Origin of the sequence: Martelella mediterranea DSM 17316, from assembly GCF_002043005.1 — a bacterium.
GTDB classification, from domain to species: Bacteria; Pseudomonadota; Alphaproteobacteria; order Rhizobiales; family Rhizobiaceae; genus Martelella; species Martelella mediterranea.
Map to the genome: position 1 here is coordinate 3,168,638 of NZ_CP020330.1, position 115,343 is coordinate 3,283,980.

Sequence of the window (115,343 nt, forward strand, 5' to 3'; positions counted from 1 at the left end):
CAGCGCTCCACCGCCTGGGCGGACGTGGCGCGGCGTATCGCCCACGAGATCAAGAACCCGCTGACCCCAATCCAGCTTTCGGCGGAACGGATCAAGCGCCGCTTCGGCCGCAAGATCGAGGACGAGGAAGACCGCAAGGTCTTCGATCAATGTACTGATACAATCGTCCGGCAGGTCGGCGATATCGGCCGGATGGTGGACGAGTTCTCCTCCTTTGCCCGCATGCCGAAGCCTTCCAAGACCCGGGGCGATCTGCGCACGATCCTTTCCGACGCGATTTTTCTGCTGGAGATGGGGCGCACCGACGTCACCTTCATGCGCGATTTTGGCGATGAGCCGCTGACGGGGCTGTTTGACGATCGCATGCTTGGCCAGGCCTTCGGAAACCTGATCAAGAACGCCGTCGAAGCCATTGAAGCCGTTCCGACAAATGAGTTCGACGGCGAGCGCAAGATACTGGTTCGGGCCGCGCATGACGAAACCCGTGATCGCTACGTCATCGACTTCATCGACAACGGCAAGGGATTGCCGCTCGAAAATCGCCACATGATCCTTGAGCCATACATAACCATGCGCGAAAAGGGCACGGGGCTTGGTCTCGCGATCGTCCGCAAGATCATCGAGGAGCATGGCGGCAAACTCGAACTGCATGATGCGCCCCACGATTTCGCCGGCGGGCGAGGGGCGATGATCCGCGTTGAACTGCCGCATATCCACGACGGCGAGCGCCAGGAAACGGACAGGGAGAAACAAGATGGCCTCTGATATTCTTGTCGTCGACGACGAAGCCGATATCCGCGATATCGTCTCGGGCATCCTGTCCGACGAGGGACACGAAACCAGGGTTGCCCATGACAGCGATAGCGCGCTGGCGGCGATTGCCGACCGGGTTCCGCGCCTGATCTTCCTCGATATCTGGATGCAGGGGAGCCGGCTCGACGGGTTGGCGCTGCTGGAGGAAATCAAGTCGCGCTACGCCGATCTGCCGGTGGTCATGATCTCCGGTCACGGCAATATCGAGACGGCGGTCTCCTCCATCAAGCGCGGCGCTTTCGATTTCATCGAAAAGCCATTCAAGGCCGACCGGCTGGTGCTGATCGCCGAACGCGCGCTGGAGAATTCGCGGCTGAAGAACGAGGTGCAGGAACTCAAGCGCAAGAGCGGCGACCCGGAAGAGCTCGTTGGTTCCTCGCTGCTGGTGTCACAGCTGCGCCAGATGGTGGACAAGGTTGGGCCCACCAACTCCCGCGTGATGATCTTCGGCCCCTCCGGCTCCGGCAAGGAGGTGGTGGCGCGGCTGATGCACAAGAAGAGCCTACGCGCCGAGGGGCCGTTCGTGGCGCTGAACGCCGCGGCGATCACGCCTGAAAACATGGAGACCGAGCTTTTCGGCGTCGAAGCCGGCGGCGGACGGACGCGCAAGACCGGCGCGCTGGAGCGCGCCCATCGCGGCACGCTCTATCTGGACGAGATCGGCGAGATGCCGCTGGAAACCCAGAAAAAGATCCTGCGCGTGCTGGTCGATCAACAGTTCGAGCGGGTCGGCGGCAGCCGGCGGGTGTCGGTCGATGTCCGTATCCTGTCCTCGACCGCGCTCGACCTTCAGGCGCGGATCGACGAGGGTCAGTTCCGGCAGGACCTGTTTCACAGGCTGGCGGTGGTGCCGGTGCGTATTCCCTCGCTCTCCGAACGGCGCGAGGATATTCCCTTCCTTGTCGATTTCGTCATGCGTCAGCTTTGCGAACAGGCCGGCATCCGCCAGCGCTCGATCGGCGATGATGCGATGGCGATCCTGCAGGCCCATGACTGGCCCGGCAATATCAGGCAGTTGCGCAACAATCTGGAGCGGCTGCTGATCCTGTCGCGCGAGGAGGACGCGTCCGCGCCGATCTCCGCCGACCTGCTGCCGGCCGACCTTTCCGACGTGTTGCCGCAGATCCAGACTTCAGGCGATGCGCATATCATGACGCTGCCGCTGAGAGAGGCGCGCGAGCGCTTTGAACGCGACTATCTGATGGCGCAGATCAACCGGTTCGGCGGGAACATTTCGCGCACCGCCGAATTTGTCGGGATGGAGCGATCCGCGCTGCACCGCAAGCTTAAGTCGCTTGGCATTTAGGCCAAAACCGGGCAGATTGCGGCCAACTGAACTTACCAAACCCCAGAGGGGTTCTTATGAAAATCATCATCTGCGGCGCTGGTCAGGTCGGTTTCGGCATCGCCGAACGGCTTTCCCAGGAATATAACGACGTCTCCGTTATCGACACGTCCGCGTCGCTCATCACTGCCATCACCGAGCTTCTGGACGTGCGCGGCTATGTCGGCCACGGCGCCCATCCCGACATGCTGGCCAAGGCCGGCGCCGATCAGGCGGACATGATCATCGCCGTGACGCTGCATGACGAGATCAACATGGTCGCCTGCCAGGTGGCGCATTCGCTGTTCAACGTGCCGACCAAGATTGCCCGCATCCGTTCGCAAAGCTATCTGCATTCGCATTATTCGGACCTGTTCTCGCGCGATCACATGCCGATCGATGTCACGATTTCGCCGGAAGTCGAAGTCGGCAAGATGGTGCTCAGGCGCATCTCCTTCCCCGGCGCGACCGATATCGTGCGCTTCGCCGACGAGAAGATCGCGATGCTCGCGGTTGAGTGCAACGACGACTGCCCGGTCCTGAACACGCCGCTCGTCCAGCTCAGCCAGTTGTTTCCGGACCTGAACGCGACCGTGACCGGGATCTATCGCCATGAAGAGGTGATCATTCCGCATTCGACCGACCAGATTCTCGCCGGCGACCTTGTCTATGTGGTTTGCGAGCACGAGCATATCCGGCGCACGCTGGCGCTGTTCGGTCATGAGGAGCAGGAGGCGCGGCGGATCGTGATCGCCGGCGGCGGCAATATCGGCTTCTTCGTCGCCAAGTCGATCGAGGACCTGCAGCCCAAGACCCGCATCAAGATGATCGAGCAGGACCGTGACAAGGCGGTGGCGGTGTCGGACGCGCTGCACCACGGCATCGTCATCCATGGCTCGGCGCTCGACCAGAACATCATGGTGCAGGCCGATGTGCCCGACGCCCATCTGATGGTCGCGCTGACCAATAACGACCAGACCAATATCCTGGCCTCGGTGATCGCCAAGCAGCTCGGCTGCAAGTCCAATCTGGCGCTCCTGAACAACCCGTCGTTCCACGATGTCACCAAATCGCTCGGTATCGATGCCTATATCAATCCGCGCGCGGTCACGATCTCGCGGGTGCTTCAGCATGTGCGCAAGGGGCGCATCCGCTCGGTCTACGCGGTGCAGAAGGGTGCTGCGGAGGTGATCGAGGCGGAGGCGCTCGCGACATCGCCGCTGGTCGGCACGCCGTTCCGCGACCTCGACCTGCCCGACGGCATCCGCATCGGCGCGATCTACCGGGGTGAGGAGGTCATCCGGCCGCATGGCGATCTCAAGATCAAGGCGCATGACCGGGTGATCCTGTTTGCCGCCGCTTCTGCGGTGCGGCACGTCGAGCAGCTTTTCCGGGTTTCGATCCAGTATTTTTGAGCGGGACGGCCCGCTCTCAAGGCCCCGGAAAAAGCGGTCTCGCCGGCTCATGTTTTTCGCCGTTGCGGAAGCGCCGGTGATTTGCTACCAAAAGTTCATGATCTGTTGCCTGGACGTTTCGATGGCAACGAAGAGGTGGAACCGGCTCCGGCCGGCAAGAGAAAGAAAGTAGCGGCGCAATGGCGGAACGTTCTCAGAATTTGCAGGATCTTTTTCTCAACACGGTTCGCAAACAGAAAATTTCCCTGACGATCTTCCTGATCAACGGGGTCAAGCTGACGGGCGTGGTTACGTCGTTCGACAATTTCTGTGTCCTGCTGCGTCGTGACGGTCATTCCCAGCTTGTCTACAAGCACGCCATTTCGACGATCATGCCCGGCCAGCCGGTGCAGATGTTCGAAGGCGATGACAACGCTTCCTGATAGGTGAGCTTCCATTTCCGATAATACCCAATTTCCCGAGAGCGAATACGAGAACAGGGATTCCTCCCGCGTTCTCGTAATCGTGCCGGTTATCAAGCAGTCGCGGGCCGAAGCCGAACGCACCGCGCTTTCCGCGCGCGCGCCCGAAAGCCGTCTGCAGGAGGCCGAGGGCCTTGCCCGCGCGATCGGGCTCGAGGTCGCGGCCTCGGAGATCGTGACGATCAACGATCCGCGACCGGCGACCCTGCTAGGAACCGGCAAAATCGAAGAGCTTGACGCCGTTCTGGACGAGAACAATATCGGCCTCGTGGTTGTGGATCATCCGCTGTCGCCGGTTCAGCAGCGCAATCTCGAAAAGGCCTGGGTTGCCAAGGTGATCGACCGGACCGGCCTGATTCTCGAAATCTTCGGCGAGCGCGCCTCCACTAAGGAGGGCCGGCTGCAGGTCGAACTCGCGCATCTCAATTACCAGCGCGGCCGTCTTGTCAGAAGCTGGACCCACCTTGAGCGCCAGCGCGGCGGTGGCGGCTTCATGGGCGGTCCCGGCGAAACCCAGATCGAGGCGGACCGCCGGATGCTGCGCGAGCGCATTACCAAGCTCGAACGCGAACTGGAACAGGTGGTCCGCACCCGAAAGCTTCACCGCTCCAAGCGCAAGAAGGTGCCGCATCCGATCGTGGCGCTGGTGGGCTACACCAATGCCGGCAAGTCGACCCTGTTCAACCGGATCACCGGGGCAGGGGTGCTGGCCGAGGACATGCTGTTTGCAACCCTCGACCCGACTCTGCGCCGGATGAAGCTCCCGCATGGCCGCACGGTGATCCTCTCCGACACAGTCGGTTTCATCTCGGACCTGCCGACTCATCTGGTCGCCGCCTTCCGCGCGACGCTGGAGGAGGTGCTGGAGGCGGATCTGATCCTTCATGTCCGCGACATGGCCGACCCTGCCCGCGATGCGCAATCGGCCGATGTGCTGCGCATCCTGGGCGAACTCGGCATTGACGAGGCCGAGCAGAATGCCCGCATTCTGGAGGTCTGGAACAAGGTGGATCTTTTGGGCCCGGAAGAGCATGACGCCATGATGGCGCGGGCGTCCTCCACCGAGAACGTCATGGCCGTCTCCGCCATTTCCGGCGAGGGCGTCGACGCGCTTGTCGACCGCATCGCCGACCGGCTTGCCGGCGTCCTGACGGAAACGACCATCACGCTTTCGCCCGATCAATTGCACCTGCTGCCTTGGCTTTACGAGCACGCTCTTGTCGACGAACGCCGCGATCTCGAGGATGGCTCCGTCAGCCTCGACCTGCGGCTCGCCGGCGGCGAGGCCCAGCGGCTGGAGAGCATGCTGGCGGAGTGATTCCGGGACGGATCAGGCGTTCGCGCCGGAACGGGCTGCGAAGACCTCCTTTGCCGCGAACAGGCCGTTGAGCGCGGCGGGAAAGCCGGCATAGACCGACATCTGCATGATGGTTTCGACGATTTCCTCCTGGCTCACCCCGACATTGAGGCCTGCTTCGATGTGAACCTTGAGCTGAGGGACTGCGTTTCCGAGCGCGGTGAGGGCGGCGACCGTGGCAATCTCGCGTTCGCGCAAGCCGAGCCCGGGGCGGGCATAGATATCGCCGAAGGGGAATTCAAAGACATAACGGGCGAAATCGGGGGCGATATCATCGAGCGCGTCGATGACATTCTGTCCCGCCTGCCCGTCGATGGCCGCCAGCATGCGCTTGCCGCGGTCCAGGCGGGTTTCGCCGATTGTCTGGTTCTGTTCATTCATCACGTCATCAATCCTTGTTGCGATCATTTCCGGCATAGCCGGCGATTTTGTCGTCGAGGACATCAAGACAGGACTGGAGTTCGAGAACGTGCTCGCGCACCGCATCACGATGCTGTTCGAGCAGGCACTGACGCTGCTTTTCCGTAGCCGGACCCTGCCGTCTGAGTTCGGCATAGCGCAACATTTGCCGGATCGGCATGCCGGTGGTCTTCAAGCGGCCGAGAAATTCGATCCAGACCAGCGCCGATGCGTCGTAGTCGCGATGGCCTGAGCGATCGCGGTCGGCATCGGGCAAAAGGCCGATCTTCTCGTAATAGCGGAGGGTATGCGCCGTCAGGCCGGAGCGCTTTGCGAGTTCACCAATCTTCATCGAAGTCCTGCTTTCGTCACGACGCTGGCAAAGCTACGGCTTCGAGCGCGCTCTAAGTCAACGGTCAAAAGACGAGGACGACGAAAAAAGTTCCGGCTATTCGGAAAGCTGCCGCTCGATCGCCTTGGCATCCTGCCAGAGCGCTTCCATGCGTTCCAGCGTAGCGGCGTCGAGCGTTTCGCCCGACGCATTGAGCGATTCCTCGATATGGTTGAAGCGGCGGCGGAATTTGGTGTTGGTGCCGCGCAGCGCCTGTTCGGGATCGGTCTTCGTGTGGCGGGCGAGGTTGACGGCGGCGAAGATCAGGTCGCCGAGTTCGTCCGAGATTCGCGATTTGTCGCCGGCCTGAAACGCTTCGCGCAACTCGCCGATCTCCTCCTCGAACTTGGCGAGGATCGGTTCCGGCTCGGACCAGTCGAAGCCCACGCGGGCGGCATGCTCCTGAAGCTTCAGCGCCTCCGTCAGCGCCGGGAAGGAACGCTGGACGCCACCGAGATGGCCGGCCTTGAAATCCTCGGTAATCCCGCTTTTCACCCGCCGTTCGGCGCGCTCGGCCTTTTCCTTCCGCTTGATCTCGTCCCACTGGATCTTGACCGCTTCCGGCGTATCCGCCGCGTTGACGGCGAAGACATGCGGGTGGCGGCGTATCATCTTGGCGGTGATCGCGTGGACGACATCGCCGAAGGAAAACAGCCCCTTTTCCTCCGCCATGCGGGCGTGAAACACGACCTGCAGCAACAGATCGCCGAGTTCGTCGCAGAGATCATCGAAATCCTTGCGCTCGATCGCGTCGGCCACCTCATAGGCTTCCTCGATCGTGTAAGGCTTGATGCTGTCGAAATCCTGTTTCAGGTCCCACGGGCACCCGGTTTCGGGCGTGCGAAGGGCGGCCATGATGTCCAGAAGACGCGTGATGTCGCGGGAGGCTTCCACGGTTTGAGACTCCGTCTTGCTTTCGGGGCGGGCGTTAGCCGAGCGGTATTTTGGTCTCGCCCTTGTGGGCCTGATAGGTGTCGGAGGCAAGGGCGTAGGTTTTGCGAATACCGTCAATCCGATCTATGAAGCCGGTGCGCGCTGGTTCCGGGCATGCCTCCGCCATGTCGATGATCGAGCGCGCGGTGAAGAAGGCGTTCTTGCGGCGGTAGCCGCCCGGCTCCAGGCCGTAAAGCTCCTTCATGATCTTCAGATCGTGGGGAATGGCGAAGCTGTCGCGCGAATCCTCATGGCTGAAGAAATAGAAGTAATTGTCGAATCCGGCCCAGGTGATCGCCGACATGCACATGGTGCAGGGTTCATGGGTCGAGAGGAAGAGCAGATCACGCGTGGCTGGCGGGTCGGGCAGTTCGTAGAACTGTTTCAGCGTATGGACCTCGCCGTGCCAGAGCGGATTGCTGGTCTCGTCATTGGTGCCGGCGATCACCAGGGAGAGATCGTCCTTGCGCAGGATGGCCGCGCCGAAAACCTTGTTGCCGCCGCTGACGCCCTTGAGCGTCTTGGGCAGGATATCGTCTTCGATCACGGCGAGAAGGCGGTCGGTGAGGGTCTTGTCGTCCACGTCGATTCCCCGTTCAGAAGGTTGCACAGCCTGACTTAAAGGAACATTGGCGGGCGAGCGCAAGCCTCGGCCTGGCCCTGCAGGTAAATTTGCCCTGCATTGCGCGGAATTGAGGAATGAAATGTTCCATCCCGCGCGCCCGCGCATTTTCGTTTCTTCAAACATTGCCGCCGCAGAGCGATTGTTGTGCCAATCTTGAGAAGGACTGTGCGCAATGGGCACGAAAGACGATTTGTTGACGACTTTCCCGGCGTTTTTCCGGGTCGATGGCCGCAAGGTCGCGATTTTCGGCGGCGGCGACGAGGCTTTCGCCAAGGCCCGGCTGATGGCAAAGACCTCCGCCGTGATTGCAGCTTATGCCGAGAACGCCGAGGACGACTACCGCGCGTTTCTCGCCGAGCAGGGCTACCAGTTGGTGGAGGACGCTTTCTCGCCCGCGCAATTCGAAGGCGCGGTGTTGGTGTTCGCCGCGACCGGAATCAGCGATCAGGACCACCTGATCGCCGAGGCGGCCCGTGCGGCCTCCATCCCTGTCAACGCCGTGGACCAGAAGGACGATTGCGACTTCTATACGCCCGCTCTGGTCACGCGTCCTCCGATCGCCGTCGCCATCGGAACCGAGGGGGCCGGTCCGGTGCTGGCGCAGATGATCCGGGCGCAGATCGACACCATGCTGCCGCGCTCGCTCGGGCCGCTGGCGCAGCTCGCCAACCGCCTGCGCGACAAGGTTGACGCCAATATTCCGCGGGGTGCGCCGCGCCGCGCCTTCTGGTCGCGCTTCTTCAACGGTTCGGTTGCGAATGCCATCGAAAAGGGAAGGGCGCTTGAGGCCGAGTGTCTTGCCGACGAGATCATTGCGGACGGAGCCAGGGTTTCCGGCCATGTGGCGCTTGTCGGCGCGGGACCGGGCGCCGAGGACCTGCTGACGATCCGCGCCCACCGGCTGATGATGGAAGCCGACGTGATTGCCTATGATGCGCTGGTGCCCCAGACTGTCGTCGATATGGGCCGGCGCGATGCGGAGCGTATCGCCGTCGGCAAGCGCAAGAACTGCCATTCGAAGTCTCAGAATGAAATCAATGATCTGCTTGTCGATCTTGCGAAAGAAGGCAAGCGCGTCGTGCGGCTGAAATCCGGCGATCCACTGATCTTCGGCCGCGCCGGTGAGGAAATGGCGGCTCTGCGCGCGGCGGGAGTATCCTACGAGGTCGTGCCCGGCATCACGTCCGCCACGGCGGCGGCCGCCGATTTCGAGCTGCCGCTGACGCTGCGCGGGGTCGCCTCGACCCTGGTTTTTACGACCGGCCACGACCTCAATGGTGACACCCTGCCGGACTGGGCCGCGCTTGCGGTCCGGGGCGCCACCATTGCCGTCTATATGGGCCGTTCCGTCGCCGCCAGGCTCGGCGCCCGGCTTCAGGAGGCGGGCGTGCCCGCCGATACCACGATCGCGGTGATCGAGAACGCCAGCCGGAACAACCAGCGCCTGTTCCATGGCGTGTTGTCCGAAATGGCGCTGCTGGAAGCGCGCGACGACCTCGCCGGCCCGGTGATGGTGATCATCGGCGACGCGGTCGCCGGCGCCAATCTGAAGCATTCGAGCGCGCTTTCGCAGGATAACAAGGTCGCCCAGACGAAATTCAAGGGAGTTGCCCATGTCCGCTAAGGTTCTGACCGCAAATCGCCTGACCGATGGCCTTGCCGTCTGGCTCGATGCCAATGGCCGCTGGTGCGAGGATCTGCAGGCAGCGCTCGTCGCCCGCCACGACGCGGCGATCGAAAGCCTCGATGAGATCGGCAAGCGTGATTTCTCAGCCAACAAGGTGGTCGATCTTGCCGTCATCGATGTCGAGGAGCGTCCCGACGGCCGCATCTGGCCGCTCAGGCTGCGCGAGCGCATTCGCGCCGAGGGCCCGACCATTCCTTACGCGGCCGGCTATGCCGCCGCCAAACCAGAACGCGTGGAGGCGTAAGACCTCATGTATCGTTACGATGAATTCGACAAGGATTTCGTCGCCCAGCGGGTGGACCAGTTCGCAGACCAGGTCGAGCGCCGCCTTTCCGGCGAAATCACCGAGGATCAGTTCAAGCCGCTGCGGCTGATGAACGGCGTTTACCTGCAGCTTCACGCCTATATGCTGCGCATCGCCGTGCCCTATGGCACGATGAATGCCCGGCAGATGCGCATGCTCGCCCATGTCGCGCGCACCTATGACCGCGGCTATGGCCACTTCACCACGCGCCAGAACATCCAGTTCAACTGGCCGAAGCTTTCCGATATTCCGGCGATCCTGCGCGATCTCGCAAGCGTTGAAATGCATGCGATCCAGACCTCGGGAAACTGCATCCGCAATGTGACGGCAGACCATTTCTCGGGCGCCGCCGCCGACGAGGTCGCCGATCCGCGCCCCTATGCGGAAATCCTGCGGCAGTGGTCGTCGCTGCATCCGGAATTCTCGTTCCTGCCGCGCAAGTTCAAGATCGCGGTGACCGGCGCCGAACGCGACCGCGCCGCGATCCAGGTCCATGACATCGGCCTGCATCTGAAGCGGAACGAGGCCGGCGAGCTCGGCTTTGCCGTCTATGTCGGCGGCGGGCAGGGGCGTACACCGATGATCGCCAAGAAGGTTCGCGACTTTCTTCCGGAAGCCGATCTCCTGGCCTATGCGACGGCGATCCTGCGCGTCTACAACCTCAACGGCCGCCGCGACAACAAGTACAAGGCGCGCATCAAGATCCTCGTCCACGAGACCGGGCTTGAGGAGCTGAAGGCTCAGATCGAGCAGGAATTCGAGGCGCTGAAGGACGGCGAGCTGACATTGCCGGCCGGCGACGTCGAAGCGATCCGCGCCTACTTCGCGCTGCCCGAATTGCCGGAACGCGAGCGCGACCGTTTCGACACCGCCAATGCCGGCTATATCAACTGGCTGACCCGCAACACCGTCGCCCACAAGCGCGACGACTATGCGATGGTGACGATCTCGCTGAAGCCGATCGGCGGCATCCCCGGAGACGCGACCGACGCGCAGATGGACGCGGTCGCCGATATCGCCGAGCGCTACGGCTTCGATGAAATCCGCGTCAGCCACGAGCAGAACCTGGTGCTGCCGCATGTCGCCCGCGCCGATCTGCCGGCGGTCTATCGTGCGCTGGAGGAGGCAGGGCTTGCCACCGGCAATGCCGGGCTGATCACCGATATCATCGCCTGTCCGGGACTCGATTATTGCGCGCTCGCCAATGCGCGGTCGATCCCGCTGGCGCAGGAGCTTTCCACCCGTTTCGGCAATGCCGAGCGTCAGGCCGAAATCGGCGATCTGAAGATCAAGATTTCCGGCTGCATCAACGCCTGCGGCCACCACCATGTGGGCCATATCGGCCTTCTTGGCGTGGAGAAGAAGGGCGCGGAACTCTACCAGATCACCCTTGGCGGATCGGCGGACGAGAACACCTCGATCGGCGAGATCATCGGTCGCGGCTTCGAGCCGTCGAAGGTGACCGATGCGGTGGAGACGATCGTCGATACCTATCTTTCGCTTCGGACCGACAAGGCCGAGACCTTCATCGAGGCCTATCGCAGGCTGGGCGCGCAGCCCTTCAAGGATGCGCTCTATCCCGAAAAAGCCAAGGCCGCCTGAGGAGACCGCACATGACTGCAATCTGGAAAGAAGGCGGCTTTGTCGAAAACGACCCATGGGTGGTGGAGACGGAAGAGCGCAAGGCGGGCGAGGGGGAGCGGGTGCTCATCCCCTACGCCGATATCATCGAGCATGGCGTCGAAGGCAACGAGCCTGTTGGCGTCGTGCTCGGCCCGTTCGATGACCCGACGCGGCTTGCGCCCTATCTCGACCGGATCACGCTGGTGGCGCTCACCTTCCCGGCCTTCAGCGACGGAAGGGCATTTTCGCAGGCGACACTGCTGCGCGAGCGGCTTGGCTATACCGGCGAGCTGCGCGCCGTCGGCGACGTGCTGATCGATCCGCTGGTGCATATGCTGCGCTGCGGCTTCGACAGCTTCGCCGTGACCAACGAGACTGCGATCCGCAGGCTCGGGGAAGGGCGGTTGCCGGCGGTGACGCGCTACTACCAGCCCGCCGCAAAACCCGCCGCCGCGGTGCCCGGTTACAGCTGGCGGCGCCAGGCGGGCGCGTGAAAGCCAAGAATTTCCGGCTGACTTTGCAATTGTCGGCCAGCGGTAGTATTTGAGCGCTGGAGGATATGACCCGCAAGCGGATCGAAGGCGCCGACGAGACAGAATGACAGGACCAGACATGAACGTGCAGACCAAAACCGACGATCTTGCGACTGCGTTGCCCGCCGGGGTTTATGGCGAGACCGTGTTGAGCGTTGAGCATTATACCGACCATCTGTTCCGCTTCACCATGACGCGGCCGGCCGGCTTCCGTTTCCGCTCGGGCGAATTCGCCATGATCGGACTGATGGTCGATGGCAAGCCGATCTACCGCGCCTATTCGATCGCAAGCCCGGCCTGGGCCGATACGCTGGAATTCTTCTCGATCAAGGTTCCGGGCGGCCCGCTGACCCAGCACCTGCAGAAAATCCAGCCCGGCGACACGGTTCTGATGCGCAAGAAGCCGACCGGCACGCTGGTGCTTGATGCGCTGACGCCGGCCAAACGGCTTTATATGTTTTCGACCGGAACCGGGATTGCTCCGTTCGCAAGCCTGATCCGCGAGCCGGAAACGTTTGAAAAGTTCGATGAGGTGATCCTGACCCACACCTGCCGCGAGGTGGCCGAGCTGAAATACGGCTTCGACCTGGTGAACGAGATCGAGAACGATGAGCTGCTGAGCGAAGTCGTCGGCGACAAACTGCGCCACTACGCCACCGCCACCCGCGAGGACTTCGTGCGCACCGGCCGTATCACCGATCTCATCGCCAGTGGCAAGCTGTTCGAGGACCTCGGCGTTCCCGCGCTGAACCCGGAAACGGACCGCGCGATGATCTGCGGCTCGACCGAGATGCTGAAGGACACCAAGGCCCTGCTGGAAGCCGCCGGCCTGACCGAAGGCGCCAACAACAAACCCTCGCAGTTCGTGATCGAACGGGCTTTTGTGGGGTAGGGCCGGCGCGACGTATCCCTCAGTTTGAAACCCGCCAATATTTCATAGCTGTCGAGTTTTCTTGAGGCGTCGCAGCCATCAATCTCTCCCCTTGAGGGAGAGATGCCCCGACAGGGGCAGAGAGGGGTGAACCCTTTCCGAGAGCACGGCGTTTGCGGCTTTTAGGGCTTGCGCCCTTTACCCCTCTCTGTCGCTTTCGCGACATCTCCCCCTCAAGGGGGGAGATTTGGGCTGAGAGGCCTCGGTTCACTCACTCGAACCGCAGCGCATCGATCGGGCTCAGCCGCGCCGCACGCCGGGCCGGGAAATAGCCGAAGATCAGGCCGATCAGGGCCGAGAAGCCGAAGGCGCCGGCGATCATCCATGGGTCGATGACGAAGGGCAGGGACAGATACTGCACGGCGGCATAGGCAAGGCCGAGGCCGATGACGATGCCGGCCACCCCGCCCGATATCGACAGCACCAGCGCCTCGACGATGAATTGCAGCAGAACCTGCCGCTCCAGTGCGCCGACCGTAAGCCGCAGGCCGATCTCGCGGGTGCGCTCGGTGACCGACACCAGCATGATATTCATGATGCCGATGCCGCCGACAAGCAGGCTGACGCCGGCGATCGCAGCCAGCATGCCTGTCAGGTGGCTTTTCGTACCGGAAACGGCGTTGGTGATCTCGGTCATGTCGTTGACCTCGAAGTCGTCCGGCCGGCCCGGCAGGATATTGCGGCGTTCGCGCAGCAGGTCGCCGACCTCGGCCTTCAGATCCTGCGTGGAAACGCCGTCTTTCGCGGCGAGCACGATGCTTTCGATATAGCTGTCGCCTCCGAGGCGGCGCTGGAAGGTGGCGATTGGCATCAGCACGATATCGTCCTGATCGCGGCCCATGCCGGCCTCGCCCTTGGCCCCGAGCGTGCCGATAACGGCGCAGGAAATATTGCCGACGCGGACATTGCGGCCAACCGGATCGTCATCTGCAAACAGCGTCTGCTTCACCGTCGCGCCGAGAATGCAGGCAGTATCGCCGGCCGCGACCTCGGCGCCGGCGAAATCGCTGCCGCTTTCAATGGTCCAGTCCTGGGCGTCGAGAAACGCATCGCTGGTGCCGATCACCACGGTCTTGCGGTTGTTGCCGCCAGCGACAACGGTCGCATCGGCGATGTTCTGGGGCGCGACGGCGCGCAGGTCCGGTATCTGGTTGCGGAGCGCCGCGATATCGCGCTCGGTGAACCCCTTGGCGGCTTCGGAGGCCGCACCCGGCGCGCGCTGGCCGGGCCGCACGAACAGGACATCCGTGCCAAGCCTTGCGATTTCGGTGCGCACCTGTTCCGCCGTGCCGTTCGCAACCGTCACCATGAGAATCACCGCCGAAACGCCGATGATGACGCCGAGCACGGTGAGGAACGAGCGCAGCAGGTTGCGCCTGACGGCCCGCAGCGCGAGTTTCAGCATTTCAAGAAACATGGTCGTCCTCCCGCCTTTCGCCGCGGCCCGGCCGATAGCTGCCATCGACCCTGCCATCGAGGAAATGCATGCGCCGGCTGGCATAGCGCGCCACATTTTCATCATGGGTGACCATCACCACGGTGATGCCGATATCGACATTGAGGCTGGTGACCAGTTCCATGATCTCGTTGCTAGATTTGGTATCGAGATTGCCCGTGGGCTCGTCGGCGAGCAGAACGGCGGGTTCGGTAATCAGCGCGCGGGCAATCGCCACGCGCTGCTGCTGGCCGCCGGAAAGCTCCATGGTGCGCTGGTGCAGCCGATCGCCGAGGCCCACCTGATCAAGCGCGTTTTCAGCCCGCTCGCGGCGCTCGGTGCGGCTGATGCCGCGATAAAGCAGCGGCAGCTCGACATTCTCGATCGCCGAGGAGCGCGGCAGCAGATTGTAGCGCTGGAACACGAAGGCCAGCAGATGGCGGCGCAGCAGGGTCAGCTTGGGACCGGGCAGTTCGGTCGTGTCGACGCCCTGGAAGAAGAACTGGCCGCTGGTCGGCCGGTCGAGCCAGCCGAGAATGTTCATCGCCGTTGACTTGCCGGAGCCTGACGGCCCCATAATCGAGAGGAACTCGCCGGCCTCAATCGAGAAATCAACGCCGTTCAGGGCCGCGATTTCCGCTTCGCCGGAGCCGTAGATCCGCGAGACCTTGCGAAATTCGATAAGGGGAGGAGCCGCGTTCATATCATCGAACCTCCCGGCCGTTGCCCGTGACCACCATGTCGCCAACGCGCAGATCGCCGTTCACGACGGCGGTATAGCGGCCATCGCTGGCGCCGACCGTGATCGGAACCGGCAGCGGTTCACCGTTTCGAAGCAGCCAGGCGGTGCGCTCGTCGCCCGAAGAGGTCGGCGCATCGACGCCGGCCGGCACGAAGCGCAGTGCCGCGGTCGGCACCAGGATCACGTCCTCGGATTCGCTGACCAGAATATCGGCCGTCGCTGTCATGCCCTGGCGCAGCAGGCGCTCGGAATTGTCGACCAGAAGCACCGCCTTGTAGGTCACGACATCGCTGTTGAGCTCCGAGGCATAGCGGATCGAGGCGATCTCGGCCGGGAAACGCTTGTCGGGAAAGGCCTCCACGGTGAAGCTTGCCTTCTGACCGGGCTCGACCTTGCCGACATCGGCCTCGTCGATATCGACGCGCAGCTCCATCTGGCCGAGATCGCCGGCGATGACGAAGAGAGTAGGGGCCTCCAGCGAGGTCGTGAAGGTCTGGCCGACATCGACATTGCGGTAAAGCACGACGCCGTCGATCGGCGAACGGATCGTCGCCTTGCTGAGCCGCAGTTCCGCCAGCGCCAGCTCGGCTTTGGCGACATCGAGTCGCGCCTCCGCGCTCTGCTGGTCGGCGACGGCCGCCGCATAGGCAAATTGCGCGTCCTCGAAATCCTGGCGCGGCGCGACATTGCGCTTTGCCAGGGTTTCGGCGCGATCCATGGTCGCCTTGGCGGATTCGACGTCGGAGACGCTCGACGCGACATCAGCGCCGGCGGCGGCGAGCTTGGCCTTGGCGCTCAATATGTCGGCCGTCAGTTCGTCGGTCTCGAGTTCGAGCAGCACGTCGCCGGCCTTGACCTCGCTGTTGAAATCCACAAGCACATCCTTCACCGTACCGGAAAGCTCGCTCGAAATCTCGACGCGGTTGATCGGCTCGATCGCGCCGGTGGCGCGCACGGTGATGTTCATCGGTCCGCGGATCACCTCGGCGGTTTTGTAGCCGGGCCGGGCCGCGACCAGTTGCAGGTCGCCGCTCTGGTAGAAGCGGTAGCCGCCATAGCCCGCGGCAATGAGGACGATGACGAGCGCCAGCCAGCCCCAGGGGAAGCGCCGGCGCGGCTTGTTCTCGCCGAGAATCGCCATGATATCGGGAACGGGAGGCCGCGCATGGCCTTCCTGTTCATCGCGCCTTCCGTGCGAGGACATCGGGAATTCTCCTGTCTGTACGCCTTACGATTTGCCGGCGACTATGGCGAGGAACCGGCGGCCATGCAAGCATTGCCGCGGATTAAACCGGGCGCTACATCATTGCCGCACACATCTTTGCGCGGAACCCGAAAACATGCGTATCGCGCGAGCGTGTTGCCGGTGTTGGCGTCCGGCGAATCATGCTAGTTTCACGCGAAAATCAGACGGATTTGGGAGATTCCTGGTGAAACCTCGTCACATCGCAGCCGGCATCGTTTCGGCGTTTCTTTTCGGCGCAGCCGCAAGCCCGGCAATTTCGGCCTTGCCGGAGGGCGCAAGCTCGCTCAACGAAACCTATCAGGACTGGCGCGTCACCTGCATTTCCAACGAAGGCGTCGACCGCTGCGCGATGATCCATAATCAGGTGGCAAAGGATAGCGGCCAGCGGGTGATGACGGTCGAGCTGTCGGTGACGCCGGACGACAAAATCCAGGGCGTGGTAATCATGCCGTTCGGCCTGGCGCTGGCCCAGGGCGTGACGCTGACGATCGATGATGCGACCGAAGGAAAGACATTCGGCTTTTCGACATGTCTTCCGCAGGGCTGCCTCGTGCCCGTCGAATTCGATGCGGCAATGGCCGAGCGGATGAAGAATGGCGGCTCGCTGAATATCATCGCTCAGCCGATCGACGGGAGCGAAAAGCTCAGCATCGGCGCTTCGCTGAAAGGTTTCACGGCGGCGCACAAGCGGCTGATGGAACTGCGTTAAACGCAATTCGTCAGCGAGAAAATATCAGCACCGGCGACAATGGAGTTTTGTTGCCGGCGATATCAGAAAGTTCCATAATCCACATTATGTGATCTTTGTTATAGTGACCCCGCCGGGCACTGTTCCCTGCGGAACACATAGAAACAATCTGCGAAACTGTCTGCGTATCTCTCATGCATAGTCTGGAATCTCTCGGGACGCGTATCGTCGTCCTCGGCCCCTCCAATGCGGGTAAGTCGACCCTGGCCGTCGCTTTGTCCAGAAAGCTGGATATCGAGGCGATCCACCTGGATCAGTTCCAGCACCTACCCAACACCGACTGGAAACCGCGCCCCGAGGCCGAGTTCGCGAGACTGCACGATGACGCCATCATGGGCGAGCACTGGGTCATGGACGGCAATTACAGCCGGTTGATGCCGCAGCGCCTTGCGCGCGCGACCGGCGCGATCCTCATTACATCCAGCCGCTGGCGCCGGCTGGCGCGCTATATCAGGCGAACCACGGTCAATCGCGCCGCACGCGCCGGCCATCTGGAAGGCGCGCAGGACAGCATCAAATGGGATATGATCGACTGGATCCTGTTCAAGACCCAAAACAGCGCGACCAAATACGCCGAGGCCTTACGCCGCTCCGGTTTGCCGACAGTCGAATGCCACAGTGAAAAGGCGCTTGACGAGCTTTACCGGCGCTGGGAGTTGCCGCCGGTCAGATAGCGGCGACATCGCCCCTCGCCCAGCCTTCCTGGGTTTCCGCGACGAAATCGTCGTAGCGTCCCTCTGCAATGGCCTTGCGAATGCCCTGCATGAGCTGCTGGTAATAATGCAGATTGTTCCAGGTCAGCAACATGCCGCCAAGCGACTCGTTGGAGCGCACCAGATGGTGCAGATAGGCGCGTGAGTAGTCGCGGGTCGCGGGGCAATCGCTTTCCTCGTCCAGCGGGCGCAGGTCCTCTGCGTGGCGGGCGTTGCGCAGGTTGACCTTGCCGCGCCTTGTGAAGGCGAGACCGTGGCGCCCTGCCCTTGTCGGCATCACGCAGTCGAACATGTCGATGCCGCGCGCCACCGATTTCAGGATATCGTCCGGGGTGCCGACGCCCATCAGATAGCGCGGCTTTTCCGCCGGCAGTTCCGGCAGCGTCGTCTCCAGCATCGCCAGCATGACGTCCTGCGGCTCGCCGACGGCGAGCCCGCCGACGGCATAGCCCTTGAGATCGAGATCGGCGAGGCCGCGCGCGGAGCGGATGCGCAGGTCGGGAATGTCGCCGCCCTGGACGATGCCGAACATCGCCTTGCCGGGCTGGTCACCAAAGGCTTCCCGGCAGCGCTCGGCCCAGGCAAGCGACATCTCTGTGGATTTTTCGATTTCGGCACGTTCGGCGGGAAGCCGGACGCATTCGTCGAGCTGCATCTGGATGTCGGAGCCCAGCAGTCCCTGGATCTCGATCGAACGTTCCGGGCTCATATGGTGGACACTACCGTCGATATGGGACTTGAAGGTCACGCCGTTGTTCTCGTCGATTTCACGCAGTGCTGCCAGCGACATCACCTGAAACCCGCCGGAATCCGTCAGGATCGGATGCGGCCAGCGGATCAGCGAATGCAGACCGCCCAGCCTTGCCACGCGCTCCGCGCCCGGGCGCAGCATCAGATGATAGGTGTTGCCGAGGATGATATCGGCGCCGAGATCGCGCACCTGGTCGAGATACATCGCCTTGACCGTGCCGGCGGTTCCAACCGGCATGAAGGCCGGCGTGCGGATTTCGCCGCGCGGCATGGTGATCGCGCCAAGCCGGGCATTGCCGTCGGTGGCCTTCAGGGTGAACCGGAAGTCTTCGCTCATCTGTCTTTCCTGAACAGCAGGCTGGAATCGCCGTAGGAATAAAATCTGTAGCCGGTTTCGATCGCATGGGCATAGGCCGCGCGCATGGTCTCAAGGCCGGAAAAGGCCGAGACCAGCATGAACAGCGTCGATTTCGGCAAGTGGAAATTGGTCATCAGTATATCGACGGCCCGGAAATGATAGCCGGGCGTGATGAAGATGCCGGTCTCGCCCTCCCACGGCGCGATCCGGCCATCCTCGGTGGCGGCACTCTCCAGCAACCGCAGCGAGGTGGTGCCGACGGAGACGATCCGCCCGCCCCGAGCCTTGACCGCGTTCAGCGCCGCGGCCGTTTCGGCCGAAACGATGCCGCGCTCGAAATGCATCACATGGTCGTCGGTGTCATCGGCCTTGACCGGCAGGAAGGTGCCGGCGCCGACGTGGAGCGTGACGAAATGGCGTTCGATGCCGGCCTGTTCCAGCGCCTGCATCAGGCGCGGCGTGAAGTGCAGGCCGGCCGTGGGCGCGGCAACCGCGCCGTTTTCACGGGCGTAGATGGTCTGGTAATCGTCGCGATCCTTGCCGTCCTCGGCGCGCTTGGAGGCGATATAGGGAGGCAGCGGCACGTGCCCGACGCGCATCATCGCCTCATCAAGCACGCCGCCGTGGGCGTCGAATGTCAGCACCACCTCGCCGCCGTCCCGCTTTTCGTCGACCGTCGCGACAAGCGTCGTCGCGCCATCGGCGGAAACGAAACGCAGCACATCGCCAAGCTTGATGCGCTTGCCCGGCCGGGCAAAGGCATGCCAGAGATTGTCAGCCTTCCTGAGGTGCAACGTCGCCGACACCGGCACCTCCTCGCCGCCCTCGCGCAGCCGAACGCCCTCAAGTTGCGCCGGGATTACCTTTGTGTCGTTGAACACCAGCGCATCGCCCGGCCGCAGGAAGGTCGGGAGTTCGGAGACGACATGATCGCCTAGCCCCTCGCCCGGCCGCACCACCAGCAGACGCGCGCTGTCGCGCGGGCTCGCGGGCCGCAAGGCGATATTCTCGTCCGGCAGGTCGAAATCGAAGAGGTCTACGCGCATTGTATCAGGACATTTCTCAAATTCGAAAACCCGCCGGCCTTGGCCGGACGGGTCTGTTGGTTGCGCTCTGTGCCCAATAATCCCCCCTTGAGGGCAGGGCTATCGCATATGGTCTCCCCGCACAGCCCCCTAATCTTCTCGCCCCGGAGGGGAGAGATGTCGCGACAGCGACAGTGAGGGGGGAGCCTATCACCGCGAGCGCTCTCACGATCTGAAGCACCGCACCACCCTCACTGCCCCTTTCGGGGCATCTCTCCCGCCAGCGGGAGAGAGTATTGGGAGCAAGCTGCTACGCCATATGTGATGGCCCTGCCCCTCAAGGGGGGAGATTGATAAGAGAGCGTCGCCCTCTTCCCGCATCAAACGTCCGCTGCAACTTTCATCGAGATGATGTGGTCGGGATTGCGGACCGGCTCGCCCTTTTCGAACTTGTCGACGGCGTCCATGCCTTCGATCACCTGGCCCCAGACCGAATACTGCTTGTCGAGCCACGGGGCGTCGGTGAAGCAGATGAAGAACTGCGAGTTGGCAGAGTTCGGGTTCTGCGAACGCGCCATCGAGCAGGTGCCGCGCACATGCCGGGTGGCGGAGAATTCGGCCGGAAGGTCGGGCTTCTTCGATGCGCCCGTGCCTGCGCGGCCCGGGTTGAACTTGTCCGAGGTCTTGTTGCCGTGCTCGACATCGCCGCCCTGGGCCATGAAATCGGCGATCACGCGATGAAAGACGACGCCGTCATAGGCGCCCTCGCGCACCAGTTCGCGGATGCGGTCGACATGTTTGGGGGCGACGTTCGGAAACGCCTCGATCACCACCTTGCCCTTGGTCGTTTCCATGATGAAGGTGTTTTCCGGGTCCTTGATTTCGGCCATCATTTTCTCCTGTGGCGGTTTGCCCGCCCTGCCGGTCCGGCAAGGCGGGTTCAAAACTTACTGTCCGACGGTGACATCCAGGATCCGGTCCGGATCGCTGACCTTGCCGTTCTGGGCCTGATCGCCCTTCTTGATCTTGTCGACATTGTCCATGCCGTCGACCACTTCACCGATCACGGTGTACTGGCCGTTCAGGAACGGGCCATCCTCGAGCATGACGAAGAACTGCGAATTGGCCGAGTTCGGATCCTGGGCGCGGGCCATGCCGACAACGCCGCGCTTGAACGGCACGTCGGAAAACTCGGCCGGCAGGTCCGGCATGTCGGAGCCGCCCATGCCGGCGCGGTTCAGGTCGTAGCCATCCTCCGTATCGCCGAACTGGACGTCGCCGGTCTGGGCCATGAAGCCGTCGATCACGCGGTGGAACACCACGTTGTCATAGGCGCCGCTTTCGGCAAGCTCCTTGACGCGCGCCGCATTCTGCGGCGCGAGATCTTCGAAAAGCTCGATGGTGAACGGGCCTTCGGTGGTGTTGAAGGTCAGCGTGTCGGCAGCCATGGCCGTACCCGCGAATGTCGAAATCAGCGTTGCCGCTGCCAGTCCCGCAATCATCTTGCGCATGTCGTTCTCCTTGAAAAAGGTTTCCTCACCGGGCTAACGCGCGTGTTTTGCTCTCAATGCCGCCGCCACGTAATCCGGCACGAAGCGCGCCACATCGCCGCCCATGGCCGCGACCTGACGCACCAATGTGGCCGATATCGGACGCGACGCCGGTTTTGCCGGCAGAAAAACGGTCTGGATCTCCGGGGCCATCTCGCCGTTCATGCCGGCCATCTGCATCTCGTAGTCGAAATCCGTGCCATCGCGCAGCCCGCGGATGATCAGGCTGGCGCCGGCCTCGCGCGCGGCATCGACGGCAAGACCGCTGAAAGCGATCACCTCGACATCCCCTGCCCGCTCCGGCAGGTTTTCAGCTACGCCGCGCCTCAGAAAGTCGGCCCGCTCCTCAAAGGTGAACAAAGGCGTCTTGCCGGCGTTCACGCCGATGCCGATGACGAGCTTTTCCGCGACGTTCAGCGCCTGCAGCACCACGTCGAGATGCCCGTTGGTCATCGGGTCGAACGAACCTGTGTAAAATGCCTTCGCCATGTGCTTCGTTGCGTCCTCGGCCCCGTTTCCGGTCACGGCCTTTTGTCACGGAAAGTGCCGGGCTGCAAGCCGGTTCAGGCTGCAAACGGATCGGTCAAACGAAGAAGCCGGGCGCAGGGCCCGGCTCCAGTCTTCATTCCCGTTGTTCGCCGATCAGGTCTCGTCGGTTCCCTCGTCAGGGATGCCCGTCGCCTCGGCCGCGCCTTCGCTGCCGGCCTCGACACCGGCTTCAACAGCGTCCTCGATCGCCTCATCGTCGTCAGGCTCGCTGATGACCTCGACCGAGACCACCTTTTCCTCGGCGCCGGTCTTGAACACCGTGACGCCCTTGGCGGTGCGGCTGGCGATGCGGATGTCGTAGACCGGCACCCGGATCAACTGCCCGGCATTGGTGACCAGCATGATCTGGTCGCCGTCGAGAACCGGGAAGGCCGCGATCAACCGGCCGATCTCGTCCGTCTTGGAGGTGTCTGTGGCGCGGATGCCCTTGCCGCCGCGTCCGGAGATGCGGAAGTCATAGGAGGACGAACGCTTGCCGAAGCCCTTTTCCGTGACCGTCAGGATGAACTGCTCACGGAACTTCAGTTCCTCATAGCGATCATCCCTCAGTTCGCCCTCTTCCGCCACTTCCTCGCCGACAAGCGCTATATCCTCGCCCTCCCCGGTTTCGGTGCGGCGCTCGAGCGCTGCCCGCTTCAGATAGGCGGCGCGTTCCCACGGCTCGGCGTCGACATGGCTGACGATGGTCATCGAAATCACCTCGTCGCCCTCGGCAAGGCCGATGCCGCGCACGCCGATCGAGTTGCGGCCGGCGAAGACGCGAATGGCGGGAACGGGGAAGCGGATCGCCTGGCCCATCGCCGTCGTCAGCAGCACGTCGTCATCCGGCGTACAGGTCCAGACCGACAGGATGCGATCGTTCTCGTCGTCGAGCTTCATCGCGATCTTGCCGTTGCGGTTCACCTGCACGAAATCAGACAGCTTGTTGCGGCGCACGGTTCCGCGCGTGGTGGCGAACATCACGTCGAGCTCGGACCAGCTTTCCTCATCCTCCGGCAGCGCCAGGATGGAGGTGATCGCCTCGCCCTGCTGCAGCGGCAGCATGTTGATCAGCGCCTTGCCGCGCGATTGCGGTGTGCCGATCGGCAGACGCCAGACCTTCTCCTTGTAGACGATGCCGCGCGAGGAGAAGAACAGCACCGGCGTGTGGGTGTTGGCCACGAACAGCCGGGTGACGAAATCCTCGTCGCGGATCGACATGCCGGAGCGGCCCTTGCCGCCGCGACGCTGGGCGCGGTAGGTGGTCAGCGGCACGCGCTTGATATAGCCGTTGCGCGACACGGTCACGACCATGTCCTCGCGCGCGATCAGATCCTCGTCGTCCATATCCGGACCGCCTTCGAGGATTTCGGAGCGGCGGGGCGTGCCGAACTCGTCGCGAACCGCGATCAGCTCTTCCTTGATGATCTCCTGGATCTTCTGCCGCGATGACAGGATTTCGAGGTAGGACTTTATCTCGTCGCCGATCTTGTTCAGTTCGTCGCCGATTTCATCGCGGCCGAGCGCGGTCAGGCGCGAGAGGCGCAGTTCGAGAATGGCGCGGGCCTGTTCCTCGGACAACTGGTAGGTGCCATCCTCGGAAATCTTGTGGCGCGGATCATCGATCAGGCGGATCAGCGCCTCGACATCCCGGGCCGGCCAGTGCCGTTCCATCAACTGTTCACGCGCCGTCTGCGGATCGGGCGCACGGCGGATCAGATTGATGATCTCGTCGATATTGGCAACAGCGATGGCAAGGCCAACCAGCACATGGGCGCGATCGCGCGCCTTCCTGAGCAGATATTTGGTGCGCCGGCTGACCACGCTTTCGCGGAAGGAGACGAAGGCGCGCAGAATATCGAGCAGGGTGAGCTGTTCCGGCTTGCCGCCGTTCAGCGCCACCATGTTGCAGCCGAAGGACGTCTGCAGCGGCGTATAGCGATAAAGCTGGTTGAGGATGACCTCGGCATTGGCGTCGCGCTTCAGTTCGACGACGACGCGATAGCCTTCGCGGTCGCTCTCGTCGCGCAGATCGGAAATGCCCTCGATGCGCTTGTCGCGCACCAGTTCGGCCATCTTCTCGATCATCGTCGCCTTGTTCACCTGATAGGGAATTTCGGTGATGATGATCTGCTCGCGATCGCCGCGCATCGGCTCGATCGTGGCCCTTCCGCGCATGATCACCGAGCCGCGGCCGGTCTCATAGGCGGACTTGATGCCGGCGCGGCCGAGAATCTGCGCGCCGGTCGGGAAATCGGGACCCGGGATGATCTGCATCAGTTCCGGCAGCTCGATCGCGGGATTTTCCATCACCGCGATGCAGCCGTCGATCACCTCGCCCAGATTGTGGGTCGGGATGTTGGTGGCCATGCCGACGGCGATGCCGCCCGCGCCATTGACGAGAAGGTTCGGAAACTTGGCCGGCAGCACCACCGGCTCCGACAGCGTGCCGTCATAGTTCTCGCGGAAATCGACGGTGTCCTTGTCGAGATCGTCGAGCAGCGTATGCGCGACCTTTTGCAGGCGGCATTCGGTGTAGCGCTCGGCCGCGGGCGGGTCGCCGTCAACGGAGCCGAAATTGCCCTGCCCGTCGATCAGCGGCAGGCGCAGCGACCAGTGCTGTGCCATACGCGCCAGCGCGTCATAGATAGCGGCATTGCCATGAGGGTGATATTTACCCATGACATCGCCGGTGACGCGGGCGCATTTGACGTATTTCTTATTCCAGTCCACGCCCATTTCGGACATGCCGTAGAGGATACGGCGGTGCACCGGCTTCAGGCCGTCACGAACATCCGGCAGCGCGCGGCTGACGATCACGCTCATCGCGTAATCGAGGTAGGAACGCTGCATTTCCTCCATGATGGAGATGGGCTCGATGCCCGGCGGAAGACCTCCGCCCGAAGGTGTCGTTTGATCAGTCAATGTGAATCACGATCTCAAGCTAGAATCATCTGGTTTTTTATAGCCGAATCCGATGGCTGACGCCAATTTCTCAAGCCTCCTGACAGTGGACAGAGGCCGAATTACGCGATTTTATTCGTGTCAGGTGGTGATCCTGTGGCAAGCTCACAAGAGCGCTGCGAATGCCACTTCCGGTTTAACGCGGCGCCATGCTCTCTGGAAACGCAAAAACGGCTGGGGAACGGGCGATGAATGAACTGGCGACGCTGATAAACGGCTTCACCACCTTGATGGTGACCATGGACCCGCCCGGCATGGTGCCGATCTTCCTGGCGCTGACCGTGGGCATGACCCAGGCGCAGCGCCGCAAGGTGGCGATCCGGGGCAGCCTGATTTCGTTCTTTCTGCTCCTGGCCTTTGCGCTGCTGGGCGATGACATCCTCAACGCGCTCGGCATTTCCATGAGCGCGTTCCGTATCGCCGGGGGCATTCTTCTGTTCTGGATCGGCGTGGAAATGATCTTCGAAAAACGCGTCGAAAGAAAGGAGAGGACCACCGAAACCGCCATCACGAAGGATGGCATGGCCAATCTCGCCGCCTTCCCGCTGGCCATGCCGCTGATCGCAGGCCCCGGCGCGATCTCCGCGACCATCCTGCTCGGCTCCAAGATGGAAACGGTGCTGGACAAGCTGGCGCTCGTTCTGGTGATCTTCGTCGCCTCGCTGGTCGTGCTTTTGGCAATGCTCGCCGCCGGCCTGATCGACCGGCTTCTCGGCGAAACCGGTCGTAACATTCTCACCCGCATTCTCGGCATGATGCTGACGGCGCTGGCCGTGCAGTTCGTGATCGACGGGGTGACCACGGTGATGCATATCCCCACGGGCACGGCAGGCGCCTGAATTATCCGGCGCGTTTGCCCTCAAAAAGGTCCGATGCGGTTGGGATCAGAACGGAATGTCGTCGTCGAGATCCTGCGAGAAACCGCCGCCGCTGCTGCGGCCACCGCCACCACCACCGGAAGACGGCTGCGAGCCGTAATCGTCATAGCCACCGCCGCCCTGGCCTCCGCCGAAGTTGCCGCCTTGGCCACCGCCCCCGCCGCCTTCACCGCGGCCGTCCAGCATGGTCAGCGTGGCGTTGAAGCCCTGCAGCACGACCTCGGTCGAAAACCGCTCTTGGCCGCCCTGGTCGGTCCATTTGCGGGTCTGAAGCTGGCCTTCGATATAGACCTTGGAGCCTTTGCGCAGATATTGTTCCGCGACCTTGCACAGCCCCTCGCTGAAGATCACCACCCGGTGCCATTCCGTGCGCTCCTTGCGCTCGCCGGAATTGCGGTCGCGCCAGCTTTCCGACGTGGCCACCCGCAGATTGGCGATCGGCCGGCCATCCTGTGTGCGCCGAATTTCCGGGTCCGCTCCGAGATTGCCGACGAGGATGACCTTGTTTACACTACCTGCCATGACTACCACCTGTATAACCGCGTTGCGGCGCTTTAGAGAATTTTCGGCAGCATAGACGATCTCTCCGAAAGCGATCAACCGATACGGGACAATCCACAATTAAAAATGTTCTTTATTTGTTCTATCGCTCTGCTATGATCGAGTCAAGCGATTCAACCGGGGACATTCAAACCGTCTGTTTTGCTGCACCTCGACAGAGCCGCAGCGTGAACTACATAGGAAGCAAATTCCCTTCTCGAGAAGCCTGATCCCATGAGCGAACTGAAGAATATCTCCATCCGCGGCGCGCGCCAGCATAACCTGAAAGGCGTTGACGTGGATCTGCCGCGCAACAGCCTGATCGTGATGACCGGGCTTTCGGGCTCCGGCAAATCCTCGCTGGCGTTCGACACGATCTACGCGGAGGGGCAGCGGCGCTATGTCGAAAGCCTCTCGGCCTATGCGCGCCAGTTTCTGGAGATGATGGAAAAGCCGGATGTCGACCGGATCGAGGGCCTGTCGCCGGCGATCTCGATCGAGCAGAAGACCACGTCGAAGAACCCGCGCTCCACCGTCGGCACGGTGACCGAGATCTACGACTATATGCGCCTTCTTTTCGCGCGCACCGGCGTCCCCTATTCGCCGGCGACGGGCCTTCCGATCGAAAGCCAGACCGTGACCCAGATGGTCGACCGCATTCTGGCGCTGCCGGAACGCACAAGGCTTTATATCCTCGCGCCGCTGGTGACCGGCCGCAAGGGCGAGTTTCGCAAGGAACTGGCGGAACTGATGAAGAAGGGCTTTCAGCGCGTCAAGATCGACGGTGAATTCTACGAGATCGCCGAAGCGCCAAAGCTCGACAAGAAATACAAGCATGATATCGACGTGGTGGTCGACCGCGTTGCGGTGCGCGACGATCTGGCGACCCGGCTGGCCGACAGTCTGGAGACCTGCCTCGAAATCGCGGACGGGCTGGCGGTCGCCGAATTCGCCGACAAGCCGCTGCCGGAAAACGAGACGGCGGCCGGCGGCGCCAAGAACAAATCTCTCAACGAAACCCATGAACGCGTTGTTTTTTCGGAAAAATTCGCGTGTCCTGTTTCAGGATTCACGATTCCGGAAATCGAGCCGCGGCTGTTCTCCTTCAACAATCCCGTCGGCGCCTGCCCGACCTGCGACGGGCTCGGATTCCAGCAGAAGATCGATGAAGGGCTGGTCGTTCCGGACCGGGCGAAAAAATTGTCAGAAGGCGCGATCGCGCCCTGGGCGAAATCCTCGTCGCCTTACTACAAGCAGACGCTGGAGGCGCTTGGCCGGCATTTCGGCTTCAAGATGACGGATCGCTGGGACAAGCTGCCGGAACAGGCCACCAACGCTATCCTCAACGGGACCGATGACAAGATCGAGTTCCAGTATGCCGACGGCGCGCGCAGCTACAAGACCACCAAGAGCTTCGAGGGCATCATTCCCAATCTCGAGCGGCGCTGGAAGGAGACGGATTCCGCCTGGGCGCGCGAGGAGATGGAGCGCTACATGTCGGCGGCCCCCTGCCCGGCCTGCAACGGCTACCGGCTGAAGCCGGAGGCGCTCGCCGTCAAGATCGACGGCCGCCATATCGGCGAGGTCAGCCAGCTTTCGATCCGCGCGGCGCGCGACTGGTTCGAGGACCTGCCGAAGCACTTCTCGCAGAAGCAGAACGATATCGCGGTGCGCATCCTCAAGGAAATCAACGAGCGGCTGCGGTTCCTGAACGATGTCGGGCTGGAATATCTCACGCTGTCGCGTAATTCCGGCTCGCTTTCCGGCGGCGAGAGCCAGCGCATCCGGCTTGCCTCGCAGATCGGCTCGGGGCTGACCGGCGTGCTCTACGTGCTCGACGAGCCCTCGATCGGCCTGCATCAGCGCGACAACACGCGGCTGCTCGATACGCTGAAACATCTGCGCGATATCGGCAACACGGTCATCGTCGTCGAACATGACGAGGACGCGATCCTGACCGCCGATTACGTGCTGGATATCGGCCCCGCGGCCGGCATTCACGGCGGCGAGGTGGTGGCCGAGGGCACGCCTCAGGCGATCATGGCCAACCCTAAATCGCTGACCGGCCAGTATCTGAGCGGGGCCAGGGCAGTCGCCGTGCCCGCCGAACGCCGGCAACCGAAAAAGGGCAAGGCGCTCAAGGTCGTCGGCGCGCGCGGCAACAATCTCAAGGATATCACCGCCTCGATCCCGCTCGGCCTGTTCACCGCCGTCACCGGCGTTTCCGGCGGCGGCAAATCCACTTTCCTGATCGAGACGCTTTACAAGGCGGCCGCGCGGCGGATCATGGGCGCGCGCGAAAACCCGGCCCCGCACGACCGCATCGAGGGGCTGGAATTCGTCGACAAGGTCATCGATATCGACCAGTCGCCGATCGGGCGCACGCCGCGCTCCAACCCGGCCACCTATATCGGCGCCTTCACGCCGATCCGCGAATGGTTCGCCGGCCTGCCGGAGGCCAAGGCGCGCGGCTATCAGCCGGGGCGGTTCTCGTTCAACGTCAAGGGCGGGCGCTGCGAGGCCTGCCAGGGCGACGGGCTGATCAAGATCGAGATGCACTTCCTGCCGGATGTCTACGTCACCTGCGACGTCTGCCACGGCCAGCGCTACAATCGCGAGACGCGGGAGGTCCGCTTCAAGGGCAAGTCGATCGCCGACATTCTGGAACTGACAGTGGAGGAAGGCGTCGAATTCTTCTCCGCCGTGCCCTCGGTGCGCGACAAGCTGCAGACGCTTCAAGACGTCGGCCTCGGTTATATCAAGGTCGGTCAGCAGGCCAATACGCTGTCTGGCGGCGAGGCGCAGCGCGTTAAGCTCGCCAAGGAGCTGTCGCGCCGCTCCACCGGCAAGACGCTCTACATCCTCGACGAGCCGACCACCGGGCTTCATTTCCACGACGTCGCGAAACTTCTGGAAGTGCTGCACCAGCTTGTCGAACAGGGCAATTCGGTGGTGGTGATCGAGCACAATCTCGAGGTCATCAAGACCGCCGACTGGGTGATCGATATCGGACCCGAGGGCGGCGATGGCGGCGGCCGGATCGTCGCGACCGGCACGCCGGAAGACATCGTGAAGGAAAAGGCGTCCTACACCGGTCAGTATCTTCAGGAGCTTCTGGAGCGGAGGCCGCCGAAGAAGACGGAAGCGGCGGAATAGGAGACGGGATATGACGGCAGGCGCAATTCGCATCGGGATCGGCGGCTGGACTTTCGATCCGTGGAACGAGTCGTTTTATCCGGAGAAATTGCCGAAGACGCGCCAGCTTGAATATGCCGGCGAGAAGCTGAAGGTGATCGAGGTCAACGGTACCTATTACTCCTCGCAGAAGCCCGCGACCTTCGCCAAATGGGCGGCGAGCGTGCCGGACGGCTTTATCTTTTCGCTGAAGGCCAGCCGCTTCTGCACCAACCGCAAGAAGCTCGCCGAGGCCGAGGGCTCGATCGACAAATTTCTCGGCCAGGGCGTCACCGAGCTTGGCGACAGGCTGGGGCCGATCCTGTGGCAGTTCATGCCAACCAAGAAGTTCGAGGCGGAGGATTTCGAGGATTTCCTGAAGCTTCTGCCGCAAGAACGCGACGGCCTTGCCCTCAAACATGCGCTCGAAGTCCGCCACCCTTCTTTCCTTGACCCGGAATTCGTGGCGCTTGCCCGCAAATATGGCGCGACGATAGTCTGCGCCGATCATCCCGAATACCCGATGATCGCCGACGTCACCGGCGATTTTGTCTATGCACGGCTGCAAAAGGGCGAGGATGGCAACCCCCATTGCTATCCCGACAAGGCGCTGAAGGAATGGGCTGACAAGCTGAAGCTCTGGTCAAGGGGCGGCGCGCCCGACGATCTGCCGCTTCTTGCCGGCGATGCGCCGGAGGCAAAGCCGCGCGAGGTCTATGCGTTCTTCATCACCGGCGGCAAGGTCCGCGCCCCGGCGGGGGCGCAGAAGCTGCAAGGCCTGGTCGACAAATTGGATCTGCGTAGGGACCGGACTCTGTCGGTGGCAATGCGACTCAGCGTCCGTTATCGATAATCTCGTGGATTGAAGGCAGGTGGGTCGGCAGGTCCTCGGCCGTCAGCCCCGCCCCTGCCCGGTTCCCGGCCTCGCCGTGAAGCCAGGCTCCGGCGGCGGCGGCTTCGAATGCCGGTACGCCCTGGGCCAGCAACCCGCCGATCGTGCCGGAAAGCACATCGCCGGACCCGGCGGTAGCGAGCCATGGCGGGGCATTGGCGTTGATCGCGATCCTGCCGTCCGGCGACGCGATCACGGTATCGGCGCCCTTGTAGAGCACCACCGCATGGGCGCGCCGGGCCGCCCGCAATGCCTTTTCGGGCTTGCCGAGGTCGCTATCCTCGGCGAGATCGGGGAAGAGCCGCGCGAATTCGCCGGCATGCGGGGTCATGACGCAGGTTTCAGGGGCCGCTTCCAGCCGGTCGAACAACGCCTCAGGCTGCTCCGCGAAGGCGGTCAGTCCGTCGGCGTCGAGCACCAGCGGGCGTCCGATCAGCGTTTCGGCAAAGTCCCGCGTTTCGGCGCTTATCCCGAAACCGGGGCCGAGGACGAAGGCCGACAACCGCTTGTCGGCGATCCAGTCTCTGAGCGCGGAAACATCCTCGATGCGTTTCAGCATGATCGCCGTCAGATGCGCGGCATTGACGAGGATTGCCTGCGGCGCTGCCGCGATCGTGACCAGCCCGGCGCCCGCCTTCAAACCCGCCATTGCGGCAAGCCGTGCGGCGCCCGTGGCCGAGGCGCCGCCGGAAAACACGCCGAGATGGCCGCGGCTGAACTTGTGTGAGTCGGCGCCAGCGCGCGGCAGGCTGTCGGCCCACAGCGCCGGGGTATTGAGATGGTGGTCGCCTGCCGCCTCCGCCAGAATGCGGCGCGGAATGCCGATGTCGAACATCTCCAGCCGGCCGCAATGCGCGCGGCCCGGCAGCAGGTAATGGCCGGGCTTGGCGGCCATGAAGGTCACGGTATGCGAGGCCGTGAAGGCCGCGCCAAGCACCTGGCCGGTCAGGCCGCTGACCCCGGACGGCAGGTCGACGGCGATCACCGGCAGACCCTCCGCCCGCGCGATCACGGCGGCAATCTCGTCGGAAAGCGGCCGGGCAAGGCCTGCGCCGAAAAGCGCATCGATGATGACATCGCCCTGCTCCGGCCGAAAGCCATCCAGCCCCGCGCTGTCCATGCCGCAATCCTGCCGCGCCCGAAGGGCGTCGCCGGAGAGCCTGGCAGGATCGCCAAGGTGAAACAGCGCCACCTTCATTCCGGTTTCGGCAAACGCGCGGGCCGCGACATAGCCATCGCCGCCATTGTTGCCGGGTCCGCACAGCACGACGGCGCGCTGCGCCGCCGGATAACACCGCAGCAGGCAGGCCGCGACCGCCCGGCCCGCGCTTACCATCAGCGCGTAGCTGTCTATACCGCTCTCAGCGGCCAGCGCGTCGGCGCGCCCCATTTCCTCAGGTGTCATCAGCAAGGCCGGCACTCCTTCATCGCGGGTGAATAGAGCGGAAAATCGGGTGATGATGCAAGAGGCGACTTTCTTCTGGCTAGTTGGTAATCAATTGCCTATTAATTAAACACAGGTTGCTGCTCAAAATTCATGCGTCCTCGTCGTCAGCGCCCCTGAAATGCCGCGCTATTGACCTGAAGGCGCCTTTTGGCGAACCTGATTTCGGTGCCACATGCGGAATGCTGCGGCAATCGCGAGGCCGCAATTTCATTTCGGTGGATTTGCACGAAGAACAATCGAACTTGGCATGCAATGTGCATTAGAAGTTCCGAGCGGGCTGACGCCTGCTTCAACGGGAGAAGCGGAGAGCAATTTTCTCATGAAAAAGATCGAAGCGATCATCAAGCCTTTCAAGCTCGACGAAGTGAAGGAAGCCCTTCAGGACGTCGGCCTGCAGGGCATCACTGTCACGGAAGCCAAAGGCTTCGGGCGCCAGAAGGGTCATACGGAGCTTTACCGGGGCGCTGAATATGTCGTCGACTTTCTTCCCAAGGTCAAAGTCGAGGTCGTTCTGGCAGACGAAAACGTGGACGCGGTCATCGAAGCCATCCGCAACGCCGCTCAAACCGGGCGTATCGGCGACGGCAAGATCTTCGTTTCCAATGTCGAGGGCGTCGTGCGCATCCGCACCGGCGAAACCGGCGTTGACGCCATCTGATCCATCCCTCCTCTTTTGACAAAGATGGGGCATCCCTATCGTCATCTTCTTATGCAAGGAAAACGTTAAATGACGACAGCTTCTGAAATTATGAAACAAATCAAAGACAACGACGTCAAGTTCGTGGATCTGCGCTTTACCGACCCCAAGGGCAAGCTGCAGCACGTGACGATGGACGTCTCGGCTGTCGATGAAGATTTGTTCGCCGACGGCATCATGTTCGACGGTTCGTCGATCGCCGGCTGGAAGGCCATCAACGAGTCCGACATGGTGCTGATGCCCGACACGGCCACCGCCCATATGGACCCCTTCTTCGCCCAGTCGACCCTCGTCGTGTTCTGCGACATTCTGGAGCCGCTGACGGGTGAAGCCTATAACCGCGACCCGCGCACCACGGCCAAGAAGGCGGAAGCCTATCTTAAGTCGACTGGTATCGGCGACACCACCTATTTCGGTCCCGAGCCGGAATTCTTCGTGTTCGACGACGTGCGCTTCAACGCCGAGCCCTACAACACCGGTTTCCAGCTCGACAGCACCGAACTGCCGTCGAACGCCTTCACCGAATATGAAACCGGCAACATGGCCCACCGTCCGCGCACCAAGGGCGGCTATTTCCCGGTTCCGCCGGTCGACAGCATTCAGGACATGCGTTCGGAAATGCTCACGGTTCTCGCTGAAATGGGTATCGTCGTCGAAAAGCACCACCATGAAGTGGCCTCCGCCCAGCACGAGCTCTGCATGGTGTTCGACACGCTGACCCGCATGGCCGACAAGACCCAGATCTACAAGTACGGCGTCCATCAGGTTGCCCATGCCTATGGCAAGACGGCAACCTTCATGCCGAAGCCGGTCTTCGGCGACAACGGCTCGGGCATGCACGTGCACCAGTCGATCTGGAAGGACGGCAAGCCGACGTTTGCCGGCGACGGCTATGCCGGCCTGTCGGAAACCTGCCTCTATTACATCGGCGGCATCATCAAGCATGCGAAGGCCGTCAACGCCTTCACCAACCCGCTGACCAACTCCTACAAGCGTCTGGTGCCCGGCTACGAAGCCCCGGTTCTGCTCGCCTATTCGGCCCGCAACCGTTCGGCCTCCTGCCGTATTCCGTTCGGCTCCTCGCCGAAGGCCAAGCGCGTTGAGGTCCGCTTCCCCGATCCGGGCGCGAACCCCTACCTCGCCTTCGCCGCGCTGATGATGGCCGGCCTCGACGGCATCAAGAACAAGATCCATCCCGGCGATGCCATGGACAAGGACCTGTACGACCTGCCGGCCGAAGAGCTGAAGGAAATCCCGACCGTCTGCGGCTCGCTGCGCGAAGCGCTGGAAAGCCTCGACAAGGATCGCGAATTCCTGACCGCCGGCGGCGTTTTCGACGACGATCAGATCGATTCCTATATCGCCCTGAAGATGGAAGAGGTCATGCGTTTCGAAATGACCCCGCATCCGGTCGAATTCGACATGTACTACTCGGTCTGATTTCAGACGGATTTGACAATGAGCCGGCTGCCTTCGGGCGGCCGGTTTTTTTGTGCCTGCGGCGCAGCGCGGGCGCACCCCTTGCACCTTGCAAAGCGCATTTCCATATAGAATACGAAAGGAAATGCTCATGAAAATACGCGAAGCGAAATACAATATCGGCGATATCGTCCGCCATAGCGCGCTTCCCTTTCGGGGCGTGATATTCGATGTCGACGCGGAGTTCTCCCGCTCCGAAGAATGGTACAATTCCATTCCGCCGGAAATCCGTCCCAGCAAGGATCAGCCGTTCTACCATCTCGTGGCCGAGAACGACGAGAAGGGCTATGTGGCCTATGTCTCCGAAGCCAATCTTGAGCTGGATATGAGCGGCGAGCCGTTGCGCAACCCGCAGGTCGGGGAAATATTCATGGTAACCGACAGCGGCCATCTGGCGCCGCGCTTTGCCAGCACGCATTGAGCGGACGCAAACAGCAAAAAGGCCCAGCTGAGATTTTCAGCCGGGCCTTTTTGTTTGGGGAAGACAGGATATCAGTTGCCAGTGGTGGCGTTCTGCTGGGCTTCCTCGATCTTCTTGCGGCGGTCGACGGCCATTTTCTTGATCGACTCGTCCAGATTGCGCTGGCTTTCAACCAGGTCGGGCTGGCTGATCGGGTCGCCGTCAAAGGCGGCGGTGAAGCCGGAAAGCGTCAGGTCGACCGGGTTCGGCTGCTGGCGCATGTTGACCGAGGTGAAGGTCACCTTGCCGCCGCGCTTCATGGCGGCAACCAGCGTGTCGTTGAGCGGCGCCTGGGCAATGCACTGCTCATTGGTGCAGATGGCATAGTCAAGCTTCTGCGGCGCGGATGTATCGATCTGCATCTGCACGCCGGCCGGGATCAGCCGGAAGGTCGGCACGGTTACCTGGATCATGGACTGGCCATTTCCGCCCTGCGGCTGGATCAGGCCGACGGCGGTCAGCACCTGACCGTTTTCGGCGCGGGCATAGTTCTGCACGATGCAGACGCCGCCATTGCCGTTGTCGTTGCAGGTCTTGAACCAGCCCTGCGTGGGAGCCGCGCCAGCCTGGGGCTGGGGCTGCTGTTGTTCCTGAGCCGAAGCGCCGGCGGCCGAAAGGCCCGCAATCGTGAAGGCGCAAACCGCGACACGCTTGATAATACTGGCGCGTGAAAGCATCAAAATCTCTCCTGGTTCATCTGCGTAAGGTCCGGGGACCCTGCATCGCTATTGTTACCGAAATGCGGCAAAGCGTCCCTGTTTCGGGCCTCAACCGCCAGTGTTTCCTCTGATATCGCCACATTGGACGCCAATCTACCCCCTCGGCACCCAAAATTTGCGCGCTGGCGCGATTTCATGGTCGGTTTCGGGGCTATTTCAGCTTTGTCAGCGGCCATGATACCATTCTCCGACGAATGACACGACAGGGCGAATCGATGCGCTTTCTTGCTACTCTCCTCCTCTCCGCGGCTCTTTCTGGCGCGGCCGCAGCCGAACCCGTTCACGGCATCGCCATGCATGGCGAACCCGCCCTGCCCGCGGATTATCTGCATTTCAGCTACGTTAATCCCGATGTCAAGAAGGGCGGCGCGATCACCTATGGCGTGGTCGGATCGTTCGATGCGCTGAACCCCTTCGTGCTGAAGGGCATGCGTTCCTCCGCCCGGGGGCTTTGGGACGAGGTGCTGGGTAATCTGGTGATCGAGCCGCTGATGCAGCGCTCGCGCGACGAGCCGTTCACGCTTTACGGCCTGCTCGCCGAAAGCGCGGAGTGGGACGACGACCGCAGCTATGTCCAGTTCAACATGAACCCGGATGCGAAGTGGTCGGACGGCGAACCGGTGACCGCCGATGATGTGATCTTCACCTTCAACCTTTTGAAGGACAAGGGCCGCCCGCCCTATAACCGCCGTCTCAATCTGGTCGACAAGATGGAAAAGGTCGGCGACAACAGCGTGAAATTCACCTTCAACGCCGATGCCAACCGCGAAACGCCGCTGATCTTCGCGCTGATGCCGGTTCTGCCGCAGCATGCGATCGATCCTGAAACCTTCGACACCGACACAATGACGACGCCGGTCGGCTCCGGCCCCTACGCCATTACCAAGGTGGAGCCCGGCCAACGGATCGTCTACGAGCGCCGCGACGATTACTGGGGCAAGGACACGCCTTCGATGGTGGGCTTTGCCAATTACGACACTGTCACGATCGACTACTATCTCCAGGATTCGACCCTGTTCGAGGCCTTCAAGAAGGGCGCGGTCGATGTCTATCTCGATGACGACCCCAGCCATTGGGCCCGCGCCTATGATTTTCCGGCCGCCAGTGAGGGCAAGGTGGTGAAGGATGAGTTCCACCCCAAGACGCCGACCGGCATGCAGGGCTTCGTGTTCAACACCCGCCGGCCAAAATTCGAGGATGCCCGGGTCCGCAAGGCGCTGTCCGACGTGTTCGATTTCGAATGGGTCAACAAGACGCTGTTCAACAATGCCTATCAGCGCACGCAGAGCTACTGGCAGAACTCCGCGCTCGGCGCCTATGGCAATCCGGCAAGCGAAGCCGAACGCGAACTGCTCGGCGACGCGATCGACGTGATCGATCCGGCGATACTTGCCGGCGACTACGCCATGCCGGTGACCGACGGGTCCGGGGCCGACCGCAAGGTGCTGGCGGCCGCCGTCAAGCTGCTTGGCGAGGCCGGTTACAGGATCGCGAACGGCAAGATGACCGGAACGGACGGCAAGCCGCTCGCCTTCGAGATCATGACCACCAATGAGGGCCAGGAGAAGCTGGCGCTTGCCTACCAGCACACGCTGAACCTGATCGGCGTCGCTCTCTCGATCCGCACCGTCGATGACGCCCAGTACCAGAAGCGGCTCAACACCTTCGATTACGACATGATCGTGCTGCTGGCGCCGGGCTTCTGGTATCAGTCATCGCTGTCGCCGGGCGCGGAACAGATCTGGCGCTGGGACAGCCGCTCGCGCGATGTCGAGGGCACGTTCAACTTCGCCGGCGTCGCCAGCGCCGATGTCGACCGGATGATCAATGACATGCTGGAGGCCCGCTCGACCGACCATTTCACCGATTCCGTCCGCGCCTTCGACAGGCTTCTGGTCAACGGCCATTACATGCTGCCGCTCTATCACCGCGAGGGCCAGTGGGTGGCGCGCTGGGCGACGATTGAACATCCGGACGAAACACCTATCTACGGCTATCAGCTTCCCACCTGGTGGGACCAGACCGCGCAGTGAGGCTTTCGGTTGTTGGACGCTTGTCCTCCCCTCTTGCGTCATGCTCGAGCTTGACCCGAGCATCCAGGCCACACGGAGAACGTTGCCTGGTCCCTCGGGTCAAGCCCGCGAGGGTGACACTGAGAGGACGTGAAACAGGGGAAGCCGTGCCCCGCCATACCGCACTCTAAAGAAAGGAACGGCATGTCTACCGTCACAGTCGATGCCATTATCGATGTTGTCTGCCCATGGTGCTACCTCGGCAAGGCGCGTCTCGACAAGGCGATCAAGTCGCTGCCCGAAAATGTCGAGGTCGCCGTGCAATGGCGTCCGTTCGAGCTTGATCCGACCGTGCCGCCGGAAGGCGTGGACAATCAGGCGATGCTCGCCGAAAAGCTCGGCAGCGCCGAGCGGCGCGACGAGATGCATGCCCAGATAACGGCGCTCGGCAAGGAACTCGGTATCGCCTTCCATTTCGACCGGATTCTGGTGCGCCCCAACACGCTCGACGCCCATCGCCTGCTGCTCTGGGCCCATACCGAGAGCATCGCCATGCAGAACGCGGTCGTCGGCCGACTCTACCGCGCCAATTTCGAGGAAGGCCGAAATATCGGCGACCACAAGGTGCTGGCGGATATCGCCGCCGAGGCCGGCATGGACCGCGAAATGGTGGCCAAGCTGCTTGAAAGCGATGCCGACACGGAGATGGTGCGTGGCGAAATCGCCAATGCCCAGCAGATGGGCGTCACCGGCGTGCCGTTCTTCGTGTTCAACGGCAAATATGCCGTCAGCGGCGCGCAGCCGGTCGAGGTGATGCAGCAGGCGCTGACGCAGCTTGCCGCCGCCTGACCCGCGTTTGAAAGCCTTTCGGGAAATCGTCAAGGCCCGGCTGCCGGTCACCCCGGCGCCGGGCCTTCCGTCGCTCCGGCTTCACCTGGCCAACGAGAAAAGCGGGCTGGGGCGCTTGCTAGCCGAGCTCGACAACGGCTTCTCGCCCTATTGGGCGCATGTCTGGGCCGGCGGGCTGGCGCTGGCGCATCATATCGAAACGGAGCCGGATTGCGTCCGTGGCCGGACCGTGATTGACTACGGAACCGGGTCGGGCCTCGTCGCGATCGCGGCGGCGAAAGCTGGCGCGGGCGCGGTGATCGCCTGCGATATCGATCCGCTGGCGCTGGAGGCCGCTTCGATGAATGCCGCGCTCAACGGCGTTGCGATCACGCCGCGACTTATAGAACGGGGATGGGACGGCTCTGCTCTCTCCGAGAACCTCAAGGCGATCGCATTCGGCTTTTCCGCACAGCCCCCAGATCTTCTCGCCCCGGAAGGAAGAGATGTCGCGAAAGCGACAGAGAGGGGGGAGTCTATCACCGCGAACGCCCTCACGAGACGAGATGCCGCGCCACCCTCACTGCCCCTTTCGGGGCATCTCTCCCGCCAGCGGGAGAGAATAGTGGGAGCAAGCGGCAACGCCCAATGCAGTTCCCATGCCGCGAACCCGGAGCCCGCAGTCGTGCTGGCAGGCGATGTGCTCTACGATGCCGGAACCGCCGAGCGAACCCTTGCCACCCTGGACGCGTTCGCCGAAACAGGAGCGGATATCCTGATCGGCGATCCCTTCCGTGCGCATCTGCCGCAACGGCACCTGGCGCTTGTCGCGCGCTACGAAGTCGCCGATTTCGCCTCGGGCGGCAAAGCGGCGACGGCCGGCGTTTTCAGGCTGCGGCGAGTTTCGACAGCTTGTTCATGATGATCGCCGCCTGGCCAAGGCGCTTGTCGGGCGTCGGCAGGTCGCGGTTGAAATAGATGCTGTGGTCGGGGCGAATCTTGGCCGAAACGCTGTTTTCGGCGATGAACTGCACGAGGCCGGCAGGGTTGGGGAATTCGCGGTTGCGGAATTGCACCACGATCCCCTTTGGCCCGGCATCGAGCTTTTCGACATTTGCAATCCGGCAAAGCGACTTGATGAACACCACCTTCAGGAGCGACTGCACTTCTTCCGGCATCGGCCCGAAGCGGTCGATCAGCTCCGCGCCGAAGCCGTCGATATCGGTCGCATCCGTCAGTTCGCCGAGCCTGCGATAGAGCCCCATGCGCAGGTTGAGATCCGGAACATAGCTTTCCGGGATCATCACCGATGTGCCGAGCGCGATCTGTGGCGACCAGTCGGAGCCGCCGGCATCCTCGTCGCCCTTGGCCTCGGCCACCGCCTCTTCCAGCATCTGCTGGTAGAGTTCGAAGCCGACTTCCTTGATATGGCCGGACTGTTCCTCGCCAAGCAGGTTGCCAGCGCCGCGAATATCGAGGTCATGGCTTGCAAGCTGGAAGCCCGCGCCAAGCGTATCGAGCGATTGCAGCACCTTCAGCCGGCGGTCGGCGGTATCGGTCAGCCGCTTGTTGACCGGCAGCGTGAACACAGCGAAGGCCCGCGTCTTGGAGCGCCCCACGCGCCCGCGCAACTGATAGAGCTGGGCGAGGCCGAACATGTCGGCGCGGTGGACGATCAGCGTGTTTGCGGTTGGCACGTCGAGGCCGGATTCCACGATCGTGGTCGACAGCAGCACGTCATACTTGCCGTCATAAAAGGCATTCATGATGTCTTCGAGCTGGCCCGCCGCCATCTGGCCGTGGGCAACCGCCACCTTCAGTTCCGGCACTTCCGCTTGAAGAAAGGCCTCGACCTCCGAAAGATCGGAAAGGCGCGGGCAGACATAGAAACTCTGGCCGCCGCGGAAATGCTCGCGCATCAGCGTTTCGCGGATCACCAGCGGATCGAAGGGCGAGATGAAGGTGCGCACCGCCATCCGGTCGACCGGCGGCGTGGTGATCAGCGACAATTCGCGCACGCCGGTCATGGCGAGCTGCAGCGTGCGCGGGATCGGCGTTGCCGAGAGCGTGAGCACGTGAACGTCGCTCTTCAGCTCCTTCAGCCGCTCCTTGTGCTTGACCCCGAAATGCTGCTCCTCGTCGATGATCAGCAGGCCGAGATTGGCGAACTTGATCGAGGCGCCGAGCAACGCGTGGGTGCCGATCACGACATCGAGCTTGCCCTCGGCAAGATCCTTCTTGGTCTGCGCCAGTTCCTTGGCGGGAACCAGACGCGATGCCTGCGCCACCTTGATCGGCAGGCCACGGAAGCGCTCGGCAAAGGTCTTGTAATGCTGGCGCGCCAGAAGCGTGGTCGGCACCACCACGGCGACCTGAACCCCGTTCATGGCCGCAAGGAAGGCGGCGCGCAGAGCCACTTCGGTCTTGCCGAAGCCGACATCGCCGCAGATCAGCCGATCCATCGGCCGGCCGAGGCCGAGATCGCCGCGCACCGATTCGATCGCGTTGAACTGATCCTCGGTTTCCTCATAGGGGAAGCGGGCGGCGAACTCGTCATAAAGCCCCTCCTCCGTCGCCAGCACCGGCGCGAAACGCGTGGCGCGCTTGGCGGCGATGGCGATCAGCTCGTCGGCCATGTCGAGCAGGCGCTTCTTCAGCCGCGCCTTCTTGGCCTGCCAGGCCCCGCCGCCCAGCCGGTCGAGCGTCGCCTCGGCGGCATCCGAGCCATAGCGCGATAGGAGTTCGATGTTTTCGACGGGCAGGAACAGCTTGGCGTCGTCGGCATATTGCAGTTCCAGGCAATCGCGCGGCGCGCCCGCCGCCTCGATGGTTCTGAGGCCGATAAAGCGGCCGATGCCGTGCTCGGCGTGAACCACCAGCGAACCCTCATCGAGCCCGGAAACCTCCGCAATGAAATCGCTCGCCTTGCGGCGGCGGCGGTTCTTGCGGATCAGGCGATCGCCGAGAATATCCTGTTCGCCGATGACGAACAGATCGCCGGTCTCAAACCCGCCCTCAAGGCTCATCACCGCGCTGGCCGCTTCGCCCCGCCCAAGCTTTTCGACCTCGGCCAGAGCGCCGATCGGCTTGATCTTCTCTAGCCCGTGCTCCTTCAGCACCTGCAGCAGCCGGTCGAGCGAGCCTTCCGACCAGCCGGTGATCAGCACCTTGCCGCCGCCAGCGCGCTTGTCGGCGATATGGCGCACCGCCTGTTCGAACACATTGGTGCGGGCGTCGTCATCGCGCGCCTTGGCCTCGGACGCCCAGCGCGGGCCGGCATGGGCCTCAAGCGAAATCACCGGCTTCCCGACGCTGGAAGCCTCGTTGAAGGGCGACAGCCTGATTGACCGGACGGCATCGAGGCCGGCCGAAAACGCCGTGTCGTCGAGATAGAGCGTATCCGGCGGCACGGGCTTGTAGGGCGCGCCGCCGCGCGCGCCGTCCATATTGGTGCGTCGGGCCTGATAATAGTCCTCGATCAGCGCGGATCGTTCGGCGGCGGCCTCGCGGGCGGCGTGATCGACGACGACGCTGAAGCCGCCGAGATAGTCGAACATGGTTTCCAGCCGCTCATAGAACAGCGGCAGCCAGTGCTCCATGCCGGCATAGCGCCGTCCTTCGGAGACCGCCTGATAGAGCGCATCGTCGCGGGTGGCAGCGCCGAACATGGAGAGGTAATTCTTGCGGAATCGGGCGATATTGTCATCGCCGAGCGTCACCTCGCTCATGGCGTTGAGCTCGAGCGACTTGACCGTGCCGATGGTGCGCTGGCTTGCGGCATCGAAGGCGCGGATGGTTTCCAGCGTATCGCCAAAGAAATCGAGCCGCACGCCGTTTTCCGCGCCCGGGACGAACACGTCCAGTATGCCGCCGCGCACCGCATATTCGCCGACGGCGCGTACGGTCGGCACCCGCTCGAAGCCGGCATCGGCTAGGCGATGGACGATCTGGTCCATGTCGATGACCTGCCCGGCGCGGGCGGAAAAGCCGAGCGAGGCCACGATCTCGCGCGGCGGCAGCTTCTGCAGCATCGCGTTGACGGTGACGAGAATGATTGCCGGATGCGGCTTTTGCGCATGGGCGACAAGGCCGGCAAGCGCCGAGAGCCGGCGCGCCTCGGTATCGGCCCCGGGCGAAACCCGGTCATAGGGCAAGCAGTCCCAGGCAGGCAGGGTGAGCACCGGAATATCGGGGGCCACGAAACCGAGCATCTGCTCGAAATCGGCAATCCGCTGGCCGTCGGAGAGCACATAGGCGACCGATTGCCCGGCTCGCGCCATTTCGGCCAGCACCAGCGGTTCCGTGCCCGGCACGGCATTGGCGATGGTCACCGCGCCGCTCAGGCTTTCGAGTTTCTTCGGGTTGAATCCGGAAATCATGGTTTTCGCGCGTTTCAGGCGTTTTTCTCGACCGGATCGAAATCCGGCCGGTAGGCGGCGATGCTTTCAAACAGCTTCATGCGCAGATGTTCCGGCACGGGCGAAGCACCATTGATCCATGCGATCAGGTCGGCGTCTTCCTCGGCCATGATCGTCTCGAACTGGTCCAGCGTCGCATCGTCCATATCGGCGATATTGTCCTCGGCATACTGGCCGAGGATCAGGTCCATCTCGCGAATGCCGCGGTGCCACGCGCGAAACAGCATGCGCCGCCGCCGCGGGTCGAGGTCGGCGCTGGTGCGCTTCAAACCGGTCATTTCGATACCTTCTCTGTTGATTGGCCTCTATAGCGGCTCGTTTCGCGCTTGTCAGCCTTGCCAAAGCCGTTCAGCGGGTACATTTCAAAAATATGCGACCCGCCCTGCTCGATCCCCTGTTCGCTCCGGCCTCCTCGCTCGCGGGGATCGGGCCGAAACTTGCCAAGCTGCTGATGAAGCTGACGGGCAGCGAGGACGAGGCCCGCGTCATCGATCTCGTTTTCCATGCGCCGACATCGGTGATCGACCGGCGGCTGAAGCCGGGCATCGCGCATCTGCCCGAAGGCGCGATCGTGACGGTGGAAGGCCGCGTCGACCGCCACCAGCCCGCCCCTTCCCGCTCCAACGCGCCTTACCGGGTTTATCTCCACGACGAGACCGGCGAACTGACGCTGACCTTCTTCCACGCCAAGGCCGACTGGCTGGAAAAATCGCTGCCCGTCGGCGAGACCGTGGTGGTGAGCGGGCGCGCCGAATGGTTCAACGGCCGCCCGACAATGGTGCATCCCGACTATATCGTGCCAGTCGAGAAAGCCGACACGCTGCCGACGGTGGAGCCGGTCTATCCGATGACGGCTGGCCTCTCGGCGAAAATCCTGCGCCGCTCGATCGAATCGGCGCTCGCGCGGGTTCCGGTGTTTCCCGAATGGATCGATCCCGCAATCGTCGCGAAACAGGGCTTTCCGACGACCGACGAGGCGCTTACCGCCCTCCACAATCCCCGCGACGAGACCGATATCGAGCCGCAGGCCCCGGCGCGCCGCAGGCTGGCCTATGACGAATTTCTGGCCGGACAGCTTTCGCTATCGCTGGTCAGAAGCCGGATGCGCAAGGCCAGGGGCCGGCCGGTGCGCGCGACCGGCGTGCTGTCGGACAAGGTGCGCGCCGGCCTGCCCTTTCAACTCACGAAGGGCCAGCAGGAGGCCGTGACGGCGATCCTCGAGGACATGTCGCAGGAAACCCGGATGCTGCGCATGCTGCAGGGCGATGTCGGCTCCGGCAAGACCATTGTCGGCCTGCTCGCCATGCTTGCCGTGGTCGAGGATGGTGGACAAGCGGTGCTGATGGCGCCGACAGAAATCCTGGCGCGCCAGCATTATGAAGGCATCGCGGCGCTTGCCGAAAATGCCGGCGTCACCGTCAGCCTCTTGACCGGCAAGACCAAGGCCCGCGAGCGCAAGGAGATCGAGGCTAAGATCGCCAGCGGCGAGGCAAAAATCGTGATCGGCACCCACGCATTGTTTCAGGACAATGTTGCCTATCACGATCTCAGGCTTGCGATCGTCGACGAACAGCACCGTTTCGGCGTCCACCAGCGGCTGCGGCTGACGGCCAAGGGCATGGCGCCGCATCTTCTGGTGATGTCGGCAACGCCGATACCGCGCACGCTGGTGCTCGCCGCCTTCGGCGACATGGATGTCTCCAATCTCACCGAGAAACCGGCCGGGCGAAAGCCGATCCAGACCGTCACGATCCCGCTGGAACGGATCGGCGATATCGTCGGCCGGCTGCGCGATGCGCTGGCCCAAGGAAAAAAATCCTATTGGATATGCCCGCTGGTCGAGGAATCGGAGGCGGTCGAACTGATGTCGGCCGAGGAGCGCTACGAAACGCTGGCAAAGGCGCTCGGCCCCGACAAGGTCGGCCTCATCCATGGCCGTATGTCATCCACCGACAAGGACGCGGCGATGGAGGCCTTCCGCTCGGGTGAGACTCGCCTGCTGGTTGCCACCACCGTGGTGGAAGTGGGCGTCGATGTGCCGGATGCCTCGATCATCGTGATCGAACATGCCGAGCGCTTCGGCCTTGCCCAGCTTCACCAGTTGCGCGGGCGCGTCGGCCGCGGCGACGAGGCCTCCTCCTGCATCCTGCTCTACAAGGGACCGCTATCCGAAATGGGCCACGCCCGGCTCTCGGTGCTGCGCGAAAGCAATGACGGCTTCCGCATTGCCGAAGAGGACCTGAAACTGCGCGGCGAAGGCGAGCTTCTCGGCACCCGCCAGTCCGGCATACCGGGCTTTCGCTTCGGCAGCCTTGAGGCCCATGGCGACATCCTCGCCATCGCCCGCAAGGACGCCGGCTATATCGTCAGCAAGGATCCGGGACTGCAGAGCGAACGGGGTGCTGCGCTCAGGACCCTGCTCTATCTGTTCCGCCGCGACGAGGCGATCCGCTATCTCAATGCGGGGTAGCGCGGCCGACGGCTCGTTTGCCTGTGACCCCACAGCCTCTCCGACGGCACTCTCTCCTATCAGGCGTCACCCTCGGACTTGATCCGAGGGTCCAGGCGGCGTTCGCCGTGTCGCCTGGATGCTCGTGTCAAGCACGAGCATGACTCATGAGAGGGTGTCGATTTCAGCAAGACGCCGCGACCGCACCAACGGCTATCAGGGGAACGTGAAACAACGCGGGAGAAGCTCGCAGCACCCTACTCCGCAGCATCCCGCCGCTCGCCCGCATCCGCCGGCGCGTCGGGGGCGCCGCCTTCGGTCTTGGCGTCGAGATCCGGGAAGGCGACGACGCGTTTGCCGCCGGGCTCAGTGTGCAGCACGATCAGGCCCTGTTCCTCGAACCAGTCCAGGAAGCGGCGGGCGCGGCGGGCGGAATGGGTGCCGTAGGCGCGCGCGATGGTGGCGTCGGAGGGGCACGGTTCGCCGGTAAGGGCTGCCTTGGCCAACATCAGGAACACGCCCTGAAGGTCGTCGGTGACATGCGGCGTCAGCGACAGCGCCATCTGCCAGGCCTCGCTTTCGGCCATGGCGTCGTCCACGCCGGAGCGGGCGATCGCCAGCCGGCGCCGGAAATCCGACATGGAAAGCGGCGCCCCAGAAATACGCTTCATGCGACCGCGCATCAGGAAATCCTGATAAAGCTCTGAATCGGAACGGAAAGCCGATTCCTTTCCATCCGCGATTTCCGTCAGGGTCATCGTAATCCAGTCCTCCCGCTCCTCGTCGCTCATCGTGCTCGCGCGCGGGCCGCGCGTCGTCTCCGGCGCTGTATCGGCGGATTGGGAAAGCTGGTCGATGATATCCACGGTCGGGCGCGGACGGGGCGTGACCCGGCGCGGCGCGCTTGCCTGCCGGGCCAGATCCTCCGGATCGGGCGTGAAGATCAGGTCGTCGACATCCTCCGGCTTGTCGGGAAGCGGCATCAGCTTGGGGCTGGAGGAACGCGCCGAGGTTTCCACCGGTCCGATGATCACCTTGAGCGGGCGGCGCGACAGTGCCGGGCCCAGCGCCACGAAGTTACCGCGCTTGAGGTCGCGGAACTGTTCAGCCTGACGGCGATCCATGCCGAGCAGATCGGCGGCGCGCGCCATGTCGATGTCGAGAAAGGTCCGCCCCATCAGGAAGTTGGAGGCCTCGGCGGCGACGTTCTTTGCGAGCTTGGCGAGTCTCTGGGTGGCGATCACGCCGGCAAGCCCGCGCTTTCTGCCCCGGCACATCAGATTGGTCATGGCGCCGAGCGATTGCCGGCGCACCTCTTCGGGCACCTCGCCGCCGCCGGTAGGTGCAAACATCTGGGCCTCATCAACCACGGTCAACACCGGATACCAGTGGTCACGATCGGCATCGAACAGCGCGTTGAGGAAGGTCGCAGCCGTGCGCATCTGGTCCTCGATCTCCAGGCCTTCCAGCGTCAGAACGCAGGAGACGCGGTGCTGGCGGATGCGGTTGGCGATGCCGATCAGCTCGCCCTCGGAGCGCTCGCCATCGACCACGACATGGCCGAAGGCATCCGACAGCGTGACGAAATCGCCCTCGGGGTCGATCACCACCTGCTGCACCCATTTGGCGGATTGCTCGAGCAGGCGGCGCAGGAGATGAGACTTTCCGGAGCCGGAATTGCCCTGCACCAGAAGCCGGGTCGCCAGCAATTCCTCGATATCGAGACTGGCCACGTCACCGGTCGATGTCGTTCCCATATCGATGTCGACTTGCACTTCGCCTTCACCTTCGTTTCGGATGGATTTGTCAGAGCCTGCCGGAGGCCTGCGGACGCGGATATCCGCCTAGCCTGCTATAGCAGGTCGGTGCGGGCGCGGTCGTGCCGCGGCGGGCGTTACCCACAGCTTTCCGCCTCATGCGACGATGCGCAGCACCGCCGGGTCAATCGCGAAGGTGGCGGCAAAGCCCGCCTGCCCTTCCCGCGTCAACGTCAGCGCCCGGCCATCCCGCGCCGGGCGCAGCCAATGGCGCTCGCGGCAACGCGCGAGCATGGCGGCGCCCAGCCAGCCGCCGATATGGTGGCGGCGCTCGCTCCAGTCGAGGCAGGTGCGGCACAGCGCCCGCCGGCTTTTCCGGGCGTCTTCAAGCTGCACCCCGAACTCGCAGAGGAAAGCCCGGCCCTTTTCGGTTACCAGCCCCGCCGGGCCGTCGAATTCCAGGCATCCCGTTTTCACCAGCGAATCGGCAATGCCGACGGCAATCGCGCCAGCCATGTGGTCGTAGCAGGTGCGTGCCACCCGCATCGCCTCGTCCTTCGGGCCGGTTGGGCGATAGCGCGCCGGACCGGCCGTCGAAAGCAGGCTCAGATGCTCCAGCGTCTCGGCCACATCGGCGGAAGCGAGCCGGAAATAGCGGTGCCTGCCCTGTTTTTCGACCGCCACCAGCGCGCCATCCACAAGACGGGCCAGATGGCCGCTCGCGGTCTGCGGCGTGACGCCTGCGACGCCGGCAAGCTCGCCGGCGGTCAGCGCCTTGCCGCCGAGCAGCGCGGACAGAATGTTCGCCCGCGCGACATCGCCGATCAGGGCAGCGATGGAAGCGAGCGTGTTTGCGGAAACCGTGTTCGTCATGGGCCCAATCTAGCACCGGGGACACGCGTCGTCATCGCCGATCGTTTCGGTGACGACCGAAGCAAAGGGCGAGACGACGGCATAAACCTTCCCGAAAACGAGAGGATACCCCCATGACCGACTCCGCCCCGGCCCCAGGGGAATCGCGTATGGCTTTTAAGCTATTGAATATTTGACGCAAATCGATTCATCTTCAGCCTTTCTGTTGTGGAGGGTTGGATGGACGGATTTGCGTCTCTTTTCGGGTCGGTTCCGGACCCTCGGGCGGCCAATGTCCGCTATTCGCTGAACAGCGTTTTGTTCATTGCCTTGGCCGCGGTGCTGTGCGGGGCCGAAACCTGTCAGGACATGGCCGACTTTGGCGTCTCCAAGCACAAGCTTTTGAAGGAGATCGTGCCTCTGCCTTACGGCACTCCCAGTCACGACGTTTTCTCGAATGTTTTCAGACATATCGACCCTGAGGCTTTCGAAACGGTCTTTGCACGCTTCGCGCAGGCTTTCGCAAAATCCATCAGCGGCGTCATCGCCATCGACGGCAAGGCCGTGCGCGGGGCCTACAAACGCGGCGACAAGGCCTCGCCCCTGCATCTGGTCAACATCTGGGCCGCCGACCAGCGCATGGTCATCGGCCAGCAGCTCGCGCCGGGCCGCAGTGAAGTCAAAGGCGTTCTGCAAGCTCTTTCATGCTTGTCGCTGGATGGCTGCATCGTCACGGCTGACGCGCTGCATTGCAGGGCAGACACAGCCTCTGCCATTCTCAAGACCGGCGCCGACTATGCGCTTGCACTCAAGGGCAACCAACCGGGCCTTCTCAACCGGGCGATCGCCCTGCTTGAAAAGGAAAGCAACCCCGACAGAGCCGAAAAGGCCGATGGCAAGGCCCATGACAGAACCGAAACCCGACGCGCCGTCATCGTCAAGGCGGAAGGAATGGATTTTCCCGGCGTCAAGGCGATCGCACGGCTTGAAAGCATCCGGGTGGAGCCCGATGGCCGGCAAACGCGTCACATCCGACATTTCCTGCTGTCCAGGTCAGTCAGCGCTACCGCCTTTCTGGACATCGCCAGAGCGCACTGGACGATCGAGAACCAACTGCACTGGGTGCTCGACGTCGCCTTCTGCGAAGACGCCGCCAGAAACCGAAAGGATCACGGGCCCCGGAACCTCTCGATCCTTCGCAAGCTCGCTCTCAACATCATCCGACACCACCCGGACAAGGCGTCCATCCGGCGCAAAATGAAAAAAGCCGGATGGGACGATACCTTCCTAATCTCAATGATCGCTCATATGCGATAGCCCTGGCCCCGGCCCGGAGCCTTGCCCGCTTCAGCGCCATCCGCCGCGCCGCCGGGCTTATGATCCACACCCTGTTCATTCGCTGGCCGCAGCGGCGGCGCCAGCGGATGGATCTGCTTGAACTATCGGACGACCACCTGAAGGATATCGGCGTCACGCCGGCGGAGGCCCGCAGGGAAGCCGGCCGGCCATTCTGGGACTGAGCAGCCCGCGACACCCTCAGTCTTTCGGCCGCTCGCCCTCGGCCTTTGCGGCCAGAAAGGCCGCAAAGGCCCTCAACGTATCTTCGGAGACATGGTGTTCTATGCCCTCGGCATCGAGTTCGGCCGCTTCCGCCGGCACACCGATGGCCAGCAGCAGATCGTGCACGATCCGGTGGCGTTGCCGCGCCTTTTCGGCCATCGCCTCGCCCGCCGGCGTCAGGAACACGCCGCGATAGGGGCGCGAGGTCGCAAGCCCCTCGCGTTTCAGCCGCGCCACCGCCTTGGTGGCCGTCGGGTGGGCGACCCCCATGGAACGGGCGATATCGGCGATCCGCGCCTCGCCGTGTTCGGCCATCAGCTCGGCGATCAGCTCGGTATAGTCTTCCAGAAGCGCGCTGGCGCGCTCGGACCGCGCCTTGGAGAACCGGTCGGCGGCGTCGCAATCGGATGGTTTTTGATCGTCGCTCACCGGTCGCTCCCTGAATTGCAGGATCAATCTGTAGCCGAGGGTAAATTGTTGTCGTGTTCTTGTATCCGGTGGCGGCTGACAAGGCAAATCACCATTGGCGGATGGCCTTGATCGCGCCATGATAACGACGATTGACAAAAGTGTAGCCTAGGCTATATTTTTAATAATTCCAAACTCGTCCAACATGTCTCGCCCCATGACTGATCTGAAAACCAAGCGCCGCTCGCTCACGGACAGGACCAATACGGCCATCGAGCAAGCGCTCGCCTCCGGGCGGGTGCGGCCGAAATCGGCCCTGCTTTTTGTCGGCCCGGCAGTGATCGCCGCGATCGCCTATGTCGATCCCGGCAATTACGCGACCAATATCCAGGCCGGCGCGGGCTATGGCTATACCCTGCTCTGGGTGGTGCTGTTCGCCAATCTGGTCGCCATGCTGTTTCAGGCGCTGTCGGCCAAGCTCGGCATCGTGACCGGGCGGAATCTAGCCGAAGTCTGTCGCGATGAATTTTCGAAACCGGTCGTTATCCTGCTCTGGATCGTCAGCGAGATCGCGGCGATGGCGACCGATCTGGCCGAATTCCTCGGCGGGGCGATCGGGCTTGCGCTGCTGTTCAACATGCCGCTGATGGCTGGCATGGGCGTCACCGCCGTCGTCACCTACGGCATTCTGCTGTTCGAGCGGCGCGGATTCCGGCCGATGGAGCTGATCATCGGTTCCATGATCGGGGTGATCGGGCTTTGCTACATCATCGAGCTTTTCATCGCGCCCGTGGCCTGGGGCGAGGCGACGACGGGCCTTTTTCGCCCAGCCATTCCCGATGCCACGGCGCTGGCGATTGCCGTCGGCATTATCGGCGCCACCGTCATGCCGCATGCAGTCTACCTCCATTCCGGCCTCACCCAGCACCGGGTTGCGGTCAAGAACGAGACCGAACGCCGGCGGGTGCTGCGGTTTTCCAATATCGAAGTGGTGGCGGCGCTCGCGGTGGCGGGCGTCGTCAACATGGCGATGGTGATGATGGCCGCGGGGGCGTTTCACAAGGGCCACAGCGAGGTCGCCGAAATCGAGACCGCCTACCATATGCTCACGCCCCTGCTCGGCGGCGCTGCGGCAGCCGTCTTCCTGATCTCGCTGATCGCATCGGGCATTTCCAGCTCCGTTGTCGGCACCATGGCGGGGCAGATGATCATGCAGGGTTTCGTCGGCTTCCGGATCCCGATCTGGCTGCGCCGTCTGATTACCATGCTGCCGGCCTTCGTGGTCGTTGCCCTTGGCGTCAACGCAACCCAGGCGCTGGTCGTCAGCCAGATCATCCTTTCGATCGCGCTGCCGGTGCCGATGATCTCGCTGGTGATCTTCACCCGCAATCGCAAGATCATGGGCGAGTATGCCAATGGCCGCCTCGTCGGCGCGCTCGCCATCCTCGCCGCGATCGCCGTGCTCAGCCTCAACTTCGTCCTGCTCGCCCAGACCTTCGGCGTGCCGATCCCGGGGCTGGCGGCCGGGTGAGGCCTTAAAGCCCGTTGATCCACATCTTCAGCCGCGCGCCTTCGCGCGCCAGAAGCTCGGGGTTGCGGGCGTTCTGCGCCAACAACGAACCCCCTTGCAGCGATGACTGCAGTTGCAGCGCCAGCGCCTCGACATCATCGCTGTGCCCCATCTCTCCAAACTGTTCGGCCATCCATTCCATTGGAGCGGCCAGCAGCGGAAAGGCTTCCACCGCCGCCTTGTCGCCGGCCTTCAGAAGCTCGGCGCTCAACGAACCCGCGGGGCAGCCTCTCAAGGCGATCTCCCCGGCATTGCCGACGGTCTTGTTGACGAAAGCGACGAGCCGGGCCTTGGGCGATGGCAATGCGGCCAGTTCCGCCTTGAGGCTTTCGAACTGGCCCTTATGGTGGTCGAGGATCGCGGTGGCGATGTCGTCCTTGGTCTTGAAGTAATAATAGACATTGCCGAGGGGCACGCCGGATTCCCGCGCGATGTCGGCGATCGTCGTGCGGGTATAGCCCTGCCGGTAGGCGAGATTGACCGCCGCCTCCACCAGCCGTTCGCGTTTTCCCATGTCCTTCCTGCTCATAAGTCTTTCCTACTTACTCCAGCCTCACCCTGCGGTGTTGTTTCCGCTCTGGCTCATATGAGCCCTCAACCTGCCTGCCAAGCCGACTGTGTTCCAATCGGCGACGGCTCAAACTTATGAGTTGAGTAACTAACTTATATAAGTTGGTCAACTCACTAATACATTGACGCAAGAGGATGCGACCGCCCTCTCCCCCCCCCCTATTCGACGTCATCCTCGGGCTCGACCCGAGGATCGAGGCAGCGCGCGTCAAAATCGACGGCTGTGGTGGCTCGCTTACGGGCGACATGAGGTAAAGCGTGCAGATACTGGCGCAGCAGGCGTGCTTGAATGCTCGCGTCAAGCACGAGCATGACCCATCGAAAGATAACGATTCAGCAAGACATCATGGCCACATCGCAGAGGCACCGCGCCACACGGGAGTCGTCGGGCCACACAGGAGCCAACCTGCCCCCGATTGCAGTCGTTCACCCCGCCCGGCGCGCGGCGATCTTGAGGCCGAAGCCCTGCATCAGCCGCACGGTTTCCGGGCGCAGGTTTTCGCCGGTGAAGATCACGAAGTCATGGTTCGGGCCGCCATCGGCGGCGGCCGTCGATGAGCCCAGCACGCGTTTGGCCTGCATGGCGATCGCCTCGGCGGGATTGAGCCAGTCCACCGGCCAGGGGGCGAGCTTGCGGAAGCGGTTGGCGAGGAACGGATAGTGGGTGCAGGCCAGCACCACGATATCGGTGCGCCTGCTCTCCTCCTCGACGAAACAGGGCGCGATTTCCGCCCAGAGCGCCGAATCGGCCACCGCGATGCCGCAGATATAGTCTTCCGCCAGCGCCGCCAGATAGCGCGAGCCGACGAGGCGGGCGTGGCAGTGCGTGGCGAAACTCTCGATCAGCCCCTTGGTGTAGTCGCGCTTCACCGTCACGGGCGTTGCGAGCACGGAAATCAGGCCGGAGGCGGTGCGTTCCGCGGCCGGCTTGATCGCGGGCACGGTGCCCACGAAATCGGTTTCCGGGAAGCGTTCGCGCAGGGCCGCGCCGGCAAGCGTGAAGGCCGTGTTGCAGGCGATGATCACGCAGGCCGGGCGGATTTCCTCCAGCAACTGCGCGAAAAGACGAAGCAGATGATCCAGCAGCGCCTCTTCCTGCCAGTCGCCATAGGGGAAGGCGGCGTTATCGGCGATATAGACGAATCGGCGCTCCGGCATCAGCATGCGGGCCTCCCGCAGCACGGTCAGCCCGCCAATGCCGGAATCGAAGATCAGAACCGGGCCGTCATCGCTCATCGCCGCCATCCTGGCCGCGCGGGTTCTTGCGGGTATAGCGATCGAGCGCGGAAATCACCCCGCGCACCACATGAATTTCCTGCGCGCTCATCGCCCTGCGGGTAAAGACTGCGCGCAGATTGTCGATCATTTTAGGCTTTTTGTCGGCGGGACGGAAATATCCCCGCGCGTCGAGCGCTTCCTCGAGATGGCCGAACATGCCGAACAGGTTTTCCTTGGTCGCCGGCGTCTGCTCGACGGCCTGAAACGGCGTCGCGCTTTCGTCCTCCATGCCGGATTTCATCCACTCATAGGACATCAGCAGCACGGCCTGGGCGATGTTGAGCGAGGCGAAGGCGGGGTTGACCGGGAAGGTCACGATCTCGTCGGCAAGCGCCACCTCCTCGTTCTTCAGCCCCCAGCGTTCGCGCCCGAACAGGATGCCCGAGCGCTCCCCTGCCCGGTGGCGCGCGCGCAGCGTATCGGCGGCAACCGTCGGCCCGCGCACCGGCTTGAAGCCGTCGCGGCTGCGGGCGGTGGTGGCGTAGACGAAATTGAGGTCGGCGACAGCGTCTTCCAGACGATCGAACACCTGAACGCCGTCGATCACGTGATCGGCCTTGGAGGCGGCGGAGCGCGCGCTGTCGCTCGGCCAGCCATCGCGCGGCTCGACGAGACGCAGTTCGGCGAGACCGAAATTCGCCATGGCGCGCGCCACCATGCCGATATTCTCGCCGAGCTGCGGATTGACCAGAATGATCACGGGGCCTTCCGCCAGAAGCGGACGCTCGCTGTTCGTGCCTGCCATATTCTATCTGCCTTAATCTGTCCTTCGGCTTATCGCTCTCGCGCAGGGCGAATGCAAGAAAAACGCGGCAAATGCCCACAGCTGTTCCGCCCGGACCTTGGCGATGACCACCAGTCGCGCTATGGCTTCGACATGTCAAAACCTGCCGATCCGCTCTCCGTCCTCAAATCCGTCTATGGCTATGCCGCCTTTCGCGGCAAGCAGCAGGCCGTTGTCGAACAGGTGGTCGCCGGCGGCGATGCCGTGGTGCTGTTTCCAACGGGCGCCGGCAAATCGCTTTGCTATCAGGTGCCCGCGCTCTGCCGGCCGGGCGTGGCGCTGGTGGTCTCGCCGCTGATCGCGCTAATGCGCGACCAGGTGGAGGCGTTGAAACAGCTTGGCGTCAGCGCCGCGGCGCTGAATTCGACGCTTTCGCGCGAGGAATATGGCGCAATCCGCCGCGGGCTCGATGACGCAACCCTCGACCTGCTCTACGTGACGCCAGAGCGGATGGCGACCGCCGGCTTTCGCGAGATGATGGCGCATGTGAAGATCGCGCTGATCGCGATTGATGAAGCCCATTGCGTCTCGCAATGGGGCCATGATTTTCGCCCGGAATACCGCGCGCTCGATGCGCTGAAAGACATATTTCCGGGCGTGCCGCGCATGGCGCTGACGGCGACCGCCGATCCGCATACCCGCGAGGATATCATCGAGCGGCTGGCTCTTCAGGACGCGGCGGTTTTCACCACCTCCTTCGACCGGCCCAACATCACCTATGAGATCATAGAGCGTGATCAACCGCGCCGGCAATTGCTGGATTTCCTCACCCGCCACAAGGGCGACAGCGGCATCGTCTACTGCCTGTCGCGCGCCAAGGTGGAGGAGACCGCCGAATGGCTGAATGGCCAGGGCATCCGCGCGCTCCCCTATCACGCCGGCATGGACCGCGAACGCCGCGACGCCAATCAGGACGCCTTCCTGAAGGAAGAGGAGCTTTGTCTCGTCGCCACCGTCGCCTTCGGCATGGGCATCGACAAGCCGAATGTCCGCTATGTCGCCCATCTCGACCTGCCGGGTTCGGTCGAGGCCTATTATCAGGAGACCGGGCGCGCGGGCCGTGACGGGCTGCCATCGGAGGCCTGGATGGTTTACGGCATGGCCGATGTGGTGCAGCGCGGACGGATGATCGATAACGGCAACGCGGTCGAGGAGATCAAGCGGGTCGAGCGAGCCAAGCTCAACGCGCTGCTCGGCATCTGCGAAACGTCCGGTTGCCGCAGACAGGCGATTCTCGCCCATTTCGGTGAGGCCCATCCCGGCGGCTGCGGCAATTGCGACACCTGCCTGAAGCCGGTCGAGACCTGGGACGGCACGGAGGCCGCGATCAAGGCGATGGCCGCGATCTACCGCACCGGCGAACGCTTCGGCGCCGGTCACCTGATCGACGTGCTGACCGGTAAGGAGACCGAGCGCACCGAACGCTTCGGCCATGCGCAGATGCCGGTCTTCGGCGCGGGCAGCGACCTGCCGGTCAAGACCTGGCAGTCGGTCTACCGCCAACTGCTCGCCGCCGGGCTGATCACGGTCGACCACGAGGCCTATGGCGCGCTGAAGCTGATGCCGGAGGCGCGCGCGGTGTTTCGCAAGGAAAAGACCGTGCGTTTTCGCAAGGACCGCCCCACGCGCGGCGGCTCCTCCGGTTCGGCCAGACGGGGCAGCGACAAACGCGCCGCCGTTCCCGAGCACGATCGCGCGCTGTTCGAGGCGCTGCGCGAAACCCGCACCGCGCTCGCCAAGGAAGGCGGCGTGCCCCCCTATGTCATCTTCCCCGACACGACGCTGATCGCACTTGCCGCCGAACGGCCGAAAACCCCGGATGAAATGCTCTCGGTCTCCGGGGTCGGCCAGACCAAGCTGCAGCGCTATGGCGAAGAGTTTCTCGCCATCATCCGCGCGCATGGCTGAAGGGCGCTAATCCGGCAGGGTCATGTGTCCGTTTTCGTCAAGCGGCGAGAACGGATTGAAGGCGACCTCCCACAAATGGCCGTCCGGATCCGCGAAATAGCCGCTATAGCCGCCCCAGAACACTTTCTCCGCCGGCTTGACGATCCGCGCGCCGCAGCTTTCGGCGAAGGCAAGCGCTGCATCCACCTCGCTTTCGGAGCCGACATTGTAGGCAAGCGTCACGCCCGAAAATGCCGGCTTGTCGTCCGGGACGCCCTTCAGCCCGGCATCCTCGGCCAGCGCCTTTCTTCCGAAAAGGCCAAGCGCAATACCGTTGAGCCCGAAGAAGCTGACGCTTTCCTGCGAGGCGGATGATTTCTTCCAGCCCAGACGCTCATAGAACGCCGTCGCCTCCGCGATATCCTCGACGCCCAATGTGATCAGGCTGATCCTGCGTTCGAATGCCATGGGATTTACCTCCGATTTTGTTCTCTATATGTTCTTATATTTATCGCCAGATGTAAAGGGATTAATTCGGTGTTGAGGTGACGCATTGAAGTGTCCTGATACGCATTACTCAGGCCGCCTGTCCCGCGATATTCTGTCGTCGGCACTCCTCCTCGCCCGCCGCGCGTCATCCTCGGGCTTGAACCGAGGATCCAGGCAGCGTTCTCCGTGTCGCCTGGATCCTCGGGTCAAGCCCGAGCAACTGTGTGCTTTTCTGTCAAGTTGTTGGTGCATTGAGGATCGGTCTTTGCTCCCGAATGGCTGTGTTGAGGGCGACGAGGAGCTTTCTGGCGATGGCGACGATCGCGGCTTTGGGTGCCTTGCCGCGGCTTCGCAGATGGTCGTAGTGCTGTTTCCACCGCCCGGTTCTGATCGCGGCAAGGGCGGCCATGTAGAGGGCATTGCGCACCCGCTTTCGCCCACCCTGGACATGGCGTTTGCCGCGCATGAGGCCGGATTCGCGCGCGATCGGCGCCACGCCGGCCAGGGCGGCGATCGCGCGCCGATCGACACGTCCCAGTTCGGGCAGGCTGGCAAGGATGACGGCGGCGCAAACCGGCCCTACGCCTGCGGCCGAACGCAGCAGCGCCGCGTCCTGGGCGAGGTCGCAGGCGTTCTTGATGGCGCTGACGATGCGTCGCTCAAGCGCGCGGATCTGGACGTCGAGCAGGGCGATCACGGCCTCCAGGCTTTCCGTCACCACCGGATCGGCGACGCCCTTCAGGCGGATACGTTCGGCCTTGCGCATCGCGACCAACTGGTCGCGGCGGCTGTTGAGGCCCTGAAGCTTCAGCCGTTCGGGCGAAGCCGGGGCGGTGGCCGGCAGGTCGAGATTGACGCCGTAAAGCGCCAGCATGCGCGCATCCACCGCATCGGTCTTGGCCAGCATGCCGATGGAGCGGGCAAAGTCCCGGGCGCGGCGGGGATTGGCGCGATGGAAGGAAAGCTCCGCCTTCTCAAGCGCCCGCACCAATGGCTGGTCCCACGGGGCGGTGGCTTCCAGCACCACGAACGCCCGGTGTTCGAGCGCAAGGCCGATCAGGGCGGCGATGCCCGCCGAATCGTTGGAAAAGCTGCACGACCTAGCAGCCGGGTGAAGATAAACATCGAGACGCCGACCGGAGACATCGCAACCGATCGTGTTTTGTGGCAAGGTCATGATCCCATCCTTGTCCTACGGGCTCGGCGCGCCAACGCCGGCCCCGGCAACTGTTCGAGGTGGTTGACGAAAGGCGGGCGGCGTTTCCAGCTCGGGCACGGTCGCATAACGACCAAGGATGACACGAAACACCGTCCGCCAATCAGACTGCCGCGTTCACGGCAGACGTCAACAGACAAGGATGACTCATGGGAGATCGAAAGCTATAAACGCACAACAAAATACGGTATCATTATACCGTATTTTTAAGTCTTTGTTTTTATTGAAGTAAATCGCATAGATGCCACTCTTTCACTCTTGACCATTTTCAGCCCTGGCTCTATACAACCGCCAGCATAGCCGGCCAGACCGACTATGCCATCAGGCTTGGGCTTCACCCCAAGCAAAGCAACAAGAAACGTCCACCCTTCGGGGCTGGATCAAAATCGAGAGCAACACAATGGTTACCTTCTCCCAGAAGCCCGCAGAGGTGGAAAAGAAGTGGATCGTGATCGATGCCGAGGGTCTCGTCCTCGGCCGTCTCGCTTCGCTCGTCGCCATGCGCCTGCGCGGCAAGCATAAAGCCACCTACACCCCGCATGTTGACGACGGCGACAATGTCATCGTCATCAATGCCGACAAGGTCGCGATGACCGGCAAGAAGTACACCGACAAGGTCTACTACTGGCACACCGGCTATCCCGGCGGCATCAAGGAACGCACTGCGCGCCAGATCATCGAGGGCCGTTTCCCGGAACGCGTCATCGAAAAGGCTGTCGAGCGCATGGTTCCGCGCGGTCCGCTTGGCCGCCGCCAGATGAAGAACCTGCGCGTCTATGCCGGCACCAACCACCCCCATGAAGCCCAGCAGCCCGAAGTTCTCGACGTTGCCAAGCTCAACAAGAAGAATGTGAGGAGCGCATAATGGCCGATCTGTCCGATCTGAAGACGCTTGGCGACGCCGCGACCGCTGAAGCAACCCCCGCCGCTCCGGTTCACGAGCGCAAGGTCGACGACCTCGGCCGCGCCTATGCCACCGGCAAGCGCAAGGACGCTGTCGCCCGCGTATGGGTGAAGGCCGGCACTGGCAAGATCACCGTCAATGGCAAGGATTTTTCCGAATATTTCGGTCGTCCGGTGCTGCAGATGGTCCTCCAGCAGCCGATCGTCGCCGCTGCCCGTGACGGCCAGTTCGATATCGTCGCAACGGTTACCGGCGGCGGCCTTTCCGGCCAGGCCGGCGCTGTTCGCCACGGCATTTCCAAGGCGCTGACCTATTTCGAGCCGGGCCTGCGTTCGGTTCTCAAGCGCGGCGGCTTCCTGACCCGCGACAGCCGCGTTGTCGAGCGCAAGAAGTACGGCCGCGCGAAAGCCCGCCGTTCGTTCCAGTTCTCCAAGCGCTAAGCGCCGCGTTTTCATCACGCTTTCAGAAGGGCCGCCACCGCGCGGCCCTTTTTTTTCGTTTTCGCGGCAATGCCGACGCCCCCCTCCTCTCGCCTTTTTGAGTTGCGGCCGCGACAGCGTCAGGCGAGGCATAGACGGTCCCGTCCTTGCGCAACCCTGTCGTGTGGACTTACACTCGATCCTGAAACCAACAGGATTTCGACGCATGAGAATAGTCGCGTTCTTTTTCCTGCGCTGCTTTGGGTTCGGGCTCTTCGTGCTGCCGGCCTTGTCGACACTTGTCCATATCCCGACCGATCTCCTGTTATGGCTGACCGGCCTGAACTTCGCCGTTTCCGCGGGTCTTCTGGCCTCGGCCTGCAACGCCCGATATTACGGTGACGTCGTTTATGTCCTGTATGACAGGCACAAGACTCTGGCAGCCGGGAATGGGGCCATCCACTGGCTTGAGCTGCCTGCGGATATCAGATCCTCATCGACCCCGTTTCGGTTTCTCTCCTCGCAAATCCCGCATATCGACGAGATGCGACACGGAGACCCGATGAGAATGTATCGGACACCGATTTTCGGCTATCTATGGTGGGAACACGCACTGCCATTTCCGATCGCCGCAGAACAAAGGACGGCTTAAGCGGGCGTTTCTGCCCCGTGGGGCGTTTTTTATGGGCGCGCCCCGAATTCATACACACCGCCCTATCGACCTTCTGCCCGGCGCGGATTATCTATAATTCCATGACCAAGCCCGAACCCATCGCCGCCCGCATCAGCCGGGCGCTAGCCGAACGGATCGTCTCCGGCGAGATCGCCGCCGGCGCGCCGCTGCGGCAAGATCATATCGCCGAGGAGTTCGGCGCAAGCCATGTGCCGGTGCGCGAGGCATTCCGCCGGCTCGAGGCGCAGGGGCTGGTGGAAAGCCAGCCGCGCCGGGGCGTGCGCGTGGCCGGCTTCAGCATGGAGGAGGTGCGCGAGATTGCCGAGATGCGCTCGGCGCTCGAAGTGCTGGCGCTGCGTAATGCTGCGCCTCATCTCACCAGCGCCATTCTCGATGAAGCCGAGGAGGCAACCCGCGCCGGCGATCAGGCCCGCGATGTCCAAGCCTGGGAGGAGGCGAACCGCCGCTTCCACCGGCTGATCCTCGCTCCCTGCGGCATGCCGCGGCTGATGCGCAGCATCGATGATCTTCATACCGCGAGCGCCCGCTTCCTGTTTTCCGGCTGGCGCGCGGAATGGGACACGCCGACCGACCGCGACCATCGCACCATCCTCCTGGCGCTGCGCCGCGGCGATACAGAAGCCGCAGCCCTTCTGCTTGGCCGCCACGTGCAGTGGATCGGTCAGAAGCCCGCCAGGACGCCGGTCAGCCGTTCCGCCCGCTGAAGCCAGTCGACCGCGCCTGCTTCGCGATGCGGGCCCATGGCCTTGCGTTGAACCTTCCTGTTTACGCCGATTTCCACAGCAGCTTTTCGTCCGCCAGACGCAGCGCTTGCCTTATGCCGCGTTGTGTGGATTCATTTAGAGATAGATTCCATAAATTATCTATAATTTGAAAAGGAGCATCTCATGCGTCTATCCAGCCCCGCCCTTCTACCGGCGTTCAGCCCGCTCGCCCCGCAGAACCGCAGCCTCGCCTGGAAGGCGGCGGCGGTGTTTCTGGGAAGCCTGTTTCTTGCGCTGTCTTCCTATATCGAAGTCCCGATGGTTCCTGTTCCGGTCACGATGCAGACCTTCGCGGTAACGCTGGTCGGCGCGCTTTACGGCTGGAGGCTCGGTGGAATCACCATTGTCGCATGGCTGATTGAGGGCGCTCTGGGTCTGCCGGTTCTGGCGGGCGGCGCTGCGGGCTTTGTCCATTTCATGGGGCCCACGGGCGGCTATCTGTTCGCCTTCCCGATCGCCGGCATGGTCGCCGGTTTTCTGGCCGAGCGCGGCTGGAACGGCCATCGGGTCGCCCTTGCCTTCCTCGCCATGCTTGCCGGCAATGCGCTCTGCCTGCTGCTTGGCGCTGCCTGGCTTTCGCTGATGATCGGCGTCAGCGCCGCGTTTACGGCGGGCGTCCTGCCCTTCCTGATCGGCGCCGTGCTGAAATCGGCTCTTGCCGCCGCCGCGCTGAAGGCGCTTGCCCGCGGCCCGAAGCGCGCCGGGTGATGACGGTAAGGCTGCGCCCGCATCATCTGCTCTGCATGCTCACCTATGCGGGCAAGGGCTACAGCCCCGCCTTCACCGCCAATATGACGGTGGTCGTGGGGCGGATCGCGGGCGGCGAGCCGGTCGAGATCGTCGAGGGCCCGGACGATATCTGCAAACCGCTGCTGTCAGAACCCGATCCGCATTGCTACCGGGAAAGTGTGCAAGTCCGCGATCGGCGGGCCTCGCAAGATGTCGGGCAACTGCTCGGGGTCTCGATTTCTGCGGGTGAGCTGCCGGCCCTCACCGAGGGCCGGCTGGACATGCTCCGGCAAGCCTTCCGCGATGGCGATATCCGCGCGGCCTGCCGCGATGGCGATATCCGCGCGGCCTGCCGCGACTGCGAATGGCAGGAGCTCTGCGGACGCATTGCAGACAATGCTTTTTCGGGAACGGCTCTGAGGGAAGCCGGCCGGCATGACATACCGCCGAGAGATCGACAGCCTTGACAAAGAAGGCGGCGTCTGACCGCCGCCTTACAAATTCAGAATATCACGGTCGCCAACCGTACCTCGATTTACCCGGCTTCCGCCACCCGCGACAGCGCCACGGAAAGCTGCTCGCGCTGCTGCTTCAGTTCCTCGAAGCGTTCGCGCTCGGTGGCCACCACTTCCGGATCGGCATTGGCCACGAATTTCTCGTTGCCGAGCTTTTTCCGGCTGCGGTCGATATCGGCGTCGACCTTGCCGATCGCCTTGGTCAGCCGCGCCGTTTCAGCCGTCACATCGATCAGGCTGCCGAGCGGAATGCAGGCGGTCGCCTCGCCGATGATGACCTGGGCCGACCCCTTGGGCGCGTCCTTCTCGAAATCGAGCGAATCGATGCGCGCCAGCCGCTCCAGCGCCGGATAATGGCGGGCGGTGCGCTCGCGGGTCGTGGCATTGGCGCCGACGAGGATCAGCGGCGCCTTGGCCGAAGGCGGCACGTTTACGTCCGCGCGCGCCGAGCGAATGCCGGAGATCAGATCGACAAGCCAGTTGATTTCGTCAGCCGCCTCTTCATCACGGAAGCCCGGCTCGTGCCAGTCGGCGTGGCAGCAAAGCCCCTCGCCGCCGATATGGTTCCACAATTCCTCGGTCATAAACGGCATGAACGGGTGCAGAAGCTTGTAGGTTTCGGCCAGAACATAGGCGACGCAATGCTGCGCCTCGGCCTTCGCGGCCTCGTCCTCGCCCATGAACACCGGCTTCAGGAGTTCCAGATACCAGTCGCAGAGCTCGTGCCAGACGAAGCGGTAGAGGGAATCGGCCGCCTCGTTGAAGCGGAAGTTTTCGATCGCCGTGGTGACGTCCTCGGTCGTCTTCGAAAGCTCGGTCAGGATCCAGCGGTTGATGGTCTGCGTCGCGCCGGAGGGGCGGAACGAGCCGTCGAGCTTCATGCCGTTCATCTCGGCAAAGCGCGTGGCGTTCCAGAGCTTGGTGCCGAAATTGCGATAGCCGGCGATACGGCTTTCGTCGAGCTTCACGTCGCGGCCCTGGGCGGCCATGATCGCCAGCGTGAACCGCAGCGCGTCCGCGCCGTATTCCTCGATCAGGTCGAGCGGATCGATGACGTTGCCCTTCGACTTCGACATCTTCTGACCGTTCTTGTCGCGCACCAGCGCGTGAACATAGACGGTGTGGAAGGGTTCGACACGATTGCCGTCCTCGTCCTTCATGAAGTGCAGCCCGGCCATCATCATGCGGGCAACCCAGAAGAAGATGATGTCGAAGCCGGTGACGAGCACGCTGGTCGGATAATAGCGGGCGAGTTCCTCCGTCTCTTCCGGCCAGCCGAGCGTCGAGAACGGCCACAGCGCGGAGGAGAACCAGGTGTCGAGCACATCCTCGTCGCGGGTCAGGATATTGCCGGGTTCATAGTTTTCGAGCTGCTCCTCGACCCAGGCCTTCCACGGCCCCTCATGGGCGATGTAATGCTGGATCGCGGCGTCGAGCGCCTCTTCCTCGGTCTTTTCGACGAAGACCTGGCCGTCCGGCCCGTACCAGGCCGGGATCTGGTGGCCCCACCAGAGCTGGCGCGAAATGCACCACGGCTCGATGTTTTCCATCCAGTCGAAATAGGTCTTTTCCCAGTTCTTCGGGACAAAATTGGTGCGGCCCTCGCGAACCGATTCGATTGCCGGCCCGGCAAGTTCCTTCGCGTCGGCGAACCACTGGTCGGTCAGCATCGGCTCGATGACGACGCCCGAGCGGTCACCGAAGGGCTGCATGATCTTCTTGTTCTCGACGAAGGGGATATCATTGCCCTCCTCGTCCTTCACGGTCACCGCAAGCCCCTCGGCATTGATGGCGTCGACAATGCGCTTACGGGCGGCATAGCGGTCAAGGCCGCGATATTCATCGGGCACGAGGTTGATGTCGTCGACCTCGTTTTCGCCCGGCAGCTCACCGGATTTCGCGATCTTCATCGCCTGCTCGGCGCAGACGGCATAGGGCTCGCCGTCGTCGCGCAGCGCCGCCTTGGTGTCCATCAGCCGGTAGAGCGGAATGTGGTTGCGGCGGGCGACCTGATAGTCGTTGAAATCATGCGCGCCGGTGATCTTGACCGCGCCGGAACCGAAATTCTTGTCCGGATATTCGTCGGTGATGATCGGGATCAGACGTCGATGCTCTTTCGGTCCTACCGGAATTTCACAGAATTTTCCGATGATTGGGGCATACCGCTCATCCGACGGATGAACGGCGACGGCGCCATCGCCGAGCATGGTTTCCGGGCGCGTGGTCGCGATCGAGATGTAATCGCGCTCCTCCTCGAGGACGACATTGCCGTCCGCGTCCTTCTCGACATAGGTGTAGGTCTCGCCGCCGGCCAGCGGATATTTGAAATGCCACATATGGCCGTCGACTTCGCGGTTCTCGACCTCAAGATCGGAAATCGCGGTTTCGAATTCCGGGTCCCAGTTGACCAGCCGCTTGCCGCGATAGATCAGGCCGTGCTTGTAGAGCGAAACAAAGACCTCACGAACGGCCTCGGAAAGCCCCTCATCCATGGTGAAGCGCTCACGCGACCAGTCGCAGGAGGCGCCGAGGCGCTTGAGCTGATTGATGATCTGGCCGCCGGATTCTTCTTTCCATTCCCAGACCTTGTCAATGAAGGCGTCGCGGCCCATCTCGCGGCGACCGGGAAGCTGGCGTTCCATCAGCTGCCGTTCGACCACCATCTGGGTGGCGATGCCGGCATGGTCCATGCCGGGCTGCCAGAGCGTGTCCTTGCCGCGCATCCGCTCGAAGCGGACCATGATGTCCTGCAGCGTGTTGTTGAGCGCGTGGCCCATATGCAGCGAGCCGGTCACGTTCGGCGGCGGGATCACGATCGAGAAGCTCTCCCTGCCCGGCTTTGCGTTGGCTCCGGCGCGGAAGGCATCGGCCTGTTCCCACCGGGTGGCAATCCTGGGTTCGACGCTTTTCGCGTCATACGTCTTCTCAAGCATGTCTTCGCCAATTCCTGCTGATACCAAAACCGGGCGAAACACATATAGCGCGCCTGCGTCCGGATTAAACGGCGGCGGGTTGCCGCGGCTTTCGCGGCGGCCCTTCGCGGCCTGTCGTTGTTATGCGCTTGGCTTCAGGCCTGTCAACAATAAAGCCGCCCCGGAGGGGACGGCTTGGATAGGTCGAACCTGCGTATTCTCAGCGCTTTGCGTTGCGCATGCGCTCGATTTCCTTGCCGACCATCTCCTCGACGATCGAAGGCATGTGCTCCTCGATCCAGTCCCTGAGCAGCGGACGCAGTTCCGAAATCACGATTTCCTCGATCTTGCGCGCGCCCTCGCGATCCAGCGCGTCGGAAAGCGCATGCAGCGCATTGCCGATCCGCTGTTCGGAGCCGGATGAGAGCAGGTGATCCTGGCCCTCCTCCATGCGTGGCGAACGGTCGGCATCGTCTACGCGCGCGGCGCTTGCGGGCTCATGAGCCCCGCCGGTCGCCTCCCGCACCTGGCGCGCAACCTCGCCGATCGTGCCGGGATAGACCGCATCGCGCTCAAGCGGGTGCGGCCGGGCCGCCGCCGGTTGCTGCGGTTCTGGCGCCTGCTGCGTCACCGGCTCCTGATCCGCTTCGAACGGCTGTTCGGCTTCCGCGCCATGCGCGGCTTCCGTCTCGTTCGACGGCTGCGAATCATCATCGAAGGTGAAGGCGGGACGGCGGGAGACGAAGGAATTGTCGCCAAAGGGCTCGGGGTCCTGTTCGACAGGAGACGCGTCGCCCGCATCATGATCGCGCTGGCGATAGGCCTCGGGCGCGCGGTAGCGCTCTTCCCTGGGCGCGGCAGCGTTGTCACGCGCGGCGCGTGGAGAACGCCCGACATCGTCGCCGCTATCGATAATACGGCGAATCGAAGCGAGAATCTCTTCCATCGAGGGCTCTTGCTGCAATTTCGGCTGCGCCATTACAAACCTTCCCGCGCGTTAACGTCCCAAGCGTCGAATCATCGACAACGATACGCCAGCTCCGGCCGCATGAAGACCGAAACCGTCATATTTTCAGTGCTATACACAGAATTTTCGGGACACGTCCGATAGAACTTACAAATCTCTAGAATTCGAAGGCCTTCGCCCGCGCGAAGCCGGGCAGCGGCTTGACGGCGGCATTGAAGGAGGAGAGCGACGAAAACACATCGCCGTCGCGATGATAGATGGTTGCTCGGGCGGCATAGCCCGTGCCCTCGACGCAGACGAGCCGGCCGCCATCGCGCAACTGGTTCAGCAGCGCCTCCGGAACGACCTCGACGGCGCCGTTGAGGAAGATCGCGTCATAGGGCGCCTCGGAAGGATACCCTTCCGGCAGGACGCCGCTGACCACGACCGCGTTGTCATAGCCGAGTTCGAGGAATTTCGCGCTCGCGCTTTCAACCAGTTCCTCATCGCTGTCGATGCCGACGACCGACTGGGCGAGCAGCGAAAGAATGGCCGCAGCATAGCCATCGCCCGCGCCGACCACCAGCACAACATCCTTCTTGGAGAGCTCCAGAAGCTGGACGAGCTTCGCAAGCGGCGACGGCTCCATCATGTAGCGGGCGGGGCCGGCTTCATTGGCGGGCTTTACCTGAATGTCCTCGTCGATATAGGCGAGCGACCTGGATTGCGGCGGCAGAAAAGCTTCCCGCGGAACGGCAAGAAAGGCCTCGAGCACGGGATAGGCTGTCACATCGGTCGGCCTGATCTGGTTTTCCACCATCTTCCGGCGCGCCGTCTCGAAATTCATCATGGCCAACAACCTCGCAAACAATCAGCGTTCAGCGCCGTCCCGACGCACGAGTTGTTTTCATAGATGCGCTGCCGCCTCCATGCAAGATGGTAGAGCCGTTCGCGCGAAATTGCCGCAAAAAAGAAGGCGCACGAGGCTGCGCCTGTTCACCCGAGACATGACGAAGGGGCCGGCGCGAGCGCCGACCCCAATGGCATTTGATGTTCAACGATATTGGTTGACCAGAATGCAGAGCCGCTGCAGGCCGGCTTCATAATTGTTCGGCGTACGCATCACGGCCTGGCACTGTTTGCGCACGGTCTGCTGCTCGCCGCTGCTCAGATCGTCAAAGGCGATCACGAGGCGTTGGTCGTTGCGATTGTCAGGCATCGATCCGCCGCCCGATCCATCGCCGCCGGCAGTGCCACCGCCGTTATTGCCGCCACCGGCATTTCCGCCGCCGCCGTTTCCGCCGCCATTATTGCCGCCGCCATTATTGCCGCCGCCGCCGAGGCCGATATCCACGTCCGCGCCGGTGCCATCATCACCGCCAATGCCGACATCGACATCAGCATTCGCGCCGCTATCGCCGCCGATCGTGGCGGAAGCCGAGGCCCCTATTCCGCTGCTGCCGCCAACATCGGCGGACGCATCTGCATTCACGCCGCTGGAGCCGCCGACGCTTGCGCCGACATCGGCGCTCGCGGCCTGCCCGCCGCCGACATCGGCCGACGCTCCGGCATCAACGCCACCGGAACCGCCAACGCTCGCGCCGGCATCGGCGCTTGCGGCCTGACCGCCGCCAACACCGGCGGACGCGCCGGCATTCACGCCATCCGAGCCGCCGACGCTGGCGTCAACGCCCGCGCCGATGCCGCCTGAGGGATCGGTGTCGGTGTTGACGCCGACGCTTATCCCGTTCTCGCCGCCGATATTCAGAGACTGCGCATTGGCAGGGTTGGCACCATACAATGTAACGGCGAGCGACCCTGCGAAAAAAGCACTCGCCAGAAGTGTAGATTTACTGCGACAGGCAAACATGTCGTCCTCCTTCTGGAGCCCTCTTGGTGGAAGGACTCCCCCTGTTTAAACAACGTTATGTTTGCGGCTCGTCTGTTCGATCCGCGTAACTTTTAAACGGGACCTTGAACAAAAAAGTTCCTCGGCAGCGAAGAATCTCCTCGGCGACCAGATCAGGATATATTAATTCTGAGTGGAAAACACCGAGGCTCTTCACCTCCCATACTTCGATAACAAAGAAGATATTCGGGACCGAAAAACTCGTCGACAGGCCGGAAGCAAGTCATTCAAACAAAAGAGTGGTAGCGATACCAAGCTCTCGGCGATATCGATGGTCATGAAAGTCATGAACACGATCGCACAGGCATCTGGCGATGCTGTCAGGACGGCGCTGAAATTTTATCGAAAAAGGGAGTGGAGGCCTCGGCCGGAATCGAACCGGCGTGCAAGGATTTGCAGTCCTCTGCGTAACCACTCCGCCACGAGGCCAAACATTGTCGATCGAAGGGTTGGCGCGGATTTAGAATGATTTATTTTGATTTGCAATAGCGCTGCCCGACGCAGCCTCATTTTATTTCGCGAACAGGCGCCGGAGGTCCGCTGGCGCAGCGGGACAGATTATCGCCGGCCCCGCCGAACGCCTGTTATTGGCAACGCCGGCAAAAAACGGCTCCGCAGGCTTAAAAGGCCGCGCGAATCGGGTAGTGTCACGAAGTCCGGATTCGGGATCGAAACGCCGGCGCGTCGCAATGGAGGGGACCAATGCCGACCATCTTCAATTCCGCCAGATTTTTTGCGGCGTGGTGCGTTTTCGCCCTTTTGACGGCGGCAGGTCTTCAGCTTGCGCCGGCCGCCGCCCAAGAAACTGACGACGAAAAAACCTCCTCCGAGCTGGTGCAGGAAATCTTCCAGGATGCCCAGGGAAATGCCGGCCTGAAGGCGCGTTATGAACGGCTGGTAACGAACCCGATTTCGCCGCCCGACACCCGCAGCCCTCGGGCAACGCTCGAAAGTTTCCTTGTGATCATGCAGACGGCCAGCGAACTCTGGCTTGAGGTGCGCGACAGCTATTTTGACGGCGAGACCTTCTTCATGACAAAAGCCCAGAGCGATCAGCTTGTTCTGGTGCAGTCGCTTCTGGAAAAGGCGGCGCGGACATTCGATCTCTCTGCGATACCTGCCGCTTCGCGGCAGCGCGCGAGCATCGAGACGGTGCTGCAGCTTCAGGAAATATTCGACCGGATCTATCTGCCGCCGGTGGAGGAAATACCGGGTCTTGCCGCGGGCGCGTTCGCGCTGTCGGATTCGGACGCACAAGCGCTGCCGGCAAAATGGATCATTCCCGGCACCAGCCTGACCATCGAACGGCAACGGGAAGGCCCGCGGGAGGGCGAATATCTTTTCACCCAGGGCACAATCAACCAGATTGACGACGATTACGAGGAGGTCAAGGCCCTGCCGATGATCGCCGACCTCGGCGAAGACCTCTACCAGTATTACATCTATACGCCAGGCAATCTGGTCGCGCCGCGCTGGTATGAGTTCATTCTCGATGGACCCTACTGGCTGCGCTACCAGTTCGGAAATCAGGCCTATTGGCAATGGATCGGGTTGGCGCTCATCGCCGTCGTGTCGGTGGTCGCGCTGGTCTGGTTCAGCCGCTGGAATGCACGGCGGGCGGTTCCGCTGGATCCCGCCAGGCGGCAGCTGCGCCGCGTTATCACGCCCTTGCTGATCATGGCCGCGGCAAACCTCATCCGCTTCCTGATCGAGGAGCAGATCAACATCACCGGCGACCTGCTCTATGTCTCCACCACCGCCCTGAGCGCCCTGATATGGACGGCCACGGCCTGGTTCACCTATCAGCTTCTGCAGACGCTCTATATGTGGACCATCCGCAATCCCGCCGTCAGCAATGCCTCGCTTGATGCCAGCCTGCTGCGCACCGGCTTCCAGGTCATGTCCTTCATCGTGGCGATCATCGTGCTCGGCTATGGCGCAACCCAGATCGGCATTCCGATCTACGGCGTCGTCGCCGGTCTCGGCGTCGGCGGCCTGGCGATCGCGCTCGCTGCCCAGCCGACGCTTGAAAACTTCATCAGCGGCGTGCTGCTCTACGCCGACCGGATCGTGCGGGTCGGCGACTTCTTCCAGTTCGACGATACCGCCGGCACGGTGGAGGAAATCGGGATCCGTTCGACGCGCATCCGCGCGCTCGACCGCACCCTCATCATCGTCGCCAATGCCGATCTGGTGAAGCGCAAGATCACCAATTACAGCCGACGCGACGTCTTCCTGTTCCGGCACAAGATCGGCCTCAGATACGAAACCGGCGCCGACACGCTGCACAACGTCATGGAGGATATCCGGACGCTGCTCGCATCCCATGAAAGCGTACTCGAATCGCCGAGGCGGGTCCGGCTCGTGGAATATGGCGATTCGGCCGTGCTGATCGATATCTACGCCAATATCTCGGCTACCGACATCAACGTCTTTCTGGAGGTGCAGGAGCAATTGCTGCTTTCGATTCGCGACATCGTCGAGCGCCACGGTTCCGGTTTTGCCTATCCCACCTCCACCGTCTATCTCGCCCAGGGCGATTACAAGGAACCCAAGCCGATCGCGGACGTTCCGACAAAAGAGAACGCCGGCGAGGCGCCGAAGGACGACGAGACCTAGCGCGTCGAAAAGGCGGATGTGCCCGGATAGGCCGCGGAGGTTGAAATGTGGGGCTGGGTCAACGAAAATGCGGCGGCGATCAGCGCGGTCGCAAGCGTCGCCACGCTTTTGATATGGGCGATCTACCTCCAGATGCTGTTCAGCGGCTTCCGCGAGGGACGGCGCGCGAAAATCCTGATCAATCGCGGCGGCAGCCCCACGCTCGATGGTCATTGCCTTGTGGCCAATATGAGCGCGAAGGCGATCTTCATCGACGCCGTGCTGCTCGATTTCAACGTGAAGACCGAGACAGGCCGCGAGCATTTCAGCTATTCGCTCAGCAACCTCACCTTCGATGACGACAGTGTCTCCGATCCGCGCGCAAAACTGTTCCAGGGACCATTGGATGCTGCCGAGCATCTCGACCTCGGCACGTTCCGCGCATTGATCGAAAAGATGTCGCCGCCGGATTTCGACCGCTTCGAGACGATTGAAGATATCAACATCACCATCGTGGCGACCTACACCTCGGAGGACCGGCCGGTCGCGGCCGAACGGGTTTTCGATATTGTCGGCGATCGCGACGAGTTGGTGGTGTCCCCGCGCCGCTATGCCGCGTCGCAATTGCGCAGCCAACGTCAGCGCCGCCGGATCGAGAGACTGATGCGCGATCTGCACCAATCGGAGCGTGGCGATGGCCGCAAAAAGACAGACGGCGTGGAGGCGCAGGCTTAACCGCTTTTGTGAGCCCGATCGGATATGCATCCAGGCGCGGGAAAACGGATCGCGCGCGGGTCACAAACTTCTTTGCTTTTTTTGTCGAAAAGGGCTTGGCAAATCGCCTCACCATTTGTATTAACCCGCTCACACCGCAGCGCCTCATACGGCGCACATGTTCCCTGGTAGCTCAGCGGTAGAGCACTCGACTGTTAATCGATAGGTCGTCGGTTCGAATCCGACCCGGGGAGCCACTTCACCATTTGATTGTCTGTACCGCCGTGAGAGTGTTCTTGCGGACGCGATCTTGTGCAAGCCCAAACGCCCTCTGCCGAGAGGCAGAAGGGCCAGAGGCCAACGCGGTATAGAGCTCAATTACGCGATCAATACAGCAGCCACAGCGCCGCGCCCCGACGACGCTCGCGGGGAGCGCGCCGGGGCGAATGAAGCGTCGACGGATTCGCTCTCAGCTCATTGGCGCAGCGCCGCGTGCGGTCAGTTTTGGGCCGACCTTGTCGCCAGATCACGCTTTAACCTATTGAATCTACGAATCGTTCTTTTCGAAAGTCGATTCTGCGCTTCGAACCGATGCGCTAGCGCTTGCCGGTTTTTTCTTTCCACTCGGCGCGCGCCTGTTCTATGAGCTCCGGATCGGTGGCGGCCTTGAGGCCGGTGGCGGCGATCGCCTTGGCAGCGTGGACGAAGGCCTTGTGGGCGGTCGGGCTCTTGCCCTGGGCGACCACCTGCCAGGTGTGGGGGTTGGTGCCGATCGCCCAGGCCGGCGTCCAGCATTGCGCGGTCGGAATAACCCAGCTGACATCGCCGACATCGGTCGAGCCGGCGCGGAAATGCGACTTGCCCTCAAAGACCCGCAGGCCCCGGTGAAGCGGCTGGCTTCCGTCGACCCGGCTGTTGGAAAACGCATCCTCCCGAACCTGATAGAGCCGGATGCTGCTGTCGATCGCCTCCTGTGAGAAGGTCGCCTGAATATCCCGCGCGAAAGCCTCGTCGGCCTCATCGAAGGGCACGGGGCCGAGCGCCGTCATCTGCTCGTGCATCGCGGTTTCGAGCGTGAGGTTGGGCAGCAGGCTGTTGGTCGCCTTGCCGAGTTCCAGTTCGACGCTGGTTTCCGTCATCATCGCAGCGCCTTCGGCGATCTTCTTCACCCGTTCGGCGAGCGCTCGCGCGCCCACGATTTCCGGAGCCCGGATCATGTAGCGGCCGGCCGCGCGCGCCTGCACGACATTGGCTGCCACGCCGCCGGTTTCGGTGATCGCGTAATGGATCCGGCAATCCGACGGCATGTGTTCACGCAGGAAATTGATGCCGATATTGGTGAGCTCCAGCGCATCGAGCGCGGAACGGCCGAGATGGGCGGCATTGGAGGCGTGGGCGGCCACGCCCTTGAAACGGATATCATATTCGATCACGGCGAGATTGTTGGTGGAGCGCACGCCGTTGAAGGGCGCCGGATGCCAGGTCAGCGCAAGGTCGACATCATTGAACACGCCGGCCTCGACCATGATCGTCTTGGCGCCGCCGCCCTCCTCCGCCGGGCAGCCATAATAGCGCACGGTGGCCGCAATGCCGTTCTTTTCCAGATGACGGGCAAGACCCACGGCCGCCAGAAGCGAGCCCGCGCCAAGCAGGTTGTGGCCGCAGCCATGGCCGCTTGCGCCCGGATTGTCGGACTTCTCCTCGGCAATGCCGGCGACCTGGTTCATGCCGGCCAGCGCGTCGAATTCGCCGAGGATCGCGATCACCGGCCCGCCGATGCTATATTCGCCGCAAAAGGCGGTCTCGATACCGGCAACGCCGCGCGTGACGGAAAACCCGTATTTCTCTAGCAGCGCCGTCTGGAGCTTCGCCGATTCGAATTCCTCGAATTTCAGTTCGGCAAGCTCCCATATCCGGTCGGAGAGTTCGATGAATTCCGGCTTCAATGCCTCGATTTCATTCGCGAGTTGATCAATCGCCTGCTGCGTCATGGGAAGGTCCTGTTTGCTGCCGTGGCAGCGGGTCTGGGGTCATGAAAAGTCGCGCGGCCCATGTCGACGGGCCGCGGGATAAGGGGTCTTGAGGAGAAACCCCGCGCCGCGGGAGCAGCGCGGCGATAGCCGGTCAGTCGACCGAGACTTCCCATACGCGGGGATTGCCCTGCCATACGGGCGCGCCTTCGAGGCTCGCTGTCGCGGCCCAGATGTCGACCATGTCGTACATGAACAGGCCCGGCATATCCTCGAGCATCAGCGTGTGGAAATCATCGAAGATCTGCTGGCGCTTGGCCTGATCGGTTTCGCGATAGGCGGCGTCGAGCAGTTCGATGGCCTCCGGATTTTCCCACATCAGCGAGGTGTTCTCGTCCTTGTCGCCGACATAGAAGCTCATCATCAGCGCCGGATCGAGACGTGGCGAAACCGACTGCGAGATCACCTGGTAATTGCCCGACCGGCGGCGCTCCACCTGGGTGGCGTAGTCGAGCACCTCGATCTGCACGTTGAGGCCGGCCTGCTGCATCATCGCCTGGGCGATAATTGCGGCCGGATAGCTCGGCACATTGCCGCGGCGGTTGGCGATGATGGAGATCGGCTCGCCGTTATAGCCGGCGTCCTTCAGCTCCTTCTTCGCCGCCTCGATATCGTAAGGCAGGCACTCTTCCTGGGTCTCGCTGTAATAGATCGAGTTGGTCGCGATCATCGAGCAGTTGGGCGTGCCGGTTCCGTTGGAGGCGGCGGCGACAAGCTGCGGCAGGTCGAGCGCCATGGCCATGGCGCGGCGGACGCCGGGATTGGAAAGGACCGGATCGCGGGTCTGCATGTAGAACAGGTTCTTGCCGTTGTTGACGGCGACGATCAGCTTGCTGTCATCGCGGTCCTCGAATTCCGGCATCAGGTCCGGCGAGACTTCGGCAAGATCGAGCGCGCCGGACTGGATGCCGGCCTTCACCGTCGAGGCGTCGGGAACCACCATGAACTTGACGCCGTCGACGAGCGGGTCCTTGGCCCCGACCGTGCCATCCGGCTTGCCGTCGTTCGGCGGCGAGACATAGGCGTCATTCTTGGCGAGATGGACGTATTCGCCCTTCTTCCACTCGTCCCACTTGAACGGGCCCGTGCCGATCGGTGCTGCAAAGCTGCCGTCTTCGCCCACGGATTTCGGCGAGATGATGCCGGTGAAGCCGCATTCCGGGCGGGCCATGAGGCCGAGGAAGACCGCCGACGGCTCGGCAATCGTCATCGTGACGGTGGCATCATCGACTTTCTCGACGCCGGTCAGCTTGACCACGCGGCTGCCGTCGAAATCCGGCAGGCAGCGCCACTTGCTGTCGGCGTCCATGTAGCGGTTCATGGACCAGACCACGTCGTCGGCGGTCATCTTGTCGCCATTGTGGAAGGTGACGTCATCGCGCAGCGTGAAGGTGTAGGTCAGCCCGTCATCCGACATCGCGACGGATTTGGCGAGAAGCGGCTTGACCGCGCCGTCCTCGGTATAGCCGACGAGACCTTCGAGAATGTGCATCATGATCGCGTCGGTATTGCCGTCGCGGTTGACGCCCGGATCGTTGGAGCGCAGGTCGGAGGAGAGTGCGACGACGATATCGCGCGCCGCCGCGGTCTGGGTGAGCGCCGCCAGCATCACGCCGGCAAGGAGTAGTTTCTTCATGTTTATCCCTCTTTGGTTCTGTTTTCAGGCCTTCAAAGTCCGGTGAAACAGGCGCGGGCGAGCCGGCCGATCGTCTCGAGTGCCACCGTGTAGCCGGGAAGCCCGTCCGGCATGGTGAGCGGTACCCCGTCCGTGTAGGCGGCGAGGATGAAAAGCGGCGCACCGTCGCGATAGACGATGCCCGCATCCATGCGCCCGCGCTTTCCCCTTCCGCCCTTGCTGGCGATCACGGTATCGAAGGGAAGGCGCGAATGAATGCCGTAGCGCAGCACCTGCGATTTCAGCATTGTCAGCGCGAAGGCGGAGAGATCCTGCGAAATGCCGAGCTTGGCCGAGGCATCGGCGTCCGTCTGGGCGGCAAGGAGCGTGTCGAGCAGCATCACCTGGTCGGCCGCCGTCGTCACCGTCACCGCTTCGAGCGGATGGTCATGCGGCAGCGCGATCGGCGGGATCAGGAAGCGGTGATGGGTGCCGGTCATGCCGATTGCCGCGCAATAGGCCTGAACCTCCTCCAGCGTCAGCCGCTCGAACACCATATGGGTGCAGACATTGTCGGAAAGCGTGATCATGCCGGCGATCGCGTCGCGCAACGACAGCACCATGCCGGGCGTCATGTGGCGCAACACGCCGCTTGCCACCTGCTCGGCGTGGCGCGGCTCGTAGACGATCTTCTCCTCGAAGCTCAGCCGCCCCTCCCCGATCGCCTTCAGCGCCGCCATCATGATCGAGATCTTGCGGGTCGAGGCCGACGGCGTTTCCTCGGTCGCGCCGCGCTCGATGGTTTCGCCGGTCACAAGGTTCTTGACCTTGAAGCGGACGGTGAAGTCCTGCGCATCGCAGATCCTCGCGAGTTCGGCCGCCGTCGATGCCGTTTTTTCGGTTCGTTGAGTCATATCACTCCTCCAGCCGCCATTTGAGTTTCACGCCGCCGGTCTCGTTGAAGTCGAGCGCGGGAATGGCCGAAAGCAGCCGCTGCGTATAGGCATGCTGCGGACGGTCGAAGATATCGTCGCGCGGACCTTCCTCGACGATTCTGCCGTGCTGCATCACGATCACCCGGTCGGCGATCTGCTCGACCACGGAAAGGTCGTGGCTGATGAACAGGCAGGAAAAGCCGTGCTTCTTCTGCAGGTCGGCGAACAGCGCCAGTACCTGCGCCCTGACCGTCACATCAAGCGCGGACACCGGCTCGTCGGCGATCAGCAGTTTCGGCTCGCGCACCACGGCGCGGGCGATTGCCACGCGCTGGCGCTGGCCGCCGGAAAGTTCGTGCGGCAGCCGTTCGGCGAATGCGCCGGGCAGGCCCACCTCGGCAAGCGTCGCGAGCGCCCGCCTGCGCCGCTCGGCGGCGCTCAGCCCCGGCATCGTGCGCAGCGCCTCTTCGACCAGCTTGACGATCGTCATGCGCGGGTCGAGCGACGAATACGGGTCCTGGAACACCATCTGGCAGTTCTGCCGATAGTGCGCCCAGTCCCCTTCCCGCGGCTTGCCGTTGAACAGGATATCGCCCGACGTCTGGTGAATCAGCCCGGCAATGGTGCGCCCGAGCGTGGTCTTGCCGGAGCCCGAACCGCCGACCAGCGCCACCACCTCGCCCTGGCGGATCGTCACCGAAACGCCATGGAGGGCGCGCTTGGCCTGGCCCTTGCGAAACAGCGCGCCGGCCTTGTGATAGTCGACGATCACGTTTTCGACGGACAGCACCGGCGTATCGTCCGGACGGAATGTCCGGGTTTCGCCGCGTCCCGGCAGCGATGACAACAGCTTGCGGGTATAGACATGCTGCGGGTTTGTCAGAATATCGTCCGTGGTGCCGCTTTCGACAACGACGCCCTTTTCCATCACCGCGATGCGGCTGGTATAGCGCGCCACCATCGGCAGGTCGTGGCTGATCAGCAGCACCGCCGTGCCTTCGGCGCGGGTGAGTTCCACCATCAGCTCCATCACGTCACGCTGGATCACTGCGTCAAGCGCCGTGGTCGGTTCGTCGGCGATGAGCAGCGCCGGCTTCAGCAGCATCACCGAGGCGAGCATGATGCGCTGGCGCATGCCGCCGGAAAACTCGTGCGGATAGGCCGACAGCGCCCCCTTCGGATCGACGATGCCGACCCTTTCCAGCATGGCGAGGATCGCGTCCCGGCGCTTCTCACGGGTAAGCCCGGTGTGGAGCTTCAGCCCCTCCTCCAACTGCCGGCCGATGAGCATCGACGGGTTGAGCGAGGTCATCGGCTCCTGGAACACCATGCCGATCCGCGCGCCGCGCAGCGATCTCAGATCGCGCGGGCTCATGGTCAGCGTGTCGCGCCCCTCGAACACGGTCTCACCGCTTGTCGGCGTGATCCCGGCGGGCAGAAGCGACATCAGCGCGCGGGTCGCCAGCGTCTTGCCGGAGCCGGATTCGCCGACAATGCCGAAGATCTCGCCGGGGCGGACATCGAAGGAGACATTATCGACGAGCTTGACGCCATTGCCGAGGGAGAGCGTCAGGTCGCGGACGGAAAGGAGAATATCCCTCATCATTTCAGCCCCCTCATGCGCGGGTCGAGCCGGTCGCGCAAAGCGTCGCCCAGAAGATTGATGCCGAGCAGCGTGAGCGCGATGCAGAGGCCGGGGAAAACGCCGAGCCATACGGCCTGCTCGATGAACGGCCGGCCGGCGGCCAGCATGTTGCCCCAGGTGGGTGCGGGCGGCGGCACGCCGAGGCCGAGGAAGGAGAGCGCGCTTTCCGACAGGATCGCCCAGCCGAACATGGTGGTCGCCAGCACCGACATCGGCGCCAGGCAATTGGGCAGGATATGTCGGAACACCGTGTAGAACTCGCTGTTGCCCATCAGCTTCGAGGCTTCGATGAACTCGGCTTCGCGCAGCGTCATCACCACGCCGCGCACCAGACGCGCCATCGATGGCGTATAGGCGATACCGAGCGCGAAAATGATGCCGTACTGATTGGCGCCAAAAACGGCGAGCAGGCCAAGCGCCAGCAGGATGCCGGGAAAGGCGAGCAACGCATTGTTGACGGCCATGATCAGACCGTCTGTCAGCCCCCGCGTATAGCCGCTGACAAGGCCGATCAGCGTGCCCATGACAATGGTGAAGGTTACCGTCAGCGTGCCGATCCACACACTCGCGCCGGCGCCGACCATGATCCGGCTCAACACGTCGCGGCCGAATTCGTCGGTCCCCATCCAGTGGGCCAGGCTCGGCGGCTTCAGCCGGGCGACGAAATCGAGCTTCAGCGGATCATAGGGCGTCCAGAACGCGCCGAGCAGGGCGACAACGAGCAGGAGACCGATCAGGAAACCGCCGATCACGGCATTATAGGAAAGTTTTCTCATTGTGCCGTCACCCGGGGATCGAACAGCGGATAGAACAGGTCGATGATCAGATTGACGACGACATAGGAGAGCGCGACGAACAGCAGGCAGCCCTGGATAACCGGGTAATCCCGCTGGAAGATGCTGTCGACCATCAGCCGGCCGAGGCCCGGGATCGAGAACACGGTCTCGATCACCGCGATGCCGCCCAAGAGATTGCCGAGGATGAGGCCGATCATCGTCCAGGTCGGGCCGAAGGCATTCTTGAAGGCGTGACGCCACAACACCGCCATTTCGGAAAGCCCCTTGGCGCGGGCATGGGTGATGTAATCGAGCCGCAGCACTTCCAGCGTCGAGGCGCGGGACATGCGCAGCAGCACGCCCATTTCATGCATGACGAGTGTGGCCACCGGCAGGATGATATAGATCAGCCCCTCGGTGAGATTGTCGCGCAGCGACACGTAGCCGAGCACCGGAAGCCAGCCGAGCTCAAGCCCGAACAACAAAAGCAGCAGAAGGCCGAGCCAGAAGGTCGGGATCGAAAGAAGCAGCGTCGCCGTACCGACAAGGGCAAGGTCCGTCACCGAGTTCTGCCGCCATGCCGCTATGATGCCGGCGGGCACGGCCAGAATGGCGGCCAGCACCACCGCGATCAGCACGATCTCGCCGCTGATGACAAAGCGCGCGGCGACCAGCGGCAGCACCGGTTCGTCATTGATGATCGAGCGGCCAAGATCGCCCGAGAGCGCGTTTTCGCTCCAGATCAGGAATTGCCGCGGCAGCGACTTGTCGAGACCGAGCTCGGTCTCCAATTGGGCGATCTGCCGGTCATCGGCCATGTCGCCGAGCAACAGTTCGGCCGGATTGCCGGGAATGAGACGGATCAGGCCGAACACCGTGATCGATACGATGATCACCGTCGGTATCGCCATCGCGACGCGATGGAGGAAAAATCTCAGCATCAGAACCCCTCTGAGCCCCGCACTTCAGGCGGCAGGTTGTTTATTGACGAAAGTATGACGAAGCGGAAAAGACACCGCAACACTATGATATTTTTCATAGGGATATGCAGTCGCGCTTACCGGCCAAGGACATGATGGCTAGAGAGAACCGGCAGCGGGTTAAGCCTGATCGTCCATCTGGGAGCGTTCGATCTGGCGCTTCAGCGCCGCCATCAGGCCCTTGGCGGCAAGCGACATCGGCACGCCCTCTGCGGTCGCAATCCCGAAGCGCTGCGTGAGTTTCGGCTCGAACGGCCGTTGCACAACGGGGAGATGCTTGTAGAGATTGGCGTAGAAACTGCTCGCAAGCGCGATCCCGAGCCCCTCGGCGGCATAGGCACAGGCGGAGGAATTGGAATGCGTTTCGATGCGCACGTCGGCACGCACGGCCTCGTTCTGCAACAGCCGGTCGAGCATCACCCGATGGGCGCGCAGCCGGCCGAGCATGATCAGCGGCTCGCCGCGCAGGTCCTCCGGCCGGATGACATCGCGCGCGGCCAGCCGGTGGTCGCGGTGCATGACGGCGACGCTTCGCCCCTCGGCGACGATCTCGAGGCGGATGCCCGGACTGATCTCGCCCTCGTGACGCAGAAAGCCGAAATCGATCACCCGCTGATCGATCATCCGCTGGATGGTCATGGTTGTCTCGAAAAAGGTCTCGACCCTGACGCCGGGAAAACCTTCGCGATAATCCTTCAGCATCGCGGGCGCGAAATTCTCCCACATGCTGCTCGGCAGCCCGATGCGCACCGCCTCGGTTTCAGACGCGCCGGTGCGGATTTCATCGGCAAGCTGGCTGAAACGCGCCAGGTTCAGCAAAACGGTCTTCGCCTCGGCCTCCAGTGTGCGCGCCTCCGGCGTCGGCACCAGCCTTCCCTTGACGCGCTGGAACAGCGTCAGGTCGAGATCGGATTCCAGTTGCTGGACGAGACGGCTGACGCCCGACTGGCTGAGCCCGGTGCTCTTGGCCGCCCCCATCGTCGAGCCCGTCGACAGCACCGCGCGGAAAACTTCGAGCTGCTTGATGTTCATGCGATTTCTTCTCTGCGCGTTGATCTCGCTCTGACAGCTACGATATTCTCGTAGCCCTGTCATGTGACGGCATGGGCGAAAAGCCGTGCCGGGTCCCGGCGCCGGAAACGACTTACGGCCGATTTTCCTCGCTGTTGAGGAACCACGCGATCAGTTCGGAACTGTTGCGCACGCCGATCGCGCGCGCCAGCCGCAGACGGTGCGCCTCTATGGTTCTGCGCGACAGGTTGAGTTCATCCGCGATCGCGGCGTTGGTCTTGCCCTGGGCGACCAGCGCCAGGATCTGGCGCTGTCGGCCGGTCAGGGTTTTCGTGGCCGCGCTCGTCGGCCGGCTCATCGGCTCGAAGCAGTAAACCGCCGCGGCGAACGGGTCTGCGGCATCGAAGGAGCGCCCCCTGACGCGGCACCAGAAACGCCGTCCCCCGGTATCGGCCATGATCCGCTCGTCATAGTAGACGGCGCCGCCGGGAAGATGATCGCGCCACATTTTCCCGGTGCGCACGAAATCCTCGAGCGCGGGGTAGAGCCGGGCGAAGCTCTGGTTGATCAGCGCCTCGCGTTCATAGCCGAAGACCGCCGCGAACTCGCTGTTGCAATCCCGGATGACCCGATGCGTGGCGAACACGAGCGGCACGGGCAGTTGCGGCAATGTGAAGGTCAAGGGCGACGCCGAAGTTCGATCCATGCAGTATAAATACGACTAACGCCGGAGAGATGACAAGATTTATCGTCATATTCGCGGACGGAAATCCGAATGGAGGAGACGATGAGAAAAGTATTCGCGTCGGCGACAGAAGCCCTGGCCGGGCAGTTGCGCGACGATATGGTGATCATGTCGGGAGGCTTCGGCCTTTGCGGCATTCCCGAAGCGCTGATCGAAGCCGTGGAGCTTTCCGGCGCGCGCAATCTGACGGTGATTTCGAACAATGCCGGTGTCGACGGCATCGGCCTTGGTCGGCTTCTTGAAACCCGGCAGATCAGCAAAATGATCTCGTCCTATGTCGGCGAGAACAAGCTGTTCGCCGAGCAGTATCTTGCGGGCGACCTCGAGCTCGAATTCAACCCGCAGGGCACGCTCGCCGAACGCATCCGCGCCGGCGGCGCTGGCATTGCGGCATTCTACACCAAGACCGGCGTCGGAACCGTGATTGCCGAGGGCAAGGAAGTCCGCAGCTTCAACGGCGAGGACTATGTCATGGAGACCGGGCTTGTCGCCGATATCAGCCTGGTCCACGCCTTCAAGGGCGATACCGAGGGCAATCTGGTCTATCGCAAGACCGCCCGCAACTTCAATCCGGACATGGCCACGGCAGCGCGGATGACCTTTGCCGAGGTGGAGCATCTGGTGCAGCCCGGCGAGATCGATCCCGATCACATTCACACGCCCGGCATCTTCGTGTCGCGCATCGTCCACGTCCCGAATCCGGTCAAGCACATCGAAAAGCGCACAACGCGCGAAGCCCGGCGGGAGGAAGCATAATGGCCTGGACACGCGAACAGATGGCGGCCCGTGCGGCCCGCGAACTGCAGGACGGCTTCTACGTCAATCTCGGCATCGGCATCCCCACGCTCGTCGCCAACTATATTCCGGAAAACATGGACATCCGGCTGCAAAGCGAAAACGGCATGCTGGGCATGGGCCCCTTCCCGTTCGAGGGCGAGGAGGACCCCGACCTGATCAATGCCGGCAAGCAGACGATCACCTCTTTGCCCGAAACCAGCTTTTTCTCCAGTTCGGAGAGTTTCTCGATGATCCGCGGCGGCCATATCGATCTGTCGATTCTCGGCGCGATGCAGGTTGCGGAGAATGGCGACCTCGCCAACTGGATGATCCCCGGCAAGATGGTCAAGGGCATGGGCGGCGCGATGGACCTTGTCGCCGGCGTCAAGCGCGTCGTGGTGGTGATGGAACATGAGGCGAAGGGAACGCCCAAGCTCCTGAAGGAATGTACCCTGCCCCTGACCGGCAAGCGCGTCGCCGATATGGTGATCACAGATCTCGGGGTCTTCACCCTCACCCGGCACGGCGAGCCGAAAATGGTTCTGACGGAACTGGCCGATGGCGTCACCCTCGACGAGATCACCGCCAAGACGGAAGCCCGCTTCACCGTCGCGCTTGAAAAGGAGGGCGCAAGCCATGCATGACATCGTCATTGTAGCGGCGGCCCGCACGGCCATCGGCGCCTTCATGAAAGGCCTTGCCGCCATGCCCGCGCACGAGCTGGGCAGCATCGCGATCACTGAGGCCCTGTCGCGCTGCGGCGTGAGCCCCGCCGAAGTCGATGAGATCATTCTCGGCCAGGTGCTCACCGCGGGCGCCGGGCAGAACCCGGCCCGGCAGGCGGCCATGAAGGCCGGCATTCCCGACACTTCAACGGCATTCGGCATCAATCAGGTCTGCGGTTCCGGCCTGCGCGCCGTCGCTCTGGGCATGCAGCAGATCGCTCTCGGCGACGCCCGCGTTATTGTTGCCGGTGGCCAGGAATCGATGTCGCTTTCCGCCCATTGCGCGCATCTGCGCGGCGGCGTGAAGATGGGCAATGCATCGCTGGTCGACACCATGGTCTCCGATGGGCTGACCGATGCATTTGGCGGCATGCAAATGGGCATCACCGCGGAAAACGTCGCCAGAGAATACGGGATCGACCGCGCCGCGCAGGACGCCTTTGCTGTCGCAAGCCATCGCAAGGCCGCGGCCGCGCAACAGGCCGGCCGGTTTGCCGAGGAAATCGTTCCCGTCACCGTTCGCGCCCGCAAGACCGAAACGGTGATCGACACCGACGAACAGATCCGCGCCGATGCCAGCGAAGAAGGACTTGCCGCCCTTCGCCCGGCGTTCGAAAAGGATGGCACCGTCACCGCCGGCAATGCCTCGGGTCTCAATGACGGCGCGGCGGCGCTGGTGCTGATGCATGCGGATGAGGCCGCAAGGCGCGGCCTTGCGCCGCTGGCGCGGATCGCGTCCTGGGCAACGGCCGGGGTCGATCCGGCGATCATGGGCATTGCGCCCGTCTCAGCCTCGCGCAAGGCGCTGGAAAAGGCGGGCTGGTCGGCCGCCGACCTCGATCTGGTGGAGGCCAATGAAGCATTCGCGGCCCAGGCCTGCGCCGTCAACGCGCAGATGGGCTGGGACCCGGACAAGGTCAACGTCAATGGCGGCGCGATCGCGCTTGGTCATCCGATCGGCGCATCGGGCGCGCGTGTTCTGGTGACGCTGCTTCACGAGCTGAAACGCCGCGATGGCCGCAAGGGCCTGGCCACGCTATGCATCGGCGGCGGCATGGGCGTCGCGCTATGCGTGGAACGTCCCTGAAGCGCGACCTTCCTAGGTCACGGTGAAACAAACCGGCCCATCCCTGCCCGACAATACGGGCGGAGATGGGCCTGTGTCCTCGCCGACGTCCGGACGAAAGCCGGCACAGAAGAGAACAGGGCAGATCGACGCGAAGCCGCCCTGCCCGACAAAGTTCAAATCAGCGGAAGCTGTCGGGAAAACGACGGCGGGCTTCGGCGCGCAGCTCATTGTAATCATTGTAGACATCGCCGAGGCCGCGCATGAAGCGGACCAAGGGGTTGTGCTGGTTTCTGGCTTCATTCTTGCGGGTGGTGTTCATCTTCAGATCCTCGTCTTGGCGTTGATGACACCAACATAGTGATTTATCGTCGGCGCGGTATGGGGTGCGACGCAGCCCAGCCTTGCACTGAGGTGTTGGCTTACGAAGAATACGGCGCTCTCACTTATTGAACTACGCATCGTGCTTTCCCAAAATCGATTTCGATTTTCGGGCCAATGCGTTAGCGCGAGATCATCTCCGCGATCTTCACGGCATAGCGGTCGGTCATGCCGGAGACGTAATCGGCGAGCGCATGAAGCGCGCTGTAGGGATCGCGGGCGTGGCGCAGGTCGATGCCCAGCGCGCGCTGCAATTGCCGGGGATAGCCGTCGAGCCCGTCGGCCTGCCAGCCGGCAGCGGCAAGCGCCTCGATCACCGGCAGGATGCCGTCGAGAATGCGATGGACGAGGTTGCGGCCCATGACCTCGAGTTCGGTCTTGCGCGGCGAGGTGAAGATGCGCTCATTCGCCAGACTTTCGATCGCGGCGAAGTGTTCCGCCTGGGCCGAGGCGCTGACAAGCGCGCCGGCAAACCTGCCGCCCATGATCGCATCATAGTTCTCGGCAAAGGCGGCGCTGCATGCCTCGAAGGCCTTGTGGATCGCGACCGCCCGCAAGACGGCGATCTTTTCGGCCAGACTGTCGCCGCGATCGTCCTTCGGCGAAAAGCCAGCAATCTCGGACAGAAGCGGCGCGACATCGCCATAGCCGAGATCGCCGGTGGTGAAGGCATCCTCGAGATCGAGAATATTGTAGCAGATATCATCGGCCGCCTCGACCAGGAGCACCAGCGGATGACGCCGCCACCAGGTCGCCGTGGCGTCGCCCGCGATCAGGCCGGTCCGCGCGGCGACGGTCTCAAGCTCGGCCCTCTCGCTTTCGAACACGCCGAACTTCTTCAGCCCGCCATCATGGACGGCGATCGACTTTCGCACCCGCGCCGTCACCGGATATTTGATGAACGCGCCGAGCGTGCCGTGCGTCAGCCGCATGCCGCCGGGCCGGTTCATCTCCAGCCGGGTGAGGATGCGGAAGCCCTGCGCATTACCCTCGAATGCCTCGAACTCCTCGGCAAAACAGGCGTCGCGGTCGCAAAACAGCCCCTCGCCCCGGTCGAAGCGTTCGGCAAACCACGCGCCGATCGCCGCCTCGCCGGAATGGCCGAAGGGCGGATTGCCGATATCGTGGGCAAGACAGGCCGCATGCACGAGCCCGGCGACGATTGCCTGTCCGCCTTTGGCAATCTTGCCTTCCTCCTCAAGCCAGTAACCGACCTCCAGCCCAAGCGAGCGCCCGACGCTCGCGGTCTCCACGCTGTGGATCAGGCGGTGATGGATATGGTCGTGATCGTAGAGCGGGTGGACCTGGGTCTTGTTGGCCAGCCTTCGGAACGGCGCGGAAAACGTGATCCGGTCAGCATCCTGATCAAAGGCCGGTCGGCGGGGCGAGGCCTTGCGGTCGGGACGGTAGAGAGGTTCCAGGTCGAGCAGGCGCGACCATTCCATTTCAGCCATTTCGTCATCCCCCGCCGCTCGGAAACCGCTATTCGGCAGCCTTGCCTTGCGCTGTCTTGTCTTCCAGATGTTTCTCGGCAGGGCTATCCGCTTCGCCGTCATGCTCCAGTTCATAGGCATAGCCCTCAAGCATCACATAGGCCTGCTCGATTGCCTCGATCTGGGTTTCGGCGTTGCGGATCGCCTCCGCGATCGATTCGCTGCGCGCCCGCAGCATGGAGCCAAGCACGTCGGAATTGCCCTTGTCGCTCTTGCGCCGGGCGAGCCTCGCAAGGTGCTTGCGCACGCGAGCGCGATGGCGCTCAAGCTCCAGAATATGGAAGCGGCTCTTCAGGATGTCGTCGGAAAGCTTGCGCCGCATCGCCGCAACCGGATCGAAACTGCCCGGCTCGCGCTCATCTAGGATCATCTCGTTGACCAGCGGCTCGAGCAGCAGCACGCCTTTCAGGTCCTTGGCATCGGCAAGCTCCGGGTCATAGCCGGTGTCGTCATAGACCTTGCGCCGCACCGGGTCCTTCAGCAGATCATAGGACGCCTGAAGACGGGCGAACCGTTCGCCGTCACCGCCGCTGTCGGGATGCGCTTCCTTGGCCAGCCGCCGGTAGGCCGCGCGCACGGTCTCGCTATCGCAATCGCGATCTATGCCCAGCACTTCATAGGGGTCGATCAAGCCGTCACCCGTTTCATCCCGTTAAACAACGCCTCATGGACTAGCGCGCCCGCCCCCGCTGTTCAAGGTGAAAGAGGGTTGAAATGCGCGTAGATCACGCGCCGCGCGATCAATCCGGACAGTTTTCCCCCGAGGGCACTTTGTGGCCGCAAATTTGACATTCGGGCGTCCAAATTCTACACATCAGCCGTGCCGTCGACGAACGCCGTCTTCGGCAAGCCTCCTTTATTGCTTATTTGGAGGCCTTAGCGACGCCGCCTGAGGCTTCGCATGCCCGCCCCCATGCGGGATCATCGTCCGCACGCACACCCCGCGTTTTAACGCGTGCAAGCGCTGGCACAAAGCGCTGGACAATCCGACGTCCGCCGGAGAAGGAACAAGTATGAGCGTCAAACTGACCGCTAAGAACGTGTCGAAACTGTTCAATGATGACGATGGCGAAGGCGCGCGACGCCTCGCTGCTGGCGAAAGCAAGGAAGATATCTTCAAGGCAACCGGCGTCACTGTCGGGATCGACAATGTCAGTTTCGACGTCAACGAGGGTGAAATCTTCGTGATCATGGGCCTGTCCGGCTCCGGAAAATCGACGATCGTTCGCACGCTCAACGGCCTGATCCCGCCGACCTCCGGCCAGATCATCATCGACAATGTCGACGTCGCCTCCTGCGACAAGGAAACGCTACGCGAAGTCAGGCGTAAGAAAATCACCATGGTTTTCCAGCACTTCGCGCTGTTTCCTCACAAGACGATTATAGACAATGTCGCCTTCGGACTGAAGCTCAAGGGCATGGGCAAGGAAGAACGCCACGAACTGGCGCGCGCCTCGCTCGCCAAGGTCGGGCTCGAGGCCTATGCCAACAGCTATCCGAGCCAGCTTTCCGGCGGCATGCAGCAGCGCGTCGGCCTTGCCCGCGGCCTTGCCAATGATCCTGAAATCCTGCTGATGGACGAACCCTTCGGCGCGCTCGACCCGCTGATCCGTCGCGAAATGCAGGACGAGCTGATCGTTCTTCAAAAAGAGTTGAAGAAGACCATCATCTTCATCACCCACGATCTCAACGAGGCGATGATCCTCGGCGACCGGATCGCGATCATGAAGGACGGCGCCTTCGTGCAGGTCGGCACGGCGCAGGAGATCGTCTCCGAGCCCGCCGACGACTATGTCCGCGCCTTCGTCTCCGACATCGACCGCAGCCGGGTCTTCAAGGTCTCCGACATTTCCCGCGATGCCGCATGGGTAAAGGTCGATTCGACCACGGCCGATGCGCTCGGCGTGATGGACAAAGCCAAATCCGATTTCGCCTATGTCGTCGAAAGGGGCGTGCCGGTCGGCCTTCTGATGCGCTCCGACGCGATGGAGGCCCAGCGCACGGCCCCCGTCCGCGACGTCATGTATGCCGAACCGCCGACAGTCTCTGAGGAATCCTACCTGAACGAGGTCTATGGCGCGGCCCAGGCCGGCGTGCCGATGGCCGTGACCGATGACGACGGCAAGCTTGTCGGCGTCGTCGATCAGGAAGCGATCTTCGAACAGCTCGCCTCCGAGACGGAGGAGCCCCCTCCCCAACTCGCCCAGGAAGAAGCCAAGAAGCAGGCCGGCCAGCCGGCCAGCGAATAAGTCGAGAGGGAGTTAGACCATGTTTGATCCATCACAGTATTTCACCATTCCCTTCGACGCCTGGATAAACGACTTCGTCCGCGGCTTTCTGGTGCCGAATTTCCGGCCGTTCTTCCGCGCGCTTCAGGTGCCGGTCAACCAGGTCCTGATGGCGCTGGACAGCTTCCTGGCCTTTATACCGATGCTGGTGCTGACGGCGGTGTTCGCGCTGCTCGCCTGGCGCATCGTCGGCAAGACCATGGCAATCGTCACGATCGTCGGCTTCCTGTTCGTCGATCTCATCGGGCTGTGGCCGGAAACGATGACGACGCTTGCCATGATCCTGACCTCGGTGATCTTCTGCACCGTCATCGGCGTACCGGTCGGCATTCTCGTCGCCCGCAGCGATATGATGTGGAAGATCGTAAGGCCGATCCTCGACGTGATGCAGACGGTTCCAAGCTTCGTTTATCTCGTTCCGATCGTTATGCTGTTCGGTGTCGGCATGGCGCCGGGCATCATCGCCACCATCATCTTCGCGCTGCCGCCGATCATCCGCATGACCAATCTCGGCATCCGCAATGTGCGCACCGATCTGATCGAGGCATCGGAGGCTTTCGGCGCCACCTATTCGCAGACGCTGTTCGAAGTTCAGCTCCCGCTTGCCATGAGAACCATCATGGCGGGGTTGAATCAGACGCTCATGTTGGCCATGTCAATGGTTGTCATCGCAGCGCTTATCGGCGCGGGCGGCCTCGGACAGGTCGTCAACACGGGCCTTGGCCGGCTCGATGTCGGCGGCGCGACCGCCGGCGGCGTCGGCATCGTGGTCCTTGCGATCGTGCTCGACCGCATCACCCAGGGCCTTGTCGAGCCATCAGATCCCAACCGGATGACATTCCGTCAGGCGTTGGGTACGCTTTTCAGCGGTCAGAAAAAGGCCGCCGAATAAAACGAAGGCGTCCATCCGGACGCTTTCCAAAAGGGATCTCCAATCCCGTCGCCAAGGCGGTTGCCTGCAACAGGGCAAGCGCCGCAACACGAAGAAACGGAGAAACGCTCATGAACAACAATCTCACCAAACTGACCGCCGCCCTTATGCTTGGCGCCGCCAGCATCGTACCGGCCACTGCCGCCTTCGCGCAGGAACCCGGCGATGGCAAGACCATCAAGATGGCGCAGGCCGACTGGGATACCGGCTGGTTCCAGGCCGAAATCTACAAGCAGATGTTCGAGGATCTCGGCTACAGCGTAACCGGCCCGATGACGCTCGGCGCGTCCGCCTTCTATCAGGCCGTCTCGCAGGGCGATGTTGACCTCTGGGTCAATGGCTGGTTCCCGCTGCACGAAACCTACAAGCCGACCTTCGAAGGCAAGGCCAAGGTTGATGGCGCGGTCGCCAAGGGCGGCGCGCTGCAGGGCTACCTCGTCGACAAGGCGGCGATTGAAGAATTCGACATCAAGACGCTTGACGACTTCAAGCGCCCGGAAGTCAAGGAAGCCTTCGACCGCAATGGCGACGGCAAGGCCGATCTCGTCGCCTGCCCGCCCGGCTGGGGCTGCGAGCTGACGATTTCGAAGCACATGGAAGAGTTCGACCTGGGTGACGACATCAACCCGATCAAGGCTGGCTACTCCGCTTCGATGGCCGATGCGATCGCCGCCTACCAGAACGGCGAGCACATCCTGTTCTACACCTGGACCCCGAACTGGACCGTTGATCAGCTTTCGCCGGGCAAGGACGTGATGTGGATCGAAGTGCCGCAGAAGGAAGGCGTAGAGCTGCCGGCTCCGGCCAAGGGTCTCGACACCTGCGTCGCCGATCCGTGCTACATGGGCTTTGTCGCCAACGACATCGTTCCGGTCGTCAATGACGACTTCATCGCCGACAACCCGGCCGTCGATGCGCTTCTCAACGAAGTATCGATCCCGCTGGCAGACATCTTCGCCCAGAACTCGAAGATGAACAATGGCGACGACGACGTCCAGGCGCAGGCCACCGAGTGGATCAAGAACAACCAGGACATGGTTGACGGTTGGCTCGAAAAGGCCCGCGAAGCCGCCGGCTGATCGTTCTTAACGACTGAAATGAGGAGCCCCGGTCTTTCTGCCGGGGCTCTTTTTTATGCGTGAAACTCAGGAAGCGTCGAGGCTGATACCCTTGGTCTCGATGCGGAAGAAGAAGGTCACCAATGCGCCGACAAGCGAGGTGGCCACGAGGGCGTAGAGCAGCGCCGTTGTGCCGATATCGGCGAGAAGAACCGGAAACAGAAAGGCCGTGAGGCAGGCCCCGATCTTGGCGAAGGAGGCCGCGAAACCCGCCCCCGTTCCCCTTATCCGCGTCGGAAAAACCTCCCCGGCGATCAGATAGGTCTGGGCGTTGGGGCCGAGATTGGTCATGAAATTGAACAGCATGAAGCCGGTAAAGATTAGCGCGGTCTGCGTCACCCCGCTATAGGCTCCGGCCTGGGCGGCGATAAACAGGCCAGCGGCGCAGCCGACAAAGCCGAACACCTGCAACCTGATCCGCCCGATCCGGTCGGCAAGCAGGACGGCTGCGACAATGCCGACCAAGAGAAGCACGTCCAGCAGGGCCGTGCCCTTGGCGGCGATCAGGTCGTTATGCACGAGATCGGCGATGTTCTGGGCATGCTGGCGCTGGTGCCCCACGGTGGCTGCAAGGATCGTCGGCGTGAAGATGCCGATGCCATAGGTGCCGAGGTCCTGCAGGAACCATGGCACGGATGCCAGGATCAGCGCCCTGCGGTTCTGCTTCTGAAACAGGCCGCGATAGCCGGTCGCATGCGGCCTCTCACCATGCTTTTCCCGCCGGCCGTTGATGGAGATCGTCTTCGGGTAGAGCGGATTGCGGCGCAGCAGCTTCTGCAGTTCCGTTTCCGCGGCGCGCTCCCGGCCGCTGACGGCCAGCCAGTGCGGGCTTTCCGGAATGAAGAACCGGCCGGCGAACACCGCAAGCGCCGGAATGATCGCGCAGCCATACATCCAGCGCCATGCCCCGACCGACGGGTCCAGCGTGAGGATGATATAGCCGAGCACCGTGCCGAACAGCGCGCCGACAGCCTGAAACCCGAAGGCGGAAAGCACGAGCCCTCCGCGGGTGCGCGACGGCGTGCTTTCCGAAATCACCAGATGGGCCGTTGGGTAATCGCAGCCAAGCGCGAGCCCCATGCCTAACAGGCAGACGATCAGCCATGAGAAGTTCGGCGTGAACACGATCATAGCCAGAAAGGCTATGAAAAGACCGATCTCGAAGATGAACACCCGCTTGCGACCGAAACGATCCGAAAGGCTGCCAAGCGCACTCGCGCCGATCAGAATGCCGAACAGCGAGGCCGAGCCGACCATACCGTGCTGGACGGCATTGAGGCCGAATTCCTTCGCGATCAGCGGCATGGCGACGCCGGTCATGAAAACCACAAGGCCCTCGAAGAACTTGCCGGCGACCGAAAGGCTCCAGATTCGCCATTGCATCGCCGTCATCTGCGGCGCCGGCGCTGCCGTGCCATCCGCCCAATACGGGTGCTCGTCGATATAATGCTGGACGCTGTGGCCATCGGCCTCGGTCCGCATTTCCTTGTCTACCACGTTCATCACAATCCCTTCCGTGCCGGTCGCAAACTCCTGCGACAACAGTCCTAGTGACGTCGGTTGAGATTTTGATGACAATACCCGAAATACGGGCCCTGGATTGGAGATCGAACTGCCGAGAGAATAAATTGAAAAAGAAAAGAGGCCCGACGTTGAACGCCGGGCCTCTCCTGGTTGCTGACAAAGCAACGAGCTTTGACCATCATTTGTTGTCGCCCTTCTTTCTTGAGTCATGCTCGGACTTGATCCGAGCATCCAGACGGCTTAAGTCGCTGAATTTGCGAAGATTTATAACGAGATTTTGCCGGGCGGCCTGGATCCTCGGGTCAAGCCCAAGGATGACCCGGAATGGGAGGCAAGGTTGTCAACGAAAAGAGGCCCGACGCTGAACGCCGGGCCTCTGTCTAAACGTTTTTTTCCGGCTACCCTTGTCAGGCCGCGGCTGCGAGTTCGCTGCCGATCAGCGCGCCGAGCCGGCGCATGCCCTCGTCGATCGCGGCGGGCGCAGAGCAGGAGAACGACAGGCGGAGGTGGTTCTTGCCGCTGCCATCCGCGAAAAAAGCATTGCCGGGCACGAAGGCCACCTTGGCTTCCTTCAGCGATTCCTTGAGCAGCGCGGCGCTGTCGATATGTTCCGGCAGCGTCACCCAGACAAACATCCCGCCCTGCGGCCTGGTCCAGCTTACGCCATCGGGCATATGCCTGGCGAGCGAATCCAGCATGGCGTCGCGGCGCTCACGATAGACGGCGATGATCTTTTCCGCCTGAGCGTCGAAGCCGGCTTCGGCGACGCGCGCGACGGCCATCTGGTTGATCGTCGGCGAGTGCAGGTCGGCGGCCTGCTTTGCCAGCACCAGACGCCGGATGACCGGCCGTGCCGCGCAGACCCAGCCGACGCGCAGGCCCGGAGACAGCGTTTTGGAGAAGCTGCCGCAATAGAGCGTGCGGGTATTCTCGATGCCGCCGGAGCGCGCGCAGTCCATCGCAAGCAGCGTCTGCTGGCGCTCGCCGTCATAGCGCAATGCCCGGTAGGCGGCATCCTCGATCACGGCGATATCCAGCGCATCGGCGATATCGAGCAGTTTCTCGCGCTCCATCGGCGTCAGGCATTCACCGGTCGGGTTGGCGAAGTCGGCCGAGAGATAGGCGAATTTCACCCGGCTTCCGGCTTCGCTTGCGGCGTTGGCATAATCTTCCGGCGCGGTGTTGCGGGAGAGGTCTAGCCTGTCATAGCGCGGCTCATAGGCATTGAAGGCCTGCAGCGCGCCGAGATAGGTCGGCCACTGCACCAGCGCGGTATCGCCGGGCGAGAGCAGGAGCTTGCCGAGATAATCCAGCGCCTGCTGCGAGCCCGAGGTGATGAAGATATTGCCGATATCGGCGTTTATGCCGCGGGCGTTCATGCGCTGCACGATCCATTCGCGCAGGCGCGGATAGCCTTCGCTGACGGAATATTGCAGCGCCTGCCCGGCTTCCGAACTGCCGAGAATATCGGAATAGGCCTTCTGGAAATCGGCCGCCGGAAACAGCGCGGGATCAGGAATGCCGCCGGCGAACGAAATGATGTCCGGCTGGTCGAGCAGCTTCAGCAGTTCGCGGATTTCAGAGGCGCCCATCCGTTTGGCGCGTGTGGCGTAAATCGCTTCCCAGTCAAGCATGGGGGTTTCCTCAAACGTCTTTTTTGTGCCGGGAAGATCAACACAGCACGGGATTTAAGTCAATAATGCTGACCTATTTTTCAGCAATAAATGCGCTGGCAACGACGCATTGGCGTAATTTTCGTTCTCTGCAACCAAGAACCCCGTAATTTTATGCCGGCTACCCTAAATCAGTTACTCATAAACCGGCAATCGCAGCGAGTGCTTGATGGTCTTGAGCGAGACCATGCTCTTGTATTTTCGCACCACCGATTGCTGCTCACGCATCAGCCTGTCGATAAAGGCGTTGTATTCCGCCAGATCCCGCACCACCACCAGCAGCACATAGTCGGCGTCGCCGGTCACATACCAGCAGGATTGAACCTCGACCGCGCTGTCGAGCCATTTCTGAAACTGGTCCAGGGTGTGGCGATACTCATTTTCGATCTCGAGCTCGACCAGAATGGAAAGATTTCTGTCCACCGCCTTCGGGCTCACCACAGCGACGATGCGGTCGATGACGCCTTGCCGCTTCAGGCGGGCAATCCGACGCTCAACAGCCGAAGTCGAAAGGTTGACGCCCTCGGCGATCGCCTTGGCAGGCAGGTCCGCGTTGTCCTGAAGCAGAAAAAGAATGCTGCGATCAATCTCATCTATGGCGTATTATCCCCCTTTAGCGCGGTTTTTCCGCGTCATTACTTCAGACAAAGCGGTTTCAAGGTAAGTCATAGGGGTATCATCTGCGCATGACAAAGCAAACAAGACCTTCAGCCGCCCGCATCGAAGACGCCTTGAAGCGTATCGATCCGATATTCCTCAACTCGCCGCTGTTGCGGACGCAGACGCCAGGCTTCTTGCTCCTCGCCAAGGATGAGACCACAAATCCCATCCTGAGCTTCAAGGGCCGCGGCACCAGCAATTTTGTTGCTTGCCTAAAGCCAGATGCTCCGCCGCTGGTCACCGCCTCAGCCGGGAATTTCGGCCAGGGGCTCGCCTACAATGCCGCCCGCACTGGTCGGGCGCTCACCGTCTTCGCCAGTATCAACGCCAATCCGCGCAAGATCGAGGCAATGCGCCGTTTCGGCGCGGAGGTCATTCTCGAGGGCGAGGATTTCGATGCGGCCAAGGCGGCAGCAAAGGCCTACGCGAAAGCCAACGCCCTGCTTTTCGTCGAAGACGGCGCATCCGCCGCCATCGCGGAGGGCGCCGGTACGATCGCAGCGGAACTGACGAGGGAGGCCGATGACATAGACGCCATTTTCGTTCCCTTGGGCAACGGAGCGCTCGCCGCCGGTATCGGCTGCTGGTTCAAGGCACGGTCGCCAAAAACACGAGTGGTTGCCGTCGCCGCAAAAAACGCCCCCTGCATGGCGTTGTCCTTCGAATCTGGAAAGCCGGTTTCAACGGCTTCGGCAGACACGATCGCGGACGGCATCGCGATTCGCGAGCCGGTCCCCGAAGCCGTCGAATGGCTGCAGGACACCATCGACGAAGTGGTTCTGGTGGATGATGAGGCGATATTGGCCGCCATGCGGTTTGCACGACAAAGCTGGAACCGACTTGTGGAACCTGCAGGCGCTGCCGGTTTGGCTGCCGCACTTCTTCAGGCGGACCGGCTGAAAGGCAAATGCGTGGCCACAGCATTGTGCGGGGGAAACCTGACCGATGCCCAGATCGCTTCATGGTTTCCGGAAGACTGACAAAACCGAGCGGGCACCAGTAAAAAAAGCCGGAGGGCGGCAACCCTCCGGCTTCATAGTCACAGCGCAAATGCGACGCGCTTAGTTGCGCTCTTTGTCGACCAGCGCGCCCTTCTTGATCCAGGGCATCATGCCGCGCAGCTTTTCGCCGACTTCCTCGATCTGGTGGTGGTCGTTGACGCGGCGGGTGGCCTTGAAGCGGGCGGCGCCCGAATGCCATTCCTGCATCCACTCGCTGGTGAAGCGGCCGGTCTGAATGTCCTTCAGCACGCGCTTCATCTCGGCCTTGGTCTCTTCGGTGATGATCCGCGGACCGGTGACATATTCGCCCCACTCGGCCGTGTTCGAGATCGAGTAGTTCATGTTGGCGATGCCGCCTTCATAGATCAGGTCGACGATCAGCTTCACTTCGTGCAGGCACTCGAAATAGGCCATTTCCGGGGCGTAGCCGCCCTCGACCAGGGTTTCGAAACCGGCGCGGATGAGCTCGACCAGGCCGCCGCACAGAACCACCTGCTCGCCGAAAAGGTCGGTTTCGCACTCTTCCTGGAACGTGGTCTCGATGATGCCCGAGCGACCGCCGCCAACGCCGGACGCATAGGACAGCGCAACGTCAAGCGCGTTGCCGGACGCATCCTGGTGCACAGCGACGAGGCAGGGAACGCCGCCGCCCTTCTGGTATTCGCCGCGCACGGTGTGGCCGGGGCCCTTCGGCGCGATCATGATGACGTCAACGGTCTTCTTGGGCTCGATCAGGCCGAAATGAACGTTGAGGCCGTGGGCAAACGCGATCGCCGCGCCGTCGCGGATGTTGGGCGCGATCTCGCTGTTGTAGATGCCGGCCTGCAATTCGTCGGGCGTCGCCATCATCATCAGGTCGGCCCAGGCGGCGGCATCAGCCACGGTCTTGACCTCGAAGCCGTCGGCTTCGGCCTTCTTGACGGTGGAGGAGCCTTCGCGCAGCGCGATGACGACATTCTCCGCGCCGCTGTCCTTCAGGTTCAGCGCATGGGCGCGGCCCTGCGAGCCATAGCCGATGATCGCGACCTTGCGGCCCTTGACGAGATTGAGATCAGCATCCTGATCGTAGTAAACACGCATTGTCTTTCCTTCCCTTGACAACCTGTCCTTTTGATCCGCCGCTCGAAGAAAACGGCGTCAATTCATTTGGCCGCGTAAAGCAGCCAGAAACGTTCAACCGCACGCTCGGCGCGCCGCTGGAACATGCCGCGGTCGGCGGCCTCGCCCAGAAGCTGGCGCACATGGCTGTCGCCGACGATCAGCCCGTAGAGCACGCGGTAAGCCTCGTCGCCATTGTCGAACAGCAGCACGCCGGAGCGTCTTCCGTCTTCCAGCAGCGCGCGGGCGCGCTGGTCGATCTGCGCCCTGCCCCGCTCCAGAAGCATGCGGCCGAGCTTTTGTCCATCCCGCGTCACCCGGCCGATCGCCAGCCGGTTCAGCGCCAGCGAGACATCGCCGGAGAGCACTTCCAGCAGATCCTGTCCGAATGTCTGGAGATGCCGCTTGAGTTCGTCGCCATCAAGGCGATGGCCGGCGCTTTCGAACGTGCGCACCTTGCTGGCCTGATAGGCGACCATGGCCGCGAGCAGACCGTCGCGGTCACCGAACCATTTGTAGAGGCTTTCCTTGGAGCAGCTTGCCGCGCGTGCGATCCCCGCCGTGGTCACGGATTTCTCGCCGCCCTCAACCAGAAGCCGCAGCGCCTGCTCGAGCACCGCCTGCTGGCGGGGCGAAAAATGGGCCTCGATATCGGTGTCGTCGGTCAACAAAAGGCTCTCTCGACTGGAGCATGGGCGATTGGACAACCGCGCCGAATGCTCCAGCTTCTTTCTTTCGGCGCGGCGGGTTAACGAAAAACCGGAGTCCGTTTTTCTGCCCGACGCACCAGGTAACGTACGGTACGGTACCTAGTGCAACAGATTTCAGCCGCGGTCAAGCGTTTTGATGACCCGGAACGCTGCCTGCCCACTGCAAGGCTATCGCTTATCACTTTGTCGCATAGCCTCCCAATCTTCTCGCCCCGGAGGGGAGAGATGTCGCGACAGCGACAGTGAGGGGGGAGTCTATCCCCGGGGACGGCCTCACAGCTCTGGGACGCTGCTTCCACCCTCACTGCCCCTTTCGGGGCATCTCTCCCGCCAGCGGGAGAGAGTATTGGGAGCAAGCTGCCACGCCATATGCGATACCCCCTGCAGTCTACCCTGATGATGCCGAGGAGCTCCATCCACCGTCGCAATCCCGGAGCCCGGCGCGCCTATAGCTTCAGCCCGGCCGCCGGCTCAGGAAGGTGATAGGCATAGCCTTGCGCCAGATCGACGCCCATGTCTCTCAGCCGCGCGGCGATCTTGTCATCGGAGACATATTCGGCGACCGTCTGGATGTTCAGGACCCGCGCCATCTCCACGAAGCACCGGATCGTCGCCTCGTCGACGGGATGGGTCAGCAGCCCCTGGGCAAACTGGCCGTCGATCTTGAGAAAATCGATGGAGAAGCGTTTGAGGTAGCTGAAGGACGAGGAGCCCGCGCCGAAATCGTCGAGCGCGATCATCACGCCGCGATCACGCAGCGCCCGAATGAATTCCATGGCCTCGGCCATGTTGGAGATCACGGATGTCTCGGTGATTTCCAGGCACAGGCTGCGGCGCACCGCCTCGCTTGCCCCATCAAGCAATTCCAAAGCGAAACGGTGGAACCCGCGGTCGCCGACCGACTGGCCCGAGACATTCACCGACACGACGCTCTGTGGCCCGGCGCCGGCAGACTGCATCCATTCCAGAGCGTGGGCAAGCACCCAGCGATCTATCCGGGTTGCGAGATTGAAGCGCTCGGAGGCCGGCAGAAAGGCGCTTGGCGGAATAACGCCGCCATTCTCGTCGATCATGCGCAGCAGAAGTTCGACATGGGTCTTGCCGCCCGTTCCGGAAAACGGGACGATCTTCTGGGCATAAAGCACAAAGCCGTCTTCCTCCAGCGCCTCCTCTATGCGGGTGACCCAGCTTGTCTGGCCGACCAGGGATCTCACGGCCTCGTCATAGTCTCTCCAGACATGGACCCGGTTGCGCCCCTCCTCCTTGGCCGCATAACAGGCGGCATCCGCCTCCTGAAGGATCGTCGCGACGCTGGCCGCGGCATCATTGATCCTCGCAAGGCCGATACTGGCGCCGATCCGGTAGTGCTTGCCCTCATGAACCAGAACGAAATCGGCAACCGCATCGCAGATTTTCTGGGCGATGTTCTGGGCGATATCGATGGGACAGTTTTCGATGATCGCGGCGAACTCATCGCCACCGAGACGCGCGAGAGCGTCATTCGCCCGGATCACGCCCTGGATCAGCCGGCTGATCTTGATCAGCAACTCGTCGCCAACGGCATGGCCGCAACTGTCATTGACGATCTTGAACCGGTCGAGATCGATGAACAGCAGGGCCGAATCGGGGCCGCCGGCACGGGCCGCGTCGAGGGTCTTGTACATCCGCCGCTCGAATTCCGACCGGTTGATGAGGCCGGTGAGCTGATCATGGCTGGCGCGATAGGACATTTCACGCGCCAGCCGCCTCTGCTCGCTGACATCGTGAAACACCAGGACGGCGCCAAGGACCTCGCCCTCCCCGTTCCGGATCGGGGCGCAGGAATCCTCGATCGCGAACGCCCGTCCGTCGCGCGAAATCAGGAGCGTATCCTCCGACAGCCCGACCACCTGGCGCAATTCCAGGCAGGTGCGGATCGGATCCATTGCCGGTTCGCGACTTTCTTCGTGGATGATGCTGAAAACGCGGTGGGACGGCTCGCCCTCGGCATCGGCCGTGGACCATCCCGTCATGTGCTCGGCGATCGGGTTCAGCCAGCGGATCGTGCCGTCGGCATTCGCCGTGATAACGGCGTCCCCGATCGAATCCAGCGTGACCCGCATCAACTCGTGCTGCTCCCCGAGGTCGAGAGCCAGTTGCCGCTCCTCCGTGACATCCCAAGTCACGCCGATGAACCGGTCCGGACCGCCATCGACGCCGCGCACCAGACGCGCCGAGCCATGCAGATGATGGACCGAGCCATCCGGCCAGACGACCCGGTATTCCTCGTCCATCAGGTCGTCGTTCTCGATAGCGCGCCTGACGGCACCCGACACGCGCGCGGCATCCTCTTCATGGGTGTTGCGTTCCCAGACTTCGAGCAGCGGCGGGCTGGTGTCCGGTGACAGGCCATAGAGGCGGTACATGCCCGCATCCCAGCTTGCCTCGTTGGTGGAGAGGTTTATCTCCCATATGCCGATGCCGCCATTGTCGGCGGCGATCGCCATGCGCTCCGCGTTCAAGAGCCGCTCGGCCTCCCGTTCCTTCTGCCGGGTGATATCGGTATGGGTGCCGATCATGCGCAGCGGCCGGCCCTCGTCATCGCGTTCGGTGACCAGCCCGCGGTCGAGGATCCATATCCATCGGCCGTCCTTGTGGCGCATCCGGAACTGTTCCTCGAAGATCGGCGCCTCGCCGCGAACATGGGCCGCATCCGCCGCCAGCGCCCGGTCCATATCGTCGGGATGGATAAAGGATTGCCAGGCGGTTCCGCTGTCGGTCACCTCTTCACGGGTATAGCCGATCAGTTCGCACCAGATATCGGAGTAATTCGTCTTGCCGGTAACGAGGTCGGCGTCCCATATGCCGATCCGTCCGGTTTCCGTCGCCACCGAAAACAGCCGGTTGACCTCCTCCAACGCCTTTCGCTGGGCCACTGCCTCGCTGATATCCTGAAACGTGCCGACCATTCGGACCACCCGACCATTGGCGTATTCCGCCGAGCCAACGGCGCGGACCCAGAGCAGCTTTCCTCTCGCGGTGATAAGCTGCAGTTCCAGATCCCACCCCTCGCCTGTCGCGATGCATTTTTCAACCGCCGCCATAATGAGCGCTTGCGAATCCGGCGCATAGAAATTGATCGCCGTGTCGAGCTGAGGTTCGTAATCCGGTTCGACGTCGTGAATCCGGCAGGTCTCTTTCGACCAGCGCAACCGGCCTTCGACAAGGTCCAACTCCCAGCCGCCGACGCCTGCCACCTGGCCCGTGCGGTCGAGAAGCTCCTTGCTCAGGCGAAGCTCCTCTTCCCTGCGCTTCTGCACCGTAATGTCCACGTGGATGCCGAACATCCATTCCGGCCGTCCATCGCTTCGACGCGCAAGCACGCGACCGCGCGTGGCGATCCATATCCACTGACCGTCCTTGTGCCTTATGCGCAGTTCGGCCTCGAAATCATTGGTCTCGCCGTTGAAATGCGCGTCAATCCGGGCGTCAAGCAGCGGCCGGTCATCGGGATGAATCCGGTCCCGGAAGGCGTCGATCGTGACCGGCGCGAGCTCCTTCAGCGTATAGCCGAGCATGGCCGCCCATTCGTCATTCACACGGTTTTCGCCGGTGATGACGTTCCACTCCCAGGTGCCTGCACCCGTGCCCTCGATGATCTGGCCGAGCCTGCGTCTTTCGGCGCGCAGCGCCATTTCGATCTGCCGGCGATAGGTGACGTTCTCGACAATGCCGATTGACCGCAGCACTTCTCCTGATGCCCCGCGCTCGATCACGGCCGAAAGCAGCACCTCGATCACCGCGCCGGAACGGGTGGTCATCTGCGCCTCGACATCCTCGTAGTATCCTTCGCTCGCAAGCGCCGGCAGCAATTCGGTGCGGAAACGCCGCGCTGATGACCCCGGCATGAAATCCGCGAGAGGCCGACCGAGCACGTCCTCCCGGCAATAGCCCATCACCTCCAGCCAGCGGTCGCTGACGCTCAAAAGCCGGCCGTCAGGGTCGACCGCGTGAAGCATCGCCGGCGTGGACTGATAGAGCCGGCGCAGCCGCTGCTCCGCTTGCGAAAGCTCGTTCTGCGTCGCCAGGATATCGGAAATATCGCGGATGATTTCGGTGGCGCCGACAATATCGCCGTCTTCGGAAACCACCGGACCGATCGACACGGAGACCGGAATGGCCGACCCGTCCCTGTGCCTGCGTTCCGTGCGGATCGTGCGGGCATTGCCGAGTTCCCTCAGCCGCGAATACGGGTCGTAGGCGGCTGTATCGTCGCCCGCCATGATGCCGGCCGAAGCGCCCAGGGCCTCATCAGCCGCATAGCCGAACATTCGCTCGGCGGCCCTGTTCCACCGGGTGATTCGGCCGCCCATATCCATGGTGACGATCGCATCCTCGCTGTTTTGCAGGATCGATTGCGTCTCGGCCGCGGCGGCCAGCAGTTCGTTCTCATGCAGGAACGCCCGGCGCATTTCCAGCGCCCTAGCCGTCGCTTCCGCGAGATGGGACAGAATCTGCCGCTGCTCGTCGGAAAGGCTGCGCGCTTCCATATCGATGACGCAGAGAGAGCCGACATTCTCACCGCCGGACAGCTTGAGGGGCACGCCGGCGTAAAAGCGGATCCCGGGGTCACCCGTAACGAAGGGGTTAGCCGCGAAGCGCTCATCCTTGCGGGCATCGCCAACCTCAAGAAGACCGTCACCTTCAATCGCGTAAGTGCAGAACGACAGGCGCCGCTCGGTCTCCACCAGACCTTCGAGGCCGACATTCGCCTTGAACCACTGCCGATCCCTGTCGATCAACGAAATCAGGGATACGGGCGTGCCGCAAACCAATGCCGCCGCCCTGGCGAGCGCATCGAACTCCGCCTCCGGCTGCGTGTCGATCACCTCGAGCTTGCGCAGCGCCGCGAGACGCTTCTCCTCCGCATTTGGCTTCAGGGGGCTATTCAATGGCGCTCGTCCTGATACCGGTAAGATACTCTATGACATTTTAGCATAGCATGAAAAACGTTCTCCGTAACACGTCCAGACCCAGGCCCGGACATCTACGGCCTCGCTTCATGATATGAAGCGCAAAGCAAATTTTTCAACCAGGCAAGGTCTGACCGGACCAAACGGCGATGAACGCTGCCGCAATACGTAAGTTTATACTAACTAAATTACATATAAAAAAACCCGGAACGCGAGGCTCCGGGTTTTTCGCCTAACAGCGAGATCAGGAGTTGCAAGCTTCCTTGAGGCCCTTGCCGGCCGTGAACTTCGGAACGTTGCGCGCCGGGATATCAACTTCCGCGCCCGTCGAAGGGTTGCGGCCCTTGCGCGCGGCGCTGTGGGATACCGTGAAGGCGCCAAAGCCGGCGAGACGGACTTCGCCGCCATTCTTCAGTTCGCCCTGAACGGCGTCGAATACAGCGTCTACAGCGGAGGCCGCGTCGGTCTTCGACAGGCCAGCCTTTTCAGCTACGGATGCTACGAGTTCACTCTTGTTCATGTTTCCACCCTTTCTCAAATGGTTCGAAACGAGGTCTTGTCTCAGGGGTTTAGTTACACTCCACCAAAGCCCGCTGCAATTCAAAAGCCTTGCGTGGCAGGGAATTGCAAGGGGTTTGGGGCATTTTGCACGCAAAAGGCCGGTTGAAAACCGGCCTCCTGCGCCCCTTTTCCACAGGAGCCCGTGAAAAGTGGCAATTGTTCGACCTCAATGGGCCACGGATTTGACCGAGTCGCCTTCCGATTCATCGCTCGAAATCGCGACCGGATCAGCTTCCGGGTCCCACTCGATGGGCTTCGGAACCTCCAGCAAGGCGTGCTGAAGCACCTCGCCCATGCGCGATACCGGCACGATTTCGAGACCGTTCTTGACGTTGTCCGGGATGTCCGGCAGGTCCTTGGCGTTCTCTTCCGGGATCAGCACCTTGGTGATGCCGGCGCGCAGCGCCGCAAGCAGCTTTTCCTTCAGCCCGCCGATCGGCAGAACCCGACCGCGCAGCGTGATCTCGCCCGTCATCGCCACGTTCTTGTGGATCGGAATTCCGGTCATGACCGAGACGATGGCCGTGGCCATGGCGACGCCGGCAGACGGACCGTCCTTGGGCGTGGCGCCTTCCGGAACGTGGACGTGAATGTCGTACTTGTCGAACATAGGCGGCTTGATTCCGAAGTCGACGGCGCGCGAGCGGACATAGGAGGCCGCCGCCGAAATCGATTCCTTCATCACGTCGCGCAGGTTGCCGGTAACGGTCATGCGACCCTTGCCCGGCATCATCACGCCCTCGATCGTCAGCAGTTCGCCGCCGACTTCCGTCCACGCCAGGCCGGTAACAATGCCGACCTGATCGTCGCCTTCCGCCTCGCCGTGGCGATAGCGCTGGACGCCGAGATAGTCGTGCAGATTGTCCGCGGTGATATGGACCTCGGTCTTGTCGCCCTTGACGATTTCGGTCACGGCCTTGCGGGCGAGCTTCATCAACTCGCGCTCGAGGCTGCGCACGCCCGCCTCGCGGGTGTACTGCTGGATCGTGCGGATCAGCGCACCGTCATCGACCGAGAACTCCTCGGGCTTGAGCGCATGCTCGCGGATCGCCTTCGGCAGAAGGTGACGGCGGGCGATCTCCAGCTTCTCGTCCTCGGTGTAGCCGGCGATGCGGATGATCTCCATACGGTCCATCAGCGGGCCCGGAATATCGAGCGTGTTCGCCGTGGTGATGAACATCACGTTCGACAGATCGTATTCGACCTCGAGATAGTGGTCCATGAACGTCGCATTCTGTTCCGGATCCAGCACCTCAAGCAGGGCCGACGACGGATCGCCGCGGAAATCGGCGCCCATCTTGTCGATTTCGTCGAGCAGGAACAGAGGATTGCTCTTGCCGACCTTCTTCATCGACTGGATGATCTTGCCGGGCATCGAACCGATATAGGTCCTGCGGTGACCGCGGATTTCGGCCTCGTCACGCACGCCGCCAAGCGCCATGCGCACATATTCGCGGCCGGTCGCCTTGGCGATCGACTGGGCGAGCGAGGTCTTGCCCACGCCGGGCGGGCCGACGAGGCACAGGATCGGGCCCTTGAGCTTCTTGGCGCGCGCCTGCACGGCGAGATACTCGACCACGCGTTCCTTGACCTTTTCGAGACCGAAGTGATCTTCCTCCAGCACCTTCTCGGCCGCCTTCAGATCACGCTTGATCTTCGACTTCGAGTTCCAGGGCAGACCGGTCAGCCAGTCGAGGTAATTGCGGACCACGGTCGATTCGGCCGACATCGGGCTCATATTGCGCAGCTTCTTCATCTCCGCGTCGGCCTTTTCACGGGCCTCCTTGGAGAGCTTGGTGTTCTTGATGCGCTCTTCGAGCTCGGCCATTTCGTCGCGGCCGTCCTCGCCCTCGCCGAGTTCCTTCTGAATGGCCTTCATCTGCTCATTCAGATAATACTCGCGCTGGGTCTTCTCCATCTGCCGCTTGACGCGGGTGCGGATGCGCTTTTCGACCTGAAGGACGGAGATTTCGCCTTCCATGAAGCCGAGCGCCTTTTCCAGGCGGCTCTTGACGCTGGTGGTTTCCAGCATTTCCTGCTTCTCGGTCAGCTTGATCGCGAGATGCGAGGCCACCGTGTCGGCAAGCTTCGAGTAGTCCTCGATCTGGCCGGCGGCGCCGACAACCTCGGGCGAAACCTTCTTGTTCAGCTTCACATAATTCTCGAACTCGGATACCACCGAGCGCGAAAGCGCCTCGATTTCGACCGCGTCTTCTTCCGGCTCGGCCAGCACGCTGGCATTGGCTTCGTAGAAGTCGTTCTCCAGACGGACATCGTCGATCTGCGCACGCGCCTTGCCCTCGACCAGAACCTTGACGGTTCCGTCGGGCAGTTTCAGCAATTGCAGGACGTTGGCGATGGTGCCAATGCGATACAGCGCATCGGGTTCCGGATCGTCATCGCCGGCATTGATCTGGGTGACGAGCATGATCTGGCGATCGGCGTTCATCACTTCTTCCAGCGCGCGGATGGACTTCTCGCGGCCGACGAACAGCGGAACGATCATGTGGGGGAAAACCACGATGTCACGCAAGGGCAACACGGGATAAGCGGCGGCTTCCGCTGCTGGCGCGTTCTGCGTCATGTCTTTTTCCTTTCCGACCGCCCGGAGGAAGACCGGGCAGTATTGACGGGCCGTTGGGAGCAACCCGTTGATTTCTTCTCGATTGTTGCGGAACAAGTGGCGCTTTGAAAGATCGATTTCAAGCTGTACCGCGAATTCGGCGGAACAAACCGGCAATCCGCGCCGTTTCGTGCCGGATGCGCCCTGAAACGACGCGGGCAGGACGATGAAACCGCCCTGCCCGCGCCAGATATAGTCAGAGTATGCCTGCCTCAGGCCGAGGCATTGGCCTTGTCGCCCGAGCGATTCTCATAAATGTAGAGCGGCTGCGCCGTTCCTTCGACCACCTCGTCCGAGATCACCACCTCGCGAACGCCCTTCATGGCCGGCAGTTCGAACATGGTGTCGAGCAGGATCTTCTCCATGATCGAGCGCAGGCCGCGCGCGCCGGTCTTGCGTTCGATCGCGCGGCGCGCAATGGCGAGCAGCGCGTCCTCGTGGAATGTCAGCTCGACATCCTCCATTTCGAACAGCCGCTGATACTGCTTAACCAGAGCATTCTTCGGCTCGGTCAGGATCTGCATCAGCGCCGCTTCATCAAGGTCTTCCAGCGTCGCGATCACCGGCAGACGGCCGATGAATTCGGGGATCAGCCCGAACTTGACCAGGTCCTCCGGCTCCAGTTCGCGCAGCACATCGCCGACGCGACGGTCATCGGCGGCCTTGACCGATGCGCCGAAGCCGATCGAGGTGCGCTCGCCGCGCGCCGAGATGACCTTGTCGAGGCCAGCGAACGCGCCGCCGCACAGGAACAGGATGTTGGTGGTGTCGACCTGCAGGAATTCCTGCTGCGGATGCTTGCGCCCGCCCTGCGGCGGCACGGAGGCAACGGTGCCTTCCATGATCTTCAAGAGCGCCTGCTGAACGCCTTCGCCCGAAACGTCACGGGTAATCGAAGGGTTGTCGGACTTGCGCGAAATCTTGTCGACCTCGTCGATATAGACGATGCCGCGCTGGGCGCGCTCGACATTGTAATCGGCCGACTGCAGCAGTTTCAGGATGATGTTCTCGACATCCTCGCCGACATAGCCGGCTTCCGTCAGCGTCGTCGCATCCGCCATGGTGAACGGCACGTCGATGATGCGGGCGAGCGTCTGGGCAAGATAGGTCTTGCCGCAGCCGGTCGGGCCGACCAGCAGGATATTGGACTTCGAAAGCTCGATCTCGCCGCCGCCCTTGGAGGCATGGGCCAGCCGCTTGTAGTGGTTGTGGACCGCCACCGACAGGATTCGCTTGGCGTGGTTCTGTCCGATCACATACTCGTCCAGAACCTCCATGATCTCCTGCGGCGTGGGCACGCCGTCGCTCGACTTCACCATCGAGGTCTTGTTTTCCTCGCGGATGATGTCCATGCACAGCTCGACGCATTCATCGCAGATGAAAACCGTCGGGCCAGCGATCAGCTTACGGACTTCGTGCTGACTCTTTCCGCAAAAGGAACAATAGAGCGTGTTCTTCGAGTCACCGCCATTGTTACCGCCGACTTTGCTCATTATCACTTCCTTCCAGTAAGCCGCCCGCCTTGAACGGCCACTATCATATTCGCTTTCTGCCGCCCTGAAGAACGCTCGCAAAACAAAAGGGCAACAACACGACGGGTCATGCCCGCTTCCAGACCATGCCGTCAAGCCGGCCCTGTTACGCATTACGATGTCGTAACAGCTTCGGTTTGCCATACTATTAACGGCTTCAACGGCGGATAAAACCCCAAAAGCGTCGACCGGCGCGATTTGCATAGCGCGATTGCAACTCTGCGACATCGCGTGGCCCCGTCAAAGGCGGCCATCCGACCGATAATATCGACCGAATGGAGCCGATGCTCAGTTCGCGCCTTCGATTTCGCTGCGCGAGGTCATGACCTTGTCGATCAGGCCCCAGTCCTGCGCTTCGCCGGCGTCCATGAAATGGTCACGATCGAGCGTGGTTTCAACTTCCTCGTAGGTCTTGCCGCAGTGCCGGACATAAACCTCGTTGAGCTTGCGCTTCATCTTGATGATGTCGCGGGCGTGGCGCTCGATGTCGGATGCCTGGCCCTGGAACCCGCCCGAGGGCTGGTGAACCATGATGCGCGCATTCGGCGTGGCAAAGCGCATGCCCTTTTCGCCGGCGGCCAGTAGCAGCGAGCCCATGGACGCGGCCTGGCCGACGCAAAGCGTCGACACGGCCGGACGGATGAACTGCATGGTGTCATAGATCGCCATGCCCGCCGTCACCACGCCGCCCGGCGAGTTGATGTAGAGCGCGATTTCCTTCTTCGGGTTTTCCGCTTCGAGGAACAGGAGCTGCGCGCAGATGAGCGACGCCAGATGGTCCTCGACCGGGCCGGTCAGGAAGATGATCCGCTCCTTCAGGAGGCGCGAATAGATGTCATAGGATCGTTCGCCGCGATTGGTCTGCTCCACGACCATGGGTACGAGGGCCATCGCGGTGTCTACGGGATTTGTCATGGCTTTCCTTCGGGCGCTGATCGCCGCCGGTCTCATTCGAATCTTTTCGTCTTCCCCTACATAGAGTGCCACACCTTGTCACTTCAAGAGATGGTTTGCGTCCGGCGCGACTGGTTTTCGGCGGAGAAGGTCCTTTTGTTCCCGTTTCAATTGTGTAAAACTTCACAAACTATCGCATTAAATCGTTTAGCACCAAAAATGGGTCAGGGCATATCTGGAGGATGGGTTGCACCCCCGCTATGCTCAGGTCCCGCATTGCAGATATTCGGGATTTCGATTTGCCCTATAACCTGACCGCAGTCATAGCCTGGTCAGCGGACAGCTTGCTTCTGGCCGCCTTTCTGCTTCCTCTCTGGTTGCGGAATCGGACACGTATGTATGTGCTTTACTGGGTGTTCGCCCTGCTTGCCCAGGGGATCGGCCTCGCGCTCCTTACGGTTGCCGGCCGGGACGATTTGCGTCTGATCGGAATGATAGCGTTCACAGGTCTCATCGGCGCCCGCGCGCTTTCGACCGCGGGGCTTCTCAGCCTTTGCGGCGAAGACCGGCCCGCCGCCTTCACCTCGGTGATCGTCGCGCTCTGGTTCGCTGCCGTCGTCGTCAGCAGGCTTGCCGGATTTGATAGCGTTGCCAATGTCGCCAGTTTTTACATCGCGGCCTTTACGGTCGCGATTTACGGCTTCTATTTCATGGCGAAGAACCTGCACGCGCTCAAAGGGCCATTTCGCCAGTCGCTGATGGCGATCTTCGTCGTTGAGGCCCTTACCTGCCTTGCCTTGCTCAGCGCCTACAATCTGCAGCAAGAACCGCCTTCGCTTGGTAGCGCGACCACCTCGGTTGCACTGATAACCGGTTTCGTGCTGTTCTCCCTGAAAGGCTTCCTCGCCGTCTGGCTGACGGTCGAGCGGCTGGAAAGCGACCTGCGCGACCTCGCCTTCAGCGATCCGCTCACCGGTGTCCTGAACCGGCGTGGCGTCGTCGATGAAATCGAGAAGATGTCCCAGCGCTCCGCCAAATCGGACCAGTTCGCGTTTTTCTCTCTCGATCTCGATGATTTCAAGAGCATCAACGACGTTCATGGCCACAATGCGGGCGACAGGGCCCTGGTAAACTTCACGCATGTGGTGCGCCAATGCCTGCGTGAAAGGGACATATTCGGCCGGACGGGTGGGGAGGAGTTCGCGATCTTCACGCGGGTGACCGATCGAAACACCGCCGGCCAGATCGCGGAGCGGATCAGATCGACGCTGGAAGCCACCACGTTTCACGAGGACGGTCACGAGCTGAGGATGACCGTCAGCATCGGCGTCACGCTGATGCGCGGCCGCATCGGCAATATCGAATCCATGCTCAGCGAGGCCGACCGCGCGCTCTACCAGGCCAAGGGCGACGGACGCAATCGCATCGTGTTCTATGACGGCCCCACGCCGCAACCCGCACAATCCGCCGATCGTGAGGTCGCGCTGGCCGTTTAGCGGCGACAGCCCAGTAGCATTCGAGCTTCGCTATGGGCGGCGCTCAGCGCCGCCCATCACCCAATCGACTCAGATCTTGCTCAGAGCCTGTTCAAGATCGGCGATGATGTCATTGACATCCTCGATGCCGATCGACAGCCGCACCACATCCGGACCTGCGCCGGCGGCAACCTGCTGTTCTGGCGTAAGCTGTGCATGGGTTGTGGATGCAGGGTGGATAACCAGTGATTTGGTGTCGCCGATATTGGCGAGATGCGAGAACAGTTCGAGCCCGCCGACAAAGGTCTTGCCAGCCTCGTAGCCGCCCTTGAGACCGAAGGTGAAGACGGCCCCTGCCCCCTTGGGCGCGTAGCGCTGCTGAAGCCCGTGATTGGGATCATCCTCCAGCCCGCAATAGCTGACCCAGGACACTTTGTCCGACTGCTTCAGCCATTTGGCGACGGCGAGCGCATTGTCGCAATGGCGCTGCATGCGCAGCGGCAGGGTTTCGATGCCGGTCGCGATCATGAACGCGTTGAACGGCGAGATCGCGGGACCGAGATCGCGTAGGCTCAACACGCGTGCGCCGAGCGCGAAGGCAAGGTTGCCGAAGGCTTCGTGGATCACCAGGCCGCCATATTCGCTGCGCGGCTCCGACAGCATCGGATACTTGCCGGACTTCGACCAGTCGAACGTGCCGCCATCGACCAGGATGCCGCCCATGGAATTGCCGTGGCCGCCAAGGAACTTCGTCAGCGAATGCACGACGATATCCGCGCCATGGGCAAGCGGGCGCACCAGATAGGGCGTCGCCATGGTGTTGTCGACGATCAGCGGCAGGCCGTGGTCATGCGCGACCTTGGCGATCGCCTCGATATCCACGAAGGTGCCGCCGGGATTGGCAAGGCTCTCGATGAAGATCGCCTTGGTGCGATCGTCGATCTGGGAGGCGAAGCTGTCGAGATCGCCGGAATCGGCCCAGCGCACCTGCCAGCCGAAATTCTCGAAGGAATGGCCGAACTGGTTGATCGAACCGCCATAGAGACGACGCGCCGCGACGAAATTGTCGCCGGGCTGCATCAGCATGTGGAAGGTCAGGAGCTGGGCGGCATGGCCGGAGGCAACCGCGAGCGCCGCCGAACCGCCTTCAAGCGCTGCGACGCGCTCTTCCAACACGGCCGTGGTCGGGTTCATGATGCGGGTATAGATATTGCCGAATTCCCTGAGCCCGAACAGCGCCGCGGCGTGATCGGAATCGTTGAAGACGAACGAGGTCGTCTGGTAGATCGGCGTCGCCCGCGCATTCGTTGCGCTGTCCGGCGCGGCGCCTGCGTGGATCGAGAGCGTCGAAAATCCCGGTTCCCGGTTTTCCATGATCAGTTCCTTCCCTGTGTTCTTCCCCGGCCGAAAGCACCCCTCCGGCTTTTTGATCGGGATCAATGCTGTCTTTTATACAGGTGTCAGTATCGCTGTCGACAACGCGGAGAACAGCAATGGATTTTTTGATTGAAGGCCTTGCGGGAACCGATAATGGCGCACACGGGCGGCATCGCGCAAATACGATCTTCCCCGCGATCTCCACGGCGCAATTCGCCTTCGCCGAGCCGCGTGACGCCGCGGAAATGACCGAAATGATGAAGGCGCTCAACATCGATCCGGTCGAGGCGGAATTCCAGTATCGCCGGCTCTATTACGGCATGGAGGCCAATTGCGCCGGCTGCCGCGACAAGGACCGCTGCCGCGCCGATCTCGCAAGCAATACCGCCGCGGAGAACTTCCGCGACTACTGCGACAACGAGGCTTTGCTGAACGAGATGCGTGCGGACCCGGAGATGCTACGCGCGGACGGCTGATCGTCAGGCGCCGATCAGGCGCGGATATTCGATTGCCGGACATCGGTCCATGATGACAGTCAGACCACGCGCACGCGCTCGCTCGGCAGCGGCATCGTCACGGATATCGAGTTGCATCCAGACGACCCGCGGCAGCGGCGAGAGTGTCAGCGCCTCATCCACCACGCCGCCGACGAAAGCCGAGGCGCGAAAGATATCGACCATGTCGATTGTGCCCGGAATATCGGAGAGGCTGCCATAGACGGTCTCGCCGTGGATCGTCTTGCCGGCAAGACCCGGATTGACCGGCACGAGCTCATAGCCCTTGGACATCAGAAAACCCATCACCCGATGGCTGGGCCGCTCCGGCTTGGGGGACGCGCCGACGAGGGCGATGCGTCGCACCGACTTCAGGACATCGATAATAATTGAATCGTCCATTTTAAGTTGTACCATGATGAAACAATTCCTCTAGATGCGGGTTATCAAGACAATCAGGGAGGCCCTTGCGGGTTTGGAGTTCATGAAAACTTTCATCGCGGCCGGTATGCTTCTGGCCTCAGTCGGGATAGCGGGCGCGCAGGAACCGATAAATCGATACGACATTCAGGACATGACCTGCAATCAGGTTCAGTCTATCCTGCGCCAGCAGGGCGCGGCAATCCTGCGCTATCCCTCGCCAAACGGCAATGGCCGCATCCTCTATGACCGCTATGTCGACAGCCCCGCCGTCTGCTTCGCGGAACTGGGCCATGCGGTCCAGCGCGTGGTCCCGACCAAGGACACCAATGCCTGTCCGACGCTGTCCTGCAAGCCAGGTCCGCCCGAGTGCGACAACGGCATTATGGGCTTCGACATGTTCGGCTGCATGGACGACAACTGAGCCGGCTCAAATCGTTTTTGGACGAGCCAAACGAAAAACCCCCGGAACTGCAAGGTCCCGGGGGTTCTGTTTTGGAAAAGGTCAGCCGCTTACCACTGCATCTGGAAGCGGACCTTGCCGGTGAGGCCGTAGCTGTCGCCGAAGTTCTCCAGCCCGGTCGATGCCGTCACGTCGCCATTGATGCCGAGCTTGCCGTTGAGCCAGGTATAGCTGCCGCCAATACCGATCTCGCCGGTCCAGTCGCCATCGTCGGTCGACATGTTGACGCCAGAGACCCAGACTTCGCTCGGATCGTTGGTGAAGTCGTAATAGACGTTGGCAATACCGTGGAGCGAAGCGCTGCGAGCTTCACCCGTCGCGGTGGTCCAGCTGGTGCGGTAATCGGTCTGCAGACCCATGCGCGCCGCGAGGCTGTCGCCATTCACCAGCGATACGTCTTCATTGTAGACGCCGGTGAAGTCATCGAAGTTGACCGAGCCCCAGGTGAGCTGCGCCTGCGGGGTCATCGCCCAGCCCGGCGCCACGTCGAAGCGGTAACCCGTCTCAGCCGACAGCGAGTAGCCATAGGACTGCTGCATGTTGAGCGTCGACGTTCCTGCGATCGTGAGGTCATTGTTGATGACATTGCCGAACGCCTGACCATCGACGTAGAAGCCGTTATTGCCATACCAGGTCATCGTCGCCCCGAGGCCAAACAGCTGGCTGACGACATCGCCGCCGCCAACACGGGAGCTGACGTCAGCCGTGGCGTTGGCATACTGGAACACCAGGCCGCCGACCGCAAAGCCGCTCTCGGTTTCGCCGAATTGGCCATCAACGCCCATGCGAAGCCGGTAGATATCGGCATTGTAGGAGGCGTTCAACGTGCCTTCGCTACCGTCATAATGCTCGCGGCCGCCGGTGAAATCGGCCCAGACATAGCCCGGATCGGAAACATCACCGAGGTTCCAGTAGCGCTCGCCGACGCGATCCTGCAGCGAGTCGGGGCGATTCAGCGTAAGCATCAGCTCGGGCAGAACCTCGTAGACCGGCGTGGCGTTGGAGAAATCGCCCGTCAGGAAGTACTGATTGCCGACCTCGCTCAGAGCGTAGGCATAGGCACCCGAGACATTGTAGCCCGGCAGAACGAAGGCGCCCTGCTCGCCGCCGTCAAGCGTGATGATTTCGATCGACTTGCCCGAGGCGTAACCCGTCGAAAGCTCATTCAGCGAAAGCGTGGTCACGCCGCCGAGATAGGCGCCGTTGACCGTGAGCGTGTCGCCCACCGCATTGGCCAGATCGACATCGATCGCGAGCGTACCGCCGCCGGTGAGGTTACCCGTCACCGTCATGGCATCACCCGTTGCCCCATCAACCGACGAAAGCGTCGAGCCGGCGTTCAGGAACATGTTGCCGTTGAAGACGGTGCTCTGGTTGACCTGAAGCGTCGAACCGTTGAGGTAGATCCCCTGCGACGCGTCCGAAGTCGAACCGACGGTGATCGCCCCGCCCGTCAGCGTCAGCATGGTGTTGTCGAGGCTGAAGGTTTCCCAGTTGGCGATGAGCGAACCCGCCGTCGTCGCCGAAACGCCGTCGAAGGTCAGCGCATCGACGCCATCGCCGCCATCAAACACCTCGGTGCCGTCGTAGATCGCGCCGCCGCCGAGATAGGCGGTGTCGTTTCCAGCGCCGCCGTAGAAACCGCTGTTGAGCGCGCCGCCGGTCCAGTTGAAGGCATCATTGCCGTCTTCGCCCTGGATATCGCCAGTCCAGGAACCGCCGGCCAGATTGAAGGTGTCATCGCCCGCGCCAAGCCATGCCGTGCCGACGACCGTGCCGGTCGAGGTCACGGTGACCGCGCCGTCGAGATCGACAAGCGCCATGCCGTCATGGCCGCCGGCAGCCGTGATCGCGGCATCGGAGCCGATCATCACCGTGCCGGTCTGCCCGGCTTCGGAGTCGGTTTTGATGCCGATATCGGCAGAAACGGAACCGCCAAGCACGTTGATGGCGTAGGTTGCGCCCGTCCCGAGCGTGAAGGTACCGAGCCCGGCAGCCGCGCCGGAAGCCGAAGCGGTAATCGACCCGCCGGTCATCGTCAGGCTGGCCATGCCGCCATTGTTGACCTGTGCGATGGCCCCGGCCGCGAAGATATCACCGGCAGAGCTTGCATCGAGCGCGATATCGCCCCCGGTCACGACGGTCGCGTTGCCATTTACCCCAAGCGCGCCGATGCCGATGGCCAGAGTGCCGAAACTGCCGGTCGCGCTAGTCTCGATAGAGGAACCAGATTCGGACGATGCATAGGCATCGCCGGAGCCAAAGACCTGGCTGGCAACGCCGATGGAACTTGCAACTCCATTGGTTGCCGTCGAAGTCGCGGTAATCGAAGCCGTCGACGCCACGCCCGCCTCAGCGTTGCCAGGACCATCCGTTTCGGTATACAGGCCTATTGCTTCGGCATCACCGCTGGCACTGCTCGCCGATGTCGAGACCATGCCGGCCAGGCTGGAACGGGCGCTGCCGTCGCCTGCGGCGATGTTTTCCGCGCCGGTCGCTTCTGCATAGTTTGCTCCGATAGCGGACACGCCGATCGAAGCGCCCGCGTCAACGACGAGCCGGGCCTTGCCCTCACCCGTCACGTTGCGCAGCCCGGTGGCCGAGCCAGCGAGAGCACCGACGACATCAACCTTAATGTCGCTCGTTCCGAGAACGCCCATTCTGGCATCGCCAAAGCGGGAGCTGTTCCAGACGCCGCCCGCCTCAACTTCGTCGTCGCCGTCAGCTCCGACCGCGATCAGGCCACCCACCATGGCCGTGGCCATTCCGCCGGCTTCGTTGGCAAAGTTGGTCGCACCCGCCGCCCTTGCATCATCGCTTGCCGTCGCCTTGGCAAGCAGCGTGCTGCCCGCCGAAAGGTTCAGGAAGGCCTCGCCGGCGCCATGCACTTCGTTGGCCACGGCGCGCGCCGTGGCGGTTTGGCCGTCGGCCTCGGCCGAAGCAAGGCTGGCATCGAGCAGTTCGACATAGGCGTCGCCGTCATTGGCAAGGTTGTTGAGCGCCTTGACCTCGGTCGAAGCCGTATCGCTGATCCCGGTCGCGCTGACGCTGCCCGTTTCGGCAAGGTAAAGCGCGGCATTACCGTTGGCTGAAGCGTTGTTGAAACCGGTCGCATCGGTATCGAGCGCGCCTTCGGCAAAGGCAGTGACCCTGCCCGCTCCCGCCACAACGCCCTTCGCCAGACCGGCGGAATTGGTGTTGTCCACCGCGACGGCCGTGGCGATGTCATTCGCGCTCGTGCCTTCCGCGATCACTTCCGCCGATTCCGAGAGTTCGATCACGGCCTCGCCGCCCGAGGCAGCGTTGACGACGCCAAAGACTTCGGCAACGCCGAGCGCATCCGCCGTACCGGAAACCAGACCCTTGATCGCAGCGTAGGCCATGCCAAGCGGGTCCTTGGCGCTGTTGCTGACGCCGGTCACGTATGCGGTCGTTCCCGCCTGGTCGAACGTGCCGACATCGACCACGCTGCCCGCATCGATGGCGACACCGGCCATGCCGGCCCCGCTCAGGGTGTTCATCACGCCATAGGCGTAGACATCGCTGCCGCTGACGTCGACGGAAACATCGCTCGCGCCCAGCAGACGAACGATGGCGTCGCCACCAACCCCGACGGCCATGATCCCGGTCGCCGAGGCACTGCCGGCAACGCTGTCCGCGCTGGCGCTGATGCTGCTGCCATTGTCAAGTTCGACCCGGCTGCCGCCATCGTAGGAAAAATTGCGTACCGCGAGGGCCGTGGCATCAAGCTGGCTTTGGGCCAGGGCATCAGCCTTCGATCCGTTGTCGAGAACGGTGCGCGCCTCTCCAAGCGACGTGAAGGTGTTGACCGCAAGAGCGCTGGTGTTGTCCGTGGTGCTGTAGGCCTCGGCCGAAACGCCCGACATATCGTCGATGACGGTGGAGGCATCGCCCGCCGTCGAGGCGTTGAGCAGCCCGGTCGACTTGGCGGCAAACCCGCCAAGACCGGCGCTCGCCGCGCCCGTCGCCGTGGCCGTGATCGTGCTGCCGCCGCGAATACGAATACGCGCCTCGGTCTCGGCCCGGTTCTCGATTGCGGTAGCCACGGCGTAGCTGTTGGTGCTGGTGGCGTCGGCGTCCACCGTGCTGGCGGTGTCCACGCGCACAGCAGCTTCGCCCTGCTGCGACTCGTTGGTGATGGCAAAGGCCTGGGCATTGCTCGAGCCATTGGCAGTGGCGCTGACCGCAGTGGCATCTTGGAAGATGACCTCGGCATCACCCATAACGGACACATTGTCGGCGGCGGTGGCCAGTGCCTGACCAGCGGTGCTGGTGGCAGAGGCTGTCAGCGTGCTGGCGGAGCCGCCGACGCCGGCGAAACCATCAGCAGCCGTGTTGATTACCGCCGTGGCCGCAGTGCGGCCCGCCGCACTTCCCGTCGCCGTGACCGTACCTTCATCCAGAATCACGATCGCCTCAAGTCCGGCGCTGTTGATAACACCGGAGGCACTCGCCTCTACGCCGCCAATTGCCTCGGCATGCAAGGCGCTTGCGCTATCCACGCGTACGGAGGCATTGCCTTGTTGCGAGTCGTTATTGAGGGCAACGGCCTGCGCATTGGTCAAGCCATCGGCGAGAGCGTTGACCTGGCTGCCATCCTCGAAAGCGACTTCGGCATCGCCCAGAACGGCAACGTTATCGACCGAGATGGCCACTGCCTCTCCCAGAGAGCTGGTCGCGACAACCGTCAGCGTGCTGGCACTGCCGCCGACGCCGGCAACCCCATCAGCAGCGGTGTTGGCGATGCCCGTTGCTTCGGTGCGGCCGGTGGCGCTTCCTGTTGCGGTAATCGTACCGTCTTCCAGAATAACAATTCCGGCAAGACCACCCTCGTTGATAATACCCGAGGCAGTCGCGTTGCCGAGAAGGTTATCGGCTTCGGCTTCAAGCGTTGCGCTTTCGCCTACGTAAACAATCGCAGCCTGGGAATCCGAGACGTTACGGATCGCAGTCGCCCAGGACTGAATTCCGCTGCCGATGGTAACAAGGCTGTCAGCATCGGCCCAGATTGATCCGCCACCCTTGA

General features: G+C 62.5%; 98 protein-coding genes, 2 tRNA genes and 1 pseudogene (2 of these 101 running past the window's edge). 45 read left to right on the forward strand and 56 right to left on the reverse strand.

Annotated features, from left to right (window positions below):
• The 5 genes from Mame_RS14810 to hflX all read left to right on the forward strand — a co-directional run.
• Window positions 1–765: the end of a sensor histidine kinase NtrY-like gene (locus Mame_RS14810; protein ID WP_235726784.1), read on the forward strand. 1,512 nt of this gene lie to the left of the window's left edge; only the last 765 of its 2,277 coding nucleotides appear in the window; the start codon falls outside the window, past its left edge; the stop codon is at window positions 763–765.
• On the forward strand, window positions 755–2,119 hold the full coding sequence (ntrX, locus tag Mame_RS14815; protein ID WP_018063269.1) for a nitrogen assimilation response regulator NtrX: 1,365 nt from the start codon (window positions 755–757) through the stop codon (window positions 2,117–2,119). The genes Mame_RS14810 and ntrX overlap by 11 nt, the downstream gene beginning before the upstream one ends.
• A gap of 56 nt (window positions 2,120–2,175) precedes the next feature.
• Window positions 2,176–3,552, forward strand: coding sequence for a Trk system potassium transporter TrkA (trkA, locus tag Mame_RS14820; protein WP_018063270.1), 1,377 nt, complete (start codon window positions 2,176–2,178; stop codon window positions 3,550–3,552).
• A 179-nt stretch (window positions 3,553–3,731) separates the two neighbouring features.
• A complete protein-coding gene (gene hfq, locus Mame_RS14825) occupies window positions 3,732–3,974 on the forward strand; it encodes an RNA chaperone Hfq (RefSeq protein WP_018063272.1) in 243 nt (80 codons plus the stop codon).
• Between the two features lie 13 nt (window positions 3,975–3,987).
• Entirely contained in the window at window positions 3,988–5,331 is a 1,344-nt protein-coding gene (gene hflX, locus Mame_RS14830; protein WP_155122124.1) for a GTPase HflX, read from the forward strand.
• A gap of 12 nt (window positions 5,332–5,343) precedes the next feature.
• On the opposite strand, the gene Mame_RS14835 is transcribed toward hflX, so the two are convergent.
• The 4 genes from Mame_RS14835 to Mame_RS14850 form a co-directional block, all read right to left on the reverse strand.
• Window positions 5,344–5,751, reverse strand: a complete 408-nt coding sequence (locus tag Mame_RS14835) for a carboxymuconolactone decarboxylase family protein (RefSeq protein WP_018063274.1) — start codon at window positions 5,749–5,751, stop codon at window positions 5,344–5,346.
• A gap of 7 nt (window positions 5,752–5,758) precedes the next feature.
• Window positions 5,759–6,121, reverse strand: coding sequence for a MerR family transcriptional regulator (locus Mame_RS14840; RefSeq protein WP_018063275.1), 363 nt, complete (start codon window positions 6,119–6,121; stop codon window positions 5,759–5,761).
• Window positions 6,122–6,217: 96 nt separating this feature from the next.
• A complete protein-coding gene (gene mazG / locus Mame_RS14845) occupies window positions 6,218–7,054 on the reverse strand; it encodes a nucleoside triphosphate pyrophosphohydrolase (protein WP_018063276.1) in 837 nt (278 codons plus the stop codon).
• Between the two features lie 34 nt (window positions 7,055–7,088).
• A complete protein-coding gene (locus Mame_RS14850; RefSeq protein ID WP_018063277.1) occupies window positions 7,089–7,676 on the reverse strand; it encodes a nucleoside deaminase in 588 nt (195 codons plus the stop codon).
• Window positions 7,677–7,890: 214 nt separating this feature from the next.
• On the opposite strand from Mame_RS14850, the gene cysG reads away from it, so the two are divergent.
• From cysG to Mame_RS14875, 5 genes are all read left to right on the forward strand, one after another.
• A complete protein-coding gene (gene cysG, locus Mame_RS14855; RefSeq protein WP_018063278.1) occupies window positions 7,891–9,342 on the forward strand; it encodes a siroheme synthase CysG in 1,452 nt (483 codons plus the stop codon).
• Complete coding sequence (locus Mame_RS14860; RefSeq protein ID WP_018063279.1) at window positions 9,332–9,649, forward strand: DUF2849 domain-containing protein; 318 nt, start codon at window positions 9,332–9,334, stop codon at window positions 9,647–9,649. The genes cysG and Mame_RS14860 overlap by 11 nt, the downstream gene beginning before the upstream one ends.
• A 6-nt stretch (window positions 9,650–9,655) precedes the next feature.
• Entirely contained in the window at window positions 9,656–11,311 is a 1,656-nt protein-coding gene (locus Mame_RS14865; RefSeq protein WP_018063280.1) for a nitrite/sulfite reductase, read from the forward strand.
• A gap of 11 nt (window positions 11,312–11,322) precedes the next feature.
• Complete coding sequence (locus Mame_RS14870) at window positions 11,323–11,826, forward strand: DUF934 domain-containing protein (RefSeq protein ID WP_018063281.1); 504 nt, start codon at window positions 11,323–11,325, stop codon at window positions 11,824–11,826.
• A 118-nt stretch (window positions 11,827–11,944) separates the two neighbouring features.
• Entirely contained in the window at window positions 11,945–12,757 is an 813-nt protein-coding gene (locus Mame_RS14875) for a ferredoxin--NADP reductase (RefSeq protein WP_018063282.1), read from the forward strand.
• A 250-nt stretch (window positions 12,758–13,007) separates the two neighbouring features.
• Here the strand turns inward: Mame_RS14875 and Mame_RS14880 are convergent, their stop codons facing one another.
• From Mame_RS14880 to Mame_RS14890, 3 genes are read right to left on the reverse strand one after another with little or no spacing between them, the layout of a single operon-like run.
• Window positions 13,008–14,213 (reverse strand): ABC transporter permease, encoded by a 1,206-nt coding sequence (locus Mame_RS14880; RefSeq protein WP_018063283.1) that lies wholly within the window; start codon window positions 14,211–14,213, stop codon window positions 13,008–13,010.
• On the reverse strand, window positions 14,203–14,934 hold the full coding sequence (locus tag Mame_RS14885) for an ABC transporter ATP-binding protein (protein WP_018063284.1): 732 nt from the start codon (window positions 14,932–14,934) through the stop codon (window positions 14,203–14,205). Before Mame_RS14885 ends, Mame_RS14880 begins: the two co-directional genes overlap by 11 nt.
• Before the next feature lies 1 nt (window position 14,935).
• Window positions 14,936–16,177: an efflux RND transporter periplasmic adaptor subunit gene (locus Mame_RS14890; protein ID WP_018063285.1), complete on the reverse strand. Its 1,242-nt coding sequence runs from the start codon at window positions 16,175–16,177 to the stop codon at window positions 14,936–14,938.
• 226 nt (window positions 16,178–16,403) lie between these two features.
• Between Mame_RS14890 and Mame_RS27035 the strand changes: the two genes are divergently transcribed.
• Both Mame_RS27035 and Mame_RS14900 read left to right on the forward strand, forming a co-directional pair.
• Window positions 16,404–16,928 (forward strand): invasion associated locus B family protein, encoded by a 525-nt coding sequence (locus Mame_RS27035; RefSeq protein WP_018063286.1) that lies wholly within the window; start codon window positions 16,404–16,406, stop codon window positions 16,926–16,928.
• 173 nt (window positions 16,929–17,101) lie between these two features.
• Window positions 17,102–17,641 carry a P-loop NTPase family protein gene (locus tag Mame_RS14900; protein ID WP_018063287.1) on the forward strand — a complete coding sequence of 180 codons (540 nt, stop codon included), beginning with the start codon at window positions 17,102–17,104 and terminating at the stop codon, window positions 17,639–17,641.
• Here the strand turns inward: Mame_RS14900 and tgt are convergent.
• The 6 genes from tgt to gyrA form a co-directional block, all read right to left on the reverse strand.
• Window positions 17,634–18,767 (reverse strand): tRNA guanosine(34) transglycosylase Tgt, encoded by a 1,134-nt coding sequence (tgt, locus tag Mame_RS14905; protein WP_018063288.1) that lies wholly within the window; start codon window positions 18,765–18,767, stop codon window positions 17,634–17,636. The two genes, Mame_RS14900 and tgt, sit on opposite strands and share 8 nt — an antisense overlap.
• Window positions 18,764–19,834, reverse strand: a complete 1,071-nt coding sequence (gene queA, locus Mame_RS14910; protein ID WP_018063289.1) for a tRNA preQ1(34) S-adenosylmethionine ribosyltransferase-isomerase QueA — start codon at window positions 19,832–19,834, stop codon at window positions 18,764–18,766. Before queA ends, tgt begins: the two co-directional genes overlap by 4 nt.
• Before the next feature lie 359 nt (window positions 19,835–20,193).
• Entirely contained in the window at window positions 20,194–20,703 is a 510-nt protein-coding gene (locus Mame_RS14915) for a peptidylprolyl isomerase (RefSeq protein WP_018063290.1), read from the reverse strand.
• Window positions 20,704–20,760: 57 nt separating this feature from the next.
• Entirely contained in the window at window positions 20,761–21,324 is a 564-nt protein-coding gene (locus Mame_RS14920; RefSeq protein WP_018063291.1) for a peptidylprolyl isomerase, read from the reverse strand.
• A gap of 33 nt (window positions 21,325–21,357) precedes the next feature.
• Window positions 21,358–21,852 (reverse strand): pantetheine-phosphate adenylyltransferase, encoded by a 495-nt coding sequence (gene coaD / locus Mame_RS14925; protein ID WP_018063292.1) that lies wholly within the window; start codon window positions 21,850–21,852, stop codon window positions 21,358–21,360.
• Between the two features lie 153 nt (window positions 21,853–22,005).
• Window positions 22,006–24,816 (reverse strand): DNA gyrase subunit A, encoded by a 2,811-nt coding sequence (gene gyrA / locus Mame_RS14930; protein WP_033409411.1) that lies wholly within the window; start codon window positions 24,814–24,816, stop codon window positions 22,006–22,008.
• 227 nt (window positions 24,817–25,043) lie between these two features.
• On the opposite strand from gyrA, the gene Mame_RS14935 reads away from it, so the two are divergent.
• A complete protein-coding gene (locus tag Mame_RS14935; RefSeq protein WP_018063294.1) occupies window positions 25,044–25,694 on the forward strand; it encodes a MarC family protein in 651 nt (216 codons plus the stop codon).
• A 45-nt stretch (window positions 25,695–25,739) separates the two neighbouring features.
• On the opposite strand, the gene Mame_RS14940 is transcribed toward Mame_RS14935, so the two are convergent.
• Window positions 25,740–26,255: a single-stranded DNA-binding protein gene (locus Mame_RS14940; RefSeq protein ID WP_026173220.1), complete on the reverse strand. Its 516-nt coding sequence runs from the start codon at window positions 26,253–26,255 to the stop codon at window positions 25,740–25,742.
• A 252-nt stretch (window positions 26,256–26,507) separates the two neighbouring features.
• Between Mame_RS14940 and uvrA the strand changes: the two genes are divergently transcribed.
• Both uvrA and Mame_RS14950 read left to right on the forward strand, forming a co-directional pair.
• A complete protein-coding gene (uvrA, locus tag Mame_RS14945) occupies window positions 26,508–29,429 on the forward strand; it encodes an excinuclease ABC subunit UvrA (RefSeq protein WP_018063296.1) in 2,922 nt (973 codons plus the stop codon).
• Window positions 29,430–29,439: 10 nt separating this feature from the next.
• Window positions 29,440–30,300, forward strand: a complete 861-nt coding sequence (locus Mame_RS14950) for a DUF72 domain-containing protein (RefSeq protein ID WP_018063297.1) — start codon at window positions 29,440–29,442, stop codon at window positions 30,298–30,300.
• Here the strand turns inward: Mame_RS14950 and Mame_RS14955 are convergent.
• Window positions 30,281–31,744, reverse strand: a complete 1,464-nt coding sequence (locus Mame_RS14955; RefSeq protein WP_033409509.1) for a bifunctional ADP-dependent NAD(P)H-hydrate dehydratase/NAD(P)H-hydrate epimerase — start codon at window positions 31,742–31,744, stop codon at window positions 30,281–30,283. The two genes, Mame_RS14950 and Mame_RS14955, sit on opposite strands and share 20 nt — an antisense overlap.
• A gap of 361 nt (window positions 31,745–32,105) precedes the next feature.
• Here Mame_RS14955 and Mame_RS14960 point away from each other — a divergent pair, with 361 nt between their 5' ends.
• The 3 genes from Mame_RS14960 to hspQ all read left to right on the forward strand — a co-directional run bounded on the left by Mame_RS14960 (window position 32,106) and on the right by hspQ (window position 34,383).
• Entirely contained in the window at window positions 32,106–32,444 is a 339-nt protein-coding gene (locus Mame_RS14960) for a P-II family nitrogen regulator (RefSeq protein WP_018063299.1), read from the forward strand.
• Between the two features lie 69 nt (window positions 32,445–32,513).
• Window positions 32,514–33,923, forward strand: coding sequence for a type I glutamate--ammonia ligase (gene glnA / locus Mame_RS14965; protein ID WP_026173222.1), 1,410 nt, complete (start codon window positions 32,514–32,516; stop codon window positions 33,921–33,923).
• Window positions 33,924–34,053: 130 nt separating this feature from the next.
• Window positions 34,054–34,383 carry a heat shock protein HspQ gene (gene hspQ / locus Mame_RS14970; RefSeq protein WP_018063301.1) on the forward strand — a complete coding sequence of 110 codons (330 nt, stop codon included), beginning with the start codon at window positions 34,054–34,056 and terminating at the stop codon, window positions 34,381–34,383.
• A gap of 71 nt (window positions 34,384–34,454) precedes the next feature.
• Here hspQ and Mame_RS14975 read toward each other — a convergent pair whose 3' ends face one another.
• A complete protein-coding gene (locus Mame_RS14975) occupies window positions 34,455–35,099 on the reverse strand; it encodes an invasion associated locus B family protein (RefSeq protein ID WP_018063302.1) in 645 nt (214 codons plus the stop codon).
• Between the two features lie 257 nt (window positions 35,100–35,356).
• Between Mame_RS14975 and Mame_RS14985 the strand changes: the two genes are divergently transcribed.
• The 3 genes from Mame_RS14985 to Mame_RS14995 all read left to right on the forward strand — a co-directional run bounded on the left by Mame_RS14985 (window position 35,357) and on the right by Mame_RS14995 (window position 38,903).
• Window positions 35,357–37,174, forward strand: a complete 1,818-nt coding sequence (locus Mame_RS14985) for an extracellular solute-binding protein (protein WP_026173223.1) — start codon at window positions 35,357–35,359, stop codon at window positions 37,172–37,174.
• Window positions 37,175–37,357: 183 nt separating this feature from the next.
• Window positions 37,358–38,002: a DsbA family oxidoreductase gene (locus Mame_RS14990; RefSeq protein ID WP_018063305.1), complete on the forward strand. Its 645-nt coding sequence runs from the start codon at window positions 37,358–37,360 to the stop codon at window positions 38,000–38,002.
• Window positions 37,989–38,903 carry a class I SAM-dependent methyltransferase gene (locus Mame_RS14995; RefSeq protein ID WP_018063306.1) on the forward strand — a complete coding sequence of 305 codons (915 nt, stop codon included), beginning with the start codon at window positions 37,989–37,991 and terminating at the stop codon, window positions 38,901–38,903. Before Mame_RS14990 ends, Mame_RS14995 begins: the two co-directional genes overlap by 14 nt.
• On the opposite strand, the gene mfd is transcribed toward Mame_RS14995, so the two are convergent.
• Both mfd and Mame_RS15005 read right to left on the reverse strand, forming a co-directional pair.
• Window positions 38,869–42,360, reverse strand: coding sequence for a transcription-repair coupling factor (gene mfd, locus Mame_RS15000; RefSeq protein WP_018063307.1), 3,492 nt, complete (start codon window positions 42,358–42,360; stop codon window positions 38,869–38,871). The two genes, Mame_RS14995 and mfd, sit on opposite strands and share 35 nt — an antisense overlap.
• A gap of 14 nt (window positions 42,361–42,374) precedes the next feature.
• On the reverse strand, window positions 42,375–42,677 hold the full coding sequence (locus Mame_RS15005) for an FAD assembly factor SdhE (RefSeq protein WP_018063308.1): 303 nt from the start codon (window positions 42,675–42,677) through the stop codon (window positions 42,375–42,377).
• A gap of 92 nt (window positions 42,678–42,769) precedes the next feature.
• On the opposite strand from Mame_RS15005, the gene recG reads away from it, so the two are divergent.
• Entirely contained in the window at window positions 42,770–44,869 is a 2,100-nt protein-coding gene (recG, locus tag Mame_RS15010) for an ATP-dependent DNA helicase RecG (RefSeq protein ID WP_018063309.1), read from the forward strand.
• Between the two features lie 236 nt (window positions 44,870–45,105).
• On the opposite strand, the gene Mame_RS15015 is transcribed toward recG, so the two are convergent.
• Window positions 45,106–46,623, reverse strand: a complete 1,518-nt coding sequence (locus Mame_RS15015; protein ID WP_018063310.1) for a helicase HerA domain-containing protein — start codon at window positions 46,621–46,623, stop codon at window positions 45,106–45,108.
• 138 nt (window positions 46,624–46,761) lie between these two features.
• The gene (locus Mame_RS15020; protein WP_018063311.1) at window positions 46,762–47,478 is read right to left on the reverse strand and encodes an ArsR/SmtB family transcription factor; all 717 of its coding nucleotides are present in this window, start codon (window positions 47,476–47,478) and stop codon (window positions 46,762–46,764) included.
• Window positions 47,479–47,697: 219 nt separating this feature from the next.
• On the opposite strand from Mame_RS15020, the gene Mame_RS15025 reads away from it, so the two are divergent.
• Together Mame_RS15025 and Mame_RS27140 are read left to right on the forward strand one after the other, a co-directional pair.
• Entirely contained in the window at window positions 47,698–48,774 is a 1,077-nt protein-coding gene (locus tag Mame_RS15025; protein ID WP_079920686.1) for an ISAs1 family transposase, read from the forward strand.
• 59 nt (window positions 48,775–48,833) lie between these two features.
• Window positions 48,834–48,977 (forward strand): DUF1127 domain-containing protein, encoded by a 144-nt coding sequence (locus Mame_RS27140; RefSeq protein ID WP_018067846.1) that lies wholly within the window; start codon window positions 48,834–48,836, stop codon window positions 48,975–48,977.
• A 16-nt stretch (window positions 48,978–48,993) separates the two neighbouring features.
• Here Mame_RS27140 and mntR read toward each other — a convergent pair whose 3' ends face one another.
• Window positions 48,994–49,446, reverse strand: coding sequence for a manganese-binding transcriptional regulator MntR (gene mntR / locus Mame_RS15035; protein WP_018067847.1), 453 nt, complete (start codon window positions 49,444–49,446; stop codon window positions 48,994–48,996).
• Between the two features lie 196 nt (window positions 49,447–49,642).
• Between mntR and Mame_RS15040 the strand changes: the two genes are divergently transcribed.
• Complete coding sequence (locus Mame_RS15040; protein WP_018067848.1) at window positions 49,643–50,956, forward strand: Nramp family divalent metal transporter; 1,314 nt, start codon at window positions 49,643–49,645, stop codon at window positions 50,954–50,956.
• A gap of 4 nt (window positions 50,957–50,960) precedes the next feature.
• Here Mame_RS15040 and Mame_RS15045 read toward each other — a convergent pair whose 3' ends face one another.
• The 3 genes from Mame_RS15045 to Mame_RS15055 all read right to left on the reverse strand — a co-directional run bounded on the left by Mame_RS15045 (window position 50,961) and on the right by Mame_RS15055 (window position 53,588).
• Entirely contained in the window at window positions 50,961–51,524 is a 564-nt protein-coding gene (locus Mame_RS15045; protein ID WP_018067849.1) for a TetR/AcrR family transcriptional regulator, read from the reverse strand.
• Between the two features lie 467 nt (window positions 51,525–51,991).
• A complete protein-coding gene (gene murI / locus Mame_RS15050) occupies window positions 51,992–52,810 on the reverse strand; it encodes a glutamate racemase (RefSeq protein ID WP_018067850.1) in 819 nt (272 codons plus the stop codon).
• Complete coding sequence (locus Mame_RS15055) at window positions 52,791–53,588, reverse strand: RNA methyltransferase (protein ID WP_018067851.1); 798 nt, start codon at window positions 53,586–53,588, stop codon at window positions 52,791–52,793. Before Mame_RS15055 ends, murI begins: the two co-directional genes overlap by 20 nt.
• 132 nt (window positions 53,589–53,720) lie before the next feature.
• Here Mame_RS15055 and recQ point away from each other — a divergent pair, with 132 nt between their 5' ends.
• Window positions 53,721–55,535 carry a DNA helicase RecQ gene (recQ, locus tag Mame_RS15060; RefSeq protein ID WP_033411432.1) on the forward strand — a complete coding sequence of 605 codons (1,815 nt, stop codon included), beginning with the start codon at window positions 53,721–53,723 and terminating at the stop codon, window positions 55,533–55,535.
• A gap of 6 nt (window positions 55,536–55,541) precedes the next feature.
• Here recQ and Mame_RS15065 read toward each other — a convergent pair whose 3' ends face one another.
• A complete protein-coding gene (locus Mame_RS15065) occupies window positions 55,542–55,982 on the reverse strand; it encodes a VOC family protein (RefSeq protein WP_018067853.1) in 441 nt (146 codons plus the stop codon).
• A gap of 256 nt (window positions 55,983–56,238) precedes the next feature.
• Complete coding sequence (locus tag Mame_RS15070) at window positions 56,239–57,180, reverse strand: IS110 family RNA-guided transposase (protein ID WP_079920838.1); 942 nt, start codon at window positions 57,178–57,180, stop codon at window positions 56,239–56,241.
• Between the two features lie 439 nt (window positions 57,181–57,619).
• Here Mame_RS15070 and rplM point away from each other — a divergent pair, with 439 nt between their 5' ends.
• From rplM to Mame_RS15100, 6 genes are all read left to right on the forward strand, one after another.
• On the forward strand, window positions 57,620–58,084 hold the full coding sequence (rplM, locus tag Mame_RS15075; protein ID WP_018066043.1) for a 50S ribosomal protein L13: 465 nt from the start codon (window positions 57,620–57,622) through the stop codon (window positions 58,082–58,084).
• Complete coding sequence (rpsI, locus tag Mame_RS15080) at window positions 58,084–58,563, forward strand: 30S ribosomal protein S9 (protein WP_018066042.1); 480 nt, start codon at window positions 58,084–58,086, stop codon at window positions 58,561–58,563. Before rplM ends, rpsI begins: the two co-directional genes overlap by 1 nt.
• A gap of 205 nt (window positions 58,564–58,768) precedes the next feature.
• Window positions 58,769–59,194 (forward strand): hypothetical protein, encoded by a 426-nt coding sequence (locus tag Mame_RS15085; RefSeq protein ID WP_018066041.1) that lies wholly within the window; start codon window positions 58,769–58,771, stop codon window positions 59,192–59,194.
• A gap of 101 nt (window positions 59,195–59,295) precedes the next feature.
• Window positions 59,296–59,940 carry a GntR family transcriptional regulator gene (locus Mame_RS15090; protein ID WP_018066040.1) on the forward strand — a complete coding sequence of 215 codons (645 nt, stop codon included), beginning with the start codon at window positions 59,296–59,298 and terminating at the stop codon, window positions 59,938–59,940.
• A 183-nt stretch (window positions 59,941–60,123) separates the two neighbouring features.
• A complete protein-coding gene (locus Mame_RS15095; RefSeq protein ID WP_018066039.1) occupies window positions 60,124–60,708 on the forward strand; it encodes a biotin transporter BioY in 585 nt (194 codons plus the stop codon).
• A complete protein-coding gene (locus Mame_RS15100) occupies window positions 60,708–61,196 on the forward strand; it encodes a DUF1284 domain-containing protein (RefSeq protein ID WP_018066038.1) in 489 nt (162 codons plus the stop codon). Before Mame_RS15095 ends, Mame_RS15100 begins: the two co-directional genes overlap by 1 nt.
• A gap of 68 nt (window positions 61,197–61,264) precedes the next feature.
• On the opposite strand, the gene Mame_RS15105 is transcribed toward Mame_RS15100, so the two are convergent.
• The 5 genes from Mame_RS15105 to Mame_RS15125 all read right to left on the reverse strand — a co-directional run bounded on the left by Mame_RS15105 (window position 61,265) and on the right by Mame_RS15125 (window position 67,440).
• Complete coding sequence (locus Mame_RS15105) at window positions 61,265–64,177, reverse strand: valine--tRNA ligase (RefSeq protein WP_018066037.1); 2,913 nt, start codon at window positions 64,175–64,177, stop codon at window positions 61,265–61,267.
• A 199-nt stretch (window positions 64,178–64,376) separates the two neighbouring features.
• Window positions 64,377–65,135, reverse strand: coding sequence for a PopZ family protein (locus tag Mame_RS15110; protein ID WP_018066036.1), 759 nt, complete (start codon window positions 65,133–65,135; stop codon window positions 64,377–64,379).
• 145 nt (window positions 65,136–65,280) lie between these two features.
• Complete coding sequence (locus tag Mame_RS15115) at window positions 65,281–65,949, reverse strand: protein-L-isoaspartate O-methyltransferase family protein (RefSeq protein ID WP_026173686.1); 669 nt, start codon at window positions 65,947–65,949, stop codon at window positions 65,281–65,283.
• A gap of 207 nt (window positions 65,950–66,156) precedes the next feature.
• Entirely contained in the window at window positions 66,157–66,903 is a 747-nt protein-coding gene (locus Mame_RS15120; protein WP_018066034.1) for a hypothetical protein, read from the reverse strand.
• Between the two features lie 463 nt (window positions 66,904–67,366).
• A tRNA-Cys gene (locus Mame_RS15125) sits at window positions 67,367–67,440 on the reverse strand.
• A gap of 273 nt (window positions 67,441–67,713) precedes the next feature.
• On the opposite strand from Mame_RS15125, the gene Mame_RS15130 reads away from it, so the two are divergent.
• The 3 genes from Mame_RS15130 to Mame_RS15140 all read left to right on the forward strand — a co-directional run bounded on the left by Mame_RS15130 (window position 67,714) and on the right by Mame_RS15140 (window position 70,580).
• On the forward strand, window positions 67,714–69,630 hold the full coding sequence (locus Mame_RS15130) for a mechanosensitive ion channel family protein (protein WP_018066033.1): 1,917 nt from the start codon (window positions 67,714–67,716) through the stop codon (window positions 69,628–69,630).
• A 45-nt stretch (window positions 69,631–69,675) separates the two neighbouring features.
• A complete protein-coding gene (locus tag Mame_RS15135) occupies window positions 69,676–70,344 on the forward strand; it encodes a hypothetical protein (RefSeq protein ID WP_018066032.1) in 669 nt (222 codons plus the stop codon).
• A 161-nt stretch (window positions 70,345–70,505) separates the two neighbouring features.
• Window positions 70,506–70,580: transfer RNA gene (locus Mame_RS15140), tRNA-Asn, on the forward strand.
• A 339-nt stretch (window positions 70,581–70,919) separates the two neighbouring features.
• Here the strand turns inward: Mame_RS15140 and Mame_RS15145 are convergent.
• The 8 genes from Mame_RS15145 to Mame_RS15180 all read right to left on the reverse strand — a co-directional run bounded on the left by Mame_RS15145 (window position 70,920) and on the right by Mame_RS15180 (window position 79,997).
• Complete coding sequence (locus tag Mame_RS15145; RefSeq protein WP_018066031.1) at window positions 70,920–72,314, reverse strand: M20 family metallopeptidase; 1,395 nt, start codon at window positions 72,312–72,314, stop codon at window positions 70,920–70,922.
• 133 nt (window positions 72,315–72,447) lie between these two features.
• Entirely contained in the window at window positions 72,448–73,989 is a 1,542-nt protein-coding gene (locus tag Mame_RS15150; RefSeq protein WP_018066030.1) for an ABC transporter substrate-binding protein, read from the reverse strand.
• Between the two features lie 32 nt (window positions 73,990–74,021).
• The gene (locus Mame_RS15155; RefSeq protein WP_018066029.1) at window positions 74,022–74,882 is read right to left on the reverse strand and encodes a serine hydrolase; all 861 of its coding nucleotides are present in this window, start codon (window positions 74,880–74,882) and stop codon (window positions 74,022–74,024) included.
• 1 nt (window position 74,883) lies between these two features.
• Window positions 74,884–76,509 (reverse strand): ABC transporter ATP-binding protein, encoded by a 1,626-nt coding sequence (locus Mame_RS15160; protein WP_026173684.1) that lies wholly within the window; start codon window positions 76,507–76,509, stop codon window positions 74,884–74,886.
• Window positions 76,506–77,324, reverse strand: coding sequence for an ABC transporter permease (locus Mame_RS15165; RefSeq protein ID WP_018066027.1), 819 nt, complete (start codon window positions 77,322–77,324; stop codon window positions 76,506–76,508). The genes Mame_RS15160 and Mame_RS15165 overlap by 4 nt, the downstream gene beginning before the upstream one ends.
• Window positions 77,321–78,265, reverse strand: a complete 945-nt coding sequence (locus Mame_RS15170; RefSeq protein WP_018066026.1) for an ABC transporter permease — start codon at window positions 78,263–78,265, stop codon at window positions 77,321–77,323. Before Mame_RS15170 ends, Mame_RS15165 begins: the two co-directional genes overlap by 4 nt.
• Before the next feature lie 159 nt (window positions 78,266–78,424).
• Complete coding sequence (locus Mame_RS15175; RefSeq protein ID WP_018066025.1) at window positions 78,425–79,336, reverse strand: LysR family transcriptional regulator; 912 nt, start codon at window positions 79,334–79,336, stop codon at window positions 78,425–78,427.
• A 112-nt stretch (window positions 79,337–79,448) separates the two neighbouring features.
• Window positions 79,449–79,997, reverse strand: coding sequence for a helix-turn-helix transcriptional regulator (locus Mame_RS15180; protein WP_018066024.1), 549 nt, complete (start codon window positions 79,995–79,997; stop codon window positions 79,449–79,451).
• Between the two features lie 105 nt (window positions 79,998–80,102).
• On the opposite strand from Mame_RS15180, the gene Mame_RS15185 reads away from it, so the two are divergent.
• From Mame_RS15185 to Mame_RS15195, 3 genes are read left to right on the forward strand one after another with little or no spacing between them, the layout of a single operon-like run.
• Window positions 80,103–80,816 carry a CoA transferase subunit A gene (locus Mame_RS15185; RefSeq protein ID WP_026173682.1) on the forward strand — a complete coding sequence of 238 codons (714 nt, stop codon included), beginning with the start codon at window positions 80,103–80,105 and terminating at the stop codon, window positions 80,814–80,816.
• Window positions 80,816–81,481, forward strand: coding sequence for a 3-oxoacid CoA-transferase subunit B (locus Mame_RS15190; protein ID WP_018066022.1), 666 nt, complete (start codon window positions 80,816–80,818; stop codon window positions 81,479–81,481). The genes Mame_RS15185 and Mame_RS15190 overlap by 1 nt, the downstream gene beginning before the upstream one ends.
• Window positions 81,474–82,649, forward strand: coding sequence for an acetyl-CoA C-acetyltransferase (locus tag Mame_RS15195; RefSeq protein ID WP_018066021.1), 1,176 nt, complete (start codon window positions 81,474–81,476; stop codon window positions 82,647–82,649). Before Mame_RS15190 ends, Mame_RS15195 begins: the two co-directional genes overlap by 8 nt.
• Window positions 82,650–82,809: 160 nt before the next feature.
• Here the strand turns inward: Mame_RS15195 and Mame_RS26725 are convergent, their stop codons facing one another.
• The 3 genes from Mame_RS26725 to Mame_RS15205 form a co-directional block, all read right to left on the reverse strand.
• Entirely contained in the window at window positions 82,810–82,950 is a 141-nt protein-coding gene (locus Mame_RS26725; protein WP_018066020.1) for a hypothetical protein, read from the reverse strand.
• 181 nt (window positions 82,951–83,131) lie between these two features.
• Window positions 83,132–84,463, reverse strand: coding sequence for a dGTP triphosphohydrolase (dgt, locus tag Mame_RS15200; RefSeq protein WP_018066019.1), 1,332 nt, complete (start codon window positions 84,461–84,463; stop codon window positions 83,132–83,134).
• Window positions 84,464–84,491: 28 nt separating this feature from the next.
• Complete coding sequence (locus Mame_RS15205; RefSeq protein WP_018066018.1) at window positions 84,492–85,133, reverse strand: J domain-containing protein; 642 nt, start codon at window positions 85,131–85,133, stop codon at window positions 84,492–84,494.
• Window positions 85,134–85,515: 382 nt separating this feature from the next.
• On the opposite strand from Mame_RS15205, the gene Mame_RS15210 reads away from it, so the two are divergent.
• From Mame_RS15210 to proX, 3 genes are all read left to right on the forward strand, one after another.
• Window positions 85,516–86,751 (forward strand): quaternary amine ABC transporter ATP-binding protein, encoded by a 1,236-nt coding sequence (locus tag Mame_RS15210; protein WP_018066017.1) that lies wholly within the window; start codon window positions 85,516–85,518, stop codon window positions 86,749–86,751.
• Between the two features lie 19 nt (window positions 86,752–86,770).
• A complete protein-coding gene (locus Mame_RS15215) occupies window positions 86,771–87,682 on the forward strand; it encodes an ABC transporter permease (RefSeq protein ID WP_018066016.1) in 912 nt (303 codons plus the stop codon).
• Between the two features lie 110 nt (window positions 87,683–87,792).
• The gene (proX, locus tag Mame_RS15220; protein WP_018066015.1) at window positions 87,793–88,800 is read left to right on the forward strand and encodes a glycine betaine/L-proline ABC transporter substrate-binding protein ProX; all 1,008 of its coding nucleotides are present in this window, start codon (window positions 87,793–87,795) and stop codon (window positions 88,798–88,800) included.
• Window positions 88,801–88,866: 66 nt separating this feature from the next.
• Here the strand turns inward: proX and Mame_RS15225 are convergent, their stop codons facing one another.
• From Mame_RS15225 to Mame_RS27535, 4 genes and pseudogenes are all read right to left on the reverse strand, one after another.
• Window positions 88,867–90,342, reverse strand: a complete 1,476-nt coding sequence (locus Mame_RS15225) for an MFS transporter (RefSeq protein ID WP_051085139.1) — start codon at window positions 90,340–90,342, stop codon at window positions 88,867–88,869.
• Between the two features lie 428 nt (window positions 90,343–90,770).
• On the reverse strand, window positions 90,771–91,997 hold the full coding sequence (locus Mame_RS15230; protein ID WP_018066013.1) for an aminotransferase-like domain-containing protein: 1,227 nt from the start codon (window positions 91,995–91,997) through the stop codon (window positions 90,771–90,773).
• Between the two features lie 174 nt (window positions 91,998–92,171).
• Entirely contained in the window at window positions 92,172–92,459 is a 288-nt protein-coding gene (locus Mame_RS27340) for an Lrp/AsnC ligand binding domain-containing protein (RefSeq protein ID WP_235726841.1), read from the reverse strand.
• A gap of 75 nt (window positions 92,460–92,534) precedes the next feature.
• A pseudogene (locus Mame_RS27535) lies at window positions 92,535–92,633 on the reverse strand (AsnC family transcriptional regulator); the annotation flags it as partial.
• 89 nt (window positions 92,634–92,722) lie between these two features.
• Here Mame_RS27535 and Mame_RS15240 point away from each other — a divergent pair.
• Window positions 92,723–93,676 carry a threonine ammonia-lyase gene (locus Mame_RS15240; RefSeq protein WP_026173678.1) on the forward strand — a complete coding sequence of 318 codons (954 nt, stop codon included), beginning with the start codon at window positions 92,723–92,725 and terminating at the stop codon, window positions 93,674–93,676.
• A gap of 81 nt (window positions 93,677–93,757) precedes the next feature.
• On the opposite strand, the gene ilvC is transcribed toward Mame_RS15240, so the two are convergent.
• The 7 genes from ilvC to clpP form a co-directional block, all read right to left on the reverse strand.
• Window positions 93,758–94,777: a ketol-acid reductoisomerase gene (gene ilvC, locus Mame_RS15245; protein WP_018066010.1), complete on the reverse strand. Its 1,020-nt coding sequence runs from the start codon at window positions 94,775–94,777 to the stop codon at window positions 93,758–93,760.
• A gap of 62 nt (window positions 94,778–94,839) precedes the next feature.
• Window positions 94,840–95,466 carry a TetR/AcrR family transcriptional regulator gene (locus Mame_RS15250; RefSeq protein WP_018066009.1) on the reverse strand — a complete coding sequence of 209 codons (627 nt, stop codon included), beginning with the start codon at window positions 95,464–95,466 and terminating at the stop codon, window positions 94,840–94,842.
• A gap of 485 nt (window positions 95,467–95,951) precedes the next feature.
• The gene (locus tag Mame_RS15255) at window positions 95,952–100,436 is read right to left on the reverse strand and encodes a PAS domain-containing protein (protein ID WP_018066008.1); all 4,485 of its coding nucleotides are present in this window, start codon (window positions 100,434–100,436) and stop codon (window positions 95,952–95,954) included.
• Window positions 100,437–100,701: 265 nt separating this feature from the next.
• Complete coding sequence (locus tag Mame_RS15260; RefSeq protein ID WP_018066007.1) at window positions 100,702–100,977, reverse strand: HU family DNA-binding protein; 276 nt, start codon at window positions 100,975–100,977, stop codon at window positions 100,702–100,704.
• 207 nt (window positions 100,978–101,184) lie between these two features.
• Window positions 101,185–103,602 (reverse strand): endopeptidase La, encoded by a 2,418-nt coding sequence (gene lon, locus Mame_RS15265; protein WP_018066006.1) that lies wholly within the window; start codon window positions 103,600–103,602, stop codon window positions 101,185–101,187.
• Window positions 103,603–103,853: 251 nt separating this feature from the next.
• Window positions 103,854–105,134, reverse strand: a complete 1,281-nt coding sequence (clpX, locus tag Mame_RS15270; RefSeq protein WP_018066005.1) for an ATP-dependent Clp protease ATP-binding subunit ClpX — start codon at window positions 105,132–105,134, stop codon at window positions 103,854–103,856.
• Window positions 105,135–105,461: 327 nt separating this feature from the next.
• Window positions 105,462–106,088 carry an ATP-dependent Clp endopeptidase proteolytic subunit ClpP gene (gene clpP, locus Mame_RS15275; protein ID WP_026173677.1) on the reverse strand — a complete coding sequence of 209 codons (627 nt, stop codon included), beginning with the start codon at window positions 106,086–106,088 and terminating at the stop codon, window positions 105,462–105,464.
• A gap of 374 nt (window positions 106,089–106,462) precedes the next feature.
• Here clpP and Mame_RS15280 point away from each other — a divergent pair, with 374 nt between their 5' ends.
• Entirely contained in the window at window positions 106,463–107,563 is a 1,101-nt protein-coding gene (locus Mame_RS15280) for a GGDEF domain-containing protein (protein WP_018066003.1), read from the forward strand.
• 69 nt (window positions 107,564–107,632) lie between these two features.
• Here Mame_RS15280 and Mame_RS15285 read toward each other — a convergent pair whose 3' ends face one another.
• Window positions 107,633–108,916, reverse strand: a complete 1,284-nt coding sequence (locus tag Mame_RS15285) for an O-acetylhomoserine aminocarboxypropyltransferase (RefSeq protein ID WP_018066002.1) — start codon at window positions 108,914–108,916, stop codon at window positions 107,633–107,635.
• A gap of 119 nt (window positions 108,917–109,035) precedes the next feature.
• On the opposite strand from Mame_RS15285, the gene Mame_RS15290 reads away from it, so the two are divergent.
• Complete coding sequence (locus Mame_RS15290) at window positions 109,036–109,395, forward strand: DUF6455 family protein (protein ID WP_018066001.1); 360 nt, start codon at window positions 109,036–109,038, stop codon at window positions 109,393–109,395.
• Between the two features lie 3 nt (window positions 109,396–109,398).
• On the opposite strand, the gene Mame_RS15295 is transcribed toward Mame_RS15290, so the two are convergent.
• The gene (locus Mame_RS15295; protein WP_051085136.1) at window positions 109,399–109,830 is read right to left on the reverse strand and encodes a CoA-binding protein; all 432 of its coding nucleotides are present in this window, start codon (window positions 109,828–109,830) and stop codon (window positions 109,399–109,401) included.
• Between the two features lie 67 nt (window positions 109,831–109,897).
• Here Mame_RS15295 and Mame_RS15300 point away from each other — a divergent pair, with 67 nt between their 5' ends.
• The gene (locus Mame_RS15300) at window positions 109,898–110,257 is read left to right on the forward strand and encodes a hypothetical protein (protein WP_026173676.1); all 360 of its coding nucleotides are present in this window, start codon (window positions 109,898–109,900) and stop codon (window positions 110,255–110,257) included.
• A gap of 89 nt (window positions 110,258–110,346) precedes the next feature.
• On the opposite strand, the gene Mame_RS15305 is transcribed toward Mame_RS15300, so the two are convergent.
• Window positions 110,347–115,343, reverse strand: the 3' portion of a protein-coding gene (locus Mame_RS15305) for an autotransporter outer membrane beta-barrel domain-containing protein (RefSeq protein WP_018065998.1). The gene runs 1,051 nt beyond the window's last position; the window shows 4,997 of its 6,048 coding nt (coding positions 1,052–6,048); its start codon lies beyond the right edge, outside the window; it ends in the stop codon at window positions 110,347–110,349.

Coding starts and splice junctions, on each gene's coding strand:
- hspQ (WP_018063301.1), top strand. CDS start 34,054: ATGAAAATACGCGAAGCGAAATACAATATCGGCGATATCGTCCGCCAT.
- Mame_RS15215 (WP_018066016.1), top strand. CDS start 86,771: ATGTTTGATCCATCACAGTATTTCACCATTCCCTTCGACGCCTGGATA.
- Mame_RS15090 (WP_018066040.1), top strand. CDS start 59,296: ATGACCAAGCCCGAACCCATCGCCGCCCGCATCAGCCGGGCGCTAGCC.
- Mame_RS14955 (WP_033409509.1), bottom strand. CDS start 31,744: ATGACACCTGAGGAAATGGGGCGCGCCGACGCGCTGGCCGCTGAGAGC.
- Mame_RS27140 (WP_018067846.1), top strand. CDS start 48,834: ATGATCCACACCCTGTTCATTCGCTGGCCGCAGCGGCGGCGCCAGCGG.
- Mame_RS15230 (WP_018066013.1), bottom strand. CDS start 91,997: ATGCTTGACTGGGAAGCGATTTACGCCACACGCGCCAAACGGATGGGC.
- clpX (WP_018066005.1), bottom strand. CDS start 105,134: ATGAGCAAAGTCGGCGGTAACAATGGCGGTGACTCGAAGAACACGCTC.
- Mame_RS14870 (WP_018063281.1), top strand. CDS start 11,323: ATGACTGCAATCTGGAAAGAAGGCGGCTTTGTCGAAAACGACCCATGG.
- Mame_RS15285 (WP_018066002.1), bottom strand. CDS start 108,916: ATGGAAAACCGGGAACCGGGATTTTCGACGCTCTCGATCCACGCAGGC.
- dgt (WP_018066019.1), bottom strand. CDS start 84,463: ATGGCTGAAATGGAATGGTCGCGCCTGCTCGACCTGGAACCTCTCTAC.
- Mame_RS15110 (WP_018066036.1), bottom strand. CDS start 65,135: ATGGCGCAGCCGAAATTGCAGCAAGAGCCCTCGATGGAAGAGATTCTC.
- Mame_RS15185 (WP_026173682.1), top strand. CDS start 80,103: ATGAGAAAAGTATTCGCGTCGGCGACAGAAGCCCTGGCCGGGCAGTTG.
- Mame_RS15040 (WP_018067848.1), top strand. CDS start 49,643: ATGACTGATCTGAAAACCAAGCGCCGCTCGCTCACGGACAGGACCAAT.
- ilvC (WP_018066010.1), bottom strand. CDS start 94,777: ATGCGTGTTTACTACGATCAGGATGCTGATCTCAATCTCGTCAAGGGC.
- Mame_RS14950 (WP_018063297.1), top strand. CDS start 29,440: ATGACGGCAGGCGCAATTCGCATCGGGATCGGCGGCTGGACTTTCGAT.
- Mame_RS14840 (WP_018063275.1), bottom strand. CDS start 6,121: ATGAAGATTGGTGAACTCGCAAAGCGCTCCGGCCTGACGGCGCATACC.
- Mame_RS15135 (WP_018066032.1), top strand. CDS start 69,676: ATGTGGGGCTGGGTCAACGAAAATGCGGCGGCGATCAGCGCGGTCGCA.
- Mame_RS15070 (WP_079920838.1), bottom strand. CDS start 57,180: ATGACCTTGCCACAAAACACGATCGGTTGCGATGTCTCCGGTCGGCGT.
- queA (WP_018063289.1), bottom strand. CDS start 19,834: ATGCGCGTAGACCTCTTCGATTTCGACCTGCCGGACGAGAATATCGCC.
- Mame_RS15095 (WP_018066039.1), top strand. CDS start 60,124: ATGCGTCTATCCAGCCCCGCCCTTCTACCGGCGTTCAGCCCGCTCGCC.
- Mame_RS15145 (WP_018066031.1), bottom strand. CDS start 72,314: ATGACGCAGCAGGCGATTGATCAACTCGCGAATGAAATCGAGGCATTG.
- Mame_RS14920 (WP_018063291.1), bottom strand. CDS start 21,324: ATGCGCAAGATGATTGCGGGACTGGCAGCGGCAACGCTGATTTCGACA.
- Mame_RS15175 (WP_018066025.1), bottom strand. CDS start 79,336: ATGAACATCAAGCAGCTCGAAGTTTTCCGCGCGGTGCTGTCGACGGGC.
- murI (WP_018067850.1), bottom strand. CDS start 52,810: ATGGCGGCGATGAGCGATGACGGCCCGGTTCTGATCTTCGATTCCGGC.
- recG (WP_018063309.1), top strand. CDS start 42,770: ATGCGACCCGCCCTGCTCGATCCCCTGTTCGCTCCGGCCTCCTCGCTC.
- Mame_RS15260 (WP_018066007.1), bottom strand. CDS start 100,977: ATGAACAAGAGTGAACTCGTAGCATCCGTAGCTGAAAAGGCTGGCCTG.
- Mame_RS14915 (WP_018063290.1), bottom strand. CDS start 20,703: ATGGCCGAAATCAAGGACCCGGAAAACACCTTCATCATGGAAACGACC.
- Mame_RS26725 (WP_018066020.1), bottom strand. CDS start 82,950: ATGAACACCACCCGCAAGAATGAAGCCAGAAACCAGCACAACCCCTTG.
- Mame_RS15300 (WP_026173676.1), top strand. CDS start 109,898: ATGAAAACTTTCATCGCGGCCGGTATGCTTCTGGCCTCAGTCGGGATA.
- Mame_RS14900 (WP_018063287.1), top strand. CDS start 17,102: ATGCATAGTCTGGAATCTCTCGGGACGCGTATCGTCGTCCTCGGCCCC.
- Mame_RS15240 (WP_026173678.1), top strand. CDS start 92,723: ATGACAAAGCAAACAAGACCTTCAGCCGCCCGCATCGAAGACGCCTTG.
- Mame_RS15290 (WP_018066001.1), top strand. CDS start 109,036: ATGGATTTTTTGATTGAAGGCCTTGCGGGAACCGATAATGGCGCACAC.
- Mame_RS15195 (WP_018066021.1), top strand. CDS start 81,474: ATGCATGACATCGTCATTGTAGCGGCGGCCCGCACGGCCATCGGCGCC.
- Mame_RS14935 (WP_018063294.1), top strand. CDS start 25,044: ATGAATGAACTGGCGACGCTGATAAACGGCTTCACCACCTTGATGGTG.
- glnA (WP_026173222.1), top strand. CDS start 32,514: ATGACGACAGCTTCTGAAATTATGAAACAAATCAAAGACAACGACGTC.
- Mame_RS15005 (WP_018063308.1), bottom strand. CDS start 42,677: ATGACCGGTTTGAAGCGCACCAGCGCCGACCTCGACCCGCGGCGGCGG.
- Mame_RS15150 (WP_018066030.1), bottom strand. CDS start 73,989: ATGAAGAAACTACTCCTTGCCGGCGTGATGCTGGCGGCGCTCACCCAG.
- uvrA (WP_018063296.1), top strand. CDS start 26,508: ATGAGCGAACTGAAGAATATCTCCATCCGCGGCGCGCGCCAGCATAAC.
- Mame_RS15100 (WP_018066038.1), top strand. CDS start 60,708: ATGACGGTAAGGCTGCGCCCGCATCATCTGCTCTGCATGCTCACCTAT.
- Mame_RS14990 (WP_018063305.1), top strand. CDS start 37,358: ATGTCTACCGTCACAGTCGATGCCATTATCGATGTTGTCTGCCCATGG.
- proX (WP_018066015.1), top strand. CDS start 87,793: ATGAACAACAATCTCACCAAACTGACCGCCGCCCTTATGCTTGGCGCC.
- ntrX (WP_018063269.1), top strand. CDS start 755: ATGGCCTCTGATATTCTTGTCGTCGACGACGAAGCCGATATCCGCGAT.
- rplM (WP_018066043.1), top strand. CDS start 57,620: ATGGTTACCTTCTCCCAGAAGCCCGCAGAGGTGGAAAAGAAGTGGATC.
- Mame_RS14940 (WP_026173220.1), bottom strand. CDS start 26,255: ATGGCAGGTAGTGTAAACAAGGTCATCCTCGTCGGCAATCTCGGAGCG.
- Mame_RS14975 (WP_018063302.1), bottom strand. CDS start 35,099: ATGCTTTCACGCGCCAGTATTATCAAGCGTGTCGCGGTTTGCGCCTTC.
- Mame_RS15280 (WP_018066003.1), top strand. CDS start 106,463: ATGTATGTGCTTTACTGGGTGTTCGCCCTGCTTGCCCAGGGGATCGGC.
- Mame_RS14885 (WP_018063284.1), bottom strand. CDS start 14,934: ATGAACGCGGCTCCTCCCCTTATCGAATTTCGCAAGGTCTCGCGGATC.
- tgt (WP_018063288.1), bottom strand. CDS start 18,767: ATGAGCGAAGACTTCCGGTTCACCCTGAAGGCCACCGACGGCAATGCC.
- rpsI (WP_018066042.1), top strand. CDS start 58,084: ATGGCCGATCTGTCCGATCTGAAGACGCTTGGCGACGCCGCGACCGCT.
- Mame_RS15115 (WP_026173686.1), bottom strand. CDS start 65,949: ATGAATTTCGAGACGGCGCGCCGGAAGATGGTGGAAAACCAGATCAGG.
- Mame_RS15210 (WP_018066017.1), top strand. CDS start 85,516: ATGAGCGTCAAACTGACCGCTAAGAACGTGTCGAAACTGTTCAATGAT.
- lon (WP_018066006.1), bottom strand. CDS start 103,602: ATGACGCAGAACGCGCCAGCAGCGGAAGCCGCCGCTTATCCCGTGTTG.
- clpP (WP_026173677.1), bottom strand. CDS start 106,088: ATGACAAATCCCGTAGACACCGCGATGGCCCTCGTACCCATGGTCGTG.
- Mame_RS15190 (WP_018066022.1), top strand. CDS start 80,816: ATGGCCTGGACACGCGAACAGATGGCGGCCCGTGCGGCCCGCGAACTG.
- mfd (WP_018063307.1), bottom strand. CDS start 42,360: ATGATTTCCGGATTCAACCCGAAGAAACTCGAAAGCCTGAGCGGCGCG.
- Mame_RS15295 (WP_051085136.1), bottom strand. CDS start 109,830: ATGGTACAACTTAAAATGGACGATTCAATTATTATCGATGTCCTGAAG.
- Mame_RS15155 (WP_018066029.1), bottom strand. CDS start 74,882: ATGACTCAACGAACCGAAAAAACGGCATCGACGGCGGCCGAACTCGCG.
- Mame_RS15020 (WP_018063311.1), bottom strand. CDS start 47,478: ATGACGAACACGGTTTCCGCAAACACGCTCGCTTCCATCGCTGCCCTG.
- Mame_RS15045 (WP_018067849.1), bottom strand. CDS start 51,524: ATGAGCAGGAAGGACATGGGAAAACGCGAACGGCTGGTGGAGGCGGCG.
- Mame_RS15160 (WP_026173684.1), bottom strand. CDS start 76,509: ATGATGAGGGATATTCTCCTTTCCGTCCGCGACCTGACGCTCTCCCTC.
- Mame_RS14865 (WP_018063280.1), top strand. CDS start 9,656: ATGTATCGTTACGATGAATTCGACAAGGATTTCGTCGCCCAGCGGGTG.
- Mame_RS15170 (WP_018066026.1), bottom strand. CDS start 78,265: ATGCTGAGATTTTTCCTCCATCGCGTCGCGATGGCGATACCGACGGTG.
- Mame_RS15105 (WP_018066037.1), bottom strand. CDS start 64,177: ATGCTTGAGAAGACGTATGACGCGAAAAGCGTCGAACCCAGGATTGCC.
- trkA (WP_018063270.1), top strand. CDS start 2,176: ATGAAAATCATCATCTGCGGCGCTGGTCAGGTCGGTTTCGGCATCGCC.
- Mame_RS14985 (WP_026173223.1), top strand. CDS start 35,357: ATGCGCTTTCTTGCTACTCTCCTCCTCTCCGCGGCTCTTTCTGGCGCG.
- hfq (WP_018063272.1), top strand. CDS start 3,732: ATGGCGGAACGTTCTCAGAATTTGCAGGATCTTTTTCTCAACACGGTT.
- Mame_RS15025 (WP_079920686.1), top strand. CDS start 47,698: ATGGACGGATTTGCGTCTCTTTTCGGGTCGGTTCCGGACCCTCGGGCG.
- coaD (WP_018063292.1), bottom strand. CDS start 21,852: ATGGCGAAGGCATTTTACACAGGTTCGTTCGACCCGATGACCAACGGG.
- Mame_RS14860 (WP_018063279.1), top strand. CDS start 9,332: ATGTCCGCTAAGGTTCTGACCGCAAATCGCCTGACCGATGGCCTTGCC.
- Mame_RS15225 (WP_051085139.1), bottom strand. CDS start 90,342: ATGAACGTGGTAGACAAGGAAATGCGGACCGAGGCCGATGGCCACAGC.
- Mame_RS14960 (WP_018063299.1), top strand. CDS start 32,106: ATGAAAAAGATCGAAGCGATCATCAAGCCTTTCAAGCTCGACGAAGTG.
- Mame_RS14875 (WP_018063282.1), top strand. CDS start 11,945: ATGAACGTGCAGACCAAAACCGACGATCTTGCGACTGCGTTGCCCGCC.
- Mame_RS14890 (WP_018063285.1), bottom strand. CDS start 16,177: ATGTCCTCGCACGGAAGGCGCGATGAACAGGAAGGCCATGCGCGGCCT.
- Mame_RS15055 (WP_018067851.1), bottom strand. CDS start 53,588: ATGGCAGGCACGAACAGCGAGCGTCCGCTTCTGGCGGAAGGCCCCGTG.
- cysG (WP_018063278.1), top strand. CDS start 7,891: ATGGGCACGAAAGACGATTTGTTGACGACTTTCCCGGCGTTTTTCCGG.
- Mame_RS15130 (WP_018066033.1), top strand. CDS start 67,714: ATGCCGACCATCTTCAATTCCGCCAGATTTTTTGCGGCGTGGTGCGTT.
- recQ (WP_033411432.1), top strand. CDS start 53,721: ATGTCAAAACCTGCCGATCCGCTCTCCGTCCTCAAATCCGTCTATGGC.
- Mame_RS15165 (WP_018066027.1), bottom strand. CDS start 77,324: ATGAGAAAACTTTCCTATAATGCCGTGATCGGCGGTTTCCTGATCGGT.
- Mame_RS15085 (WP_018066041.1), top strand. CDS start 58,769: ATGAGAATAGTCGCGTTCTTTTTCCTGCGCTGCTTTGGGTTCGGGCTC.
- Mame_RS15065 (WP_018067853.1), bottom strand. CDS start 55,982: ATGGCATTCGAACGCAGGATCAGCCTGATCACATTGGGCGTCGAGGAT.
- Mame_RS14835 (WP_018063274.1), bottom strand. CDS start 5,751: ATGAATGAACAGAACCAGACAATCGGCGAAACCCGCCTGGACCGCGGC.
- Mame_RS14880 (WP_018063283.1), bottom strand. CDS start 14,213: ATGTTTCTTGAAATGCTGAAACTCGCGCTGCGGGCCGTCAGGCGCAAC.